The organism is Arthrobacter sp. UYCu723, assembly GCF_054059215.1.
Genome location: NZ_JBSSBW010000001.1, coordinates 2,772,974 through 2,885,505, shown reverse-complemented (window position 1 = coordinate 2,885,505; position 112,532 = coordinate 2,772,974). Strand labels below are relative to the sequence as shown.

General features: G+C 65.8%; 106 protein-coding genes, 1 tRNA gene and 2 pseudogenes (2 of these 109 running past the window's edge). 45 read left to right on the top strand and 64 right to left on the bottom strand.

The genetic code is table 11. From position 1 onward, the window contains the following. Positions 1-361 carry the beginning of a redox-regulated ATPase YchF gene (gene ychF / locus ACVWZ8_RS13630; protein WP_426978858.1) on the bottom strand. Its footprint begins 725 nt before the window's first position, so 361 of the gene's 1,086 nt are visible here — the first part of the coding sequence; the start codon lies at positions 359-361; its stop codon lies off the left edge, out of view. 107 nt (positions 362-468) lie between these two features. Between ychF and ACVWZ8_RS13625 the strand changes: the two genes are divergently transcribed. Then, positions 469-1,128, top strand: a complete 660-nt coding sequence (locus tag ACVWZ8_RS13625; protein ID WP_456504906.1) for a cyclodeaminase/cyclohydrolase family protein — start codon at positions 469-471, stop codon at positions 1,126-1,128. Between the two features lie 410 nt (positions 1,129-1,538). On the opposite strand, the gene ACVWZ8_RS13620 is transcribed toward ACVWZ8_RS13625, so the two are convergent. After that, on the bottom strand, positions 1,539-3,041 hold the full coding sequence (locus ACVWZ8_RS13620) for an FAD-dependent monooxygenase (RefSeq protein WP_456504905.1): 1,503 nt from the start codon (positions 3,039-3,041) through the stop codon (positions 1,539-1,541). 1,525 nt (positions 3,042-4,566) lie between these two features. Between ACVWZ8_RS13620 and ACVWZ8_RS13615 the strand changes: the two genes are divergently transcribed. Continuing rightward, on the top strand, positions 4,567-4,917 hold the full coding sequence (locus ACVWZ8_RS13615; RefSeq protein ID WP_426978861.1) for a hypothetical protein: 351 nt from the start codon (positions 4,567-4,569) through the stop codon (positions 4,915-4,917). A gap of 110 nt (positions 4,918-5,027) precedes the next feature. Beyond that, positions 5,028-6,101, top strand: a complete 1,074-nt coding sequence (locus ACVWZ8_RS13610) for a DNA polymerase IV (RefSeq protein ID WP_456504904.1) — start codon at positions 5,028-5,030, stop codon at positions 6,099-6,101. Between the two features lie 17 nt (positions 6,102-6,118). Here ACVWZ8_RS13610 and ACVWZ8_RS13605 read toward each other — a convergent pair. From ACVWZ8_RS13605 to ACVWZ8_RS13590, 4 genes and pseudogenes are all read right to left on the bottom strand, one after another. Further along, positions 6,119-6,453: pseudogene (locus ACVWZ8_RS13605) on the bottom strand (aldo/keto reductase); the annotation flags it as partial. 42 nt (positions 6,454-6,495) lie between these two features. Beyond that, a complete protein-coding gene (locus ACVWZ8_RS13600) occupies positions 6,496-7,248 on the bottom strand; it encodes a lytic transglycosylase domain-containing protein (RefSeq protein WP_426978862.1) in 753 nt (250 codons plus the stop codon). A 94-nt stretch (positions 7,249-7,342) separates the two neighbouring features. After that, positions 7,343-7,645, bottom strand: a complete 303-nt coding sequence (locus tag ACVWZ8_RS13595; protein ID WP_426978863.1) for a DUF4193 domain-containing protein — start codon at positions 7,643-7,645, stop codon at positions 7,343-7,345. A 130-nt stretch (positions 7,646-7,775) separates the two neighbouring features. Further along, positions 7,776-8,360, bottom strand: coding sequence for a histidine phosphatase family protein (locus ACVWZ8_RS13590; RefSeq protein WP_456504903.1), 585 nt, complete (start codon positions 8,358-8,360; stop codon positions 7,776-7,778). Between the two features lie 139 nt (positions 8,361-8,499). Here ACVWZ8_RS13590 and ACVWZ8_RS13585 point away from each other — a divergent pair, with 139 nt between their 5' ends. Continuing rightward, positions 8,500-9,723 carry a DNA recombination protein RmuC gene (locus ACVWZ8_RS13585; protein WP_426978864.1) on the top strand — a complete coding sequence of 408 codons (1,224 nt, stop codon included), beginning with the start codon at positions 8,500-8,502 and terminating at the stop codon, positions 9,721-9,723. Here the strand turns inward: ACVWZ8_RS13585 and ACVWZ8_RS13580 are convergent. Both ACVWZ8_RS13580 and ACVWZ8_RS13575 read right to left on the bottom strand, forming a co-directional pair. Then, on the bottom strand, positions 9,720-10,811 hold the full coding sequence (locus ACVWZ8_RS13580; RefSeq protein WP_456504902.1) for a 4-hydroxy-3-methylbut-2-enyl diphosphate reductase: 1,092 nt from the start codon (positions 10,809-10,811) through the stop codon (positions 9,720-9,722). The two genes, ACVWZ8_RS13585 and ACVWZ8_RS13580, sit on opposite strands and share 4 nt — an antisense overlap. 81 nt (positions 10,812-10,892) lie before the next feature. Further along, a complete protein-coding gene (locus tag ACVWZ8_RS13575; protein ID WP_456504901.1) occupies positions 10,893-11,735 on the bottom strand; it encodes a hypothetical protein in 843 nt (280 codons plus the stop codon). A 257-nt stretch (positions 11,736-11,992) separates the two neighbouring features. On the opposite strand from ACVWZ8_RS13575, the gene xseA reads away from it, so the two are divergent. Together xseA and ACVWZ8_RS13565 are read left to right on the top strand one after the other, a co-directional pair. Then, the gene (xseA, locus tag ACVWZ8_RS13570) at positions 11,993-13,279 is read left to right on the top strand and encodes an exodeoxyribonuclease VII large subunit (RefSeq protein WP_426978867.1); all 1,287 of its coding nucleotides are present in this window, start codon (positions 11,993-11,995) and stop codon (positions 13,277-13,279) included. Between the two features lie 88 nt (positions 13,280-13,367). Then, positions 13,368-13,613 carry an exodeoxyribonuclease VII small subunit gene (locus tag ACVWZ8_RS13565; protein ID WP_426978868.1) on the top strand — a complete coding sequence of 82 codons (246 nt, stop codon included), beginning with the start codon at positions 13,368-13,370 and terminating at the stop codon, positions 13,611-13,613. 15 nt (positions 13,614-13,628) lie between these two features. On the opposite strand, the gene ACVWZ8_RS13560 is transcribed toward ACVWZ8_RS13565, so the two are convergent. The 8 genes from ACVWZ8_RS13560 to ACVWZ8_RS13525 form a co-directional block, all read right to left on the bottom strand. Beyond that, positions 13,629-14,483, bottom strand: a complete 855-nt coding sequence (locus ACVWZ8_RS13560) for a polyphosphate kinase 2 family protein (protein WP_426978869.1) — start codon at positions 14,481-14,483, stop codon at positions 13,629-13,631. A gap of 70 nt (positions 14,484-14,553) precedes the next feature. Next, positions 14,554-15,774, bottom strand: coding sequence for a pyridoxal phosphate-dependent aminotransferase (locus tag ACVWZ8_RS13555; protein WP_426978870.1), 1,221 nt, complete (start codon positions 15,772-15,774; stop codon positions 14,554-14,556). A 164-nt stretch (positions 15,775-15,938) separates the two neighbouring features. Further along, positions 15,939-16,949 (bottom strand): ABC transporter substrate-binding protein, encoded by a 1,011-nt coding sequence (locus ACVWZ8_RS13550; RefSeq protein ID WP_456504900.1) that lies wholly within the window; start codon positions 16,947-16,949, stop codon positions 15,939-15,941. Continuing rightward, on the bottom strand, positions 16,946-17,692 hold the full coding sequence (locus tag ACVWZ8_RS13545; RefSeq protein ID WP_426978872.1) for an ABC transporter permease: 747 nt from the start codon (positions 17,690-17,692) through the stop codon (positions 16,946-16,948). The genes ACVWZ8_RS13550 and ACVWZ8_RS13545 overlap by 4 nt, the downstream gene beginning before the upstream one ends. Then, complete coding sequence (locus tag ACVWZ8_RS13540) at positions 17,689-18,453, bottom strand: ABC transporter permease (protein WP_456504899.1); 765 nt, start codon at positions 18,451-18,453, stop codon at positions 17,689-17,691. The genes ACVWZ8_RS13545 and ACVWZ8_RS13540 overlap by 4 nt, the downstream gene beginning before the upstream one ends. Continuing rightward, positions 18,453-19,547 carry an ABC transporter ATP-binding protein gene (locus tag ACVWZ8_RS13535; RefSeq protein ID WP_426978874.1) on the bottom strand — a complete coding sequence of 365 codons (1,095 nt, stop codon included), beginning with the start codon at positions 19,545-19,547 and terminating at the stop codon, positions 18,453-18,455. The genes ACVWZ8_RS13540 and ACVWZ8_RS13535 overlap by 1 nt, the downstream gene beginning before the upstream one ends. Positions 19,548-19,785: 238 nt before the next feature. Further along, the gene (gene rsgA, locus ACVWZ8_RS13530; RefSeq protein WP_456505950.1) at positions 19,786-20,937 is read right to left on the bottom strand and encodes a ribosome small subunit-dependent GTPase A; all 1,152 of its coding nucleotides are present in this window, start codon (positions 20,935-20,937) and stop codon (positions 19,786-19,788) included. 298 nt (positions 20,938-21,235) lie between these two features. Continuing rightward, entirely contained in the window at positions 21,236-21,688 is a 453-nt protein-coding gene (locus ACVWZ8_RS13525) for an NUDIX hydrolase (protein ID WP_456504898.1), read from the bottom strand. A 65-nt stretch (positions 21,689-21,753) separates the two neighbouring features. Between ACVWZ8_RS13525 and ACVWZ8_RS13520 the strand changes: the two genes are divergently transcribed. After that, complete coding sequence (locus ACVWZ8_RS13520) at positions 21,754-22,803, top strand: pirin family protein (RefSeq protein ID WP_426978877.1); 1,050 nt, start codon at positions 21,754-21,756, stop codon at positions 22,801-22,803. Between the two features lie 65 nt (positions 22,804-22,868). On the opposite strand, the gene ACVWZ8_RS13515 is transcribed toward ACVWZ8_RS13520, so the two are convergent. Next, complete coding sequence (locus ACVWZ8_RS13515) at positions 22,869-23,831, bottom strand: N-acetylglucosamine kinase (protein WP_456504897.1); 963 nt, start codon at positions 23,829-23,831, stop codon at positions 22,869-22,871. Positions 23,832-23,867: 36 nt separating this feature from the next. Here ACVWZ8_RS13515 and ACVWZ8_RS13510 point away from each other — a divergent pair, with 36 nt between their 5' ends. Next, the gene (locus tag ACVWZ8_RS13510) at positions 23,868-24,917 is read left to right on the top strand and encodes a nitronate monooxygenase (RefSeq protein WP_426978879.1); all 1,050 of its coding nucleotides are present in this window, start codon (positions 23,868-23,870) and stop codon (positions 24,915-24,917) included. 127 nt (positions 24,918-25,044) lie between these two features. On the opposite strand, the gene ACVWZ8_RS13505 is transcribed toward ACVWZ8_RS13510, so the two are convergent. Next, positions 25,045-26,028, bottom strand: a complete 984-nt coding sequence (locus ACVWZ8_RS13505; protein WP_456504896.1) for a LysR family transcriptional regulator — start codon at positions 26,026-26,028, stop codon at positions 25,045-25,047. Between the two features lie 91 nt (positions 26,029-26,119). Here ACVWZ8_RS13505 and ACVWZ8_RS13500 point away from each other — a divergent pair, with 91 nt between their 5' ends. Continuing rightward, on the top strand, positions 26,120-27,484 hold the full coding sequence (locus ACVWZ8_RS13500) for an MFS transporter (protein ID WP_456504895.1): 1,365 nt from the start codon (positions 26,120-26,122) through the stop codon (positions 27,482-27,484). Here ACVWZ8_RS13500 and ACVWZ8_RS13495 read toward each other — a convergent pair. After that, positions 27,474-28,637: a trans-sulfuration enzyme family protein gene (locus ACVWZ8_RS13495; RefSeq protein ID WP_456504894.1), complete on the bottom strand. Its 1,164-nt coding sequence runs from the start codon at positions 28,635-28,637 to the stop codon at positions 27,474-27,476. The two genes, ACVWZ8_RS13500 and ACVWZ8_RS13495, sit on opposite strands and share 11 nt — an antisense overlap. 132 nt (positions 28,638-28,769) lie before the next feature. Here ACVWZ8_RS13495 and ACVWZ8_RS13490 point away from each other — a divergent pair, with 132 nt between their 5' ends. Together ACVWZ8_RS13490 and ACVWZ8_RS13485 are read left to right on the top strand one after the other, a co-directional pair. Next, the gene (locus ACVWZ8_RS13490; RefSeq protein ID WP_456504893.1) at positions 28,770-29,009 is read left to right on the top strand and encodes an Lrp/AsnC family transcriptional regulator; all 240 of its coding nucleotides are present in this window, start codon (positions 28,770-28,772) and stop codon (positions 29,007-29,009) included. A 17-nt stretch (positions 29,010-29,026) separates the two neighbouring features. Beyond that, positions 29,027-29,510, top strand: a pseudogene (locus ACVWZ8_RS13485) (Lrp/AsnC family transcriptional regulator). 18 nt (positions 29,511-29,528) lie between these two features. Here ACVWZ8_RS13485 and ACVWZ8_RS13480 read toward each other — a convergent pair. Beyond that, positions 29,529-30,767: an MFS transporter gene (locus tag ACVWZ8_RS13480; RefSeq protein WP_426978884.1), complete on the bottom strand. Its 1,239-nt coding sequence runs from the start codon at positions 30,765-30,767 to the stop codon at positions 29,529-29,531. Between the two features lie 176 nt (positions 30,768-30,943). Between ACVWZ8_RS13480 and ACVWZ8_RS13475 the strand changes: the two genes are divergently transcribed. Further along, entirely contained in the window at positions 30,944-31,441 is a 498-nt protein-coding gene (locus ACVWZ8_RS13475; protein WP_426978885.1) for an Lrp/AsnC family transcriptional regulator, read from the top strand. Between the two features lie 73 nt (positions 31,442-31,514). Next, positions 31,515-32,510, top strand: coding sequence for a magnesium/cobalt transporter CorA (gene corA / locus ACVWZ8_RS13470; RefSeq protein WP_426978886.1), 996 nt, complete (start codon positions 31,515-31,517; stop codon positions 32,508-32,510). 32 nt (positions 32,511-32,542) lie between these two features. On the opposite strand, the gene ACVWZ8_RS13465 is transcribed toward corA, so the two are convergent. Both ACVWZ8_RS13465 and ACVWZ8_RS13460 read right to left on the bottom strand, forming a co-directional pair. Continuing rightward, positions 32,543-32,866 (bottom strand): hypothetical protein, encoded by a 324-nt coding sequence (locus tag ACVWZ8_RS13465; protein ID WP_456504892.1) that lies wholly within the window; start codon positions 32,864-32,866, stop codon positions 32,543-32,545. Between the two features lie 126 nt (positions 32,867-32,992). Next, a complete protein-coding gene (locus tag ACVWZ8_RS13460; RefSeq protein WP_456504891.1) occupies positions 32,993-34,585 on the bottom strand; it encodes an ABC-F family ATP-binding cassette domain-containing protein in 1,593 nt (530 codons plus the stop codon). A gap of 350 nt (positions 34,586-34,935) precedes the next feature. Here ACVWZ8_RS13460 and ACVWZ8_RS13455 point away from each other — a divergent pair, with 350 nt between their 5' ends. Next, entirely contained in the window at positions 34,936-35,832 is an 897-nt protein-coding gene (locus tag ACVWZ8_RS13455; RefSeq protein WP_456504890.1) for a neutral zinc metallopeptidase, read from the top strand. A gap of 12 nt (positions 35,833-35,844) precedes the next feature. On the opposite strand, the gene ACVWZ8_RS13450 is transcribed toward ACVWZ8_RS13455, so the two are convergent. Then, a complete protein-coding gene (locus ACVWZ8_RS13450) occupies positions 35,845-36,711 on the bottom strand; it encodes a hypothetical protein (protein ID WP_426978890.1) in 867 nt (288 codons plus the stop codon). A gap of 243 nt (positions 36,712-36,954) precedes the next feature. On the opposite strand from ACVWZ8_RS13450, the gene ACVWZ8_RS13445 reads away from it, so the two are divergent. The 3 genes from ACVWZ8_RS13445 (at position 36,955) to ACVWZ8_RS13435 (ending at position 39,550) form a co-directional block, all read left to right on the top strand. Beyond that, entirely contained in the window at positions 36,955-37,392 is a 438-nt protein-coding gene (locus tag ACVWZ8_RS13445) for a hypothetical protein (RefSeq protein WP_426978891.1), read from the top strand. Positions 37,393-37,614: 222 nt separating this feature from the next. Continuing rightward, the gene (locus tag ACVWZ8_RS13440) at positions 37,615-38,742 is read left to right on the top strand and encodes an EAL domain-containing protein (RefSeq protein WP_426978892.1); all 1,128 of its coding nucleotides are present in this window, start codon (positions 37,615-37,617) and stop codon (positions 38,740-38,742) included. Between the two features lie 355 nt (positions 38,743-39,097). Further along, a complete protein-coding gene (locus ACVWZ8_RS13435; RefSeq protein ID WP_456504889.1) occupies positions 39,098-39,550 on the top strand; it encodes a hypothetical protein in 453 nt (150 codons plus the stop codon). 34 nt (positions 39,551-39,584) lie between these two features. On the opposite strand, the gene ACVWZ8_RS13430 is transcribed toward ACVWZ8_RS13435, so the two are convergent. From ACVWZ8_RS13430 to ACVWZ8_RS13395, 8 genes are all read right to left on the bottom strand, one after another. After that, on the bottom strand, positions 39,585-41,165 hold the full coding sequence (locus ACVWZ8_RS13430; protein ID WP_456504888.1) for a hypothetical protein: 1,581 nt from the start codon (positions 41,163-41,165) through the stop codon (positions 39,585-39,587). 84 nt (positions 41,166-41,249) lie between these two features. After that, positions 41,250-43,856: an AAA family ATPase gene (locus tag ACVWZ8_RS13425; protein ID WP_456504887.1), complete on the bottom strand. Its 2,607-nt coding sequence runs from the start codon at positions 43,854-43,856 to the stop codon at positions 41,250-41,252. After that, positions 43,849-44,583, bottom strand: a complete 735-nt coding sequence (locus tag ACVWZ8_RS13420; RefSeq protein ID WP_456504886.1) for a M48 family metallopeptidase — start codon at positions 44,581-44,583, stop codon at positions 43,849-43,851. Before ACVWZ8_RS13420 ends, ACVWZ8_RS13425 begins: the two co-directional genes overlap by 8 nt. Then, a complete protein-coding gene (locus ACVWZ8_RS13415) occupies positions 44,570-47,668 on the bottom strand; it encodes a type I restriction endonuclease subunit R (protein WP_456504885.1) in 3,099 nt (1,032 codons plus the stop codon). Before ACVWZ8_RS13415 ends, ACVWZ8_RS13420 begins: the two co-directional genes overlap by 14 nt. Continuing rightward, complete coding sequence (locus tag ACVWZ8_RS13410; RefSeq protein WP_456504884.1) at positions 47,665-48,534, bottom strand: GIY-YIG nuclease family protein; 870 nt, start codon at positions 48,532-48,534, stop codon at positions 47,665-47,667. The genes ACVWZ8_RS13415 and ACVWZ8_RS13410 overlap by 4 nt, the downstream gene beginning before the upstream one ends. Positions 48,535-48,538: 4 nt before the next feature. Next, positions 48,539-49,249, bottom strand: a complete 711-nt coding sequence (locus ACVWZ8_RS13405) for a helix-turn-helix domain-containing protein (RefSeq protein WP_456504883.1) — start codon at positions 49,247-49,249, stop codon at positions 48,539-48,541. Beyond that, positions 49,225-49,755, bottom strand: a complete 531-nt coding sequence (locus tag ACVWZ8_RS13400; protein ID WP_456504882.1) for a DUF6879 family protein — start codon at positions 49,753-49,755, stop codon at positions 49,225-49,227. The genes ACVWZ8_RS13405 and ACVWZ8_RS13400 overlap by 25 nt, the downstream gene beginning before the upstream one ends. A 75-nt stretch (positions 49,756-49,830) precedes the next feature. Further along, positions 49,831-50,010, bottom strand: a complete 180-nt coding sequence (locus ACVWZ8_RS13395; RefSeq protein WP_456504881.1) for a hypothetical protein — start codon at positions 50,008-50,010, stop codon at positions 49,831-49,833. A 319-nt stretch (positions 50,011-50,329) separates the two neighbouring features. Here ACVWZ8_RS13395 and ACVWZ8_RS13390 point away from each other — a divergent pair, with 319 nt between their 5' ends. The 16 genes from ACVWZ8_RS13390 (at position 50,330) to ACVWZ8_RS13315 (ending at position 61,094) form a co-directional block, all read left to right on the top strand. Beyond that, positions 50,330-50,638 carry a hypothetical protein gene (locus ACVWZ8_RS13390; RefSeq protein WP_055796872.1) on the top strand — a complete coding sequence of 103 codons (309 nt, stop codon included), beginning with the start codon at positions 50,330-50,332 and terminating at the stop codon, positions 50,636-50,638. A gap of 12 nt (positions 50,639-50,650) precedes the next feature. Beyond that, positions 50,651-50,896: a hypothetical protein gene (locus ACVWZ8_RS13385; protein WP_456504880.1), complete on the top strand. Its 246-nt coding sequence runs from the start codon at positions 50,651-50,653 to the stop codon at positions 50,894-50,896. Positions 50,897-50,898: 2 nt separating this feature from the next. Beyond that, positions 50,899-51,105, top strand: coding sequence for a hypothetical protein (locus ACVWZ8_RS13380; protein ID WP_456504879.1), 207 nt, complete (start codon positions 50,899-50,901; stop codon positions 51,103-51,105). 65 nt (positions 51,106-51,170) lie between these two features. Further along, complete coding sequence (locus ACVWZ8_RS13375) at positions 51,171-51,698, top strand: hypothetical protein (protein WP_456504878.1); 528 nt, start codon at positions 51,171-51,173, stop codon at positions 51,696-51,698. Between the two features lie 26 nt (positions 51,699-51,724). Then, positions 51,725-51,901, top strand: coding sequence for a hypothetical protein (locus ACVWZ8_RS13370; protein WP_456504877.1), 177 nt, complete (start codon positions 51,725-51,727; stop codon positions 51,899-51,901). A gap of 180 nt (positions 51,902-52,081) precedes the next feature. Further along, on the top strand, positions 52,082-52,288 hold the full coding sequence (locus ACVWZ8_RS13365) for a hypothetical protein (RefSeq protein WP_456504876.1): 207 nt from the start codon (positions 52,082-52,084) through the stop codon (positions 52,286-52,288). Next, positions 52,281-54,455 (top strand): type IV secretory system conjugative DNA transfer family protein, encoded by a 2,175-nt coding sequence (locus ACVWZ8_RS13360; protein WP_456504875.1) that lies wholly within the window; start codon positions 52,281-52,283, stop codon positions 54,453-54,455. Before ACVWZ8_RS13365 ends, ACVWZ8_RS13360 begins: the two co-directional genes overlap by 8 nt. After that, entirely contained in the window at positions 54,452-55,069 is a 618-nt protein-coding gene (locus tag ACVWZ8_RS13355; RefSeq protein ID WP_456504874.1) for a replication-relaxation family protein, read from the top strand. Before ACVWZ8_RS13360 ends, ACVWZ8_RS13355 begins: the two co-directional genes overlap by 4 nt. Positions 55,070-55,130: 61 nt before the next feature. Continuing rightward, on the top strand, positions 55,131-56,393 hold the full coding sequence (locus tag ACVWZ8_RS13350; RefSeq protein WP_456504078.1) for an IS701 family transposase: 1,263 nt from the start codon (positions 55,131-55,133) through the stop codon (positions 56,391-56,393). A gap of 115 nt (positions 56,394-56,508) precedes the next feature. Beyond that, positions 56,509-56,856, top strand: coding sequence for a replication-relaxation family protein (locus tag ACVWZ8_RS13345; protein ID WP_456504873.1), 348 nt, complete (start codon positions 56,509-56,511; stop codon positions 56,854-56,856). 1 nt (position 56,857) lies between these two features. After that, positions 56,858-57,847, top strand: a complete 990-nt coding sequence (locus tag ACVWZ8_RS13340) for a DNA methyltransferase (protein ID WP_456504872.1) — start codon at positions 56,858-56,860, stop codon at positions 57,845-57,847. Positions 57,848-57,933: 86 nt separating this feature from the next. Then, on the top strand, positions 57,934-58,251 hold the full coding sequence (locus ACVWZ8_RS13335) for a hypothetical protein (protein WP_456504871.1): 318 nt from the start codon (positions 57,934-57,936) through the stop codon (positions 58,249-58,251). Between the two features lie 102 nt (positions 58,252-58,353). Then, complete coding sequence (locus ACVWZ8_RS13330; RefSeq protein ID WP_456504870.1) at positions 58,354-58,938, top strand: antirestriction protein ArdA; 585 nt, start codon at positions 58,354-58,356, stop codon at positions 58,936-58,938. Positions 58,939-59,062: 124 nt separating this feature from the next. Beyond that, the gene (locus tag ACVWZ8_RS13325; RefSeq protein ID WP_456504869.1) at positions 59,063-59,446 is read left to right on the top strand and encodes a helix-turn-helix domain-containing protein; all 384 of its coding nucleotides are present in this window, start codon (positions 59,063-59,065) and stop codon (positions 59,444-59,446) included. A 32-nt stretch (positions 59,447-59,478) separates the two neighbouring features. Then, complete coding sequence (locus tag ACVWZ8_RS13320; RefSeq protein WP_456504868.1) at positions 59,479-60,126, top strand: ImmA/IrrE family metallo-endopeptidase; 648 nt, start codon at positions 59,479-59,481, stop codon at positions 60,124-60,126. Positions 60,127-60,128: 2 nt separating this feature from the next. After that, positions 60,129-61,094, top strand: coding sequence for a recombinase family protein (locus ACVWZ8_RS13315; protein WP_456504867.1), 966 nt, complete (start codon positions 60,129-60,131; stop codon positions 61,092-61,094). 131 nt (positions 61,095-61,225) lie between these two features. On the opposite strand, the gene ACVWZ8_RS13310 is transcribed toward ACVWZ8_RS13315, so the two are convergent. The 6 genes from ACVWZ8_RS13310 to galU form a co-directional block, all read right to left on the bottom strand. Then, positions 61,226-61,435 (bottom strand): hypothetical protein, encoded by a 210-nt coding sequence (locus ACVWZ8_RS13310; RefSeq protein WP_456504866.1) that lies wholly within the window; start codon positions 61,433-61,435, stop codon positions 61,226-61,228. Between the two features lie 382 nt (positions 61,436-61,817). Continuing rightward, positions 61,818-61,893: transfer RNA gene (locus tag ACVWZ8_RS13305), tRNA-Ala, on the bottom strand. 46 nt (positions 61,894-61,939) lie between these two features. Next, positions 61,940-62,272 carry a hypothetical protein gene (locus ACVWZ8_RS13300; RefSeq protein WP_456504865.1) on the bottom strand — a complete coding sequence of 111 codons (333 nt, stop codon included), beginning with the start codon at positions 62,270-62,272 and terminating at the stop codon, positions 61,940-61,942. A gap of 179 nt (positions 62,273-62,451) precedes the next feature. Next, the gene (locus ACVWZ8_RS13295) at positions 62,452-63,417 is read right to left on the bottom strand and encodes a hypothetical protein (RefSeq protein ID WP_426978895.1); all 966 of its coding nucleotides are present in this window, start codon (positions 63,415-63,417) and stop codon (positions 62,452-62,454) included. Between the two features lie 143 nt (positions 63,418-63,560). After that, positions 63,561-64,181 (bottom strand): GNAT family N-acetyltransferase, encoded by a 621-nt coding sequence (locus tag ACVWZ8_RS13290; protein WP_426978896.1) that lies wholly within the window; start codon positions 64,179-64,181, stop codon positions 63,561-63,563. A 5-nt stretch (positions 64,182-64,186) separates the two neighbouring features. After that, positions 64,187-65,104, bottom strand: a complete 918-nt coding sequence (galU, locus tag ACVWZ8_RS13285; protein ID WP_354240878.1) for a UTP--glucose-1-phosphate uridylyltransferase GalU — start codon at positions 65,102-65,104, stop codon at positions 64,187-64,189. A gap of 51 nt (positions 65,105-65,155) precedes the next feature. Here galU and ACVWZ8_RS13280 point away from each other — a divergent pair, with 51 nt between their 5' ends. The 3 genes from ACVWZ8_RS13280 (at position 65,156) to ACVWZ8_RS13270 (ending at position 67,159) form a co-directional block, all read left to right on the top strand. Beyond that, a complete protein-coding gene (locus ACVWZ8_RS13280; protein ID WP_426978897.1) occupies positions 65,156-65,854 on the top strand; it encodes a 5-formyltetrahydrofolate cyclo-ligase in 699 nt (232 codons plus the stop codon). A gap of 139 nt (positions 65,855-65,993) precedes the next feature. Then, positions 65,994-66,251, top strand: coding sequence for an FmdB family zinc ribbon protein (locus ACVWZ8_RS13275; protein WP_456504864.1), 258 nt, complete (start codon positions 65,994-65,996; stop codon positions 66,249-66,251). A gap of 308 nt (positions 66,252-66,559) precedes the next feature. Then, a complete protein-coding gene (locus tag ACVWZ8_RS13270) occupies positions 66,560-67,159 on the top strand; it encodes an RcpC/CpaB family pilus assembly protein (RefSeq protein WP_456504863.1) in 600 nt (199 codons plus the stop codon). Positions 67,160-67,200: 41 nt separating this feature from the next. Here ACVWZ8_RS13270 and ACVWZ8_RS13265 read toward each other — a convergent pair whose 3' ends face one another. The 7 genes from ACVWZ8_RS13265 to ACVWZ8_RS13235 all read right to left on the bottom strand — a co-directional run bounded on the left by ACVWZ8_RS13265 (position 67,201) and on the right by ACVWZ8_RS13235 (position 78,599). Beyond that, positions 67,201-71,427 (bottom strand): AAA family ATPase, encoded by a 4,227-nt coding sequence (locus ACVWZ8_RS13265; RefSeq protein WP_456504862.1) that lies wholly within the window; start codon positions 71,425-71,427, stop codon positions 67,201-67,203. Positions 71,428-71,721: 294 nt separating this feature from the next. Continuing rightward, positions 71,722-73,311 carry a glutamine-hydrolyzing GMP synthase gene (guaA, locus tag ACVWZ8_RS13260; RefSeq protein WP_426978900.1) on the bottom strand — a complete coding sequence of 530 codons (1,590 nt, stop codon included), beginning with the start codon at positions 73,309-73,311 and terminating at the stop codon, positions 71,722-71,724. 249 nt (positions 73,312-73,560) lie between these two features. Continuing rightward, complete coding sequence (locus tag ACVWZ8_RS13255) at positions 73,561-74,073, bottom strand: DUF3817 domain-containing protein (RefSeq protein WP_456504861.1); 513 nt, start codon at positions 74,071-74,073, stop codon at positions 73,561-73,563. After that, positions 74,070-74,948 carry an SURF1 family protein gene (locus ACVWZ8_RS13250; RefSeq protein WP_456504860.1) on the bottom strand — a complete coding sequence of 293 codons (879 nt, stop codon included), beginning with the start codon at positions 74,946-74,948 and terminating at the stop codon, positions 74,070-74,072. Before ACVWZ8_RS13250 ends, ACVWZ8_RS13255 begins: the two co-directional genes overlap by 4 nt. Positions 74,949-75,070: 122 nt before the next feature. Then, the gene (locus ACVWZ8_RS13245; RefSeq protein ID WP_426978904.1) at positions 75,071-75,559 is read right to left on the bottom strand and encodes a PTS sugar transporter subunit IIA; all 489 of its coding nucleotides are present in this window, start codon (positions 75,557-75,559) and stop codon (positions 75,071-75,073) included. Between the two features lie 77 nt (positions 75,560-75,636). After that, a complete protein-coding gene (locus ACVWZ8_RS13240) occupies positions 75,637-77,388 on the bottom strand; it encodes a glycerol-3-phosphate dehydrogenase/oxidase (RefSeq protein WP_426978905.1) in 1,752 nt (583 codons plus the stop codon). A gap of 74 nt (positions 77,389-77,462) precedes the next feature. Further along, on the bottom strand, positions 77,463-78,599 hold the full coding sequence (locus ACVWZ8_RS13235; RefSeq protein WP_426978906.1) for a GuaB3 family IMP dehydrogenase-related protein: 1,137 nt from the start codon (positions 78,597-78,599) through the stop codon (positions 77,463-77,465). Positions 78,600-78,867: 268 nt separating this feature from the next. On the opposite strand from ACVWZ8_RS13235, the gene ACVWZ8_RS13230 reads away from it, so the two are divergent. Beyond that, positions 78,868-79,512 carry a DUF3105 domain-containing protein gene (locus ACVWZ8_RS13230; protein ID WP_426978907.1) on the top strand — a complete coding sequence of 215 codons (645 nt, stop codon included), beginning with the start codon at positions 78,868-78,870 and terminating at the stop codon, positions 79,510-79,512. 35 nt (positions 79,513-79,547) lie between these two features. Then, on the top strand, positions 79,548-80,201 hold the full coding sequence (locus tag ACVWZ8_RS13225; RefSeq protein WP_456504859.1) for a DUF305 domain-containing protein: 654 nt from the start codon (positions 79,548-79,550) through the stop codon (positions 80,199-80,201). A gap of 104 nt (positions 80,202-80,305) precedes the next feature. On the opposite strand, the gene ACVWZ8_RS13220 is transcribed toward ACVWZ8_RS13225, so the two are convergent. From ACVWZ8_RS13220 to ACVWZ8_RS13210, 3 genes are all read right to left on the bottom strand, one after another. Further along, positions 80,306-82,156, bottom strand: coding sequence for an ABC transporter ATP-binding protein (locus ACVWZ8_RS13220; RefSeq protein WP_426978910.1), 1,851 nt, complete (start codon positions 82,154-82,156; stop codon positions 80,306-80,308). A gap of 115 nt (positions 82,157-82,271) precedes the next feature. Beyond that, entirely contained in the window at positions 82,272-83,783 is a 1,512-nt protein-coding gene (guaB, locus tag ACVWZ8_RS13215) for an IMP dehydrogenase (RefSeq protein ID WP_426978911.1), read from the bottom strand. A gap of 201 nt (positions 83,784-83,984) precedes the next feature. Then, positions 83,985-86,078: an acyltransferase family protein gene (locus ACVWZ8_RS13210; protein WP_456504858.1), complete on the bottom strand. Its 2,094-nt coding sequence runs from the start codon at positions 86,076-86,078 to the stop codon at positions 83,985-83,987. 174 nt (positions 86,079-86,252) lie between these two features. Here ACVWZ8_RS13210 and ACVWZ8_RS13205 point away from each other — a divergent pair, with 174 nt between their 5' ends. Further along, positions 86,253-87,221 (top strand): DUF389 domain-containing protein, encoded by a 969-nt coding sequence (locus ACVWZ8_RS13205; protein WP_426978913.1) that lies wholly within the window; start codon positions 86,253-86,255, stop codon positions 87,219-87,221. A gap of 79 nt (positions 87,222-87,300) precedes the next feature. Here the strand turns inward: ACVWZ8_RS13205 and groL are convergent, their stop codons facing one another. The 3 genes from groL to ACVWZ8_RS13190 form a co-directional block, all read right to left on the bottom strand. Beyond that, a complete protein-coding gene (groL, locus tag ACVWZ8_RS13200; protein WP_426978914.1) occupies positions 87,301-88,911 on the bottom strand; it encodes a chaperonin GroEL in 1,611 nt (536 codons plus the stop codon). A gap of 77 nt (positions 88,912-88,988) precedes the next feature. Next, on the bottom strand, positions 88,989-89,285 hold the full coding sequence (gene groES / locus ACVWZ8_RS13195; RefSeq protein ID WP_123255329.1) for a co-chaperone GroES: 297 nt from the start codon (positions 89,283-89,285) through the stop codon (positions 88,989-88,991). Between the two features lie 262 nt (positions 89,286-89,547). Beyond that, positions 89,548-90,027, bottom strand: a complete 480-nt coding sequence (locus ACVWZ8_RS13190; protein ID WP_456504857.1) for a hypothetical protein — start codon at positions 90,025-90,027, stop codon at positions 89,548-89,550. Positions 90,028-90,083: 56 nt separating this feature from the next. Here ACVWZ8_RS13190 and ACVWZ8_RS13185 point away from each other — a divergent pair, with 56 nt between their 5' ends. After that, positions 90,084-91,322: a THUMP-like domain-containing protein gene (locus ACVWZ8_RS13185; RefSeq protein ID WP_426978916.1), complete on the top strand. Its 1,239-nt coding sequence runs from the start codon at positions 90,084-90,086 to the stop codon at positions 91,320-91,322. Positions 91,323-91,341: 19 nt separating this feature from the next. Here the strand turns inward: ACVWZ8_RS13185 and ACVWZ8_RS13180 are convergent, their stop codons facing one another. Beyond that, a complete protein-coding gene (locus ACVWZ8_RS13180) occupies positions 91,342-92,190 on the bottom strand; it encodes a shikimate 5-dehydrogenase (protein ID WP_456504856.1) in 849 nt (282 codons plus the stop codon). A 224-nt stretch (positions 92,191-92,414) separates the two neighbouring features. On the opposite strand from ACVWZ8_RS13180, the gene ACVWZ8_RS13175 reads away from it, so the two are divergent. Then, positions 92,415-93,566: a glutamate--cysteine ligase gene (locus ACVWZ8_RS13175; protein ID WP_426978918.1), complete on the top strand. Its 1,152-nt coding sequence runs from the start codon at positions 92,415-92,417 to the stop codon at positions 93,564-93,566. A 53-nt stretch (positions 93,567-93,619) separates the two neighbouring features. On the opposite strand, the gene tsaD is transcribed toward ACVWZ8_RS13175, so the two are convergent. The 6 genes from tsaD to ACVWZ8_RS13145 all read right to left on the bottom strand — a co-directional run bounded on the left by tsaD (position 93,620) and on the right by ACVWZ8_RS13145 (position 99,491). After that, positions 93,620-94,735 (bottom strand): tRNA (adenosine(37)-N6)-threonylcarbamoyltransferase complex transferase subunit TsaD, encoded by a 1,116-nt coding sequence (tsaD, locus tag ACVWZ8_RS13170; protein WP_426978919.1) that lies wholly within the window; start codon positions 94,733-94,735, stop codon positions 93,620-93,622. Continuing rightward, positions 94,732-95,226, bottom strand: a complete 495-nt coding sequence (gene rimI / locus ACVWZ8_RS13165) for a ribosomal protein S18-alanine N-acetyltransferase (RefSeq protein WP_456505949.1) — start codon at positions 95,224-95,226, stop codon at positions 94,732-94,734. Before rimI ends, tsaD begins: the two co-directional genes overlap by 4 nt. Positions 95,227-95,279: 53 nt before the next feature. After that, the gene (gene tsaB, locus ACVWZ8_RS13160) at positions 95,280-95,951 is read right to left on the bottom strand and encodes a tRNA (adenosine(37)-N6)-threonylcarbamoyltransferase complex dimerization subunit type 1 TsaB (protein ID WP_426978921.1); all 672 of its coding nucleotides are present in this window, start codon (positions 95,949-95,951) and stop codon (positions 95,280-95,282) included. Continuing rightward, positions 95,951-96,613: a tRNA (adenosine(37)-N6)-threonylcarbamoyltransferase complex ATPase subunit type 1 TsaE gene (gene tsaE, locus ACVWZ8_RS13155; protein ID WP_456504855.1), complete on the bottom strand. Its 663-nt coding sequence runs from the start codon at positions 96,611-96,613 to the stop codon at positions 95,951-95,953. The genes tsaB and tsaE overlap by 1 nt, the downstream gene beginning before the upstream one ends. After that, positions 96,610-97,863 (bottom strand): alanine racemase, encoded by a 1,254-nt coding sequence (alr, locus tag ACVWZ8_RS13150; RefSeq protein WP_456504854.1) that lies wholly within the window; start codon positions 97,861-97,863, stop codon positions 96,610-96,612. The genes tsaE and alr overlap by 4 nt, the downstream gene beginning before the upstream one ends. Positions 97,864-98,399: 536 nt before the next feature. Continuing rightward, positions 98,400-99,491, bottom strand: a complete 1,092-nt coding sequence (locus tag ACVWZ8_RS13145; protein WP_426978924.1) for a carbohydrate kinase family protein — start codon at positions 99,489-99,491, stop codon at positions 98,400-98,402. A 122-nt stretch (positions 99,492-99,613) separates the two neighbouring features. Between ACVWZ8_RS13145 and ACVWZ8_RS13140 the strand changes: the two genes are divergently transcribed. Then, positions 99,614-101,017 carry a family 4 glycosyl hydrolase gene (locus ACVWZ8_RS13140; RefSeq protein ID WP_456504853.1) on the top strand — a complete coding sequence of 468 codons (1,404 nt, stop codon included), beginning with the start codon at positions 99,614-99,616 and terminating at the stop codon, positions 101,015-101,017. Positions 101,018-101,077: 60 nt separating this feature from the next. Here the strand turns inward: ACVWZ8_RS13140 and ACVWZ8_RS13135 are convergent, their stop codons facing one another. Beyond that, positions 101,078-101,482, bottom strand: a complete 405-nt coding sequence (locus ACVWZ8_RS13135) for an N-acetyltransferase family protein (RefSeq protein WP_456505948.1) — start codon at positions 101,480-101,482, stop codon at positions 101,078-101,080. Further along, a complete protein-coding gene (locus ACVWZ8_RS13130) occupies positions 101,454-101,615 on the bottom strand; it encodes a hypothetical protein (protein ID WP_456504852.1) in 162 nt (53 codons plus the stop codon). The genes ACVWZ8_RS13135 and ACVWZ8_RS13130 overlap by 29 nt, the downstream gene beginning before the upstream one ends. 185 nt (positions 101,616-101,800) lie before the next feature. Here ACVWZ8_RS13130 and mshA point away from each other — a divergent pair, with 185 nt between their 5' ends. The 3 genes from mshA (at position 101,801) to ACVWZ8_RS13115 (ending at position 105,977) form a co-directional block, all read left to right on the top strand. After that, a complete protein-coding gene (gene mshA / locus ACVWZ8_RS13125; RefSeq protein WP_456504851.1) occupies positions 101,801-103,087 on the top strand; it encodes a D-inositol-3-phosphate glycosyltransferase in 1,287 nt (428 codons plus the stop codon). A gap of 59 nt (positions 103,088-103,146) precedes the next feature. After that, positions 103,147-104,880, top strand: coding sequence for a formate--tetrahydrofolate ligase (locus ACVWZ8_RS13120; protein ID WP_456504850.1), 1,734 nt, complete (start codon positions 103,147-103,149; stop codon positions 104,878-104,880). A gap of 179 nt (positions 104,881-105,059) precedes the next feature. Further along, the gene (locus ACVWZ8_RS13115; protein ID WP_456504849.1) at positions 105,060-105,977 is read left to right on the top strand and encodes a DUF559 domain-containing protein; all 918 of its coding nucleotides are present in this window, start codon (positions 105,060-105,062) and stop codon (positions 105,975-105,977) included. A gap of 83 nt (positions 105,978-106,060) precedes the next feature. Here the strand turns inward: ACVWZ8_RS13115 and ACVWZ8_RS13110 are convergent, their stop codons facing one another. The 5 genes from ACVWZ8_RS13110 to glgX all read right to left on the bottom strand — a co-directional run. Then, a complete protein-coding gene (locus ACVWZ8_RS13110) occupies positions 106,061-107,146 on the bottom strand; it encodes an inositol-3-phosphate synthase (protein ID WP_426978930.1) in 1,086 nt (361 codons plus the stop codon). A gap of 169 nt (positions 107,147-107,315) precedes the next feature. Next, positions 107,316-108,353 carry an L-glyceraldehyde 3-phosphate reductase gene (mgrA, locus tag ACVWZ8_RS13105; RefSeq protein ID WP_426978931.1) on the bottom strand — a complete coding sequence of 346 codons (1,038 nt, stop codon included), beginning with the start codon at positions 108,351-108,353 and terminating at the stop codon, positions 107,316-107,318. Positions 108,354-108,393: 40 nt separating this feature from the next. Further along, positions 108,394-110,166 (bottom strand): malto-oligosyltrehalose trehalohydrolase, encoded by a 1,773-nt coding sequence (treZ, locus tag ACVWZ8_RS13100; protein WP_426978932.1) that lies wholly within the window; start codon positions 110,164-110,166, stop codon positions 108,394-108,396. Between the two features lie 39 nt (positions 110,167-110,205). Next, on the bottom strand, positions 110,206-112,527 hold the full coding sequence (gene treY, locus ACVWZ8_RS13095; protein ID WP_456504848.1) for a malto-oligosyltrehalose synthase: 2,322 nt from the start codon (positions 112,525-112,527) through the stop codon (positions 110,206-110,208). After that, positions 112,524-112,532 carry the 3' end of a glycogen debranching protein GlgX gene (glgX, locus tag ACVWZ8_RS13090; RefSeq protein ID WP_456504847.1) on the bottom strand. 2,376 nt of this gene lie beyond the right edge of the window, so only the last 9 of its 2,385 coding nucleotides appear in the window; its start codon lies off the right edge, out of view; it ends in the stop codon at positions 112,524-112,526. Before glgX ends, treY begins: the two co-directional genes overlap by 4 nt.

Below are 112,532 nucleotides of genomic sequence, written 5' to 3'. Positions count from 1 at the left end.
GATCCACCTTGCCGTCAACGTGGATGACATCCGGGTCGTCGAAAACGCGGACAACCTGGACGATGGCCTCGGCCTCGCGGATGTTGGCAAGGAACTTGTTGCCGAGGCCTTCGCCCTCCGACGCACCTTTCACAATCCCGGCGATGTCCACGAAGGACACCGGAGCGGGCAGCAGTCGCTGGGATCCGAAGACGGCGGCCAGCTTCGCAAGCCGGGGGTCGGGCAGGTTCACTACACCGACGTTGGGCTCGATCGTGGCGAACGGGTAGTTCGCTGCGAGCACCTGGTTGCGGGTCAGAGCGTTGAAAAGAGTTGATTTGCCGACGTTGGGCAGTCCGACGATGCCAATAGTAAGAGCCACGAGCATATATTCTACCCGCTGCGGCCGGGGATCTCTCCGGGGCCGGATTTTCCGGGCCCGCCGGGCCCGATCGGGCGGCGGGCCAACTAAGGGGCACACTTGGTGTCATGGCTGATTCAGACGCGGTTACAACTCAAAGCTCGACGGTTGAGGATTGGACGCGAGCTTTGGCAGAGTCCATCGGTTCCCCAGGCGGCGGGGCTGGGACGGGAGTGGTGCTTGCCATCGCCGCGTCATTGACATCAATGGTTGCTGGATATACGGAAGCTGAGGACGGCCGGCGCGGGGAGCTCACTAATGTTCACGCGCGGGCGCGTTCTCTCCGAGAAGCCGCACTCCGACTGGCCGATGACGACGCGTCAGCATCTAAAGCTTTCGGGGCAGCGTTTCGGCTGGAACCGGGGCCGGAACGCGAGGACGCCATACACCGAGCATCCGTCGACGCAGCCAGGGCATCCGCCGTGCTCGGCGAGCGAGCAATCGATGCCATTGAGGATCTGGAGTGGCTTGCTTCCAACGGTAACCCGGCGCTTATTGCCGATATCGTCGTCGCGTTCGGTGCCCTAAGGGCAGCGGTCACAGGGGCGCGCACAAACGTAAGTTTCGATCTCGCTGCGCTCACCTCAGCGGGAACCACCCTCGAACATATCCGGGAACAGCATCCAGCCCTGTGGGCGACGGTCGAGCATCTCAACGCCGCACTTAACCGGATCGACGAACTAACAACCGAGATAGATCACCGTGCCGCCCCAACGGACGTCCTCTGACACGGCGCACCAAACAGCGACGGAACTTGTTCCCACCCATAGCCTGGGAAATCGAGATCGTCACCACGGAGCCGAGTGTGTGGTGGACGTTCTGGTCGCCGGCACGCCCCGAACCCGATCCTCCTTTCGATGGAAGAATGCGGCTACCCCGTGGATTGGACTCCGCACAATTGGGCAGGGATCCCTGTCGAGTGAGTGCCGGCTTCACCGGCACGACGGCAGTCGCCGTGACCAGCAAGCCACAGCTGATACGCGGTCCAGCTCGAACCAGCCCGGCCTGCTCCTGCTAAAAACGCCCGAACTTGATACGCAGAGGTGCCAGTCAGCGCTCAGAAGGGGCTGGCTGGCGGCGCTATCGGACGTCTGCCCAAGGACGTGTCTCCTAACAGAATGACCTTGAAAGCGGTGCGCTACGGCGCGGTAGGCGGTCCGAACCAGGTGGTGAGCGCGTCAGCGAGCCCCAGCTGGGCCCGGTCTCCCACCCAGGCCACATATCCGTCGGGTCGAATCAGCACGGCCGTGGGAGCCGCCACCTCCCCGATTGCCGGAAGCTCCCAGGTACCACCGTATTGGGCGTCGATCAGCTGGACCCGGTCCGGCCGCGGAGCGGTGTCGAAGCCGCCGGGCTCACCGAGGTTGAGCAGGACGGGCCGGGCCTCGTGCAGCAGGGTGAAGACCCGCAGCGGGCCGTCCGCGGTGACCAGGTCGAGGTCGGGCATGCGTCGGCCGAGCAATGGATGTCCCTCGCCGACGTCGTAGTGGATGTCCAGACCGGACATCATCCCGGCGAACCGCTTGCGCGGCTCGTCCATGCTCAGCAGCTCGGCCACGGTCTCGCGCAAGGCCTCGAGGCGCGCATCGGCGGGACGCATGAGCGCGGTTTGCGCCATCGTGTTACGCAGCACGCGCGCAGCGATGGGGTGGCGTTCAGCTTGGTAGGTATCCAGCAGGCTGGCCGGGGATACCTCGTTGACAACCTGGGCCAGCTTCCATCCCAGATTCACGGCATCCTGGACACCGATGTTGAGGCCCTGTCCACCCGCCGGGTAATGCACGTGTGCGGCGTCGCCGGCCAGCAGCACCCGTCCCTCCCGGTAGGACGCGGCCTGTCGGGTCATGTCTGTGAACCTCGTGATCCAAGTGGGACTGTGGATCCCGTAATCGGTTCCGTAGATGGTGATGAGCGCTTTGCTGAGATCGGCCAGGGTCGGTTCGCTGGTGGCTCCGGGGTCCCGTTCGGTCACCATGACCCCCACCGGCCCCTCATCTGCGTAAACGATCTCGCCGTCGCGGATCTCGTACTCCACCCTGCCGAAGGAATGGGTGCCGAGGTCGTCTTGGCGGATGCCCAACTCCGGCTCCTCTGTCACCTCGACCTCGGCGAGCAGCGCGCTGGTCGTCGGATCCCACCCGGGGAAATCGATGCCGGCTGCTTTGCGGACGACGCTGCGCCCTCCGTCGCACCCGACGAGATATCCCGCCCGCAGAGACTCGCCGTCGGACAGCGCGACGTCGACGCCGGTGTCGTCCTGCGCGAAGCCCGTCACCTCGCGTCCGCGATAGACCGTCACGGGCAGCTCGTCGACCCAGCCGGCGAGGATGCGCTCGATGTACTTCTGCCACAGCCCGAGCCCGTATGGGTGCCGGGTGGGAAAGTCGCTGATGTCCAAGCGGTTGAAGGCAAAACCGGCGACCTGAGCCACCTGTCCCTGCGAGAGGAACCGATCGGCGATCCCGCGCTGATCGAGGACCTCGATGGTGCGTGAGTGCAGACCGCCTGCGCGCGCGCCGGCGAGGTCCTGGCTGGCGCGCCGCTCGACAATGGCGACGTCGACGCCCGCCAACGCCAACTCGCCCGCCAACATCAGCCCTGTCGGGCCTCCTCCGGCGATCACCACCGCATGCCCAGTCATCGCCACACTCCGGTCGGCGTCACGCCGGTCGCAACCAGCGCATCACATTCCTCGGCCCCCGCGCCGAGTGCCCGCGGCTGCACCGCGGGTCCCACCATGGGTTCGACGTCCCCGTGCGACCCATACGTCGAGAACAACACACGCATTTCGCTACTCCCGTTCTCCAGTCTCTGGCCTTCGGCGATTATGCAGCACGACCCGGGGCTTGCCGCAAGCCCCCTTGCGGGCGATAAATTGGAAATGGAAAGGAGTGGGTTAGCCTCCTTTCCATTGTCGTTCGCTGTTGTCGGGCAACGTCCTCGCGAGGAGGTTGCCCGCCACTCCGTCCTCCACTCCGGCGACGACACGCTGTCGCTAGGACTTCCCCCGACCTACGCGCAACGGCCACGGAGGCGCTGAACAGGGGCCGCTGCGCCGCGTAGGGCTGAAGGGTCACCTGCGAGGCAGGGAATGCAAGGCAACCGGGCCCAGAATTCCGAGCGCAGATGTCATTTTCCGAAGGCGAGTGCACACGTCGCCGTTCTGTGTCCTGGAAAATCGTTGATTTCCTGCCGGCACGGGAGAAACATCCGCGATGGCCCGGCGTTCGGAGTCTTCCATGCCGCCGAATTAAGTCCGCCGATCGCCTTGTGTCCGATGGACAGGAATGGCAGTTAAACGCTGCCAGGGTTGGCAGTTTCTTAGTCCCGTTTGAGGAACCCTGACCGGGACGGTTCTGCTGGCCGTCGAACGCGGGACCCAAAAGTCCTTTCACGGCCCACCGAGGCACAGGTGTCGGCACAGCGCTCATATCAGCCTCATCGCCCTCGGACGCCTGCGCTCAATCCGGGCAATAAGCCTAAGCGTGGAAGACGGCAACAGGGCCAGAGTCCTGTACGAGCGGATCGGCTTCGCCAAAGTTGGGCGCAACGGCGGATCAGACACACTGCTACTGCAGTTCGAGACTTTCCTATAGGGCAGGGCCCAGAGACACCAGGGGATCAGAGCAGGACGTACCGATCCCGGTGGATGGCGTCCAAGGCCGGCTCCTGAACCACCCTTCTCGTAGTATCCGGAGGACAGATTCCGACTGACCATCACTGGACAGTTCAGCGGCAATACGGCTGTCTCCCCTCCTTGGGGCTGGGACGGCCTGCTGGATCAAGTTGCCGCTTCGTCGATCCCGTTTGAGGAACCTTTACCGGCCCGAAAACTGGCCGTCCCACACATCTCGCCCAAAGTGGCCAAGAACGAGCGGTCCACGGGAATGCAACCCTGACCGGGCGGAGAACTCGCCCGCTGGCGCCGGGGACTCGAGATCCGTCTGCCCATCGGTCCTGAAGGATTGCAACCTTTACCGGGCATGGATCGGCTTTCCTGCAAGTCAGAACCGAACCGATCAGAGCGAGGAGATGAGGCCCCAGAAGAGCCACGGAACCCGACCGCGTAGTCAAACCTGGGGCAGTTGCCCCGAAACGTCAGCATGTAAGAATCGACCAGCCACCACATCAAAACGGGGTGGAAAACCGCGGGGGGGACAAACAAGATGGACAATGACGAATACCGGACCGTCAGAGTGCCGGCAAACCCAAAGAAGCAAAGCCGCGAACTTAGCAAACTGGGCAAAGACGGGTGGGAGTTGGTCCAGGTGAAGCACGTTCTTGGTGCTGGGAGCGATCGAGCTACGCTCAGGCGCCCCGCATCCGCCATGGCCGCAAACCCGTTGGCAACGGGCACGCTCGGGCTGCTCGGCAAGCTGGGGAACAAACTAGAAGAAGGCAACCAGAAAATGCGCGCCGACAACATCCGAGCCAGCTACGAGCGTCGGAAAGCAAAGGAGCAGCGCCTGCAGGCCAAAGCAGAGGCTAAGGAAGCTCGCGTCCAAGCCAAACCCTAAAGAGCAGCCCAGCTCCAGTGAGGATCTGAAGGTCAGGAGGCCGCAGGCTCAGCGGCCAAGCTCGGTGGAGAGCCGATGCTTGCCAGGGATGTTTAGGGCAGACTGGTGGCGTGAGCGGAATCCGGTGGGTGCTGCACGTCGATCTCGACCAGTTCATTGCGGCGGTCGAAGTGCTCCGGCGGCCGGAGCTTGCGGGCAAGCCGATCATTGTCGGCGGTCGGGGCGACCCCACGGAACGAGCTGTGGTGTCGACCGCATCCTACGAAGCCAGGGCGTTCGGCGTGGGTTCCGGAATGCCCTTACGCATTGCGGCCCGGAAAGTGCCCGACGCTGTGATCCTGCCCGTCGATCAGGAGGCTTACCTCGCGGCGTCTGAAACGGTGATGGCTACCCTGCGCGCGCAGCCCGGCGCCACCGTGCAGGTGCTGGGTTGGGATGAAGCCTTTGTAGGCACTGAGACAGAGAATCCGGAAGCCTACGCCCGGCAGGTGCAGGCCGCTGTCCTGGAGCGAACGCAGCTGCATTGCAGCGTGGGCATCGGCGACACCTTGGTCCGAGCCAAGGTCGCCACCGGTTTCGGCAAGCCGGCCGGCGTCTTCCGTCTCACTGCCGGGAACTGGTTAGACGTCATGGGCAGTCGGCCCACCAAGGACCTGTGGGGCGTCGGAACCAAAGTGTCGGGCAGGCTGGCCAAACTCGGCATCAACACAGTCGCCGAGCTCGCCGCGTCCGACCCCCAAGACCTGGTCCCGGAGTTCGGTCCCAAGATGGGTCCTTGGTACGTGGAGCTCGGACGCGGGGACGGCGCCAGCGTTGTGGACGACACCCCGTGGGTTGCCCGCGGGCATAGCCGGGAGACCACCTTCCAGCGGGACCTGACCGAGCCCGCCCAGGTGGACGACGCCGTGAGGGAGCTGGCAGCGCGTGTCCTTGAGGATGTTGTGGCCGAAGGACGGCCCGTGGTTGGGCTGACCCTCAAGGTTCGGTACGCGCCGTTCTTCACCAAGACCCACGCGAGGAAGATTCCCGAGACATTCGACCGGAACGAAATCCTCGCGCGGGCCTTGGACCTCGCAGCCGGAATCGAAGCGGGCCGTCCGATCCGACTCCTAGGCCTGCGGGCCGAAATGGCAATGCCCGACGATGCCCGAAAGGGACATACGCCGACGCGCGGCGGTTGGTGACGGCGTCGCTCCCTTCCTTACCAGCGCGGATGAATCGCTTCGCGGAAGTAACGGTCGTAGATGTCCAGTGCGCCGGTGGCAAGCTCGGTGCCGACGTCGTACATCGCTCCCGCCGCAGCGTTTGCCCTAGCCTGCGCCGCGGAATGGGCACCGGGGATGGCCGTGGTGACGCCGTCCTGCGCGATCACCCACGCGAGGGCTGCCTGCGCAGTGGTGACGCCGTCGGGCACCGGGCCGCTGAACTCCTGGGCAGCGTTGACGCCGGTGGAAAAGTCGACACCGAGAAGGTTTCACCGACGTCGAACGCGGCCCCGTCGCGGTTGTAGTTCCGGTGATCGTCCTCGGGGAACTCGGCTATCCGGCGAGGACCCGGGAAGGCATGGCCAACACGGCGTTATCCGGTTGGGCCCGACTGTGCGGCGTAGGCACGGGCCCGGTCGTGTACCTGGGCCACGTAGAAATCCGACTGGTTGTAGGAGTAGATAGCGTCTGTCCAGCCCCTTGCGGTCGTGAGGTCACGGCCGTGGGCGCACAGGTACGAGGCGGCGCTTAGCGCGGCGTCGTCGATGCTAAACGGGTCGGCTGCTCCGTCTCCGTTCCCGTCCCGCCCTGCGAGCTGCCAGGTGGAGGGTATGAACTGCATCGGCCCGACGGCGTGGTCCCAAAGGGCGTCGCCGTCCAGGGCGCCGGCGTCAGTATCAGGGATTGCGGCGAAACCGTCCCCGTCGAGGCTCGGGCCAATAATTGGCCCGCTCGCCTGACCGGTGGCCGTCAGTCGTCCGCCACCGTACGATCCGTGGGCGGATTCGATGAAGCCGACGGCCGCCACCGTATTCCAGCCGATCCCGCACGCCGGAGCGGATTCGTTGGCCGCACCGGCCGCAGCCACGTAGGCCTGGAGCGCGCGGGCCGGGATGCCGGTCTGCGCGGCAGCCCGGATGAGCCACTCGGCGTCCGCGCTCCGGGTTATGTTCACGGCGGGGGTGATGCCGGTGGACAGCATTTCGAGTTTCGCCCCCGCTCGCGGCGGTGGCGGCAGGGTCCCGCGGGTCTCCGCGCCGGATTCTCGGAGTGCCCAAAATAGAAACCCGGTGATGACGCAAATCGCGAACAGGCCAAAAACCGCAAGTCGTTTCAGACGGAGCATGGACTACTCGGGCCTGCCGTGGACGTTAGCGATCCGCTGATCCCGACGCGTGCGGAACATCGCGCCGGTGCCGGGCACACGGGAGGCCATTGTCCTAGCCTTCACATTCGACGCAGTAGCCTTGGCCGTTCTTTTCACGTGCGACTTGGGACCGGTGCCGGACCAGGAAGCAGGAGTGGCAGGTGAATTCGTCCTGCGCCTGCGGGATGACCTGAACGACCAGTTCCTCGGCGACGAATTCCCCGCCGGGGGTCATGGCCCCATCCAGCGCGTCGGATTCGTCCAGCTCGCGGACGACGCTGCGGGCATCCGGGGCGTTGGCGGATTGCAGCGCCTGCAGGGAATTGTCCTGCGACTCCTTGACGTCGGGTCGGACTTCGTCGTAATCGGTTGCCACTGAGGTGACTCTCATTTCTAGGTTTTGTTCTAACGGGAAGCCAACGTACACCATTGCGCGCGCTTCCCTGCGTCAGGTGAGCTGAGGGTGCGTCGCCAGCCCGTCGTTCCGCTTTGCCGCGGAGCCGTGGCTAGTTGAGTGCCGGCACGGTTACCCGCTCGCCGTTGAAGTACTCGAGCTGCCAGCCGTCAACGGCATGGTGGTGGGCCAGGTTGAGCACTGCGTTGTCGATGCGTTGCAGGGTGCGGCCGATGGCGCGACTGAGGCTCTCGCGGATGAGCGTGCCGTGGGCGACGGCCAGGACGCGTCGGCCGCGGAATTCCTCGGTTAGGGCTTCCAGCGCGGCCAGCCCGCGACGCGCTGCCTCATCCTCACTTTCTGCGCCGCGGAAACCACCGGGGATGCGCAGTGCGTCCAGTTCAGGGCCGGCCTGCAGGCCTTCCGCGGCTCCGAAGCTACGCTCGGTCAGCTCCGGCACGCTCCGGGCCTCGCCGAGCCCCAGCCCGGCGCCAATCAGGTTGGCGGTTTCTTCGGCACGGCTCAGCGGCGAGGACACGATCGCGTCCCACTCGTAGCCGGACAGGACGGCGACGGCGTCGCCCGCCTGGCCACGGCCGGCGTCGTTCAGCGGAATGTCGGTGGATCCCTGCAGCCGGCCCTGCGCATTCCAGTCCGTCTGGCCATGGCGGACAAGCGCGATCGTCGTAAAAGTCATGCATTCCATTCTGCCTTGACAGGGGGGCAAGGTGTTGGGCGTGGACAAGCGGCGGATCACGGCCCTGGGATACTCGCGGGCCGAGTAGCCTCCGTGCGTCGGGACCTAAAGTGTCAGAGGGGCATGCCAAAGTGAAGCTATGGATGCTTTCGCACTGATTCTCGCCCTGCTCATGTTGCTCGTGGGCGCCGTTGCCGGCGCCGGCGCCGCCTATGTGTTCCTCCGCCGCCGCTACCGGGCCGTGGAACAGGACTTCGACGGCGTTTCGGCCCGGCTCTCCGACGTCAGCGCCCAGTTTGCCGCGGCCGACGCCGAGAGGCGCCTTCTCGCGGCACAGAACCGGGAGCTGGGCGAATCGAGGACCCAGGACGGCAGCGTGCTGCGCGCCCTGGCCCCCGTGGCCGAAAAGCTCACGGCGGTGCAGCAGCAGGTTTCGCTGCTGGAACGGGACCGGCTCGAGCAGTACGGACAGCTCGCCCAGCAGCTGCAGGAGGCGCGGCTCTCCGACGAGCAGTTGCTGCGCTCGACGCATGCCCTCGAGTCGGCGCTGCGCTCCAACAGCGCCCGCGGACAGTGGGGTGAGGTCCAGCTGCGCCGCGTCGTGGAAGCGGCCGGGATGCTGCGGCATGTCGATTTCCATGAACAGCTGCACAGCGCCGCCACCGAAAACAGCGTCCGCCCCGACCTCGTCGTACAGCTTCCGGGGGCGAAGCAGCTGGTGGTTGACGCCAAGGTGCCGCTGGCGTCCTACCTTGAGGCACAGGAGCTCGGTTCCGCCCCGGGACAGCGAAGCCAGCAGCACGCACTGAACGGGCAGCAGGCGCTGCTCGTGGCCCATGCGAAGGCCCTGAAGGCGCACGTCGATGCGCTCAGCAACAAGAAGTATTGGGACATCCCGGGCAACTCCCCGGAGCTTGTGGTGTGCTTCCTGCCGGCGGAATCCATACTGGCGGCTGCTCTCTCGGCGGACCCGGCCCTGCTGGACTACGCGCTGTCCAAGAACGTGGTGCTGGCCTCGCCCGGAACCCTGCTGGCTGTCCTGAAGTCTGTCGCCTTCACCTGGCGCCAGGACGTGCTGACGGACAGCGCCCGCGAGCTCTTCGAACTCGCCCACCAGCTCTACGAGCGGATGGGAACGCTGGGCGAGAACGTCACCAAGCTGGGCACTTCGCTGAAAACTTCCGTGGACCGCTACAACTCAATGGTCGGCACGCTGGAAGCGAGGGTCCTGCCCACCGCGAGGAAGCTCAATGCCCTCGATGTCGCCGGGCTGACCACTCCGGTGTCCGTGGAAGCCACGCCCCGCGCGGTGGCGGCCCCGGAGCTACAGTCGGAAAACGACTCGGCGGAGTCCGCCGCCTAGGAGTGCCCGGCCGGGCGCGAGCCGCGGCCACCAAGGGCCCGGGAAACGTCCCCGGCCTGCTTGAGGGTTGCCCGGAGCTCCTTCGGCAGGGAGAAGAGCAGGTCTTCCTCGGCCGTGACGACTTCCTCCACCGAGCCGTAGCCGTAGTCGGCCAGAAGCCGCAGCACGTCCTTGACGAGGACTTCCGGGACGGATGCCCCCGAGGTCACGCCGACAGTGGCGACGCCCTCGAACCAGGCCTCGTCCACCTCGTTGGCGAAGTCCACGCGGTAGGAGGCCTTCGCACCGTATTCCAGCGCGACCTCCACGAGGCGGACGGAATTCGAGGAGTTGGCGGATCCGACCACAATCACCAGATCGGCCTGGGGCGAGATCTTCTTGATCGCCACCTGGCGGTTCGTGGTGGCATAGCAGATGTCATCGCTGGGCGGGTCCTGCAGAGTGGGGAACCGCTCCTTCAGGAGCCTGACGGTCTCCATCGTCTCGTCCACGCTAAGGGTGGTCTGCGAGAGCCAGATGACCTTTTCCGGGTCCCGGACCGTCACCTTGTCCACCTCGTGCGGGCCGTTGATGATCTGGATGTGTTCGGGCGCCTCACCGGCCGTTCCTTCGACCTCCTCATGGCCGTCGTGGCCGATCAGCAGGATGTCGAAGTCGTCTTTGGCGAAACGGACCGCCTCTTTGTGCACCTTGGTCACGAGCGGGCAGGTCGCATCGATGGTCCGCAGGCCGCGGTCCTCGGCGGACTGGACCACGGCGGGTGAGACGCCGTGCGCGGAGAAGATGACCAGGGCGCCCTCGGGCACCTCATCGGTCTCGTCCACGAAGATTGCGCCCTTTTCTTCGAGCGAGCTGACCACGTGCACGTTGTGCACGATCTGCTTGCGCACGTAGACGGGCGGCCCGTAGTGCTCGAGGGCTTTTTCCACTGCGATGACTGCCCGGTCCACTCCGGCACAATAGCCGCGCGGTGCTGCGAGCAGCACCTTCTTCGGCCCGGAGACGGCGGCCGCCGCGAGCACGTCTTCCGGTGTGCGCCGCCGGCGCGGAACGGTTGGCATCGGAATGGAAACAGCGGTGGAGGTCATCCCTCAATGCTACCGGTGTTGGGTGCCCCCTGTTTTGGCCGGGATCGTGCCGCGCACACACCCGCCCGGGACCGGCCGGCCTCAGGCCCGGCGGCGTCCGCGGACGGTCCGGAGCACGAGCCCGAGTACCAGCAGAACAGCACCGGCCACCGCGGCGGACAGGATCCACTGGCCGAAGTTGGCGGCCGATGCCGCGACGAATTCCCGCTTGAAGATCTCGGCCACCGCGTTACCGCTCGAAGTATCCTCCGCTGCCCGCCCGACGGCGTCGGAAGCGAGCTTCCAGACGCCGGCCAGAACAAGGGCACCGGCTCCCGTCCCGGCCAGGACCGTCCACCGCCGCCGGGCGGCAACGAATGCCAGGGCGAGGGCGATGGCTGCTCCGACCGCTACGGCGTAGCCTATCGGCGCATAGGCGGACACTTGTTCAATGACCTGGCGCTGGTTGGACTGACCGATGTTGATCAGCACCTGCTCCGGTGCTTCCAGGGGCAGGCCGGTGGCATCGGCGACGTGCGTCGCCACCAGTCCGACGAGCGGCGCAACATCCAGGGTCAGGGAACTGACACCGTCCACCTCCGCCGGGAGGGTGTTGGGATCGGCGAAACTGAGCCGGTGGCTCTTGCGGAGGGTTTCAGTCCAGGCCTCGGAGTAGCCGGGCAGCGTCGTCAGCGACTGGGCGGCGTTGTCGAGGACCGGACGGGCCAGTTCGGTGAGGGCTTCCGGGATCTGGTCCGCGCTGAGGCTGTTCACCGCGGCGGCGGCCAACCGCTGCTGGAACGCGGGATCCTTCCCGAGCGGTCCGGTCAGGGCGACGAAGCCGTCTTCCTGGACGATGTTGCGGTCCACCCACATCGCCGGAACGGCAACAGCCGCCATCAATAGCCCGATGAGTACTGCCATGGCCGAGACAAAAGTGCGCAAGAGAGAGTCCTAGGAAGTTGTTGGGGGTAGTGCCATCCTACGGGGGCCGCCGTCGGGATGGACAAGCGGGCAATAACGTCAGGGCCCCGTGGTAGAGCTATGGATAGAGTTGAACCCGACCATGACAGGTTGCCGGGCGGTCACGCGCCCCGGCAAACGCCTGCCGACAGCACCGCGCCTGCAAAGGACCACCACGCACATGTACAAGGCCAGCCCCACGCACATGTACAAGGCCAGCCCCGCCACGGAGTCCAGGCATGTCTGAAGACCTCACGGCGGCCACGACGGTCCCGGCCACGGCCGCGGAAACCAGCCCGGACAACCCCTGGCCGCTGCAGCTGCTGTCCCAGAAACTGAAGCTGCACATCGACCGGGCCCCGTCCGCCTGGGTCGAGGGCCAGGTCATCGAGTTGAACCGGCGCGGCACCAACGCGTACCTGACCTTGCGGGACATCGATGCCGAGATATCGCTCCCGGCGTCGGTCTGGACCAATGTGCTCGACCGCCAGGACATCCCGCTGGAACGCGGTTCCCGAGTGGTGGCCCTGCTCAAGGCCGAGTTCTGGCTGAAGACAGGCCGGCTGAGCATGTCCGTCAAGGACATCCGGCCGGTGGGTCTCGGTGACCTGCTGGCCCGGATCGAGCGGCTGCGGCATGCCCTTGCCGTGGAGGGCCTGTTCTCCGATGCGCGCAAGAAGAGACTGCCCCTGCTCCCCCACCGGATCGGGCTGATCACCGGCCGGGACTCGGACGCCAAAAAAGACGTGCTGCGCAACGCGGCGCTGCGCTGGCCGGCGGTCGAATTCGAGATCCGCGAGGTGGCGGTCCAGGGCAATACCGCCGTCGCTCAGGTGATCGGCGCGCTGCGGGAACTGGACGCCCGCCCGGACGTGGACGTGATCGTCATCGCCCGTGGGGGCGGCGCCTTGGAGGACTTGCTGCCGTTCAGCAACGAGGAACTCATCCGCGCCGTAGCCGCTGCGGTCACCCCGGTGGTGAGCGCGATCGGCCACGAGGCGGACCGGCCGATCCTTGACGACGTTGCCGACCTCCGCGCCTCGACTCCCACCGACGCCGCCAAGCGGATCGTTCCGGACGTCGTCGAGGAACTCGCACGGGTCCGACAGGCACGGGACCATCTCCGGCGCGGAGTAACCCGGCTGGTGGAGCGGGAAACCGACCGGATGGCCTCGCTGCGCTCCCGCCCGGTGCTGGCGTCCCCCGAGGTCATGGTCGCCGCACGGCACGACGACGTCGAACGGCTCAAGGGCCGGGCACACGCCGCCATCACCACCGCCGTGGTCCGGGCGGCCGACCAGCTGGTCCACCTCAAGGCCCAGGTGCGCGCACTGTCGCCGCAGAAGACCCTGGACCGCGGCTACGCCGTCGTGCAGCTCGCCGGCGGCGGCTCCGCTCCCGGCACCCGGCGGGAGGTTGTACGTCACCCCTCCCAGGCACCTGCCGGCGCCGATCTGACGGTGCGCGTGGCCGGAGGCAGGTTCACCGCACAGTCCACCGGGCACGAGGAGCCCGCCGAGGGCTGATCCGGCGCCACCCCCGCCCGGCCACTTCCGCCCGGGTACCCGTTTATCAGAGCAACGCGTCCCCCGCGGACCAAGCAAGGAGCATCACATGGCAGCAGAGACCAACGGATCACAGACCACTCCGAACGCCGACATCGAGGGCCTGAGCTACGAGGACGCCCGCGAGCAGCTGCTCGGCATCGTGGGCAGGCTGGAGGCCGGCGGCGCGAGCCTTGAGGAATCCCTGGCGCTGTGGGAACGGGGCGAAGCCCTGGCCAAACGTTGCGAGGAATGGCTCGAAGGGGCCCGCAAACGCCTGGCCGCCGCCAAGGACCGGGCCGGCCAGGAAAGCTGACCCGGTGCTCCGGCGTCAGGACCGCTCGACGAGGTCCCGTTCCAGCGAGACATCGAGGTCCGGAACCGGCCACTCCAGTTTCAGCCCTTCCAACGCTTCCAGCAGCAGCCGCTGGACAGCAATCCGGGCGTACCATTTCTTGTTGGCCGGCACGACGTACCAGGGAGCGATGTCAGTGGCCGTCTTCTCAAACGCCTTTTGGTAGGCGTCCATGTAGTCGCTCCAGAAGGCGCGTTCCTTGAGGTCGGTGCTGCTGTACTTCCACAGCTTTGCCGGGTCATCCAGACGGGCGAGGAGCCGTTCCTTCTGCTCGTCCCGGCTGATGTTCAGCATGACCTTGACGATCTTGGTGCCGGCGGCCGTCTGCCGGGACTCGAATTCGTTGATGGCCTTGTAGCGTCGCTCCAGTTCTTCCGGGCTTGCCCAGCGGTGGACCCGGTGGATCAGGACGTCCTCATAGTGTGACCGGTCAAAGACACCCACCATGCCGGCTGCCGGGACCGCCTTCTCAATCCGCCAGAGGAAGTCATAGGACTTCTCCGCCGGTGTGGGGGCCTTGAAAGACTTCAGCTGTACTCCCTGCGGGTTCATCGTCCCCATGACGTGGTTGACGATTCCGCCCTTGCCGGCGGTGTCCATCGCCTGCAGGATCAGCAGGATGCGTTTGGTCCCGCCGAAGCGCGACTCGGCGAAGAGCTGCTCCTGGAGCTGGGTGAGCTTTCCGTCCAGTTCGGCGAGCAGCGTCTCGCCGTCGGCCTTGTCCCCCGGATAGCCGGGAGTGGAGTCCGGATCCGAGTCCCGGAGCTTGAATCCTTTGCCGACCAGCAGGGTCTCGGACGGGTGACGTTCGAAGTTCACAGCCTCTGTCATGGAAAGCCTCTTTCCCGTTCGTGCAGCCTGTGCGCGGGAAAGTCGCCCGGGCTGCGCTGCTGCCCTCAGGCTAGTTCCCCTTGTACCTGCTCAGGAAGTCCGCCATGCGTCCGATCGCCTCTTCGATGTCCTTGACGAGCGGGAGCGTGACCATGCGGAAGTGGTCCGGACGGACCCAGTTGAAGGCGCGGCCATGGGATACCAGGATCTTCTGCTCGCGCAGCAGGTCCAGGACGAACTTCTCGTCGTCCCGGATGTGGTAGACCTCGGGGTCCAGCCGCGGGAAGAGGTACAGCGCGCCGCGTGCCTGCTGGGTGCTGACACCGGGGATCGCGTTCAGCAGGTCGTAGGCCTTGTTCCGCTGCTCGAGAAGCCTGCCCCCGGGCAGGATCAGGTCGTTGATGCTCTGGTAGCCGCCGAGCGCGGTCTGGATGGCGTGCTGGGCCGGAACGTTGGCGCACAGGCGCATGTTGGCCAGCAGGCTGATGCCTTCGAGATAGTCGGCGGCGTCGTGCTTGGGTCCCGAAATGGCCATCCAGCCGGCCCGGTATCCGCAGACCCGGTAGGCCTTGGACAGGCCGCTGAAAGTCAGGCACAGGACGTCGTCACCGGTAAGGCTCGCCATATTCACGTGGACGGCGTCCTCGTAGAGGATCTTTTCGTAGATCTCGTCGGCGAAGAGGACCAGGCCGTGCTTCTCGGCCAGGGCAACAATCTTCCGGAGCGTGCTTTCCGGATAGACCGCCCCGGTGGGATTGTTGGGGTTGATCACCACGATGCCCTTGGTCCGCGGGGTGATCTTGGCTTCGAGGTCTTCGAGATCGGGCTGCCAGCCGGACTCCTCGTCGCAGAGGTAATGCACCGGCCGGCCGCCGGCCAGGGCCACTGAAGCGGTCCATAGCGGGTAGTCAGGGGTGGGGATGAGCACCTCGTCGCCGTCATCGAGCAGCGCCATGAGCGACATGGTGATCAGTTCGCTGACGCCGTTGCCAAGGTAGATGTCATCGACGTGGATGTTCTGGATCCCGCGCGTCTGGTAGTACTGCGAGACGGCGGTTCGGGCGGAAAAGATGCCCCGGGAGTCGCTGTACCCCTGGGCATGCGGAAGGTGGCGGATCATGTCCACCAGGATCGCGTCCGGCGCTTCAAACCCGAAAGGGGCCGGGTTTCCGATGTTCAGTTTGAGGATCCGGTGACCCTCCGCCTCCATCTGCTGGGCGGCCTGAAGAATCGGTCCACGGATGTCGTAAAGGACATTATGAAGCTTGGTGGACTGCTTGAATTCTGCCATCCATCAAATATGCCATACGGGGGATGTACTTCCCGTGAGACGTGCCTCACAGGCGATTCACGCCGCCACAGGCACGGGACCCGGCACCGAACCCGGCACGGCAAGCGCGACGGCGGCCGCCGGCCCCTGCGTGCCAAGGTGGGTCCGGCAGCCGCCGTCGTACGTCAGGAAGTCACGGCAGCGCGCCTTACTTGACCAGCCCTACCAAGCCCCTTGTCCTTGAGCCACGCGGCCGCAGCGTCCTTGGGGTTCTGCTTCTGGCTGCCGCTGACGGCACGGTTGAGGTTGATCAGGTCCTCGGTGGTGAGGATCTTGGACACCGCGTTGAGGGCTTCTTTCGCCTTGTCCGTCATCTTGGACTTGTTGTAGAGGGGAAGCACCTGCTGGGCGATGAAGTTGTCCTTGGGGTCCTCCAGCACCACGAGGTCGTTGTCCGCGATAGACGGGGTGGTCGTGTAGATGTCAGCGACCTGGACCTGGTCCGAGAGCAGGGCCTTGAGCGTGACAGCCCCGCCGCCGTCGCTGAACGGCTCAAGCTTCTTGGGCTCGCAGCTGTAGTTCTTCTTCAGGCCCGGCAGACCGTAGGCGCGCTCCGCGAAGGTCGCCGGGGCGCCCACCACGATCTCGCTGCAGACTTTCGCCAGGTCAGCGATGGACTTCAGCTGGTACTTCTCCGCCGTGGCCTTGGTGACCACCATCGCGTCCTTGTCCTCGGCCTTGGAGGGTTCCAGCACGGCCAGTCCGTCCGGCAGCTTGCCCGGCAATGCCTTGTAGATGTCCTCGGCGGACACCTCCGTGGCGTCCTTGCTGACATGCAGGAGCAGGTTGCCGCTGTAGTCCGGGATGACGTCCACCGACCCGTCTTGCACGGCCTTGAAGTAGACCTCGCGCGAACCGATGTTCGGCTTGGTGCTCGCCGTGACGCCGGCACCGTTCAGCGCTCCGGCGTACACCTCGGCAATGATCTGGCTCTCCGGGAAATCTGCGGAACCGATGACCAGGGCCGCGCCCGAGCCGGACGTGGCTCCGCCCGTGGCGGGGGACGATGACAGCGGATTGGATGAGCCTCCGCAGGCGGACAGTGCCATGGCCAGGCCTACACCGGCGGCCAGGCCGCCGAATGCGCGCCTACCGAGTGCGCGCCTGCCGAGTGCTCGTTGGCGGGTTTCCTTCATGACGTACCTCCTTGAACAACAGTCTCCGCGGTTACGGGGTCTGTGAGATCAACCGCAGCCTGCTGGCTCCGGTTTGGCTGGGCAGAGGCGCCCCGTGACAGGAAGAGCCTCTGGAAAAGAGCAAGGACAAGGTCGACGGCGATCGCCAGCCCCGCGATGAGGAGGGAGCCGCCGAGCATCTGGGGGAAGTCGGAGAGGACGAGCCCGTCGAACAGGTAGCGGCCGAGGCCGCCAAGGTTGATGTAGGCCACCACCGAGACGGTGGCGATCACCTGCAGCACACCGGTCCGGAACCCGCCGAACATCACCGGCAGTGCGTTGGGGAATTCGGCCCGGAAGAGCACCTGGAGTTCCGTCATGCCCATGGCCCGGGCGGCGTCCACGACGTTCCGGTCGACGCTGGAGATCCCGGCATAGGTGCCGGCCAGCAGTGGCGGCACCGTCAGGATCACGAGCGCCCAGATCGGCGGCATGAGCCCGATGCCTGCGAGCAGGACAAAGAGCGTCAGCAGGCCGAGGGTGGGGAGGGCGCGGAGGGCGCCGGCGAGGGCCACCACGGCGACCCGCCCGCGTCCGGTGTGCCCCACGTAGAGGCCGATCGGGACCGCAATGGCGGTGGCGATCAGCATGACGAGGCCGGTGTACTGGAGGTGCTCAACCAGCCGTGCCGGGATTCCGGCGCTGCCGGACCAGTGTTCAGGATCCGCAATCCAGGCGAAGGTATCCGTGACGACGTTGCTCATGCGGGACCGCTCCCCGTGGGTGCCGCGGCGCCTGCCGGTGCTGCAGCCCCGGCCGGCGCTGCAGTCCCGGACGCGCGGCGGGCCGTGGCAGCCCGGCCGGCTTTGTCCGGGCCTGCCCCCGTTCCGCTTGCGGCCCGCGTCCACGGGGTCAGCAGCCGCTCCAGCACTACGAGCACGGCATCCATCAGCAACGCCAGGACGAGGATGGCGATAATGCCCACGATGACCTCGGTGACGAAGTCGCGCTGCAGGCCGGAGGTGAAGAGCATCCCGAGGTTCCCGATGCCCAGCAGCGCAGCGACGCTCACGAGCGAGATGTTGCTGACCGAGACCACCCGCAGCCCGGCAAAAAGCACGGGCAGGGAGAGCGGCAGATCGATCTGGAGGAAACGGGCGGCGGGCCTGAAGCCCATGGCCACGGCCGCCTGGCGGAGGTCTTCGTCCACGGAATCGAAGGCATCCAGCGCGGCGCGGACCAGCAGCGCGACGGCGTAGATGGTCAGGGCCACCACGACGTTGACCGGGTCCAGGATCCTGGTCTGGAGGATGGAGGGCAGGATGATGAAGAGTGCCAGCGACGGGATCGTGTAGAGCAGCGATGAGGCTGTCACCACTACGGAGCGCCGGGCTCGGTTCTGCCGTGCAAACTGGGCCAGCGGAATCGAGATCAGCAGCCCGAAGATCATCGGCAGCACGGCGAGGACGAGGTGCTGGCCGGCGAGGCTGTACACCTGCTCACTGTTGGCCAGGAACCATTCCATCAGAGCGCGCCCTGCCGGACCCGGCGGTCCGATTCAATCACGGCGAGTACCTCGTCGGCCTTGATGACGCCGGCCACCCGGCCGTCCGTGTCCACGGCTACGCCGAGACCGGAGGGCGAGGACAGTGCGGCGTCCAGCGCCCGCCGGAGGGTGTCGCCCTTGTGGAACAGGGACCCGCCGGGGACCATTTCGGCGCCCTTGCCGGGTCCGGCCCAGCCCAAGGGGCGGAGGCCGTCGTCGACCACGAGCCGCCATTCGTCCGAGGAGCTTCCGTCGTGCCGGAGCTCGTCGGGCGTCAGCGTGCTGGCCGGGTGGACCGTGACGCCGTCGGACGGGCTGAACCCGAGGTGCCGGAAGCCGCGGTCCCGGCCAACAAACGACGCAACGAAGTCGTTCGCCGGGGCCCGCAGGATTTCCTCGGGCGTGGCGTACTGCGCCAGTCTGCCGCCGATGCCGAACACCGCGACCTTGTCGCCGAGGACGGTGGCCTCGTCGATGTCATGCGTGACGAAGACGATGGTCTTCGCCAGGTCGCGCTGGAGCCGGAGGAGCTCCTGCTGGAGTTCTTCGCGCACCACCGGGTCCACGGCGCTGAAGGGCTCGTCCATGAGGAGCACGGGAGGGTCGGCGGCCAGCGCCCGGGCCACCCCGACGCGCTGCTGCTGGCCGCCGGAAAGCTGGGAGGGATAGCGCTTGCCCAGCGCGGAGTCCAGCCCGACGACGTCGAGAAGTTCCTGGGCGCGTTTCCGCGCGTCGGCCTTGGACACCCCGTTGAGCCGGGGGACGGTGGCGATGTTGTCCAGGACGGAACGGTGCGGCATCAGCCCGGAGGACTGCATGACGTAGCCCATGGACCGCCGAAGCCTCGCCGCCGGCACGGACGTGACGTCCTCCCCGCCCACCGTGATGATCCCCGACGTCGGCTCGACCATGCGGTTGATCATCCGCAGCGAGGTGGTCTTCCCGCAGCCGGAGGGTCCGACAAGGACCGTGATGGCGCCCTTGTCAATGGACATGGTCAGCCTTTCCACGGCGGCCTGACCGCTCTGGTACTGCTTGGTGACGCTCTGGAACACGATCATGGCTTCGGCCATTTCCGGGCTTACCTAACTGTTGGCGGCAATATCGGACGGTCCAGCGAACTGATCATATGCACGCTGATTTTTGGCTGTAAAGCGGTAAGACCCAGCGTAGCCAGCGGTACTGACAATTCCATAGAAATAGTCGGCGGCACCGAGGCTACCGTAAGGCTTCGGATCCGCGGCGGTTTCGGATGGGTGCCGCGCCGGAACGCCCTTCCGGCGCGGCCCTGGCCCTTCTCCGCGCGCCCGGTCAGCGCCCCCGCGGGCGGCCTCCGCCACCCTTGTTCCCGCCCTTCGCGCCCTTGCCGCCCTTTCCGTCCTGTACTTCGGCTCTTTCATGGTGGTACCGCTCGGCGGCGCGCTGGCTCTGGCCGGCCGCCACAATCTTCTGGTGCCACTCGCGCGCGTAGGCGCGGCGCGCGGCCGCGTCGTGCCGCCGGGCCAGGGCCCAGAGTTCGCGCTGGAGTTTCAGGTAGCTGGCCCACCGCCGGTCATCGAGGGAGCCGTCCGCGAGCGCGGCCTGTACAGCGCATCCGGGTTCGCTGTTGTGGGCACAGTCGGAAAAGCGGCACTGGCCAAAGAGCTCCTCCAGGTCCCCGAAGATTTCCTCCATCCCGTCGTCGGCGTCGAACAGCCCGAAGCCGCGCACCCCCGGCGTGTCCATCAGCACCGCGCCGCCCGGCAGCGGCACGAGTTCCCGGGATGTGGTGGTGTGCTTGCCCTTGCCGTCGCCGGCCCGGACTTCCCCGGTTTCCTGCGCGTCGAAGCCGGCGAGGGCATTGATGAGCGTGGACTTCCCGGCCCCCGACGGCCCCAGCAGGACCAGTGTCCCGCCGGGCGGCAGGTGGGCCAGGAGTTCGTCGAGTCCGTCGCCGTGTTCGGCCGAGGTGGTCACGACGTCGACGCCGGCGGCCTGCAGCATCACCTGCCCGACGACGTCGTCCGCCACCTCCGAGAGGTCCGCTTTGGTGATGATCACAAGGGGTGTGGCGCCGGAGTCCCAGGCCGCGACGAGGGTGCGTTCCAGCCGGTTGTGCGTGAGCGGCCGGTCCACCGGAACGACGACGCCCACGATGTCCATGTTGGCGCCGAGCACCTGCGCCGCCGAGGACGCCTCGAAGGCACGCTTGCGGCTCAGTTCCGAGTGGCGCGGCAGGACCCCCACAATGGCGGGCTCCCCCGCACTGTTGGCGCCGAGCCAGACCCAGTCCCCGGTGGCGGGAAGGTCCCCGGCGCGGGGGTAGGGCAGGTGGGCCGCGCCTTGCCCGACGGCGATGAGGATCCGGTTGCGGTCCACGCGGATGACCCGGCCCGGGCCGGCTCCGCCCGGAACGGGGTTGGCCGCGAAGCGGTCCGCGACGGCAGGGGTGTAGCCGTAGCGGAATGGACCTGCCGAAAGGATGCCGGTTTGGCTGGCGCCCGCGGCGCCTGGACGTGCAGAAGAAGTAGTCAACGAAAACCCTTTGATGGGGCCCCGGTGCACGTGCCGCGCTGCGGGTTGTTGAGAAACCGGGCAGCTGTTGAGTGCTAGGAGGTGCGAAAAGCCGGGGCAGGAATAATGACGTGGCCGTTGGCGCGCGTTGCGCGCAGGTAAATTGCAGTCATCGTCTCCACCTCCCCGCTCTTGCTACCGGTTCGCCGGTGCGCCCGGCGGCGTTCCCAGAATAACCGTGCCCGCCCGTGCCTGGCTAGGGAAAACGTCAGGAAAGTCTGCCGTCCAGCGGCCGTTCCCGGTAGAGCCGGAGCGCAACGTCCACGAGCGAGACCGTGTTCAGGCCCTCCAGCTCCGCCAGCGGGATCCAGGCCGCATGGGTGGTGCTGCCGTCCACCTCGTGCCGAAGCTCCCCGCCGGTGATCGTCGCCTCGTAGACGAGCCGCAGCGACTGGAAGTCCCGTTCGCCGCCGTCGATCCGGATCTCGGCGGGCCAGTGCCCGACGTCGACCCCCAGCATGGTGCCGATCTCCGCGCGGTAGCCGGTTTCCTCATAGACCTCCCGGCGGCACCCGTCCACCGGATGCTCGGCCAGGTCCAGACCGCCGCCCGGCAGGGTCCAGCCTTCCTTGCCGCCCTGTTTCCAGTACGCCAGCAGGATCGCGTCGTCACGCACAATGACGGCGTAGGCGGCGGGGCGTGTATCGAAATTCAGGCTCATCCCTCCAGCGTAGTGTCCGGCGCCGTGCCCTGCCGGATCGCGGGTTTCCGTCCTAGAGTTTGACTGTGACCAATCTTGAAGTGCGCCCGATGGAAGAAATCTGCCCGCCAGCCCACGGAGGCTTCGCTGTCGGTCCGTGCCTCCAGTTGTGGCCGGCCCGCGAGGTCCCGCTGGGTGGCGTCCGGGCCATGAATGTGTCCCGGACGCTGCCTCAGCGGGGGCTGCCCACCGTGGGGGCGTGGTGTTTCCTGGACAGTTTTGGGCCGGACCGGGTGGCGATGTCCGTGCTCCCGCACCCGCACACCGGGCTGCAGACGGTCACGTGGCCGCTTCTGGGGACCATCAGGCACCGCGACAGCGTGGGCAGCGACGTGATCGTCCGGCCGGGCGAACTCAACATCATGACCGCCGGTCGGGGCGTCTCGCACTCCGAATTTGCGGTCCTTACCGCGCCGCAGCCCGAACCGGCAGGCGGTGTCCCCGGGCAAGCCGCCGGGCAGCTCCCGCTGCAGCGCGGACTCCAGCTCTGGGTGGCCCTGCCGGACAGCGAACGGCACCGGGCCCCGGCTTTTGAACAGCACCGCGAGTTGCCTCAGGTCAGCGGCGACGGCTACACGGCCACCGTGATGGTGGGCAGTTTCGCCGGCACCACGTCCCCGGCGACGATGTATTCCCCCATCGTCGGGGCGGATATCAGTTGCAGCGGCCGGCTCAGCCTGCCGCTGGACCCGGACTTTGAACACGCCGTGCTGGTGCTCGACGGCGGCCTTACCCTCGACGGCCAGGAGGTCCCTCCCGGCCCCCTGGGCTACCTGGGTTCCGGCCGGGACACGCTTGATCTTGAGTCCCTCCCCGGCACCCGCTTTGTCCTGCTCGGCGGGGAGCCGTTCGAGGAAGAACTGCTGATGTGGTGGAACTTCGTCGGCCGCACCCACGCCGAAGTCGAGCAGTCCCGGCTGGACTGGGAGGACCAGGCCGGCCTTCCCGACGGCGCCGCCGCCGCCGCACGGTTCGGGCTGGTGCGTGGCCATGGCCCGGACGCCGGCCCCGAGGCGGGCCGCATTCCGGCGCCGCCGCTGCCCGGCGTGCAGCTGCGGCCCCGCCGCCGGTACTGACGGGTACTGGGCGGCTGCCGGCCGGTTCCGGAAGCGTTGGTTCAGCGCCCGGCACCGGGACGGATTCAGCCGTTTTCGGCCACGAGCCGGAGCACACCGAAGACAGGTTCCTGGTCCAGGACGCGGACATCGCTGATCCGCGCCGCGGCGAGCGCCGAGCGGAACGATTCCTGCAGCCGCGGCACATTCATGCCCAGTCCGCTGCCCAGGATCACGGGCCCGTCAAGGCCGAGCTGCCGGAGGGCCTGCTCGGCAAGCCCTGCCAGATCACGTCCTGCCTGGTCCACGAGTTCCTGGCTTGTGGCGTGGCCGGCATTGGCGGCATCGACCACGAGCCGTGCCTGCTGCGCCCAATACCGGCGACCCGTTTCCGCGGAGTGGAAGAGTGCGATCAGCTTGTTCGGGTGATCCACCCCGCACGATGCCAGCAGGGCGGTGGTCAGTTCGTCGGGCTCCAGCCCCTGGTTCATCCGGCGCAGGCTGTGGCGGACAGCCTCGCGGCCCAGCCAGTAGCCGCTGCCCTCATCACCCAGCAGATAGCCCCAGCCGCCGGCGCGGGCCTCCTCGCCCGCGCCGTTCCGGCCCCAGGCCGCCGAGCCCGTCCCGGCGATGACGGCAACACCGGTGCTGGCGCCGCCGGCGGCCAATAAAAGGCGGGAATCGTGGACCACAGTGATTCTGGCGCCGGGCACGAGCGGCGCAATCAGGGCGGCGAGCGCCGCGGCGTCGTCGTCGGTGTCGATGCCTCCGGCCCCGGCGTACACCTGGGCCACGGCGCCTCCGCCGATCCTGGCGAAGAGTTCCGCCAGATGGCGTGCCGCTTCCTCGCGGCTGACGTTCTGGACGTTCGAACTGCCCACCGACTCGTCCGCCACGGCGCGGCCGGCTTCGAACCGGACCCCGCGGGTCTTCGTGCCGCCGATGTCGAGACCGATCACGGCGCCGCCCGCCCCGTCCCCGGCTGCGGCGATGGAGTTTGAGGACGAAGGAGCAGAATCCGCCGCCGGCGGGATGTCAGTATTAGTCACGAGAACAGCCTACTGAATCGTCTCCAGGAGTGAGCCATGCCGCATCCCCTCTTCGGTACCCGCGTCATTGCCGCCCCCATGGCCGGCGGCACCTCCACCCCGGCCTTCGTGCAGGCTGTCCACGAGGCCGGCGGGCTTGGCTTCCTTGCCGCCGGATACAAGAGCGTGGCGGCAATGCAGGCGGACATCCGCACCGCCCGGGCGTCCGGGGCCAGATTCGGGATGAACGTCTTCGTCCCCGACCCCGGCCAGTTGCGGCCGTCCCCGGCGCTGGTGGCGCAACTTGAGGAGTACCGCTCCCGGCTCGAGGCGGACGTCCGCCGGTACGGGGCCGAGCTCCCGCCACTGCGGCTCGATGACGACGACGCCTGGCAGGGAAAGATCGACGTGCTGCTGGCGGATCCGGTGGAGCTGGTCAGTTTCGCGTTCGGGCTCCCGGGTCCCGCTGTGGTGCGCGCGCTCCGGCGGGCCGGCTCCGCGGTCCTCGCCACCGTCACCACGCCGGCCGAGGCGCTGGCCGCCGCCGAGCAGTGCGTGGATGCACTGGTGGTCCAGCATGCGGGAGCCGGCGGCCACAGCGCCGCCTTCCAGGACGCCGGCGGAGGCAGCGGCGCCCGGAAGTCTAGTCAGCCGCGCACGACGGCGGAGCTGGTTGCCCTGGTGCGGTCCGCCGTCGGGCTCCCCCTGGTCGCCGCCGGGAGCGTGATGGACCGGGACGGGCTGGCGGCCGTGCTGGCCGCCGGCGCAGAGGCTGCCCAGCTGGGCACCGCGTTGCTCCGCTCGGACGAAAGCGGCGCCCGGCAACTGCACAAGGATGCCCTCGCCAGCCCACATTTCACGCAGACCCGGCTCACGTCCGCTTTCACCGGGAAGCAGGCCCGGGCGCTGGTGAATGAGTTTGTCCGCGACCACACCGATGCCCCCGAGGTCTATCCGGCCGTCCATCACCTCACAGCCCCGCTGCGTGCGGCCGCGGCTGCCGCCGGGGACCCGGAGCGCCTGAACCTCTGGGCCGGCACCGGGTGGCAGCAGGCGAGGCCGGGACCGGTCGCGGACATCCTGGCCGGTCTGCTCGACGGCGACTGACCGGACCGGGCCGCGCTGACGGCTGCGACGCCGACGTCGCCGGAAACTTGCCGGATCGCCGTAATTTTTTTTCGGCGATTTCGCGGGCTTCCGGCGAACTCGCGGCAGAAGGGCGGCACCCGGCGCCTCAGCTGCCCGAGCGTTCCCGCACGAAGCCCGCCAGGAGGGCCGGTCCGTCGCTGAGCACGAGCTCCCGGAACAGCCGCACCGGGTCCGGCTCCGCGTCCGTTCCGCCGCGGCGCTGCCGCCAGGCCAGTCCGATCTCGCGGAACGCAAGGCGGGAACCCAGGGCAATCTCCACCCAGCCGAGGTCGACGGATTCCGCAGCCGGGTGGCGGCCGGGGGCCCGGCCGCCGGGCGGGAGGATACTCACGCCCAGACCGGCCGAGACGAGTCCCCGGGCGGTGTGCGAGTCCTGGCTCTCGAAGGCGATCCGGGGCCGGAAGCCGGCTTCCCGGAACAGCGCGTCGGTCAGCGAGCGCATGCCGTAGCCCGGCCCCATGGCCACAAAGGGCTCCCGCCGGATCTCGTCGAGCCGGGCGCGCCGGCGCTTCGCCAGCCGGTGCCGGTGGTGCACCACGAGGCGCAGCGGCTCCCGGTACAGCGCGGCAGAGGCAATAGTCCGGCTTTGCGCCGCGAGAGGCGCGGTCAGGGCCACGTCGGCGTCACCCGCGGCGAGTTCGGCCAGGCAGCCGTGCCTCGAGCCCTGGCTCAGGTCGAACGCCGTCTGCGGATGCCGGGCCCGGAAAGCGCTGATGAGCAGCGGCAGCATTGCCTCGCCAAAGGTGTGCTGGAAAGTCACCGAGATCCGGCCGCGCACCACCTCGGACTCGTGGCGGACAAGGTCCAGCCCCGCCTGGAACTCGCCCAGCGCCGCCTCGATGTGCGGCATGAGCGCCTTGGCGGCTGGGGTGAGCCGCACCCCGCGGCCGTCGCGGATCAACAGTTCGGCGCCGACGATGGCGCTGGCCCGCGCGATCCCCCGGCTGACCGTCGACTGCGGCAGTCCCAGCACTTCAGCCGCCGCAGTGACGTGCTGGGTGCGCCCGAGCTCTGCCAGCAGCGGCAGCAGCGGCAGCAGCTGCACGAGTTGTTTGTGCTCGACGTCCATGGTCCCAACCTCCGGATTGTTCCACCGTTGACATTGATTATATGTAAATCATGCATTGGAAGCATGTCTTTATGAGGCCTATTCTGGGCAGATGCCACGATTTCGCCCGCGCCGCAGTTCCACCGCCGCCGCCCGGTCAGGGATGCCGGTCCCCGCCGCCATCGACGGGGCCGCCATCGACGGCGCCGGATCCGCCGGCGGCGGGACTGCGGCCGGCGCCGGGAACCCGCCCTGGCCGGGACACTCCAAGGGGTCCCGGGCCTACGGAAAAATCCTCGCCGGACTGGCCTTCGCCGGCGTCGCAACCTTCGCCCAGCTGTATTCCACCCAGGCGGTCCTGCCCATCCTCGCGGCGGACCTCCAGGTGACGGCGGCCGAGGCCGCGCTGACCATCTCGCTCGCCACCGTGGGGCTCGCGGTGACCGTGCTCCCGTGGTCCTTCCTCGCCGACCGCATCGGCCGGGTCCGCGCCATGACCTGGGGCATCCTGGCCGCCACAGTGCTGGGGCTCCTGGTGCCGCTGGCCTCAAGTTTCCCGATGCTCCTAGGCCTGAGGATGCTCGAGGGGATGGCGCTCGGCGGGATCCCGGCCATCGCGATCGCCTACCTCAACGAGGAGGTCAACAAGGCCCATGCCGCCCTCGCTGCCGGAAGCTATGTCGCCGGCACCACCCTGGGCGGACTGGCCGGGCGCCTCGTGGCCGGACCCGTGGGTGAACTGTGGGGCTGGCGGGCCGCCGCCCTGGCCGTGTCCGTGCTTGCCACGGCGGCCGCGGTCCTGTTCCTGGCCCTCGTGCCGAAGGCGCGGGGATTCACGGCCGCGGCGGCCAGCGGCTTCCGCGGTGCGGCCCGGACCCTGGCCGGCCACGGGCGGAACCCCCGGCTGCTGGCCCTCTACATCCAGGCGTTCCTGCTGATGGGCGGCTTCGTGGCCGTCTACAACTACCTCGGCTTCCGGCTTTCGGGCGAACCGTTCAGCCTGCCGGCCACGGCCATCAGCCTCATCTTCCTGGCCTACCTCTCCGGGACGGTCTCCGCCCGCTGGTCCGCGGGCCTGACCCTCCGCTTCGGCCGGCGCAACGTCCTGCTCGCGGGCACGGCCCTCATGGTGTGCGGGCTGGCACTGACCCTCACACAGCTGCTGCCGCTCATCCTGCTGGGACTTCTGGTCTTCACCGGCGGGTTCTTCGCGGCGCACAGCATCGGCGCAGGCTGGACCGGAGTGATCGCCACGACCGGCCGCGCCCAGGCCGCCTCGCTCTACAACCTCGCGTACTATCTCGGCTCCAGCATCATCGGCTGGGCCGGCGGACTGGTCTTCCAGTCCCTCGGCTGGGCCGCACTGGCCCTGACCGTGATCGGACTGGCAGGCACGACGGCGGTGATCACCGCCGTCGTGCACCCCGCACCGGTGAACCCGGCAGCCGGGGCGGCGCCGGCAACTGTCAGCGGGTAGCCTCGATGGCCTGCACGAGGTCGGCCACCACGTCCGAGGGATCTTCCAGCCCCACCGAGATGCGCAGCAGGCCCGCGTGCGGCTTGGCGTCGGCGGCCACCGGACGGTGCGTGAGCCCCGCCGGGTGCTGGATGAGCGTGTCGATGCCGCCCAGGGAGACGGCGTGCGTGATCATCCTGACGGCGGACGGAATCCGCTCGGCGTGCCCGGCCGTTGCCACCTCGAAGGCCAGGAGCGAACCGGGGCCGGCCATCTGCGTCCCCACCAGGCCCTGCGGATCGCATTCGGGCAGTCCTGGGTAGAAGACGCGCCCCACCAGCCCGTGCTCCATCAGCGCGACAGCGACCTTTTGGGCACTGGCCTGCTGGGCACGCACGCGCACCGGCAGCGTCGCCAGCCCGCGGTGGAGCAGGTAGGCCGGCCAGGGCGTCAGGATGCCGCCCGTCACGGCCCGGATCTGGCGCAGCCTCGTGGTCCACTCCGGAGCCGCGGCAACCACGCCGCCCATCGCGTCGCCGTGCCCGCCGAGGAACTTGGTGGCGCTGTGCAGCACCATGGCGGCGCCGTGCTTGAAGGGCCGCTGGAGGACCGGGCTGGCAAAGGTGTTGTCGACCAGGAGCGGCACACCGTCCGCCGCAGCGGCCACCCGGGCGATGTCCACGAGTTCCAGGCTGGGATTGGCCGGCGTCTCCAGGATCACCAGGCCGGTGTCCGGCCGGAGCGCGGCATGGACGCCCGCCGGGGTGGTAAACGTGACCTCGTTGCCCAGCACTCCCGAGGCCAGCAGGTAGTCGCTTCCGCCGTACAGCGGCCGAACTGCCACCACATGTTTCTTGCCGGTGGCCACCATGGCGAGCAGGACGGCGCTCAGCGCCGCCATGCCGGTGGCGAAGGCCACCGCCTCCGGGGTGTCCTCCAGCAGGGCGACACCTTCCTCGAACCGGGCCACGGTGGGATTCCAGAGGCGCTGGTAGACGGTGCTCTGGCCCTCCACATGGGTGCCGCCGGTGGCCATGTGCTCATAGGCCAGGCCGCCGTCGTGCACCGAGGGAAGGGGTGCCGTGGTGGACAGATCGATGGGCACTGCGTGGACGCCCAGTTCGGTGAGGCCGTTGCGGCCGGCGTGGACAGCCAGCGAGTCTTGAGAAAGCACCTTGCTCCTTATGAATATTCACCATTGAATGCGGCAAGTATCTGGCAATAATTCGGGCTTTTATAGGGCCTGCGAATGGAAGTGCCGGAATGTGCCGTTTATGATGAACTGACAACACTTCAAGGAGGATCCGTGAGTAGCAGCGCGAAGAATATTCGGCCGGGAGTGGGTGCCGGCGAGCCGCTGGACGCGATCGACGAGCGCCTGCTTGCGGCCCTGGTGGCGGATGCCCGCATTTCCAACAAGCAGCTGGCTGAACTCGTGGGCATCGCACCGTCGACGGCCTTGATGCGCACGCGGGCCCTCGGAGCGCGGGATAGTCCTCGGTTTCGAAGCCCAGTTGAGCCTGGCCTGCGCCTGTGCCGTTTATGATGAACTGCGGAGGATCCGTGAGTAGCAGCGCGAAGAATATTCGGCCGGGAGTGGGTGCCGGCGAGCCGCGGACGCGATCGACGCCCGGATGCCCGCATTTCCAACAAGCAGCTGGCTGAACTCGTGGGCATCGCACCGTCGACGGCCTTGATGCGCACGCGGGCCCTCTCGGAGCGCGGGATAGTCCTCGGTTTCGAAGCCCAGTTGAGCCTGTCCGCCATCGGGCGCTCGGTGCAGGCGCTCATTGCCGTCCGGCTCAGGGCCCACGACCGCGAGCAGATCGACCGGTTCACCGCCAGGGTGCCCAAGCTCCCGGCAGTGCTTTCAACCTTCCACACCTCGGGCTCGGTGGACTACCTGCTGCACATCGCCGTGGCCACCACCGAGGATCTGCGCGACTGGGTGCTGGACAACCTGGCCACCGATCCGGTGGTGGGCCACACCGAGACCACCCTGGTGTTTGACCACATCCAGGGCAATCACGGACCGCTGCCGGATTAGCTCCGGAAGCCGCGACCGTCAGGCGCGGCGGAGCGCCGCGCGGAGGGTGATCAGCGCGAGGGCACCTGCCGCGATCGAGCACAGCACCACGAAGCCGGCCACGGCCGCCTGCAGGCCGACCACTCCCGCCGCGAGCCCCAGCCCGATGACCGGGATGGCGCTGCCCAGATAGGTGATGACATAGAGGGTGCTGATGACCTGGGCGTGGCGTGGCGCCTCCACTTTTCCGGCGACGTCGTTGAAGACCGTCCGGAAGGACACGCCCTGGCCGACGCCGGCGGCAATGCTCGCCAGGATCAGCAGCCAGGGGCTGCTCCAGGCGGCGGCCGCGGCGATCAGCAGCACGGACACCGCCAGCATGCCGAGCCCCACCGGAACCACAAAGCGTCCGCGCACGGCCAGCAGCTGGCTCAGCGCCGACGAGCCCAGCGTCAGTCCCGCCAGCAGGCCGATCAGCGGCCGCGAGTCGGCGTGGACGATCTGGGCAAAGTAGCCGGGCGCAAGGGAGAGGCAGAAGCCGAAGACCGTGAAGCTCAGGAAACCCACCGAAGAGGCCAGCCAGAAGGCGCCGCGGGCCTCGCTGGACACGGACGGCCGGCGCGGCGCCAGGACGCTCAGCGGCTGCGGGCCGGTGGCCGAACTGATGGCCGGCCGGGCCTTGAGCAGGTACAGCGGCACCAGCAGCGCGACCAGGGCCAGGGAATGCAGGTAGTACGGGGTGGACGTGGGGCCGGGCAGGAGCGAGAGCACCCCGCCGATCACCGGGCCGGCAGCGACTCCTCCGGCGGATGCCAGGAGTGTGAACCGCGAGGCCCAATCGGGACGGCTGGGCAGCAGCTCGCGCAGGGCGGCGGAACTGGCGCCGGTGGCGAGCGCCACCGCGACGCCCTGCAGCGCCCGGCCGGCGGAGAGCATGAACAGGCTGTCCGCCGTGGCGAAAACGGCACCCCCGGCGAGACCGACGAGCACCGCCAGGACGAGGGCGGCCCGGCGCCCGATGTGGTCCGACCAGTGCCCGGCGAGTACAAGAGTGGCCACCAGCGCCAGGACGTAGGCGGAGAAGGCAACCGTGACGTCCAGGGCGGTGATGCCGAGCTTGGCCTGCAGCAACGGATACAGCGGCGTTGCGAGATTTGCGCCGACCAGCAGCGTGAAGATCACGACGCCGGCCATCACCAGCCGTGCCGTGACGGAAGCATCCCAACCCCAGCGATCAGCTGTGGCCGGGCGCATGCGAAGTTCGCTGAAGACAGTCATGTCCGTGCCCTTGCGTGAAACCGGACCGCACAGCGCCCGTGGTGTGGGGTGCTGCCCGTCCGGAAAAAGTTTGATACCTAAAGAATGAGGCATTCATGATCTAACCGGCCAATTTCTGTGCCAAAATTGATCAAAACCGTCAATCACAGGCCACCGAAGTGAACCGGAGTGATGATTTGAACAGTCTGGACCCTACCGACCTGAAAATCCTGCTGGAACTGATCCGGGATCCCCGGATCCAGATCGGCGAGCTCAGTGAAACCCTGGGCATCGCTCGGAACACCGCGCAGTCGCGGGTGCGGCGGATGCAGCGTTCCGGTTTGCTGCACGACGGCGGCCGGGAGATCGACCTCGAGGCGGTGGGCTACGACGTCGTCGCGTTCGTGACGATCGAGGTGAACCACCGGGAACTCGACGGCGTCGTGGGCGCCTTGCGCCTGATCGCGCAGGTCCTTGAAGTGCACGAGATCTCCGGGCGGGGCGATGTCTGGTGCCGGGTGGTGGCGACCGACACGCACAACCTCCAGGCCGCACTGCGGTCCATCCTCAGGATCAAGGGCGTCATCCGGACAGAAACCGTGCTGGCCCTCCACACCCACATCCAGTACCGGACAGAGCCGCTCATCAGCCGCCTTGCCCAGGGCAGCTCGCTGGCCCCCGGCCGCGCCACGTGACACGCCGCGCGGGGGCGGGGCAGCGCGGCAGCCCTTGCCGCCCATCCGCGCCGCGAGACAGGATAATTGGCCCGTGACTATTATCGATAACGCCGTCTATGTTGACGGCGTCCGCAGTGCCGAGCCGCAGAGCCTCGAGCAGACCTTCGAGACCCTGACCCGGCACGGCGGCATGGCCTGGATCGGCCTGTACCGGCCGACCGCAGCGGAGATGGCTGCCGTCGCCGCGGAATTCGGCCTGCACGGGCTGGCCGTGGAGGACGCGATCTCGGCCCACCAGCGCCCCAAGCTGGAGCGCTACGAGGACAACCTCTTCACCGTGCTCCGCCCGGCCCGGTACCTCGACGAGACCGAAACCGTGGAGTTCGGCGAGCTGCATGTGTTTACCGGCAAGAACTTCGTGGTGACCATCCGGCACGCGGAGACCGGAAGCGTGGCGCAGGTGCGCCGCCGCCTGGAGCATCGTCCGGAGCTCCTGGCCCACGGCCCCGAGGCGGTGCTGTACGCGCTTATGGATCAGGTGGTGGATGACTACGTCCCCGTGGTTGCCGGCCTGGAAAACGACATCGACGAAATCGAGGATCAGCTCTTCAGTGGTGACCCCAGGGTGTCCCGCCGGATCTACGAGCTGGCCCGGGAGGTCATCCAGTTCCAGCGCGCCATCCACCCGCTTCCCGCCATGATGCAGCTGCTGCGTCGCGGCTTCGAGAAGTACGAGGTCGACACCGAGCTGCAGCACAACCTCCGCGATGTGGAGGACCATGTGGAGCGGCTGATCTCCCGCGCCGATTCCTTCCGGGACCTGCTGCAGAACGCGCTCACGCTGGACGGGACGCTGACCGCCAACCGGCAGAACGAGGCCAGCGCGGAACAAAACGAGCAGGTCAAGAAGATCTCCTCGTGGGCCGCCATTTTCTTCGCCCCCTCTTTTGTGGCCGGCGTCTACGGGATGAACTTTGACCACATGCCGGAACTGCACTGGACGTTCGGCTACCCGATGGCGATCGGGCTCATGGCCGGCACCGCGGGACTGATGTACGGCATCTTCAAGCGCAAGGGCTGGCTCTAGGCGCGCTGCTGGGTCAGCCGGCGGAGCCTGGATCAGCCGGCGGCGCGCCGGTTCCGCGCCTGGGCCAGCAAGCGGGTAAACGCCAGGACAAACAGTGCCTCGATCAGGACCATGAGTCCGAGCCACCACCACTGTCCCTGCTCGACGAAGACGACGGCCCCGATCACCACCAGCACGGTCCCGAGGCACAGGGCATAGACGGCAAAGCCGATGGCCACCTTCGCGCTCCGCACGCCCGTCCGGAAGCCGAAGCCCTGGGGCTCGCCGCCGGGGTAGCCCGCGACGCGGTCGGGACCCGCGGGCTTGAGTCGGTCGAACTCTTCCCAGGGGTCGCGGTCCTGATCCTGCTCGGTCATGTTCCCATTATCCCGCGGATCCGTCCGTCCGGGGCTGGCACCGGCGGCCTGCCGTCACATCCGCCCTCCGGGGCACGCCATTCCGGTACCGGCCGGATCGGACCCGTTTGAGACCGGCCAGCGGCCCTACGCGGCGCGCACATCGATTTCACCGGGGACGGCGCCATCGCTGCCGAAGACGAGTTGCCGGTTGGCGATTTTCTCGCTGAAGAAGCGGTCGTGGCTGACCACCACCACTGCCCCTGGGAAGTGAACCAACGCCCGTTCCATGACCTGGGTGCTGGACATGTCCAGGTGGTTGGTCGGCTCGTCCAGCAGCAGCACCGAAGCGCCGGACAGCAGGCACTGCGCCATGGCCACGCGCGCTTTCTGGCCCCCGGAGAGGTTCCCGATCTTCTGCTTGAGGTCGGACTCGGAGAACTGGAACATCGCGAGGAACCTGTTGACGGACTTCTTCGTGGCGCTGAAGGCCAGGCTGTCCGGCAGCGCGTTGACCGCATGGGAGACGGTGTCGGCGTCGTCGAGGTCCTCAAGCATCTGGTTGTACGAGACAAAACCCGGCCCCTTGGCCCAGGCCACCTCGCCGGAGTCGGCCTGCTCCTCGCCCGTGAGCACCTTCAGCAGCGTGGACTTGCCGCTGCCGTTGGAGCCGAGGACCACGATCCGGTTGCCCCGGCGGATCTCAAAGCTCAGGTCCTCGAACAGCACCTTCCCGCCGTAGGACTTGCCCAGCCCCTCCACCCGGCAGAGCACATCCTTCACGTGCAGGCCGCCGTAGATCTCCGTGACGATCTGGTCCACGGGCCGCGGCGTGCGGGACTTCTTGATCTTGGCCAACTGGTTCCCCAGCCCGCGGCTGGCGGCCTTGGCAGCTTCGCGGCGGTCGGCTATGCCCTCGGCCTCAAAGGCCAGCAGCTCGGACTCGTGCACGAACTGCGACTCGAGCGTCTTGAGGCGGAACTGCTTCTGCACCACATACTCGGCAAAGTTGCCCGGGTACTCATGCAGATGGAAGTTCTCCACCTCGATGATTCGGGTGACCACCGCGTCGAGGAACTTCCGGTCGTGCGAGACGATGATCGCCGCGCCCTTGAAGTCCCGGAACCAGCTTTCTAGCCATTCGACGCCGGCCACGTCCAGAAAGTTGGTCGGCTCGTCGAGCAGCAGCACATCCGGGCCTTCGAGCAGGATCTTGGCCAGGGCGGCCCGGTTCCGCCAGCCGCCGGACAGCTCGTCGATCGCGCAGCCCCGGTGGGCCTCGTCGAAGCCGAGGGTGGTGAGCACGGTGTCGATGCGCCGCGGGTAGTCCCAGCCGTCGAGGCGGTCCATGTCCTCGAACAGCGCGGCCTGGCGCTGGATCAGCCGGTCCAGCTCCGCGCCGGCCGGGTCTGCGGCGATGGACGCGTCGATGGACGCCAGTTCCGCTTCGACGGCCTTGATCTCGACGAACAGTCCGTCGAGCACTTCCAGAATGGTGGCTTCGCCGTTGAGTTCGGAGAACTGGGAGAAGTAACCCACCTTGGTGCCCAGCTCCAGCGTGACTGTGCCGGTGTCCGGTGTCACCTGGTCGAGGACCAGCCTGAGGATGGTGGTCTTGCCCGAGCCGTTCTTGCCGATCAGGCCGACCCTGTCCCCGGCCTCGAGGCGGAAGAACGCCTCGCGCAGGATCTGGGTGTTGTCAAAGCGGACGCTGACGTCTTGCAGCCGGATCAGGCTCATTGGCTGTCCTCTCGAGGGGTGTTCCTGGGGCGCCAAAGGGAAAGCCCTCCAGGCCGGCGGGTACGCCGGTCAGAGAGCCGCGCTTGTGGAGCATGTGACGGATTCCTCCGATATTCACTCCATTTTAGTTCACGCTATGGCCCCGGCTGTCCGCGCCGCCGTCACCGGCGGAGACCCCCGCGAGGAGCCCCTCCCGAGGCCCGGGCGTCGATTGCGGGTTCATAACGCATCCCCGGAGTCATGGACACATTGAAGGCCCGCTCATATCCTTATGCCCTGGGGAACAGCTCTCACGAGTCACGTCGGACACGGCAATCACTTTGGTCTCATTGATAACCAAGGAGTGCCCCATGGCCCGCCAACTATCCGCCACCGTACCTCTGCTCCTGGCCGTGATGATGCTGTTGACATCGTGCGGCCCGCAGGGCGGCACCCCGCCGCCGGCGGCAGAAACCACCTCCAGCGCACCCGGGACCGCGTCCCCCAGCGACACAGCCAGCGCAACTTCAACCCCGACGGTGACGCCGGGCACCCTGGCCCCGGAGCCTCCCCCGACAACCTTGAAGGCGGCCGCCCCCGCGACCGCCGAGGAACTGGCGGCCTACCGGGATGCGCTCTACTGCCCGACAGGAACACCGGAAGGCTGCCACAGTTATGAGAGCATGGCGGGCTACTTCGGCCATTTGCTCGGGATAGTCGCCCCGATGTTCGACGAGCGGTACGGCACGGTCAGCCGCCCGGCCGCCTTTTACTATGTGGCAGCGGGCGTCACAGGCCCCACGGCCTGCCTCAAGGACGACGGCACCCCTGACCCGTACAGCAGCGCGGACTACTCGTATTGCCTGACGGACCGGGCGATCTACACCGGCCAGGACGCGCTGTGGGCCCTGTACAAGGGCGTCGGCTACGCGGCGCCCGCCGTGGCGTATGCCCACGAATGGGGACACCATATTCAGAACATCATGAAGGTGCCCGAGCCGGAGACGCCCGAGGAAAATGCCCTGCTCGAAAAGCAGGCTGATTGCATCGCCGGCGCCTGGGTGCAGCACGCTGCACAGTCCGGGAACCTGTTGTACCCCGCGGATCTGGGCGATCTGAATGCCCTGATGGCCGCCGTCGCTCCCCCGGATCCGGGCGAGGAGCCAACCCCGGTGCAGGAACGGATCGATGCGCTCCAGCTCGGGTACAACAGCGGCCTTCCGGGCTGCAACTCGTTCTTCCCGGAGACTCCGGTCTACGCGGGATAGCCGGCTACCTGGTTAGTACGACTCGAATGTCAGGTCCGGGCTGCCGGCCAGCACGTCAGTCTCGGCGCCGGTGAGCTTGTTATTGATCGAGTCGATGAGGAAGTCCGGGCCGCCGGCGGCCAGGTTCGGGTTCGGCACGTAGGTCATCTCGACCTTCAGCACACCCTTCATCACCCCTTCAGCGTTCCCCTTCTCGGTCAGGGACACTGGGACGACAACGTCGTAGTCAAAGGCGACCCGATTGGGAACCGACTGGTCCATGGTGGCTTCCTGGGCGCCCCCGGCCTGCTGCATGGCTCCGGTGTCGCCGTCGATCTCCTGGATGAACAGGCAGTGGGTCTCCGGGGCTGCGGCACAGGCGGGCGAGGCCTTGACGGCATCCTTGCTGTCCGGTCCGGGCAGGGCAAACACGGCCCAGTTGCCGAACGTGGAAACGTCGCCGTCCTTGCCAGCGGCAATCAGCTTGGCTTTGAGGTTGTCGCTGAAGCGGTTGTCCCAGAGCTTGGCTGTGATGGCGTGTGAGCCACCGTCCTCGACCCACTGACCGGAGAGGCTGTATTTGTTGGTCACCAGCTCGGTAATGAAGTTTTGCGCCAGGGCACTTTGGATGGCTGCGGGGTCGTCCACGTCGATGCCGCCCTGGGGCTGGGCGTAGGGAACCGGCTCGGGCCCGGCCGCCGTCGGCGGCGGTGTCGGCGCGGGAGCGGACGTTGCTGCTTCTGCTTCTGATGTTGCTGTTGCTTCTGTTGCTTCTGTTGAAGCTGCAGCGGTGGCTCCCGCTGGCTCCGGTGCAGCGGCCGGAGCCACGCAGGCCGAGAGCGAGAGCGCTCCGGCGATGGCTGCTGCCGCGATGAGGCGGCGCGTGGTGAATTCCACCATGAAGGGCATTCCTGACTGTAGATGAGACCTGTCGTGCGGGCCCACCACTTCGGACGCACGAAGCGGCGCAGAGGCTCCCCGTCCGCACTCTAACATCCTGCCGGTCCCGGTATTCACGTTCTTTGCGGACGATGTGCCTGCATCCGTCTGGCCGCGGCCAGACGCAACGACTAGGCTCCTGGCATGGGCTACGGGGGGAACAACCAGCAGGGGCGTGCCGTCCGGGTAGCGAGCGCAGGGCTCATGATCATTACGGCCTACGCTCTCACCGGCACACTCCAGATCCTGGTGTGGAATCCGCTGGCTGCCGTGCCTGGCGCAACACTGGACGAAATCCATGCCGGTCTCAACGAAGCTAACGAGTCCCTGGCCGCACCCGTAGTGATTGCATGGGCAATCAGCGGAGTGGTTCTGGCGGGTCTCGTGCTAATACGTGCGCTGACGCAATCTGGTTCCCGGGTGAAGGATGTTCTCGTTCTCGATCTCCTACTTCTTGTGCTTGCAGCGCCGTCACATTGGTACGCCGCGTTCCCGGCAGGAATGGGCATTGCCGATGCGTTCGCAACGAGCGGGGGCGATCACACGCCGTGGGGCATGGTGCTCTACGGCATTAGCGCGGTTGCACTTTCGGCGCTTGTGGCGATGGCGACGATAAAGTCAGGCAAAGCCCCCCGAGGGTAGATGGCCGTATCTATGCCCGCGAAACGGTCGACGATCAGCCCAGTGCCATTTCGCAGCGATATGTTTTACCGCGTTGGTTGTTCCACATCCAAGGGTCACACGTGGTCGGTACCGTGGTACAGTCCGTTCACGGCCTTCCGCCCTCCGGGATCCGGGACTCTGGATTCTGGAAGACGCGGGCCGGTTCCGGGCTCAGCCGGAACGGGAACAAAGGAGTAGCCCATGTCGATGGACCCGTCGTCCTTGCCAGCATCCTCCGAAAGCCAAGCTCCCGCAGACCCGGCACCCGGCGGCCTTTGCCGCAATGACACTTCGGGGATACGCCGCCAGGCCTCGGCCATTATCGACACAGTGCTCTCAGACCCCGCGCCGGAGCAAGGCCGTGTCAGGGATCAGCTTCGCGAACACTTTGCCGCCCATCCCGGGCACCCGGAAACGGCGCTGACCGAACACCTGATTTCCCTCAGGTCCCTGACCTGGCTCCCCGCCGGCACCTCGAAGGTGCGGCCCCCGGCCGCCTGGTCCGCCATTCAGCCGCAGACCGGAACCCCTGCTCCGTCAGCGGCGGAGCGCGCCTCGCGGATCGAGGCGGTCCTGAAAGGCGGGATGCTGCTGACCGCTTTTCAGCCGATCTACGAATTCTCCACCGGCTCCGTTGTCGGCGTCGAAGCGTTCACACGGTTCGTCTCCGACGGGAGCGACAACGCGGACTACTGGTTCGCGGAAGCCGCCGAGGCGCGGCTGGGAAGCGAGCTGGAATTCACGGCCTTGGAGTCTGCCCTCGCCGCCGCGCAGCACCTGCCGACCCACCTGTACGTGGCGCTGAAACTGTCCCCGGCCACCTGCTTGGACCCCCTGCTGCCGGGCTTGCTTGAGGAATCCATGCTGGCCCCTGACCGCATGGTCCTCCAGCTCACCGACGCCCTGACCGCGGAGCAGCCCGCCGCCCTGGGCGCCGCGCTGGCACCCCTGCGGCAACGCGGAGTCCGGCTCGCGATCGACCATGCCGGCTCGTACTTCGACTCGATCCGCCATATCAGGCATCTCCAACCCGACATCATCAAACTGGACCGCAACCTCATCGCCGGAATCGATACGGACACCCTCCGCCATGCCTTCGGCGAGGCCATGGTCGGCTTCGCCGAGCAGCTCGGAGCTGCGCTCATCGCCGAAGGGATCGAAACCAATGACGAACTGGCAGCTGTCGCCGGTCTCGGCGTGACAGCCGTGCAAGGCTACTTCCTCGGCCGGCCCACCACCCGCCCCCAGGACTGGGCCCACTGGAACCTCCCGGCTCCTTCAAAGACGGGATCGGACATTTCTCCCCCAATAGCTTCGATTTGGTTTTGACCACGGTCATACAGCGACGAACCGCCCTCGGACGACCTGGCAGGCCTTGTCCCGGGTTTTGGCTCGTAGGCGCCCTGGAAAGGGCTGACGCCCTCCAGGGTGGCCCGCGGCAGTCCTCGGCGCCGTCTCAATAGTGACGGTTGCCGGGTTTTTCGCCTTGGCATCGGCCATGGCCTCACTGCGATCGATTTCCAGCCGGCTGTAGTCGCCTCGGTACGGCATGGACGGCGGCCCGGCGCGTCTCCACGGTCCGCAGGCCTGGGTACGATGAGCCGATGACACACAGCTATGTCCCCTTCGGCTGCAATTTCCGGCCCAAAGTGTTTATTGCAAGCACTCAAGGGTTCAAAAACCCTTGAAATCTGTGGAGGTTCTGCAGGCGTATTCCAGTAGGGGTCGCCACTATGAAAGCCGTCTTGACAAGATCCTGGTCGCCAAGGAAAAAACGCACCCTTCCCGACAAATGGATCAACGCAAGGCAAAGTCCTCTGCCAAGCTAATCCACCGACTCACCTCCAAGCAAATTGCTGAGATGACCGCTCGCTACCGACAAGGCTGGTCGTCTCGCCGGCTGGCCAAAGTCTACGGCGTCTCCAAGACCAGCGTCGTCATTCTGCTTCGAGAAGCCAGCATCCCCATTCGCCGCCAAGGTCTGGGTGACTGCCAGGCAGATGACGTCATCCAACGCTACGCGGCGGGTGCATCACTCGCTGTCATCGGCAAGGCGCATGGCGTTTCAGCCGACACGATTCGCAAGCTCCTCGTCCGCCAGGGCACCACACTTCGGCGTCCGTGGGATCGCCCGTGAAACACGGCCCGGCGCGAATCATCGCAGTCGAACCTTATGAGGACCCGGAGGGATCAGGGAGCGACTCAATGATCGTCGATAGCCAATCGAGCAAGTCCTGCATCAGGACCTCTACAGCTTCTCGTCCTCGCCGATTGCCAAAATTCTTGTCAAGAACTTTTTCGTAGTCGGAGCCCTTACGGTGCGCGGTAACCCTTGATCTCACTTCCTGCAGAGTGCGAAGTACCTTGACGTCATTCGCACTGAGGCTTTGTTCTTGGGCGAAGTAACGCTCTAACTTGCTGATGCCCTTCTCATTGGACTGCTTTGTACTTAGCAGGGACTCGATCTGTTTCTCATTTAGTGCATCAACGAGGAGTTGCGTGAGTACACGGATGGAGGATTCGAACTCCGCCTGACTGTCATTCAAGGGCAGGCGCAGTCTGCTAAAGAGCTGCTTATCGGGACCCTCGGGGGTGCGGAAGAGCGGCCAGCCATACAAGCTGCTCCATGCCTCGTTGACCTCGTCATACCTGCGTTTGAAGATCAGGTCTACAGATTTCGGGTCTGTGAACTGTCCTAGAAAGGAGCGGCGGAAGTTGGTTTCGCTAATTTTGGCATCAGGGGCAATCATGAAGCCTCGCCAGTAGTCTCGTTCACTTGCTGGCAGATCTCTTCCCAGGTCGCCGAGGAATACGATGACTCGGTCCGCGTGGTCGTTGTCGATCCGGCAGCTCCACAGGGCGGCACACCTCACCCCTCCGTCGGAAACTGAGTAGAGTTCCGGCCGATCGTAGTACTTCTGCAGCACCTCCTTGCGGAAGTGAACGGGAGTTAGGTAGTGCGGGGCATGGCTATTCTTACCAAAGTAGTTGGCGAGTTGATCAGGATCGCAGGTGTATCGCACCGGCCTGCCGTGTTCGTCTTCGCCAATGACGAACTCCGGATACTCTTCTGGGGCCTCGAATGGCCAAACGCCACAGGTCTCCATGGGGCCTGCAGGGAGGATCTTTTTACCTAGTAGTCGGCTAAATGGCTTATCGAAGGGGAATCCGTTCTTTGGTGTGTGAAGCTCGAGGCGGGTGTTGTCAGTTTCGATAATCCATTCTTCCGGCATCGTCTCACCCTTAGAGCCATAGACCACCGAATCGATGTAGATGTGCAGATCCATCTGGCGAGCCGCCATGTACTGCTTGACGAGTCTGGTTCGAACCAGAACCTGCTTGCCATCAAACTTGACCGCGACTTCCTCAGTGCCGTCATCATGAGGCTTGATGAAATTCCCGGTCTGCTTGTCGACTGCCAAATTGTGGAAGAGTCGGAACTCCTGTTGGATCTCGACATAGTCTTCTCGTGCGCCGTAAAACTCTCGTTGGAGTACGAATGGTTCAACGCCATCCTCTGCCCATTCGCGGTGATAGGTCGTCTCCCCACCGCCTTGCGAGAAGCCAGGGGCGCCGGAGGTTACAGTGAGGTCCCAGCCCGGGTCGGCTAAGAACTCCGATCGGCGGGCAGGATCCCCGAGCGCGCAATAGATACCGAAACTGATACCGTCCCGATACTCGGAGTCCTTGAGGATCGTCCAGGCTCCATCACCAAGGCTGCGGAATAGCTTTAGCTGGGTGTCCTGCTCCATTTCGGATGGGGTGTCTCGTGTGCTTGTCGAAGTTTCTTTAGTCATGCGTCTCCCGCGCTTACAGGAGGATTGTCACTTGCTGACCTAGGCATCCGCATCTGTATAGGCCTTCCGGCAGTCCTGAAGCTCTTTCCAGTGATCCTCAAGACCCGGGAGAGTAGGGCTTACTCCCAGTGTCACCAGCGGCTGAGAGTGGGCGGTGATGTATCTGCATGCGTCCTCAAACACCCGGGTGACGGTTGTAATCGCATCTGGGAGTGCCTCGGCTTTGATGCTGGCGAGTGAGGTCATGCGAATGTTCGGCTGATAGCGCTGAGACACGCCTTGAAGCAGCTCGGTTTCCGTAAAGACTTCGCACCATGAACGAACCCAGTCGTAGCCCTCTCTCACGAGGGCAGCTCGGGCTTCGCCTTCGACCAATTTGGCTGCCTGGATGGTCTTGTTAATGTTCGTCTTGAGATTGCCCAAGCTATCCCAGCGTGGTCCGGTCGCCCTGGTGACTTTACCTTTACCTTCGTCATCTGTGATTTGAAAGTAGGAGCATCGCTTTGACTTCTCGAACAGTGAGAGGAGGGTCGTTGCAAAGAAGATGTCGTGCGTGAAGACGATGACTTGGTTGTCCTCAGCTAAGAGGGCAACTCTTCTAGCTACTTCATTGATCCGTCGGTGGTCGAGGCTGGAAACGGGATCATCGAAGATTACGGGCGCCGTGATGCCAGCTAGGCGCGCTTCAGCGAGGAAGTCTGCCATGGCAAGCACCTTTTGCTCACCTTCGGAAAGTACCTTGGAGGGCTTGTGCTTGCCGTGTAGAACCTTGCGTCGATGAGCTTTTCCTTGACGCCCCAGAAACTCAAGCTTCAAGGTTGGGGTCCTCAGTGCTTCGCATTCCTCTGCAAAGAGCGCGTCGAAGTTCTGGTTTATGAGCTGGTCGCTTGCAGCCTTCGACAAGTCGGTAATGCTTCTGCTCAGCCCAGGTAGCGCTCGGTTAAGAATCCTGAGCCTGTCGGACTCCTTCGCGTGGCTTACTTGCGTTTCTATCTGTGACCATGACTTGGAGAGCTCAACCGAGGCGATAAGCTCTTGCAGCTCCGATTTGCTGGTCTGCAGTGCTGTCTGGCGGTTTGCCGCCTGCTCACGAAGCTGTTTAAGTTCTTCTGTCGTTGATGAAAGCGACCGGCTTACTGCAGTTTGTAGTTTAGGGACCGCGGCGAGGGCTTTAGTAGACAGTTGCGACTCATCTTCCACCCCTTGTCGAACTGCACCGAGGATTTTGCTAAGAACTGCGACGTCCGCATGGAAGCTGGGCTTATCTTCGTTGTCCTCATGTTGCACAAGAAAGGACTTAACTTCGCTGTCAGCGACGGCACGTATTGATGCCGTCAGGCGGTTGATGGTCCCCTCCACGTCGGCGAGGTCCTTGCTGATTTTGTCAGCTAAGTACTCTCCGTACTTTGCAACAAGGCGCTTTGCCTGTTCATCCAGTGGCTGCCGGCAGTACAAGCACCTCCCGGAATCGTGGACCTCAAGGCTTTGAAGGTGCTGTTGGTGCTTCTCGCCGCTTAGAACGAAGGATTCCCAGGTCGATTCAGGATCGGACGGCAAATCGGCGGCTTTGAAAAGTTCAGCGCGGAAGGCTTTGTAGTCATCCCGCAAGTCTGTCCGCTTGGTTAACGCTTCGTTGAAACCTGCTAGGTCAAAACTGGAAAGGCTGTCCGCGATACTACTGGCCTGCGTAAGGACGGCTTCACTTCGCTGACGAACCTGGATTTGAGATGCCGTGGTGTTGGCCTCAAGTGCGGCGACGGCGCGACGTTGCCCGTCGATGCGGTCATCTTGATTCGGCTTGTTGTCTGCGCGTCTTTTTAGGTCAGCGAGGTCCGTCGCTGCCCCGAGGGTCTCGATCAGAGGATAGATGCTCGATGCTTTGGGGAATCGGCTAAGTAGGGACGGGTTTTTCCCAGACAGGTCAGCAACCGCCGCCTCGATTTTTCCTTGCACTGATTTGATGCCCGAAATTACGTGCTTGAAAAGTGCGAGTACTGCCGGGGTATAGACGTACTCAAGGTCGTCGTCCACATGAAAGTTCACAGCCGGACTGTCGAAGATGGACATCCGTGTGAAGGGCGGTTGGCCTAGCTCGCCGCTCCACTTGAAGTCCTGGGCTTCGTCGCCGAGGGAGAATGTGATCATTGCGGACTGCTGCTGCTTCTCGTCGGCACGAATGTCACCGAGAATATCGTCGGCCGTCCGACTGCCAGCGAGCGCTTTGAAGATGCGTGAGTAACCAGTCTTGCCGGTGCCGTTCTCTCCGAACAGGATAGTGAGACCTGCATGGGGCTCTATAACAGAACCGGTTACGAGGGCGTTGACTCCTGAGACGTCGGAAATTTGGGTAATGGCGAGTGGTAGTTCTGCATCGTCAGTACTTGACTCGATCTCGATCGCGGCTTCTTCTGGAAGCTCTCGTGGATCTAGTGACTTTTCTTGGCGAAAGAGTGCATAGGCATGCACTACTTCGCTCTCCGTCAGTGCTGTTCCCGTACTCAGGACGTGGTGCACGACGTATCGCACCCACTCATCCTGCTCATTTGCCCATGCCGCGAGTGTGACACGGGGGTCAGTAGGCGGAGTGGCTTCAAGCTCCTCCGCAACTTCGGATGTAGATGCAACTTCCAATGTTTGATCAGGCATTACTTTTCCCCCAGTTTTCTTCTGCCAATGGTGCTGCGTTGAGCTCGTCCCGGCGCGCTCTCCAGTCGGGTAAGAATCCGTCCATGAGCTCGGTAAAGCGTTCATTGTGGTTGCGTTCAAGCAGGTGTGTCATCTCATGTACGACGATGTATTCAAGACAGTGAGGGTGTTTTTTGGCCAGCTCTACGTTGAACCAGATGTGGGCTGACTCGCGGTTGCAGCTGCCCCATTTGGTCTTCATGCGGCGCACAGTCCACTTCGCCACATTGCGCCCGATAATCGGCTGCCACTTGGCTATGAGCCCAGGGATCTCGTGTTTCAGCGCTGTGCGGTACCAGCCGTCCATAGCGTCACGACGATTGTCCGGAGCACTGTCCTCTGGGGCATGTACCGTCAACCGTTTGCCGGTGATATCAAACCGGATCCGACCAGGCTCGGTTACGACCTTGAGGCGGTATCGCTGACCCCATACATAGTGGGATTCTCCAGTGACCATTTCGCGTTCCGTCTGTCGCACGGCACTTTGAAGCTGTTCACGTTGCTTCTTGATCCACGGCAGTCGCTGCACAACAGCAAGCCTGATCGCGTCGTCATCAAGCCTTTCGGGCGCCGCAACGCGTACTCGGCCAAGGGGAGGGTATACCGCGATGTGTAGATTCTTGATGTTCTTGTAGATGACATCAACGTCAATCCCGGAGATGGTGAGATAGGCGCTAGCGGTACTCATTCCGGGCCTTTACCAAATCAAAGAGTTCGTTGAAACGCTCAAAGTCAGCCGGTAGGACGCGCCGAATTGCTCGTGCGACTTCCTTCTCCTTGAACGTGTTGCCGACCCAGCCATGCGGCTTGCTGGTCATGATGGCGGTGTCGACTTGGATCGGCGTGGCGGGATCTGGCCAGCCGAAATCGACGATGGCACGCTGCGCACCATTTGTTGCCCAGGCAGGGTAGACGGTGTCGGATTCTTTCGCGCCGACCTTCTTGGCATGAGCGATCAGCTGTTCAAGGTATTCCTTGTAATCGATGGCGCCCTGACGGCGTTGCTCGATGATTGCGTCAAGCAAGATGGACATGCTCTCGTAGTACTTCGGGTTCATCGCGTTTTCGTCGACGATGACTTTGCGGATGTTGTTTGCGATGGTTTCGGCGACAGCTTCAGGATCCTTCTTGATCCCGGCGGGGAGCTTGTCGATCGCAGCAGCCCCTTGTTCAACGATAAGGTCAACGAGCCCGACGTTTTGGAAGTCGGCGACGACATCTGAAGCATCGGCTCGGATATACGTATCAAGCAGGAACCGCATGCCGGCTTCATATTGTTTGAAGTCGACGTTCTCGCCGGCACCGAGCTTCACTTCGTCACGTACAGCAACGTAATGGGTGACTTCCGCGGCGATAGCTGCAGATTCAGTTGAGCTGTATCCGGCCTCCGCCATGTCGTTGGCGATGGCTCCGTACGTTCGAACCAAGGCCGCAACGGACTTGTAGAGCTCGACGCGCTTGGCTTCGTTGTTCTTAATCTGCTGGGCGTTGCCCTGTTCCATGGCGCAGAAGTAGTGCTGGTACTGCAGTGTTCCCTTAGGTGGATCGACGGCTTCGCAGAGCGCGCGTATCCGTTCGAGGGCTTCGTCGAGGTCTTCGCGCGCTAGTTGGACGCGGTCTTTGAGCAGTCCGTCGATGTCGGACTTCTCGTAGCCGTCGAGAGCTCCTGAGGTGTAATCAGTGATGGCGTCTTCCAGCGAATTGAAGAGGTCCTGATAGTCAACGATGTAGCCGTAGTCCTTGTCGTCACCGTCGAGGCGATTGACGCGGCAGATGGCTTGGAATAGGCCGTGGTCGCGCATCTTCTTGTCGATGTACAGGTACGTCGCCGATGGCGCGTCGAAGCCGGTCAGCAGCTTGTCGACGACGATCAGGAGGCGCATCTGACCGGGCTCGTTGATGAAGCGGTCTTTGACTTCCTTTTCGAACTGCTCGATCTTCGTCACCGCTTGGTCAGCGGGTTCATCGAAGTGATCGGCCAGCATTTGCCGATAGATGTCGTATTGGCGCAGCTTTTCCGTCGCACCGTGACCCGAGTCTTCCTTAGAGATGTCGCTCGCCTGCGGGACGTAGCTGGTGACGATGGCGCACTTGCCCTTGAATCCAGCCTGACAGAACATCTCGTAGAACTTGCATGCCTGATAAATGCTGGAACCGACGAGCATGGCGTTGCCCTGATTGTCCATGAGACGCGGCTTCGTTTCCATGTCGAGCAGAATGTCGTTGACGATCTGCTTCGACCGCGGTTCCGAGCTGACCACCTTTTGCATGGTGCCCCAGCGCTTCTTGAGCTCCGCTTTGGAGAGGTCCGTCATGCCCTTGGTCTTGGCGTCGAACCACTGGTCGATCTTGGCGGGCGAGATAAGGTCCTGGTCAATGTTGCGCGCCTCGTAGCGCAGGTCGAGCACGACGCCGTCTGCGACCGCTTCGTTGAACTTGTAGGTGTGGATAAAGCTGCCGAACGTTTCGATGCTGGTGGCTTTGTCTGCTTTCAGCAGCGGAGTGCCAGTGAATCCGATGAACATGGCACTAGGTAGCAGTTGTTTCATGGCCTTGTGCATCTTGCCAGACTGGGTGCGATGGGCTTCATCGACAAAGACAAAGATGTTTCCCTTAGCCGAAAAGCCGGCAGGAATCTTGGAGTTGAGCTCGGCAATGAAGTCGCCACTGGCCTCGTTCTGGGCTTGATCATCATCGCCACCGCGGAACTTGTGCACCAAGGAACACATCAGCCAAGGATCATTGCTGTTGAGCGAGCCGATAAGATCGGCGCCGCTCTTCGTGCGGTAGATGTCTTCGTTGACGCCGTTGAACACGCGCTTGATCTGGTCATCCAGCTCGGTGCGGTCGGTGATAATGAGGACACGAGCCTGGCTATCGCCGTGTGTCTGGTGTTCGCGGATCCACTTGGCCAGCCAGACCATGGTGAGCGACTTTCCGGAGCCTTGAGTGTGCCAGATTATGCCGCCTTCGCGTTTCGCAATGCGGTCTTGAGCTGCCTTCACACCGAAGAATTGGTTGTGGCGGCAGGTTTTCTTCGTGCCGCCGTCAAACACCATGAAGTCGTGAATGATTTCCAGGAACCGACTCTTTGAGCACATCTGAACCAATGCGCGGTCGAGTGGCTCATCGATGTCAGACGGCTCTTTCCATTCGAGCCAGTACTTCTCAGCCGTATCGATGACGCCGTAGCGCAGACCCTCAACGTCGTTGCCAGCCATGACTAGCTGCACGGTGGTGAAGAACGGACGGATGAAGTCCTTCTTTTGGTTGCCGATGTTCTGTCGGATGCCTTCGGAGACGGCAACTTTCGAGCGCTTGAGTTCAATGACGCAGAGCGCCAAGCCATTGACGTAGAGAACGACATCTGGTCGCTTGTTGTGTTCACCCTTGATCGACACCTCTTCCGCGACCACGAAGTGGTTGGCTTGAGGGTTGTGCCAATCCACCAGCCAGACAGTCTCGGTCTGCTCGCCGATGCCAGGCTTCACCTTCACGCCGTAGCGGAGAAGGTTGTAGACCTCGTGGTTAGCTTCATAGAGATTGCGGCCGCCACCTAGGGAAGCGGTCTTCTTGAACTGCTCGACGGCTTTGTTGATCAGATTGGCGTCGTAGCCACGGGCCTGCAGATTTTGCTCCAACAAGCTGACCTCGATGTGCGAGTTGTTGTCGCGGTACTCCCAATTGCCTAGGTACTCGTATCCAAGCTCATGCCGGAACAGATCGACAACGCGGTCCTGTGTCTTACGTTCAATCTGTCCAACTGTGCTCATGATTCATTTCCCCCAAAATTACTTTCAATATCCTGATTCTGCCAGCTTCCGAAGCTTACGCCCGTTCCCGGAATGCGCCATTCAACTCGGCCGTTTGCTGCTCTGCCCGCCACGATTGCCGCCGCAGCTGATGGGCTGCGGAAGACGATGTCTTGGGTAAAGATCGCGGCGTCTTCGCCATCTTGGACAAGCTGCCCGCTCTTGAGAAGCTCATCATGGAGAAGCTCATAATTACTTGAGTTCTCGGCGAAAGAGAGCCGGGCCATTGACCCTTTCTTCACGGTGAACTCTCCATCGACTTCTTGAGCCATTGCTCGAATGCCGTACTTCTTTACAAACATCTCGAAGATCGGCGATACGGAAGGGTTGGCAGGAACCGCTCCATCTGTCGGGCCTGAAGGCTGCCGGAGTGCAGTCGTCGTTCGAAAGATGTTGACGCCTAGTACAGGCAAAATGATTTTGGCCTGGGAAACGAAGTACTCCATGTCCGATATATCTGACTCTGGAAGCGGTAGGAGAGGAGGTGTTGTGCCATTTGTTAGTCGTGAACGGTTAGCCTCTTGCGCAAGGGATATGAAGCGAGACTCAAGATAGCGGGCATGCGCTTTAGTTAGGTTTGAATCCTTGCTAGTCAGAACGATTGCACGATCCCAGAAATCTTTTCCGCCCTGATCTTCATTGCGTGAGTGATGGTAAAGGCGCTTGCTGACATCGTCACCTTCGCCGATATAGGCGAGCGATCCACCCATGCTTTCCGGATCGTCGCCCAGCAGAATATAGATGCCGGTTCGTGAGGCCTCTGACCTCTGCAACAGTGCTGCAAGGTCTGATCGAGGGGCGGCAGCAACATGACCTGTCCAGTTCATGATTTCAGCTGTCAGAAGGCCACCGGGTGTGCCGTCGGCCAGGAAGAGACGAACGGTTTTCCCTGGGTACGCCTCGCCTCGCTGTCAATATTCGTATCTCAATGTTCGGCTGCCATGAGAGTCGTGTTGCATGAGAAATCTGGTCGACGAGAACCTGCTTGTCTGCCGTGCCATGTAGTGAGTACAGGGCAGCCTCCGACATGACGAAGGTGAACCTTTTTGGGTGCGACAGGATGTATTGGCGCTCCATCCGGGCCTGTGCAAGTCGAGTGGCGGCATCCGGAGCGTGCCCGATGTCGATGAAGAGTGCTTCAGCGTAGCGCCGGGTTTGAAGCAAGCCAGGGAAGACGGCGCATTCGTAAGTGAAGATCTCATGGGCGGTTCCTTCCAGGCTGGCGAGGCGTCTTTGTACGGCATCCGCTCCGTGGTTGACCATGAACGAAAAGCTAGTCGGATCCAGCTGGGCCAGACTCCACTGCTGTCTGAGCTGATGCGCTGCTACGTCATCACACCCCAACGCCACTATCAGCCGCTTGAGCTCGGTCGGTTCGAGAATTCTGTACTTTCCTGTTTCAATCTTTGAAATCGTGGCCTGCGAAAGGTGTACAGCCTTGGCCAAGTCCCCACCGCGCATCCGTGACTGGAGGCGGACTGAACGCACCATAGCGCCAAAATGAATCAGTGCTGGGTTCAATCCCTCTTCTTCGGATTCCATTCAAGCTCCCGAGACCGGCAAAACTGCTCCACGGTGGGGCATTCATCGAACAACTTCCGCGCAGCCACCAAGCTTGATCTTTCGGCTTTGGAGACGAGGCTTGACCGCGAGCCCCGATAATCACCCGTTGCCGAGTAGTCCATCCGCTCGACGGTTTCTTCATCGTATTGCCAATAGTCGAAGGTTGGAATCCGCTCATCGGTGCCGCGAACTACTACCCGAACATCTTCGCCAGCATCGATGCCTGGCCCGTACCCGGCCAAGACTTCGAATAATTCGTACTGCGTCAGTGGATCCGACACGACCCGCAAGCGGCACACGGCGCCTCCTCGACGTCTAGCGTCGGCCACTATCAAGGCCCAGTCGCTATTGAACTCGCTCGGTACTGCTCCCGAGCTGGCGAACATGTCTAATGCCGCCATTTCCTCCGGCACGTCATAGGCGGGGAGTTGTTCGACGCGGAATGCTTCGCGCTGAAATGAGTCGAATGGATCGCTGTCAGGCACGGGATTCCTTCGCCAAAGCCATACACGGGCGGGCCCCACAGGGCATAAGTGGGCACCGTTTGCTCGCCATAGTTCTCATAGTTTGAGGCCCGCAAGCAGACTTACTGGGATGGCGACTGCTTGTTCGCCATCCGGCAACGGTTCTCCGAAAAGATCTTCCGCGATGTAGCCCTGCACAATGATCGTTTCTGCGTCTTTTCGATAAATTGTGGGGCAGTTCTTCCCGCCGCAATTTGAACTCGCAATTACTTCCATCGATCTCTCCTCCTTGCTGATCGCCTGCATCTCTAGGTATACATCCGGTCGGCGAAGCCGTCAACGATATTCGAGGCATCTGAATATCCGAACCGGACCGCAGCCTCACTGGAAATATCCTCTCCTAAATTCCGACGTCAGCAATTTTATTGTTCCAGGAAGATCTACAAGCTCCAATGGTAATTGGAATTCTAATCATTCCACGTTTTGAGAGAGCTACTTATTTCTCACAAGGCTTGTCGAAGTGGCCACGGGCTTCACTCCCGTTTGCATCTGGCAAGCCACCAGATCACAAGTCCATCCGAAATGGAGCAAACCCATGTCCGATCTCATCCGCCGCCCCGGTGGCAACATCTCCCCATACTCGGCCCCCGAGGGCTTCTCCCGTTCCGAAGGTAAAGGCTTGCAGCGCCGGCAGAACACCGAGATCGCCAACGGTCTCGTCACCGCTACCCGAGTCCAGGCGGCTGGATACGTGGCAGCGACTGGTATGCAGCTGACCGCAATGCTCAGCCGCGAAGCACAGTTTCAGTCCGATGGCGACCCGCGCACGGCGGAACGCCTCAATTTCATTGCCGATTCCTACGCCGAGTATGCGGCGCTGGAAGTCCGCCGGTTTCAGCGGTAGAGAGGGAATCCCATGAAGCACGAATTTGCCAACCCATTCACGTCCGAACGGCATGCCGAGCCGGCGGTTCTGCAGCACGAAGCTGCGGTGCGATTTTTTGTCGGGCGTGTCACTTCGCTGGTGGACGAGCTTGATGCCGTCGCAAAGGCCGTCAATGCTGACTCACCGGCCACGTCCCGGCACCTGCGCTTGGTTTCACAGCAAATGTCAGCGATGGCGCTCACGGCCCTTGAGACATGGCCCAAGGTTCTGCGATAGCGATGGAGGCTTTCGTTTGCATCATCATCGCCATTTGCGTGATTGCACTATTCGCCGTATGTCTTATCGCCGCCGATTTCTGGAACAACCGAACGACGTCTCGTCCGGGCCAGATAGCACACATCAAGCAGGAAGCTGACGAAACAGTCGCCCGGCTGGACGCGTCTTATCACCAGGCGCTGCGGGACATGCGTCGCCACCGCCGTTAGCGGATCACTTCCGAGAGCAACCGCTCTCAATCTTCATCTCACGCCTCAGAGAGGGGTTATTTGTCATGCCGAAAAACATCTCCAGCGCCGAGCTCACCGTGGCGCAGAAGAACCTCAGCACGCACGTGCTGCTGGAAGCTTCCAATATCGCGTCCCGGGTCGGCTTCGATTGGCGGCCGACAGATGACGCTCCAAACACCTACAAGACGCTGAAGACGGCCTTTGAAGTGTCAGTGAGGACCAAAGCGCCGCTCCCGGTGAGTAGCGAGAACTCCAGTCGTGTGGTGTTCGCTAATGAGGAAGGGAACTACGCCTACCGGTTCCTGCACGACATGGGTCATGTTGAGATGGGCCTGGGTTTCAACTCGCCGGACGAGTTTGAATTGGCGCGGCGACTGATGTGCCGCCTCGAGCGGGCGGGCTACCGTCCCGAAACTCTGGAATGGAAGCTCTACCAGGCCGATGCAATCGGCCAGGTGATGCACTATGCGATCACTAAGAGCTATGTGGGCGATCAACTCCAATTCGCCTTGGATTGTGCCTATCACGGCCTGGACTGTGGCATTTTCCTGGAGATCGAGCGCCAACGATGACGGGGAACCCTAAGGAGAAGACCGCCATGTTTGACCGTCTGGTTGGTGCATGCATGGCCGTGCTCCTGGCGTCCATCGCCATTTACTGCGCCGCTCAAATCATCCAATCGATCTGGCCAATCCTCGTCGTCATCACCGGCGTCATGGCCTTGGCATGGATCGCCATCATCGTGATCCGATTCTGGCTCTCACGCCGTTTCTAGTCCCAAATCGATCGCCGCTACGCATGTAGTTCGGCCCGTTCCAATCGGTGTTGTGGTTTGCGCTAAATTGGTTGATCGTTCAACCAATTGAACGCATACTAACTCACAGACCACGTTCAATACGTTGAACGATCGTCTGCATCACCGACCACAACACTGACTGAAAGGAGGGAAATCACCATGCCTACACAAAATCAACCACGTCGCCGTCGCGACGCCCGTCCGCGCCAGGAACGCCACATACTCGTCTACGGCGTGCAACGCGACAAACCAGATCTGCGCAAGCTCAGCCGGGCCGTCATCGCCATGGCCCAGGCCGAAGCCGAACGCGAAGCCCAGCGCCAGCACGAGACGAATCAGCGCCCGCGGGGAGACCATCATGGCTAGCCAGGAATACCAACTACGTCAGCTCGTCTGGCAGGAGATCTACTGGCCACATCCTCTGGACACGACGCGTACCCTGAACCTGCTCCGCCAATGGGCCTCACAGGTCCACGCGCCCCAGATCATCTTGGAAGCCCGCGCTACCAAAAACGGCATCCGCTTCCTGGTTGGCTCCCAGCGCCGTCACGCAATATCCCTCCGCCACGACATCAAACAGACGGTGCCTGGCACTATCGTTGCTGCCGACGCCACCAGAGGAGGTTATGCAACTTTCGCCCACCGCCTCACCATCAACCAGCCGATCCGCCCGCTGGAGTCACAGGACAACGAGGGTAGCACCCGGTCAATTTTGGCCAGTCTGGCAGGGTTGCACGGCAAGGAACTGTTGGTCGTGCAAATCGTTCTCGGCCCACGACTGGCACCCCAGTTGGTACCTGATCGGCTGCCACGGGTGGACCAGGGAATTGCATCCCAGGCATTTACCGGCATTCAGCGAGAGCGTCGCCCGCAAGTCGCCAAGCAGATTCAGCTCAAGCAATCCGACCACGGTTTCGCTGCCGTGATCCGCATCGGCGTTTACGCCGCCGACAAAGCCCGCCACGCGACGCTGATCAAACGTGTCGTCAGCTCGTTCGGGACACTGCGGACTGCTGGGCTGCGGCTGCGCGAACACCGGGAAAAGGTGCAGAAGCTGAACACTCCCGCTTCCGAGTGGGCATTCTTCACCCCCGCGCAGCGGCTGTCTGTCGCAGAAGTTGGCTTGCTCAGTGGCTGGCCGGTCGGCGCTGTCGATATCCCGTACCCCGGGCTGCCTCCGATCCATCCCCGCCCGATACGCCCGTCATTCATAACCGGGGACAAGCACCGAGTAGTAGCCCAAGCTACGGCGCCGGGTGCCACCGACACGATGCTCGGGATTACCGCTGACGACAGCCGGCGCCACCTCTGGCTGATGGGGCCAACCGGCGTCGGCAAAAGCTCGCTGCTGCTGAATATGATCCACGACGACATGCTGGCCGGACGGGGCTTGGTCGTGGTCGAGCCCAAGGACTTGATCCGAGATGTCCTGGCCGTCGTACCGGCATCGCGCCGGGATGCCATCGTGCTCCTCGACCCGCTCGACATCGAACCGGTCGGCATCAATCCACTCGATCTCCACGGGAGATCACCGGCACTGGTCGCCGACCAGATCTTCGGCACCTTCAAAGCGCTCTACGGGGCGGAGGCGTTGGGTCCACGGTCATCGGACATCCTCCGGCACTGCCTGTTGGCGCTGGCCAGCCGCCGTGACGCCAGTCTGGCCATGCTGCCGGTGCTACTGACTAACCCCGGTTTCCGACGCTCCGTCACGCAGCACATTGCCCGCAGCGACCCATTTTCGGCAGGACCGTTCTGGCGCTGGTTCGACCAGCTCACGCCGGAGGCCAGTGCCCAGGTCACGGCGCCACTGATGAACAAGCTTCGTCCGTTATTGGATCCCCACCTGCGGCACGTCCTGGCACAGCGCAGCCCACGGTTCAACATCCGGCAAGTCCTGACCGAACGGAAGATTCTGCTCGTGCCGCTTCAAAAGGGTGTGCTCGGCCCACAATCTGCCGAACTGCTCGGCGCCCTGGTGGTGGCTGAACTCTGGCAGGCCATCCAGGAACGCGCCGCTGCCGACCCTAAAGATCGTGACACGGTCATGGTTTACCTCGATGAGGTGCAGGACTACCTACGTCTACCCACAGATATCGGCGATGCCCTGGCTACCTCTCGAAGCCTAGGTGCGGCATTCCACGTCGCGCACCAGTACTTGGATCAGCTACCGATGGCCATGCGCTCAGCCTTCGAAGCGAACTGCCGCTCCCGCATCTTCTTCCAACTGGCGGCAAAGGACGCCCGCGCTGCCGCCGCGATGGCCCCAGGACTCGACCCCGAGGATTTCACAGCATTGCCAGCTCGCCATATCTACGCGCAGCTCGTCAACCAGGGAACCGTCACCGACTGGGCATCGGGCAAAACGATCACCACGCCGAAGACGACGGCCAACGTGCCTGACATTCAAGCCCGCAGCCGCCGCCAGTACGGCCAGGCCACTGACGCCATTGAACAAGGACTCCTGGACATCTTGGAGCTCCCGCAGGATCAACCGGACTCGGGCGGACGCCGTCGCAGGAGCACATCATGAACGACAAAAAGACCCTTCCGACCGGCTACCCGACCGCGTCGATCCAACTACCGGCATCTATGCAGGTCAGCGGCGAGGAGGGAGCAACAGGGGCGACGAATACCGGTGCTACTCCGGGCACCGGAGCACACACCGGACCACGCATCAGCAGCCGACGACTGCGGGAGATTCAGGCGCACCTTAGCGAACGCGACCAGGCCATCCTCGCATCCGTCGACCGCTACCGATTCCTGACCGCCAGGCACCTCCAGGCGTTGCACTTCACGGATCATGCATCGGCGATGTCTGCCGCTCGAACCTGCCGCCGGGTATTGGCCCGACTGCGCACACTTCGCATCCTTGGCATCTTGGACCGCCGCATCGGCGGCATCCGGGCAGGCTCCGAAGGCCTCGTCTACTACGTGGACACGGCGGGCGATCGCCTTCAACGCGGCGTGGCATCGTCCCGGACCCGCAAGCGGTTCGATGAGCCATCGGCCCGTTTCCTCGACCACACGTTGGCGATCGCGGACATGGCCATATGCATCTTCGAGACCGCCGTGGCTCAGGGAGCTGAGGTGGTCAAACTCGACCCTGAACACACTGCCACTCGCACCTACGCAGACAACTATTAGTACTTAGTTAGGTCGGCGTGGCGGCTTTTAATCCCTGACCGATCCTGTTAATTTTCGAGGCATGAAACCGGATGAGCTTGCCGAGACCAAAGCGGAACTGGAAGCGTTCGTTCAGGATGTGTTCGCGTCGCTTCCGCGTAAGGATCAGCGGAACAAGGGGAACCTGTATCTGCACGGTCTGATGCTGGACGGGCGGCGGAAATCGATGCAGCCGATGGGCGGCCGGCTCGGGGTCGATTACCAGCAGCTGCAGCAGTTCGTCTCGTCCTCGCCGTGGAAGCTCGAGCCGGTCCGCCGGGTCCTGGTGCGCAAGGCCGTCGAGGTGATCGGCCCCGACGCGTGGGTGGTTGACGATACCGGTTTCAAGAAGGACGGCGGCTCCTCGCCGTGCGTTGCCCGGCAGTATTCGGGCACCCTGGGCAAGATCGGCAACTGCCAGATCGCCGTCAGCATCCACGCGGCCACCGACCAGGCGTCCTGCCCGCTGGACTGGCGGCTCTATGTGCCGGAAGCCTGGGATGACACGTCCGCAGACACGAACGCCCACGCCGAAATGATCGCCGCCCGCCGGGCCAAGGCGCAGATCCCCGAGATGCAACGCCATCGTACGAAGTGGGCGATGGCGCTGGAAATGATCGACGAACTCGGCGCCTGGGGGTACCGGCCCCCGATCATGGTCGGGGACGCCGGCTATGGCGAGATCACCGCGTTCCGGTCCGGGCTCAGCGAACGAACGATCCCCTACATGGTCGCCGTCAAGCACTCGACGACCGCGCACCTCCAAGACGCAGCCATCGGCGTGGCCGAGTACGCCGGCAAAGGCCCCCGCTCAAACCAGCGCCGATACCTGGACGCCCCAAAGTCACTCAAAGACCTCGTCATGGACGCCGGCCGCCGGAAGCTACATCAGGTCACCTGGCGGCACGGCACCAAGTCCACCACCAGCAACAAACCCGCGTCGATGACCTCCAGGTTCATCGCACTGCGGGTCCGGGCAGCCAACCGCGATATCCCCCGCGCCGAGGACGGTTCCCTCCCCGCCGAGTGGCTGCTCGCCGAATGGCCCAAAGGCGCACCCGCGCCCACCGACTACTGGCTCTCCACCTTGCCGGAGACGACACCGCTGAAGGAACTCGTCCGGATCGCCAAAATCCGGTGGCGCATCGAGCACGACTACCGCGAACTGAAGACCGGTCTCGGCCTCGACCACTTCGAAGGCCGCACCTGGCTGGGCTGGCACCACCACGCCACCCTCGTCACCGCCGCCCACCTCTTCATCACCACGCTGCGCCTGACACGCCCAAAAGCGCCTGGGGCAGCCTGAGTCTCTACGGCATCCTCCGCGAGCTCCAACACCTCGTCGCCGTCCGGACCGGCTACTGCCCCTACTGCCAACCGCGAGCTCCAACCTAACTAAGTACTACTATGGGATTGCCCAAGTGCTGCGACCCGACCTCTATGTCGAGCTGGCAGCCGCCGCCGGTGACGAAGATGTCAGCGCCTTCTTCATCGAAGTCGACCTAGGGCACGAAAGCCTGCCGACGCTGCTCGGGAAAGCCCTGACGTATGAGGAGTACCGCAGCACGGGAATCGAACAACACCAATACGGCGGTTTCCCGCAGGTCATTTGGGCCATGGACGCCTACCGCGCAACCACCGCGCAAAGACGCCGAAAGTCGCTTCAAGACTCCCTCGAACGGAACAGCCGTCTCAACGCTGGCATGTACCGGATTCAGTCGCTTCAGGACGCCGCCGCGGCCGTGGTGCAGGGGTTGCACCATGACTAGTTTGACCAACGGACTCCACATCGGCGACGCCTTGCAAACACTCCGAAGAATGCCGACTGAATTCGTCGACATGTGTCTGACCAGTCCACCGTATTTCCGGCTGCGCGACTACGACGATCCGGGCCAGCTCGGGCTGGAAGAGTCGGTCGATACTTGGGCGGCCATCCTCCGTGAGGTGTGCCGCGAAGTCCACCGCGTCCTCGTCCCAACGGGTACGTTATGGCTCAATCTGGGCGACACCTATACCACCCACGCACGCCAGGGCGCCCCTCCCAAAAGCCTGGCACTGGCCCCGGAGCGCCTCGCCCGGCTATTGCAGGAGGACGGCTGGATTCTGCGTAACAAGATCGTCTGGGCCAAGCCAAACCCAATGCCAACCAGCGTCCGCGACCGGCTCACAACCGCACACGAGGTGATCTACGTTTTTGCCAAGCACTCACGCTACTTCTTCGATCTGGACAGCATTCGCGTTCCCCACGTCTCCAAACCAGGATCACCGCCGGGGAACCGGTCTCGCCGACCTGCCACAGAGCCCTGGCGTGGCCCCAACGCTGACTCCACAACAGGACTGGCGAAGATGAAAGCTCGGGGCATTGTCGGTCACCCGCTCGGCAAAAACCCGGGCGACGTCTGGACGATCTCCACGGCGGCCGGGAGGGGCAGCCACCACGCCACCTTCCCCGAATCCTTGGCCAGACGCTGCATCCAGGCCGGGACGCCCGAAGCACGCTGCAGGACATGCCGCAAGCCGCACACCCGCGCCATTCGACGGATGGGGGAAACGGCAACCCGACTCGCCCTTGCACCAACCTGCAGACACCAGGGCGGCACGGAACCAGGCATTGTCCTAGACCCATTCATGGGCTCGGGCACGACAGCCGTTGTTGCCGAACGCCTGCACCGGCGGTGGGTTGGCGTCGAGCTCAATAGGGACTTCGCTCATGAAGCTTTCAACCGGATCAGCTCAGCCAGGGCCTCTCCGGCAGCCTGAATCTGTGACGCTCGTCGGTGTCATGCGGATCGGTGAGTCAGGTTTCATCCCGAAGCCTCGCCGACCGCAAGCACCGAGGAGTTGTCATGACGACACCACCGGTTGACGGCATCGACCGTCACAACCAGGGCAGCGTGAAGACGCTAGCCGTCCGGCTCGAACCGGACATCCACATCCAGCTGACGCTCATTGCTCAGCTGCGGGGCAGCACTATCACCGAGGAGATCCGGAAGGCATTGGCAGCGCATATTGCCCTCGTCAAGGAAAACACCGATCTGGTCTCTCAGGCCGAGTCTGCCATGGCAGATATCGAGCGTGAGGCAGCTGCCCGTCGCGAGGCTATCGCCAGCCTGTTCGGCAACGAGCAGGCAACGGCGAAGCCCCGAACGACGCGTGGGCGCTAGTTCGAGCCACTCCCGGCAGGAGCCAGTGTGAGCGGAGTTCCATTGAGCTCCCTCCGCTGCTCCTGCTGGGATACACACCACGTAAGCGAAAGGAGGCAACTCATGAACCACGAACAATTACCCGGGGCAGACCCGGAACGCGAGAATCAACGCACCATACCGGCGATCTACGTCGCGTCGCTGGCCGACTACAACAACGGCCGGCTAGTCGGCGACTGGATTGACGCCACCATAGGAGCCGCGGCCATCAACGAGAAGATATCCGCCATCCTCGCCCAGTCCACAGAGCCGGCACCGGAAATATGGGCCATCCACGACTATGAGGGCTTCGGCAACAAACGACTCAGTGAGTATGAACGCATCGAAGACGTCGCCGCCTTGGCCGAAGGCATCGAGCAGCACGGCGAGGCCTTCGCCGCGTGGGTCGACTACACCGGCCTTGATCCCGAAGACTGGCACCACTTCGAAGACGCCTATTTGGGCGAATACGCGAGTCTCACTGCTTACGTCGAGCAGATCATTGACGATCTCGGATGGCGTGACGAGGTCGAAAAATACTTACCGGAATCGCTCCAGCCATACGTCAAGATCGACGCCGAGGCCATGGCCGAAGACATGCGCCTCAATGGCGAGATTTACAGTGTCGAATCAGGCTCCGGCATCTATGTATTCAACAGCCGCATCTGACAATATCCGAAGAATAAGGCAGCACTTCCTTTCTTGACGAAATTTCTGTTGTGGAATTCGCTTAAATCGTTGAACGAAATGAACGATCGGCTCATACTACGAACAGAAATTGGAGACCAACGAAATGCAAGACCACGACATACAACAACTGGCGGATGCCATCCGGGAACGACGGCAAGAACTCGGCCTGTCTGCCAGCGAAGTCGCCCGGCGGGCAGACGTTGCCAAGGGAACCATCACCAGGTTGGAACTCGGGCAAATCACGAGCCCCCGCATGGACAACCTCCGCTCAATCGCCGACGTGCTTCAGATCCCGTTGACCAATCTCCTCGCCGAATCCCGCGTCCTGCGCGGATCAGACCTTCCCACGTTGCAGCCATACCTGCGCACCAAATTCAAAGACATGCCAGAAGGCGCCGTCCGTGAAATCGAAGCTCACTTCCGCGACGTCGCCGCCCGGCACGGCATCAACATCAACACCGGCCCCGCTCCAGGCGAGGACGAGTAACCCACCAACTTCTCAGCGAAAGGAGAAAAGCCATGACTAACGAAATCAACCCAACCCCATTTGATCGAAGCGTCCTGTCCACTCTCCGATCTCTCATTCCAAACCGCGACGTGCACTCGCTCGCCGAGGCAAAACAAGTCGCCGAACACCAGGCCATCCGCTTGCTCCAGTTGCACAATATTGATGATGGCCCTATCCCTGTCGAATTCATCGCTGAACTGCCCAAGATAGAGATTGAACTCGTCGAAGCACCCGTCTCCGGAGCCAGCTTCTGGAACGGCAACGCCTGGATCATTCAGCTCAACAAGCACGAAAACTACAGCCGTCAACGATTCACGCTGGCTCACGAATACAAACACATCATCGACCACAACCGGGCCGACGGGCTCTATCTGGGGTCCAAAGATCTCACGGCCGCCGCGCAAGCTGAGCACGCGGCCGACTACTTCGCCGGATGCCTGCTCGTCCCAAAGATCCTGCTCAAACGCGCCTACTACGGCGGTATGCAGAAGCCATCCGATCTGGCCAACCATTTCCAGGTATCCGAAGTCGCCATTCTTGTCCGGCTCCGGCAGACGGGCATCGCTGAACCAGCGCCCCGCTGCCAGCCAGCCAGCGCCCCGTTCTCGCGTTCATGGCAGTACCGCATGAACAGCCACACCCAGCTACAAGGAGTTTGATCATGACCATCGACGACATCGAGGCCATGCGCCCACGAAAAGCCGTTCTCTACCTGCGTGTCTCCAGCAAGAAACAGACCGAGACTGCCATCGACATCGATAAGGACGGCAACTCGATCGCCACCCAGCGCGATATCTGTGAGCAGAAAGCGGGGGCGCTTGGTGCGGAGATTGTCCAGGAGTTTGTTGAGCCGGGTGTCTCAGCTCAGACTATTGAGAAGCGTCCCGTCTTTCAGTCCATGCTGAGTTACCTGCAGGACAACCGCGATGTCGACTACGTGATCGTCTATGCCAGATCTCGTGCGTTCCGTAACTTCGTTGACGCTGCCATTACCAAACGACACCTCGATAAGCTTGGCGTCCGGCTTCTGTCCGCTCGGGAAGACTTCGGCGAAGGCACCTATGCCGAAGCCATGGAAGCCGTCACCGACATCATGAACCAAGTGCAGAACCAGCTCAGCGGCGAAGACATCAGGATCAAGATGCGCAATAAGGCCGTCAACGGCGGCACGATCGGCCGAGCCAAACTGGGCTACCTCAACGTTCGAAAAGATATAGATGGGCGGCAAGTCAACACCGTCGAACTTGACTCGAAGCGAGCACCGCTAATTCTCAAGGCCTGGGAGCTCTACGCCACGGGTGACTACACCCTCGAACGGCTCGAAGCAGTGATGGGCGACATGGGTCTCACTTCTCGGGCGTCGGCACGTGCACCGGAAAAGCCAATCGCCCCCAGCAAGCTCCACCAGATGCTCAAAGACCCGTACTACTGCGGCTATGTCACCTACAAGGCGACATCTTCCCGGGTCGGCACGAACCGATCATCGGCCAGGAACTCTTTGAGCAAGTGCAGGAAGTCATGGACCTCCGAAGCCGTCGCGGCCAACGCGACCGAGTTCATCACCATTTCGCCAAAGGCATGCTGTTTTGCCGACGGTGTCGCGACCGGGGCCAGACGAGCCGCATGATCTACACGGAAGCCATCGGGCAAGGTGGAACCTATCAGTACTACGTCTGTCGCCAGCGAAAAGAGGGCACTTGCGATCTCCCATACCTACCCGTGTATCGCATTGAAGAGGCCCTCGAAATTCATTACACGTCACTCAATCTGCCCAACACATTCCTGGCAGATATCCACGATCGGATCGATCAGGCACTCGCCGACGAACAGGGCGGTGTCCGTGACATTCACGCAAAGGTCACCAGACAGCTCAAGGAGCTTGAGGTAAAAGAAGAACGCCTGATCGATCTCGCGGCCGACGGTCTGCTTCCGCAACACAAAATTCGCATGAAACTTCACGAGATCCACACCCAGAAGAGAAAAGCCCAAGACTCACTCGCGAATATTTCGGCCGAACTAACTGTCGGTGGGGCAGTGCTGAAAAAAGCGCTCCGGCTCATCGAAGATCCAGCCGGGCTCTACTGTTCAGCGACGGACGCTGTCCGACGCCTGATGAATCAGTCCTTCTTCGAGAAAATCTACGTCGATGAAATCGGTGACGTAACCACGGATCTGGCTGAACCGTTCGCCGGAATCTACACCGCAGAAACCGCCTGGGCGGCCACACGCGCCGATCTGGGCGCCGAAGCGACACGGGCGCCAATCAAAAGACGCCCCCGGATTTCGGAGGCGTCAGATGGTATTCAAATGGTTCGTCTTTTTTCGGTCGATGGTTCGACTAAGACATCTATGGTGGAGCTAAGGAGATTCGAACTCCTGACCTCTTCGATGCGAACGAAGCGCTCTACCAACTGAGCTATAGCCCCGAAGCAACGCCGGTCCAGGAGGAACGGCGTTGCCGGTGTCCCTAGGCTACAAAGTATCTGCGTTCTTTGCCAGCCAGCGCGCGAATGTCTCGCTGCCGTGTCGCTCCTCGGGGACCAGGTTCAGGCCCTCCCGCAGGTATTTTCCCATCGGACCGGGCAGCGGCAGCCGCACCAGGTGTCCCCGGGATCCACTCGCCTGCTGCCATTCCCGCGCCAGTTCTGCCATCGCCGCGATCTCCGGGCCCCCGATGGTCCGGACGCGGTGCCGCACTCCCGCCAGCGGCTCCAGCGCGGCGTCGAGCAGGGCCGTGGCTACTTCGGAGGGCGAGATCGGACGCGCCGGACGACGGCGGATTGCGGCTGAGGACGGCCACCGCAAGTCCGCGGGCAACAGCCTGGCGCACTACCTGGCGGCCCACCTGGCCGGTTCCGCCGGCCACACAGATTCGAGTCATGCCCCGAGGCTACCGCCAGGTACGCTCCCTGGGGCAGTCCCCGGCCACGAGAAAGCCCCGGGCGGCCGTGACGGGCTGCCCCGGGGCTCGGAAGAAGAAGGATTCAGGCGCGGCGGCGCTGGAGGACGTCGTCCAGGTTGCTCAAGGCGCGCTGGCCCTTCCCGACGGGCTTCGAGTCGGTGTCGGCGCTGAGAGCCGCGGACGATGCTGCCTGCTCGAGGCCCTGCTTGAGCGACGGTTTGCCGACAGCTTTGGGGGCTTCCGGCAGGTCGAGCGGCTCGGGAGCTGCACGCTCCGCTTTGGCCGCTTCCACGTAGGTGGGCTTGGGAACTTCTACCGGCTCCCAGCTGACGGGTGCAGATGCCGGCAACGCGGGACCCTGGCCTGCGCGGACCGATTCGTCACCGGACGCTGCCGCCTCGGCCAGGGCGGCCTGCCGGAGTTCCAGGGCGGTCAGCGGTTTCGGGGCCGGCTCGGCCGACGCAGCGACGGCCTGGGCATCGAAGAGAGGACTCTCCGCCCGCTCCGCTGACTCGCGGTAAACTGCCCGCTGCTGGGCGGACGGCGCCGGGGCCGTTCTCGCAGGCTCGCTCATGGCGGACCGGAAGGCCGCTTTCACTTTACGTCGGCGGTCACGCACGGCGAGCCGCCGGAGCAATACGACGGCGCCGATGGCGCCCAGCAGAGTCACGGCGGGCAGCCAGGCGGAACCCAGGCCGAAGAGTCGCAGCGCTGCCGAGATGACACCTGTGAGCAGGGAGAGCAACCCTGCCAGCGCGAGGGCCAGGCGCCCGTAGCGGATCCTGAAGACCGGTCCCGGCGCCGCCGGCTGCCGGGCGCCGTGGAACTCCGTGGGGCCCGTGGCAGGGCCGGTGCGCTGTGTACTGGTCATGGGTTTCTCCTGCTGGGGCGTCATCATCATGACCTTCCCGGCTTGGGGGTCTGCTGCTGCTATGTCGACGACATCCGCCAGGAGCTCGCCCGCAGGCTGCAACTGGTGGCGTCCGTTCCGGAGCACGTAGGGGGCCACCCACACGATCCAGAGCGCAACAGCAATGACAAGGATCACAGAGCTGCTAAGAGGGAAGTCCACAATCAAAACGGTATGAGCAACACGGCTGGCGGGCCCGCATTGTCCCCGGTGTGTCGCGAGGCAACCGGCAAATGACTTGATTTATGACGTTCCGGCTGGTCAGCACGGGGGCCGTCCGTTCACGACGGGCGGCTCTTGAGCCATCTGGCAACAAGGCCCTCGGGCACTTCCTCGGAGGTCAGCGCGAAGGTGCGGTGATCAGCCCATTCGCCGTTGATGTGCAGGAAACGCGGCCTGTAGCCCTCGTCCCGGAACCCGAGTTTCTCGACTACTCGCAGGCTGGGCGCGTTCTCGGGCCTGATGTTGATTTCCATCCGGTGCAGCCCGAGGGTGCGGAAGCAGTAGTCCGTGGCCAGCGCCACTGCGGTGGGGGCAATGCCCTGGCCGGCCCGCTCCTGGTCCACCCAGTAGCCTAGGGTGGCCATCATCGCCGACCCCCAGACTATGGAGGACACCGTCAGCTGGCCCACCATCAGCGGCTCCCGGAAACCGGGCGTCCAGGCCGTGATGACGAACGGCAGTGCGGAGGCCTGGGCGGCCTGGGCCTTGAGGGAGCGCACCATCTGCCGGTAGTCGGGCAGACCGCCGCCCGGAATCGGATTCGACGCCTCCCAGGGGGCGAGCCACTCGCTGTTGCGGGAGCGGACTTCCGTCCACTCCTTGCGGTCCCGGTACCGGATCGGGCGCAGCACGATGTCGCCGCACTCCAGCGTCACCGGCCAGTTGAAGCTGCCCCCCACGGGAGTTACTTGGTCAGGCTGGAAGTGAGGCTGGAGGCGAACTCGGGCAGCCATTCACGCAGGCCGGGGCCCAGGTCCTCGCTGTCACAGGCGAGCTGAACGCAGGCCTTGAGGTAGCTCAGCTTGTCGCCGGTGTCGTAGCGGCGGCCGCGGAAGACGACGCCGTACACGCCATAGCCTTCGCCGTCACCGGCAGCGAGCTCCTGAAGTGCGTCGGTAAGCTGGATTTCCCCGCCACGGCCGGGCGCAGTGCGTTCCAGGACCTCAAACACCGCCGGGTGGAGGACGTAGCGGCCGATCACGGCGAGGTTGGACGGAGCGTCCTGAACGTCGGGCTTCTCCACGAGGTGGTTGATCCGGACGTACTCTTCACCCTGGATCGCATGGACGTCGGCACAGCCGTAGGCGCTGATCTGGGAGGGGTCCACCTCGATCAGCGCCACCACCGATCCGCCGGTCTTGGCCTGGACCTCGATCATGGTGCTGAGCAGCTCGTCTCGGGCGTCGATCAGGTCATCGCCCAGCAGGACAGCAAACGGTTCGTAGCCCACGTGCTGCTTCGCACGCAGGACGGCGTGGCCCAGGCCCAGCGGATCGCCCTGGCGCACGTAGTGGATGTCGCCGAGGTTGCTGGCGGCCTGGATGGACTCCAGCTTCGCGGTGTCCCCCTTGGCTTCGAGGGTGGCTTCCAGCGTGGGGACGCGGTCGAAGTGGTCTTCGAGCGCACGCTTGTTTCGGCCCGTGATCATCAGGATGTCGCTCAAACCGACGTTGACGGCTTCCTCGACGACGTACTGGATGGCCGGCTTGTCAACCACGGGAAGCATTTCCTTCGGCATGGCCTTGGTGGCCGGAAGGAACCTGGTGCCGAGGCCCGCAGCGGGGATGACGGCCTTGCGGACGGAAGCGATTGGTGTAGTCACTCGACTAATCTAACGGAGGTACTAAACATTCGGTAATTAGCTACAGCCGCAATGAGCCCGGACGACGCGCCGCGGCTCGGCACGGGACTGCAACAGGTGGAGGGCCGGGCATTGAAGGCATCAAAGGAAGAGATCCGCGCCAGCCACCGGACGCGGCGCGCCGGGCTTTCACCGACAGTGCTCGACGCCGCAGGCGCAGCCATTGCCAGGCACGGCCTGACGTGGGCAAACAAACTCGCCGGCGGCGGGACGGGAACTTTCGCGGCCTACCTGGGGGTGGGCAGCGAACCGCCAACCCTGCCGCTGCTGTCGGCCATGCACGACGCCGGACACGATATATTGCTGCCGGTCTGCGAGCCGGGCCTCGAACTGAGCTGGGTGTACTGGACTCCGGCGTCCGGTTTTGTCCGCAGCCGCTACGCACCGATCCCGGAACCCGTCGGGGAACGCCACGGGCCGGAGATCATGCAATCCGCCCTTGGCATCGTCCTGCCGGCCACCGCCGTGGACTTCTCCGGCAACCGCATCGGCCAGGGCGGCGGCTACTACGACAAGTTCCTCGCGCGGCTGGCGTCGATCCGGCCCGGCCACAAACAGCCGGACGACGGCGGAGGGCCTCCCCTTGCGCTGCCCACCGCTGCGGTCGTCTACGACGCCGAGGTGCTGCCCGCAGGGAGCATTCCGGCGGAGTCGTTCGACCGAAAGGTGTCCGCCGCGCTGACCCCGGGCGGGCTGATCCGCCTGCTCTGAAGCCACATTCCCGGGATGATAGAATTGGCACTCAGGCCCTGCGACTGCTAAGGGAAGGAACCCGTCGATAGACATATCGGCTGTGTTCCGGACCTCGGCGGCACGGGACCTGCTCGTTTGTCCCTGAGGAGGATTTCCAGTGCCCACGTATGCATACGCCTGCAAGGACTGCAGCCACGCCTTCGAGATCGTGCAGTCGTTCACCGACAACTCCCTGACGTCCTGTCCCGAGTGCCAGGGGAGCCTGCGCAAGAAGTTCAACAGCGTCGGCGTCGTCTTCAAGGGCTCCGGCTTCTACCGGAACGACTCCCGCGACACCAAGGGCAGCTCCGTGCCCCCGGCAGCGGCCCCCGCTGCGACCCCGGCGGCAGCTCCTGCCCCCGCTGCCGCGGGCTAGGCAACCGCCGCCCGCTCCGGACGCCGCTTGTCCACATAGGACTGCACGCCCGGGACCTGCGTTACGCCTACGGCTAGCGTGGCGGTATGGTCACCGCCGGAATTGTCGTTTCCCCGCACAGGATTTTGCTCCCTGCGCCATTCCTTAGTGCAGTCTTCCGTGCTCGCTCCGTGCTCGCGGGCGGCCGTTCCCCCCGTCCGCGCGTCTATCGGCCGCACTCCGGAAGCACGCGGGGATCCAGGCCCCGGGGCGGACAGCTGAGGCGCCGCCGACTGACCGGCTGGCTGAACCGCAACCGGCGGCTTGCAGTGGCGCTCCTGCTCTGCGTCGCCGCCGGCATCGCCGTCCAACAACTCACGCCGCCGCCGGCCGACACCGTCGTCGCCCTCGCCGCTGCCCGGGATCTGCCGGCCGGCAAAGCCCTCGAGGCTGACGATCTGCGGGTTCTCAACATCCCTCACAACCTGCTGCCCAGCGGCAGTTTCAGCAACACCGCGGCGCTCCAAGGGAAGCAGTTGGCCGTAGCGCTGCGGCAGGGCCAGCTGATTTCCGATGCACAGCTCCTGGGTCCTGGCCTGCTCGCCGGCAGCCCGCCGGGCTCGGCTGCCGTGCCGCTCCGGATGGCGGACCCGGCCTCCATCCAACTGGTCTCCCCAGGACAACTGATCAACGTGGTGATGTCCACCGGCAGCGGCTTTGACCAGCCGGCAACATCCGAGGTCCTGGCGGCCGCCGTGCCCGTACTGTGGACCTCCGCACAGGGCGGCAAGGCAGGCCCGTGGCTCGCGGCCGGAGAGACGGATGGCCTCATGGTCGTCGCGGCAGATGCCGGTCAGGCGCGGCGGCTGGCCGGCGCCTCGACCCAAGGAAAGCTGTTCTTCGTCCTCGTAGCCGCTGCCCCTGGCTAGGCAACTTCAGGCTAGAGGCGGCGCAGCCGGCCCACCTGTTGCTAGCCCCAGTGCGGGGGCTTCTGTTCCTGCAGCCAGGAGTCGTGATCGTAGCCGTCGGGCTGGTCGCCCCAGCGGCGAGGGTCGTCCTCAGCCGCCTTGTTCGGCAAGACACCGTCCGGCAAGACACTGTCGGCATTCGCGGAGTCGGGCACACCGTTCTGCAAACCGCCGACGGGCAAACCGCTGTCGGGCAAGAAACTGTTGGCGGTCGCGGCGGAATCGCCCGCGGCGCGCGGCGCGCCAGTCCCGGCTGCGTCCGGCTCAGCGGCAGGGTTGCCGCGGTGCTCGGCCGGGGAACTGCCGCCCTTGCCGGTGTCCGGGATGCTGTTGTTCTGGATTTCGCCGTCTGCACTCATGCCGTCGGCCTCCTTACTGCCCATTGTTGCTGCTGCTTGCTGTTGCGCGTTGTCCGACCAGCCGGACGTGGCCCGCTCTTCGGCGGCCTGTGCGTCGTTGACGGCCAGGTTCTCCACGTCATCGTCGAAGAAGCCTGGCGAGGTCCTGTTTCGGCTGGACACCGCCGGCTTCTCCAGCCCAAGGTATCCGCCGATCCGGTCGGCACAGGCGGAAGGGTCGGTGAAAACCTCTATGGTCCACAGCGGCATGTAGCGCCAGCCGAGCCGCTCCAGCTGCTGCGGCCGGAGCCTGCTGCGTTCGCGCACGGTCATCCGCCGGTACTGCTCGGTTCCGTCGGATTCGATGGCCACGGGGCGTGGGATCTCGGCGTCGTCCTGGCCGATGGTGTTCAGCGGGTCCGCTGCGGCCACCATGTTCAGGACTCCGTCGTACTGGTGCCAGACCCGTGCGCCGCGGGCCCGGAGCCGGTCGCCCAGGTCGGCCACCAACGGGTCGGCGCCAAGGGCCTGCTCGCTGGCGGCGGCCCGCGATGCGGGGCTGCCCAGATCGGAGTTGCCTGCAATCTCACGGTCCAGCAGCTCGTAGAAGTCCACCGCTCCGTGGCTGAGCCGCGTCACGTCCAGATCTTCGGGACGAAAGCAGCTGAGCACGTGCAGGGAGCGGCGGGCGCGTGTCATGGCGAGGGCAAACTTGGCCCGGCCGCCCTCCGCCGAGAGCGGGCCGAGGTTGTGCAGGGCACGCCCGTGCGGGGTCCGCCCATAGCCCGGGGAGAAGATCACGTGGTCGCGGACCAGGCCCTGGGCGCGGTCCAGGTCCACCACCCGGAAGGATTCGTCCCCTGCGGTGAAGAAGCTTGCCAGCAGCGGATAGTTGGGTAGCTGCAGCCGGATGGACTCACCGATTCGGGCGGCGTGGCGGAGGCTGCCGGTGACAACTGCCAAGGAGGTCCGGGGCCGGAGGCGGGCGTGCTCGAAGACGAGCTCGACGGCGCGGTTCACTTCGGCGACAACAGATTCGACGCCGTCCTGGTCCGCACTGGGCAGCCCGGTACCGTCCGGCAGGTATTCCAGGGTCAGGGCACGGTCCAGCCCGGTCGCGGACTGGCCCTCCGGAAGCCGGCGGAGCCCGCCGTCGTAGAAGCCCTTGCTCAACTGCCGGACGAGGTCTTCATCGACCGCGCGGTACACAGTCCGCAGCTTCCAGACCGGCAGCACAGCGGCGAGGGCCCGGTAGGCGCTTTCAACGCCCTGGTGGGAGCTTTCACCGGCGGCGAGCCGCTCCACGCTGACGGTAAACGTCCTGGGGCTGGCGATCCGGTCGTCGCCAAAGGCAATGACCTGCTGGGCCCGGGCGATGGCAGGGAGGACGGCCTGCAGTGAGGTCGTCTCGGCGTCGAGGATGACCACGGCGTCGAACTTCTGCTCGATCGGCAGCAGGCCGGACATCAGGTACGGGCTGACCGACCACACCGGCACCAGCATGGGCAGCAGTTCCGGGGCCTGTCCGGTCAGGGCGGCGAGGGTTACGCGGCCGTCCTTGAGCAGGCTGCGCAAGAGGTCCGCCTGCCGCGGGTTCTCCGCGATGGCCGCCCGCCAACGTTCGGCAAGCTTCCAGCGCAGGCGGGCAGCGCCGCTGGCGATGTGGGCGTTGTCTGCGAGGCGGTACTCCGCCTCGAGCTGGCGCAGCGCGTCGCCGTCGGACATGGCGAGGTAGTCGTCGCCGCTGATCATGGCCTCCAGCGCGGACTGCCACCACGCCAGCTCGAGTTCCGCCGCCACCGATTCCGCCGGCACCTCGCGTTCGGCCAGGTCGGCAAGCAGTTCGCCCAGGCCGTGTTCGCGCATGTTTTCCACCAGCAGCGTGCGCTCCGGCAGCGTTTCCAGGGTGCCCGTGTCGGCGACCAGCCGTTCCAGGCGTGCCACGAGCTCGTCATAGGGCGTGGACAGCAGCTCGCCGCCGGCGTCTGTGTGCTTGACGGCCAGGCCCAGTTCGAACAGCTCCGCCCCGAGCTCACGGTAGAGCGCCGTGATCTCGGCGAGGCCCGAGGGGACCGCGGGGTGGCGCTGCGTCGTGGCGTAGCCGGACCAGGCGGCCCGCTGATCCTGGACGAGGACGAGCGAACTGTGGAGATCGGCGATGTGGACGCCCGGGCGGACGTATTCCTTGGCGACGCGGCGCAGCCGGGAGCGCTGCATGGACGGCATCTCGATGTTCCGTTCACGCCGCCAGGAGGAGGAGGCGGTCGCGGAAATGAGGTCGTGGACCGGCCGGTCGAAAATGTCCGGGGTGAACTTGTCGAGGCTTTCGCGCACAGCGACGAGGAGTTCGATCTGCTCGCCCCATTCGGCAAACGTGCTGCCGAGGCGGATCTCGGCGTGTTCGGCGACGCCGTTCATGCGCTCGCGCAGCAGCGGCAGCTTCTCTGCCACGGACCCGGCCACCTGCTGGGCTTCCTGGGTTTCCTTGCGGGTCAGGAGCCGGGCCCCGTGCCAGGGACTGGTGGTGGAGGCGCGGTTGAAACTGCCCAGTTCGGCAGCCCGGCGGAGCCGCCCGGCCAGCTCCTCGCGGTCCCGGATGCTGTCCAGCACGCTGCGCTTGAGCCGCACCGTGGTGGCCGGCGCCGGCTGGATCGACGTCAGCTCGGCCAGCGACTGCATCGCCTCGTACGGCGAGCACCCCCAGCGCTGGCGGACGTTGTGGAGCGACGCGACGTGGTCCATGAGGGCGTGGCGGTGCTCGGTCAGGGTGGTGTGAAGGTTGCTCAGCTGCGGCTCGAGGGACTTCTCGTTGCGCACAATCGCCCGGACCAGCTGGCCTTTGAGATGCAGCGGCGTCGCGTTGCCGGAAACCTGGAAGAGCACCGAATCGAGTCCGAGCGTCTCCAGCTGGGAGGAGAGCTCGCCCAGGCTGGCGCGCCGGTCCCCCACCACCAGGACGGTCTTGCCTTCATCAACGAGGGCGCCGACGGTGTTGATGGCGGTCTGGGTCTGGCCGGTCCCCGGCGGACTGCTCACGACGAGCGAGTCCCCCGCCCGGACCGCGTCCACGACGTACTGCTGCTCCGCGTCGGCGTCGAGCAGCAGCAGTTCCTCGGCGGGATTGCGTGCATCGGTGCTCGGGAAGCGGCCGGTCTTGAGTTCGGGCATCTTCAGTGGCACCCCCGCGGCGGCACGCGCCAGGGCCGAGACGAGCGCATTGTTCTCGTTGATCCAGGGATCCTCCAGGTTGCCGGACAGGTCCGAGAACGTGGAGACGAGGAGGTTGTGTTCAATGTCGGCACCATGGATGGGCTGGACGAGCGTGCCGAGGCGGTCCAGGACCGGCTGTGGATCGAAACGGGCGGTGCTGTAGGCCATCCGGGTCACGGCATTGACGTCGAAGACGATCCCGTGAATGGTCTTCAGATGGCGGATCAGGGCCGGGTTGATCCGGGCCTGTTCGGTCAGCTGCAGTTCGTAATCGTCCTCACCCGGCCGGACGGTGAGGGAAATGGCGATGAGCATGACGGGGGCTGAGACGCGCTGCGGCTTGCCCCCGACGGCGGAAGTCCAGACGACCGTACCGGCGGAGAAATAGCCCGCATCGATGCCGCGGTCGTTGGCCAGTTCGAAGATCTTCGAGCGCAGGTTCCGTGAGGCGCGGGCGGCGATGACATACTGCTGGCGGTCGCGGATCAGGGTGGAAAGCCGGGTACGCCGTCCCGCCATGAGCTGGGCCAGACCGGACGGGTGCGCGTTGGTCAGGTCGATGGAGCCTTCGGGCGTCTTGGTGAAGCGCAGCATCGTATCTGCTCCGGTGACGGGCTTGAGCCCCGACAGCCATTTCCTGAGCTCCTCGGAGCCGCCGGGGTGGCCTTGACCAACTGACACTGCTGCCTTCTTTTCTGTGCTCGCTTTTTCTGGGCTCGCGTTTACCGCGCTCGAGTTTTCGGTACTCGCGTTTTCGGTGCTCGCGTTTACCGTGCTCGCGCGCGGCGCCTTGGACCATACCGGCATGCCTTCGAGCGTAGCCCGAATCGGCCGCGAGGAAGAGCCCGCAACACTGGCGCCGGTCAAATTGGACCGGAAATGGCCCTATGAGACTACCCGGCTAAAAATACCCCACACACAAAATGACCGGCCCCGTCAGGAGGCCGGCCATTTCATACGCCTGTGTTCAGCAGGCTATTCCCACTCGATGGTTCCCGGCGGCTTGCTGGTCACGTCCAGCACTACACGGTTGACCCCGTCCACTTCGTTGGTGATCCGGTTGGAGATCCGGGCCAGCAGATCGTAGGGAAGCCGTGACCAGTCGGCCGTCATGGCGTCTTCGGAGGACACGGGGCGCAGCACGATCGGGTGGCCGTAGGTGCGGCCGTCGCCCATGACGCCGACGCTGCGGACATCTGCCAGCAGCACCACCGGCATCTGCCATACCTCGTTGTCCAGGCCGGCGGCGGTCAGTTCGGCGCGGGCAATGGCGTCCGCCTTGCGCAGGAGGTCCAGGCGATCCTTGGTGACCTCGCCGACAATCCGGATGCCAAGGCCCGGGCCCGGGAACGGCTGGCGCCCGACGATCTCCTGCGGCAGGCCGAGCTGCGCGCCGACGGCACGGACTTCATCCTTGAACAGGGCCCGCAGCGGCTCCACGAGTTCGAACTGCAGATCCTCCGGCAGGCCGCCCACGTTGTGGTGGCTCTTGATGTTCGCCGAGCCTTCGCCGCCGCCGGATTCGACGACGTCGGGGTACAGGGTGCCCTGGACGAGGAACCTGATCTTCTCTCCGTGCGCGGCCGCCTCGGAGATGATCGCCAGCTCGGCTTCCTCGAAGGCGCGGATGAATTCGCGGCCGATGATCTTACGTTTGGCTTCCGGGTCGCTGACGCCGGCCAGGGCGGCCAGGAAGCGCTCCTGCTCGTTGGCAACGTAGAGCTTGACGCCCGTGGCGGCCACGAAGTCGCGTTCGACCTGTTCGGCTTCGCCCTCGCGCAGCAGTCCATGGTCCACGAAGACACAGGTCAGCTGGTCGCCTACGGCACGCTGGACCAAGGCTGCCGCGACAGCGGAATCGACGCCGCCGGACAGGCCGCAGATGACGCGGGCGTCGCCGATCTGTTTGCGGATCCGCTCGATCTGCTCCTCGAGGATGTTGCCCGTGGTCCAGTTCGGCTCCAGCTTTGCGCCCTTGAACAGGAAGTTCTCCAGGACCTCCTGGCCGTAGGCGGAGTGCTTCACCTCGGGGTGCCACTGAACGCCGTAGAGGCCCTTTTCTTCGTTGGCGAAGGCGGCAACGTCGGCGCCGGCCGTCGTCGCGAGGACCTCGAAGCCCTCCGGGGCCTCGTGGACGGAGTCGCCGTGGCTCATCCAGGTGCTCTGGTGCTGGGGCATGCCCTCCAGGATGGAGCGGGCCTCGCCGACGGTGGTGGTCTCGGTGGCGCCGTACTCGCGGAGCCCGGTCTGGGCCACCTTGCCGCCGAGCGCATTGGCCATGGCCTGGAAGCCGTAGCAGATGCCGAAGACCGGGATTCCGGCCTCAAAAAGGTCCGCGCCGACGCTGGGGGCGCCTTCGGCGTAGACGCTTGCGGGGCCGCCGGAGAGGATGATGGCGGCCGGATTCTTGGCCAGCAGCTGCTCGGTGCTGTAGGTATGCGGAACCACTTCCGAATACACATTCGCTTCCCGGACGCGGCGGGCGATCAGCTGCGCGTACTGGGCACCGTAGTCAACAACCAGCACGGGCTTGTGGGACGTCTGGGATGCAGGGGGAGTAGTCACCGTACTAGCGTACTTTGCACCGCCGCCCGGCCGCACCTTGAGAAGACGGTCCGCGCCCCGCAATGAGCCGCCGGGTGAGCGAACTCACACGGGGCCACGCTCCGGAAAGACCGGACCCGCCTCGGGGGCAGATCAGGGCGGATCGGGCACTCGAAGCGCCCTGGTCTGCACCTCAGCGTCCGACGGCGTCCCACGGCGTCCGGCGGGCTGCCGCTTCCGGCCCTGGCAGCTCCCGTTCAGTAGCGCTGCTCAGTAGCGCTGCGGTGCCTGCGGGTTCGCGGCGAGTTCCGCGTCAACGTCGGCGTGGAATTTCTTCTCGACGAAGAAGGACAGGAACGGGACGACGCCGCCGAGCGCCAGGATGATGAGCTTGGCGAACGGCCAGCGCATCAGGGACCACAGGCGGAAGTTGGAGATGAGGTAGACGACGTACATCCAGCCGTGCACGATCAGGACCGCGACGGAGAGGTTCAGGCCGCCGATGACTCCCGCCGGCTCGGCATCGGCAAACCCGAAGCCGTGGGTCTGGCCGGTGACGGCGTTGGTGCCGCCGGCGAACAGGTACTGGCCGAACGCGTACCGGGCGATCAGTTCGGCGCAGAGCAGCAGCAGCATGGATCCGGTGAGGTACGCGAGCACCTTGTAGAACTTCAGGGCGGAGCGGATCTGTGCCTCGGTTCCGCCGAAGCGGCGCTTCTTGCCGTTGGCGCTTCCCGTTAAGTTGGACTGCTGCGGCTGGATGGCCGGCTGGGGCTCGATCATGATTGCACTTTCGGTTCTGTGGGACGGGCTTCGGTGGGGTGTGGTCCGGCGGGGTGCTCCTCGTCGGCGGCGGACGCCTGCGCGGCCTGCTCCTCGTCGAGTGCGTCTTCCAGCCCGCGGCGGTAGTCGTCCTTGACCAGGCGCCACCAGATGAAGAGCGCGAAGCCGGCGAAGACTACCCACTCGGCGGCGTAGAAGAGGTTCAGCCAGTTGACTTTCTGGGCAGGGGGCTGCGGCCCGATGTTCAGCGGCTTCAGATCGCCGCCCACGGCGGCCGCACCGACATCCGTGGTGCCGGCCAGCTCGGTGTCTGCGGCGATGAACCCGGGGTAGCTGCTAACCTCCCAGATGTTGATGAGCTCGGCGACGGAGACGGCGGTGGCCCGTCCGGGACCGGCATCGGTGTTGGGAAGCGGGGCCTCGGACGGGATGAGCCGGCCGGTGAGTTTAATGGTGCCCGACGGCGGCGCCACGACATCCGCAGGATCTGCCACCCAGCCACGGGCAACCGGGATCCAGGTCTGCGGCGAGGCGCCCGCGCCGGCCAGGACTGGAGCATCCGTGACGGCGAACGCAGACACGATCCAGTAGCCCTTCGCGCCGTCGTGCAGGCGGCCCGGAACCAGGACCTGCTTCTGCCGGTCATAGCTGCCCGTGGCCGTCGTTTTCTGGTCCGCGACGGATCCCGGGAAGAAATTGCCCGGCTGCAGCGCCGAGGTCAGCGGCTTGGGTTCCTCGGTCGTCGTCGCGACCGGGACCTCCGCCTGCGTGGAGCGGCCGAACTGCCACTGGCTCAGCAGCACAAAAACCCCGGAAATGACGATCGCAAACAAGAGGCCTGCAATCCATCGGGGTCTAAGGGCAGTTTTCAGCACCCCTTAACCGTACTTCGTCCTCGTGTAGAACAACGAAACGGGCCGGTGGGACAGATCCTAGAGTGGGGCAGCCGGGTCCCTGCGTGGCGACGGAGTCGACACGAAAGGGCCTGCCCCAATCTCTAGTGGTCGAAGAAGACCAGGCTGGAGTTGATGAGCTCCGCGATCACTTCGGGATCGTAGGCTCGGCGGAGCGACTCGCGGAACGATTCCTTGGACAGCGAGCGCGCCAGCGTGGCAAGTACTTCCAGGTGGTCTGAGAAGGAGCTGGCCGGCGTCGCGATCAGCAGGACCACCGTTGCCGGGCCGTCAGCGGCGCCGAAGTCGAGGGACCTGCCGTACTTCGTGATGCCGACGGCAATCGAGGTCCGGGAGACGAACTCGCTGCGGGCATGGGGCAGGCCGATGCCGCCCGGAAGCCCGGTGGCGAGCTGATGCTCGCGCGCGTTGACGTGCTTGAGGAAACCCTCCAGATCGGAGATCCGTCCGGCGGCATGCATCCTTTCGGCGAGCTGCGACGTGGCGTCGAGCTTGTCCGTGGCATCCATCTCGAGGACCACCATTTCGGGGGTGGTGAGTCCGGCGTCATACCTGTCCAGTGGTTCCGCCAAGAGGTGTCCCTTCGAAGTGGCGTGAGTGCGCGCCGTCCGGCAGCCTGGGGATCCGGGCTCCCGTCCGGCGTTGCCGGTCAGCGCAGCGGAACGATGTCCTCGACGCCCATTCGTGCGGCGTCGGCGGACTCATCATCCGGTTGCTCCTGGCTCAGCCGTTCGGCGTCAACCCGGGCCAGGTAATGCTTGATTTCACTCTCGCGCTGCGCATCGCTCCAGCCGAGAACATCCCCCATCAGTTTAGCGACTACCGGAGCGGCGGACACACCGCGGTCCCAGGCCTCGATGGAAATGCGGGTACGCCGGGTCAGCACGTCCTGAACGTGGCGGGCACCTTCGTGGGTGGCGGCATAGACGGCCTCGGCGGCGAGGTAGTCGTCCGCGCCCGGCAGCGGTTCGGCCAGTTCGGCGTGAGCGGCTATGAGGGCCAGCACTTCGGGGGCCATGGCACCGTAGCGGTTGAGCAGGTGCTCGATCCGTGCCACGTGCACGCCGGTCTCTTCCGCCATCCGGTTCCGTTTGTTCCAGGCGGCCTTGAAGCCGCTGGCGCCCAGCAGCGGTATGGATTCCGTGCAGCTTGGCGGGACGCGTTCGTCCATGCTGCGGGTCGCCTCGTCGACGGCGTCCTTGGCCATCACCCGGTAGGTGGTCCATTTGCCGCCGGCCACCACCACAAGTCCGGGCACGGGGTGCGCCACGACGTGCTCGCGGGAGAGCTTGGCGGTGGAATCGTTCTCCCCCGCCAGCAGCGGGCGCAGCCCGGCATAGACACCCTCGACGTCTTCGCGGGTGAGTGGCCGCTTCAGGACCTTGTTCACGTGCTCCAGGAGGTAGTCAATGTCCTTGCTGGAGGCCGCAGGGTGGGCCTTGTCCAGATGCCAGTCGGTATCGGTGGTCCCGATGATCCAGTGCCGGCCCCACGGGATGACGAAGAGCACGGACTTCTCGGTCCGCAGGATCAGCCCCACGGTGGACTGGACGCGGTCCCGGGGCACCACCAGGTGGATCCCCTTGGAGGCGCGGACCTTGAGCTGGCCGCGGTCGGTCACCATGGCCTGGGTCTCATCCGTCCAGACACCGGTGGCGTTGATGACCTGTTTGGCGTGGATGTTGAAGGTGGAGCCGTCCTCGTGGTTGATCACCTTGGCCCCGACCACGCGTTCGCCCTCGCGCAGGAAGTCCACGACCGACATCTGGGTCACCGCGTGGGCGCCGTAGTAGGCGGCGGTGCGGATGAGGTTGGCGACGTACTTGGCGTCGTCGACCTGGCCGTCGTAGTAGCGGATGGACCCGACGAAGGCGTCATCCTTGAGGCTCGGGGCGGCACGCAGGGTCCCGCGGCGGCTCAGGTGTTTGTGGAAGGGGACACCGCGGCTATGCCCGCCGGTGATGGACATCACGTCATACAGGGCGATCCCGGCGCCGACATAGGGCCGCTCAAGGAACGGCTTGGTGAGCGGGTACAGGAAGGGGACCGGCCGGGCAAGGTGCGGCGCCAGCACGGAGAGAATGAGTCCGCGTTCGTGCAATGCCTCTTTGACCAGTGCAAAGTCGAGCATTTCGAGGTAGCGGAGGCCGCCGTGTATGAGCTTCGAGGACCGCGAGGAGGTCCCCGCGGCCCAGTCGTTGGCCTCCACGATCCCGACGCTCAGTCCGCGCGTGACGGCGTCCAGGGCGGCGCCGGTGCCGACGATGCCTCCGCCGACGATCAGGATGTCGAGTTCCTTGCCGGGGTCCGTGGTTCCCCTGAGCACTGCGAGTGAAGCTTCGCGTTCCGCGGGCCCAAGGGCGCCGCCGGCCACGGGAGAACCGCCGGGAAAACTGTTCATGTCACGCCTCCATCGGGATCAAACCTCGTAGGGCACCAGACTACGTCCAAGTTCTCCGGATGGGCAGGGGCACCTCAGTTGCCGGCGTACGGCGAGACGACGACGTCGACGCGCTGGAATTCTTTAAGGTCCGAATAGCCTGTGGTTGCCATCGAACGGCGCAGCGCACCGATCAGGTTGGACGTTCCGTTGGTGTGGTGGCCCGGTCCGAACAGGACCTCTTCGAGGGGTCCGACCGTGCCGACGTTGACCCTGTCGCCACGGGGAAGCTCAAGGTGGTGGGCCTCCTGGCCCCAGTGCCAGCCCTTGCCGGGGGCTTCGTCGGCGCGGGCCAGGGCGCTGCCCAGCATCACGGCGTCGGCGCCCATGGCGATGGCCTTGACGATGTCGCCGGACGCGCCGACGCCTCCGTCGGCGATGACGTGGACGTAGCGGCCGCCGGACTCGTCCATGTAGTCCCGGCGCGCCGCGGCGACGTCGGAGATGGCGGAGGCCATCGGCGAGTGGATCCCCAGGGCGCGGCGGGTGGTGGAGGTCGCTCCCCCGCCGAAGCCGACCAGGACTCCGGCGGCGCCGGTGCGCATGAGGTGCAGCGCCGGGGTGTAGCCGGCGGCGCCGCCGACGATCACGGGGACGTCCAGTTCGTAGATGAACTGCTTGAGGTTCAGCGGCTTGTGGTCCTTGGAGACATGCTCGGCCGAGACGGTGGTTCCGCGGATCACGAAGATGTCGACGCCGGCGGCCACCACGGTCTTGTAGTGTTCCTGGGTCCTCTGCGGGGTCAGCGATCCTGCCACCGTCACGCCCGCGGCCCGGATCTCGGCGAGCCGGGACGTGATCAGCTCAGGTTGGATGGGCGCCCGGTAGAGCTCCTGCATGCGGCGTGTGACGGCCGGGCTGTTGGTCTCGTCCTGGAGCGCCGCGATCTGGTCCAGCACGGACTGCGGGTCCTCGTACCGGGTCCAGAGGCCTTCGAGGTCGAGGACGCCGAGTCCGCCGAGGCGGCCAAGGGCGATCACGGTTTCCGGGGACATGGCCGAATCCATCGGCGCCGCGATGACCGGCATGTCGAACTTGTAGGCATCGATCTGCCAGGAGACGGAGACGTCCTTGGGGTCACGCGTACGTCGGTTGGGGACAATCGCAATGTCGTCCAGGGAGTAGGCACGACGCCCACGCTTGCCACGGCCAATCTCAATCTCGTAAGTCACTGCTCTAGGTTATCCCAGCGGGCGGGCCTGGTACCGATGGCCCGCCCGGCTGCGCCGCAATGCCCTTGTCCCGGGGCCGGCTGCATCCTCTGCCGCGCCCCATTGCCACATCTGGCCGGAATGGGACGCGGCATAGCGGCCATCTCTGGCGAATCGCCGCTCACTCCCCTGGCCTGCGGGGCTGGGGACTTTCTCCGCACCCGCCCGGACGATAGGATGCACAGTTGAACGTTCAAATAATACGCAGCACGTAAGGGAGACCATCTTCATGAGCGGCAGCAAGGCGAAACAGGCGCGGGAGGACACGGCAGCCCGGCTTCAGGCCGTCAAAGCGGCCCAGGCCCGGCAATCACGGAAGCGTAAGCTGCTCTGGGCCGGCGGCGGTACCGTCGCCGTGGCGCTGGTGGGATCCCTGGTCACGGTCGCGCTGATCAAAGATCCGCCCCCGCCCTCGGCAGCGAGCATCCAGATCGCCGGCCTTCAGACGTTCGAGAACCTGACCTCCAAGCATGTGGCCACCCCGGTGTCGTACCCGCAGGCCCCGGCCGTCGGCGGGGACCATGCCAGCGCCTGGCTTAACTGCGGCGTCTACTCCCAGCCGGTTCCGGCCGAGAACGCGGTCCACGCGCTGGAGCACGGCGCCGTCTGGGCGAGCTATGACCCGGCCGCTGTCTCCGAGGCCGACGTTGAGACCCTGCGGAAGGCGTTGCCCGGCACCTACACCGTCCTCTCACCGCTGACAGGGACCGCCTCACCGATCATGCTGTCCGCCTGGGGCGCCCAGGTCGGCGTGGACTCCCCCGCCGACGAGCGGATCAAGGACTTCGTCGCCAAGTTCTGGCAGTCGTCGAATGCCCCCGAACCCGGTGCCGCCTGCACCGGAGGCATTAACGCGCCCGGCCGCATCGCGTGAACGCAGAGGCTGCCGGCAGTAGGGCCGGGAGCCGGGTGCGGCGGCCGCTGGCCGTCCTCGCCGCCGTCGTGCTCACCGTCCTCGCCGGCTGGGCCCTGGGCCGCCTAACCGCACCAGCCCCTGCTTTCCCCCCTGCTTTTCCCTCTGGGGGCACCGCCGAGGCCGGCTTCGCCCGGGACATGCAGGTCCATCACCTGCAGGCAGTGGAGATGAGCACGCTCGTCCGGGACCGCACGGACGACCCGGACATCCGCCGGCTCGCGTATGACATCGCCCGGTCGCAGCAGCAGGCCGGACAAATGTTCGGCTGGCTCTCCGTCTGGGGGCTGCCGCAGGCGTCCACCGCGCCCGCCATGGCGTGGATGACCGACGGCGGCGGCCTCTCCGCGGACGACGGCGGCCACGCTGCGCACGGCAGCGGCGCGGACGCCTCCACCCCCAAAACGGAAACCCTGATGCCCGGCATGGCCACCCCTGCGGAGCTGGCGGCACTCGAAGCCTCCACCGGCGCGGCGGCCGAACGCCTCTATCTGGAGCTCATGATCCGGCACCACCAGGCCGGAGTGGCCATGGCCCGGGCGGTCGTGGACCGCAGCGACAACGTGGCCGTGACCTCTCTGGCGCGGTCAGTCGTGACCGCCCAGCAGTCCGAGGCCGACTCCATGTTCCAGCTCCTCACGGCCCGGTAGTCGGGAAAGCGGGAAGATCCCTTCGCATAGACGGCGGTGGCTGCCGATTTGAGGGCTGCTGGAGGTGTTCCCCCATCCCCGCGTTACAAGCCGCCGCGCTCGCGTCACTCCCCGCTGACGTTTTCGGTATCCGGAACGGTCAGCTGGGACTCGAACATCCGGAAGTACCGGCCCCGCAGCGCCACGAGTTCCTTGTGGGTGCCCTGTTCCACCACGCGGCCGTCCTCGAGCATGTACACGATGTCCGCCTTCTCGATGGTCGCGAGCCGGTGGCTGATGGCAATGATCGTGCTGCTGCGGTCGGCGAAAAGCCGCGTGAAGATCCGGTGTTCGGCCAGCGCGTCGATGGCGGAGGTGGGCTCGTCCATCACCATGAAGGAGGCGTTCCGGTAGAAGTTCCGGGCCATCGCGAGACGCTGCCACTGGCCGCCGGACAGGCCGCTGCCCTTGCGCCCGCGGGGGTCCTCCATCCAGTTGCTGACGTGGTTGTCCAGTCCGTTGGGCAGCTTGTTGAGAAAGTCCAGCGCCTCGGCATCCGCGGCGGCCCGGCGGATCCGCCCGCCGTCCCGGGGCGAGTCGACGTCGCCGAAGAAGATGTTCTCCGCGGCGGTGGCGAACTCGTACTTGAGGAATTCCTGGCTCAGCACCGCCAGATGGCGGTGCCAGGACGTGACGTCGACGGCGGCGAGGTCGACGCCGTCGAGCAGCACCTGCCCGGAATCGGGGCGGTAGAGCCCGGCGAGGATCCGGATCAGGGTGGACTTGCCGGCACCGTTCTCCCCCACGATGGCGATGTGCTGGCCTTCCCTGATGGTCAGAGAGATGCCCTTGATGACCTCCAGTTCGCTGCCGGTATAGGTGAAGCGGATGTCCCGCAGTTCCACGGTCTTCGGTGCCTGCAGCAGGGGCGGGGCATGGCTGGAGTGCACCGGCATCGCCATGAACAGCTCGTAGTCCTTGAGGTTGGCGAGGTCCTCGTCGATGGAGCTGAGCGAGGACACGAGGTTGTTGGCCGTGGACAGGGCGCGGCTGACAATCTGCTGCACATAGAGGAACTGCCCCACCGGCTGCGCCCGGGCGATGATCTGCCCCACCACCCAGATCAGGGACACCACCTCGGCGCCGTATTGCAGGGCGTCGGCGGCGAGCTGCCTCGGTATGTAGCGTTTCTGGAAATCCAGCCGCCGCTTCTCGTCCGCGTCCCGCAGCCGGGAGCGCAGGTCCATCAGGTAGCCGACGATCCCGTAGAGGCGCATCTCGGCAATGTGCTGCGGGCGAAGCAGGTTGGTCTCGATCATCCGGCGCCGCCGGCGCGAGTCGACCTGGGTGTTCCAGTGCGCGATCTGTTCGCGGGAGAGCTTGAACTGCAGGTAGACGCTGGGGACGATCGCGACCAGGACGATCACCGCTATCCACCAGCTGACCAGCAGCAGCGCGCCGATCGCCAGGACCACAGAGACGAGCTGGGTGAAGATCGCGGCGATCCGGTCCAGCACCCGGCCGTAGGAATCGGAAAAGCGCTTGGCGCGGTCGTAGAGGTCGATCGTTTCCTTGTCGTCGTAGCGCCAGAACTCAAGCGCCAGGAACCGCTCATACATGAGGTCGCCCACGATCGCTCCGACCCGGAAGCTCATGAGCTGCTGGATGTACCGGTCCACGCTGCTGAAGGAACCCCAGAACAGCCCCAGCGCGGCGGTGATAATGACGTAGACGATGGCCTGCTGGCCAGCCGCGGCGTTGCCCGAGTAGGCGGCCGCGAGCGCTGTGGTGGTCAGCGCGGCGAAGTAGGTGGTGACCAGCGGCAGCAGGGCCGAGATCAGCGAGCCCACGACCTTCATCAACACTGCGGCCGGCGAGGCCCGGAAACTGACCCGGAGCACCTGCGCGACGGCCCGCGCATAGGGCCTCAGCGCAAGCTTGCGCTTCGGCTCACGCGCGGGAAGGAGTTCGGACATGCCTTCAGCCTAGTTGCGGGCTCCGCCACAGGCACGGACCGCAGACACTGGCCGCTGACGAGGACAGGTCATGGGGAGCGTTCCCATGGCCCGTGTCCGGTGATCTCCGGCCGGCTTAGCGCGAACCGTAGTTCGGTGCCTCCACCGTCATCTGGATGTCGTGCGGGTGGGATTCCTTCAGCCCTGCCGGCGTGATCCGGACGAACTTCCCGCGGGCCTTGAGCTCGGGGATGGTCGGGGCGCCGGTGTAGAACATCGTCTGGCGGAGGCCGCCCACCAGCTGGTAGGCCACGGAGGCGAGCGGGCCACGGTAGGCCACGCGGCCTTCGATGCCTTCCGGGATGAGCTTGTCATCGCCGGAGACGTCGGCCTGGAAGTACCGGTCCTTGGAGTAGGAGGTGTTCTTGCCGCGGGTCTGCATCGCGCCGAGCGAACCCATGCCGCGGTAGAGCTTGAACTGCTTGCCGTTGACGAAGATCAGGTCACCCGGGGACTCGTCGCAGCCCGCCAGCAGCGAGCCGAGCATGACGGTGTCCGCGCCGGCGACCAGCGCCTTGCCGATGTCGCCCGAGTACTGCAGGCCGCCGTCGGCGATCAGCGGCACGCCGGCGGGGATGGCTGCCTTGGCGGACTCGTAGATGGCGGTGATCTGCGGGACACCGACGCCGGCAACCACCCGGGTGGTGCAGATCGAGCCGGGGCCCACGCCGACCTTAATGCCGTCGGCACCGGCGTCGATCAGAGCCTGGGCTCCTTCGCGGGTGGCCGCCTGGCCGCCGATGATGTCCACGTGGGCGGCGACGGGATCCGATTTCAACCGGCGGATCATGTCCAGCACGCCCTGCGAGTGGCCGTTGGCGGTGTCGACAAAGAGGGCGTCGACGCCGGCGTCGATCAGGGTCATGGCGCGCTCCCAGCCGTCGCCGAAGAAGCCGATGGCGGCGCCGACGCGCAGCCTGCCCTCCTCGTCCTTGGTGGCCAGCGGGTACTGCTCGGCCTTGGTGAAGTCCTTGGTGGTGATGAGGCCCTTGAGCCGGCCCTGCTCGTCAACGAGCGGGAGCTTCTCGATCTTGTTGGTCGCGAGCTTGTGCGACGCCTCCTCGCGGCTGATGCCGACGTGCCCGGTGACGAGGGGCATCTTGGTCATGACGTCGCTGACGAGGCGGAGCGGGAAATCCGCTTCCGGCACGAACCTGGTGTCGCGGTTGGTGACGATGCCGAGCAGCCTCATGCCCTCGTCCACGACCGGCAGGCCGGAGACCCGGTAATGCGAGCAGATCTCGTCCAGTTCGGCCAGCGTGGCCTCGGGGCCGATGGTGAGCGGGTTGGTGATCATGCCGGACTCGCTGCGCTTGACCCGGTCAATCTGGTCGGCCTGGTCCGCGATCGAGAGGTTGCGGTGCACGACGCCGAGACCGCCCTGGCGGGCCATGGCGATGGCCATCCGGGACTCGGTGACGGTGTCCATGGCGGCGGACAGCAGCGGCGTCTGGACCGAGATGCGCTTGGAGATCCGCGAGGAGGTGTCCGCCTCGGAGGGGATGACGTCCGTGTGGCCGGGCAGGAGCAGGACGTCATCGTAGGTCAGGCCGATGAAGCCGAAGGGGTTGTGTTCGGGCTGGGTCATGAGTGCGCCTCTTACCTTGGTTACCGGGTTTCACGGGTAGGGGTTGCAGCAGATGACCAGCCAGTCATTACGGGCGTGGCCTGTGCAGAAGTGTTGAATAAATAATAGAACCTTGGCGGCGTCCGCCATATTCCGGAGCGGAAATGTGAGCAACGGCATCCGCTCCCGCCACGCCTTTTACCGTGTGGGACAGCCGGGCCGTCACGTCCAGCCGGTGGATGCCAGCAGCCGCTGTTCGAACATGGGGATCATACTCTGGACATAGGTCTTGGTCAGGTGGTTGTCGTCCTTGTAGACGTAGACATTGCCGACGACGGCGGGGCAGATGCCGCCGGCGCAGATGAAGTCGCTCAGGTCCATGAGGTGCAGCCCGGGGACTTTGCCCCGGTACGCGTCCAGCGGCGAGGACTCGGCCAGGGATTCCTGCAAGGGAACGTTGCACTCCGGTGCGCCCGGGCCGTTCTTCTGCACGCATTCGGGCATGTTCATGCTGAAGCGCGGGTTGTCGCGGACGCCCACCACTTCCATGCCCGCATCGGTGAAGGGCTTGATGCCCTCCAGATACTGGGGCACTTCGGTTTCGAACGGGGCGTCCTTGTACGTCTGCGAGGCGACGGTGAAGACGGCGTCCGGGCGGTGTTCCAGGACGTACTCGGCACTGGCCTTGTTGAAGGCGTTGCACTCTGCGTCACGGTCCGCGGATTCCCCGCCGAAGCGGCAGTTGCCTTTCAGGAGGGTGACGACTTCCCAGCCGTGGCTCCGGGCGATCGGTCCGAGGGCCGCCATGTACTGCTGGGCATGTGAGTCGCCCAGCACCACGATCCGCTTGGTGACGGTGTCCGGACGGCTGTTCTGCAGGCAACCGGCGAGCAGGGGGTCGCTCGGGACGTTCTCGTCCGTGCACAGCCCGTCGATGTCCGCCCACTCGTTTTTCATCGCGACGGGGGCAGGGATGATCTTGGCATCCGGCGTCGATTTGCCCGCATACCCGGGCGACAAGGCGGCGGCTCCCGGCGTCAGTTCCCTTGGCTGCGACGCCGCGGCGGCCTCCTCGGCCATCAGCTTGCTCTGCCACACGGACACGGGTCCCGCGAGCAGGGCGCCGCACGCCACGATCACGACGGCGTTCCGCCAGGTGCGGCGCTGCGGCCAGTGCCATTCACGCAAGGGCTTCTCCACGAACCGGGTGGTGAGCACGGCCAGCACCACGGACGTGGCCACGATGGCCAGGCCCTGCACGAGGTTCGGCGAGCTGATCCCCATCCCGGCGAGGGCCAGCACCAGGAGCGGCCAGTGCCACAGGTAGAGGGCGTAGGAGTTGTCGCCGAGGGCAACGAGCGGCTTCCAGGTGAGGAAGCGGTCCACACCGAAACGGCTGCCGCTCTGCCCTGCCACAATGATGGCGGCCGCGGCGAGGGTGGGCCACAGGGCAATGAAGCCGGGGAAGGAACGGTCCACGGTCAGCAGCAGCCCGCAGGACAGCATGGCGGCAAGGCCGGTCCAGCCCAGCGCCACCCGCAGGATCCTGCCGGGCTTGAGGTAGGGCACGGCGAGCGCCAGCAGGGAGCCGAGGGCGAATTCCCAGAGCCGGGCGCGGGTGTCGAAGTAGGCGTAGGCCTGGTTCGTGGCGGTCTGCTGAATCGAGTACAGCAGCGAGGCAACGAAGATTGCGCCGAAGGCCACGGCCAGCAAAACCCGATAGTTCAGCCGGTCCTTCAAAGGAGTCCAGCGGCCGAGGCCGCGGCAGAGCAGCTTGCGGAGCAGCGCGGCACCGGCAAACACGAGCGGCCACAGCAGGAAGACCTGGCCCTGGATGGACAATGACCAGAAGTGCTGCAAGGGGCTGGCACCGGAATGGTCCTGCGCGTAGTAGTCGACGGCGGTGTCCGCCAGGAGCCAGTTCTGCCGGTACAGCAGGGAGGCCCAGGCCTGGTCCAGCACATCCGGCCACCGGCTTTCCGGGAGGATGGCCCAGGTGCCGGCCAGGACGCCGAGGATGACCACGACGACGGCGGGCAGCAGCCGCTTGAGCAGGTGGAGCCAGTGGCTCAGGAGCCGCAGCGGCTTCCCGCTTTCCACCTTCCCGGCGAAGCTGAGCGTCATCAGGAAGGCAGAGATCAGCAGGAAGATGTCCACCCCGCCGGAGACCCGGCCGAGCCACACGTGGTACGTGACCACCATGAGGACGGCGAGGGCCCGCAAGCCCTGGACTTCGGGGCGGTAGCTGGATTTTCGGCGCGCCGGAGAACCCGCGTCCGCGGTGTGCGGGCCGGCAATGGTTCGCTCGTTCGACACAAAGACCCTTCAAACCGGTTTCCCAAAGCATCAATGTTACCGAACCGTAATTTATCTGGCCAATCGTGGCGGGGGACGCGGGGGTCGGGGGGATTAACGGGGGCAGTGCGGGGTTTTCCGCGGCCCGAGGCCGCGCCGGCGGCTAGTCTGTTACGAGTCAGAGGAGGCGGCATTGTGATCGCGGAACTGCGAATTTGTGTGCCGGAAAAGCTGTCCGGCGTCGTGGTGGAGTGTTGCTCCGGCGAGCTCGGCGTGGCGGAAGTCGCCCGCCACCCCGGGGCGTCCGTGCTCCCTCCGGGGGACGTCATCCACGTCCTGCTGGCGAGGGAGTCGGTCGAGCGGCTGGTGGAGAAACTTCATGCGCTGAACGTCCGGGAACTCGGCTCCATTTCGGTCACGATGCCGGACCTCGTGCTCTCCGACCGTGCTGACCAGGCGGTGGCGGCAGCCCCGGGTGAGGGGGCCGACGCCGTGATCTGGGACGAGGTCTCCAGGCAGACGGGCGAAGACTCGCGGCTCACATGGAGCTATCTGGCCTTCCTGGTCCTGGCGACCCAACTGGCGGCCATCGGCATCGTGACCGACTCGACCATCGCCATCGTCGGCGCCATGGCGGTCGGGCCGGAGTTCGGCCCGCTGGCTGCCCTGGCAGTGGCTCTTGTGCGCCGGCAAGGGCCGCTGGGACGCGGCGCGGCGCTGGCTCTCGGCGTCGGCTTCCCGGTAGCGATGCTGGCGGCTGCCCTGACCGCGTGGCTGTCGGTGCCCCTCGGACTCTTCCCCGCCGATGCACTGGACCATGGCTCCGCCGTCGAATTCATCTACCACCCGGGCCCCTACTCGCTGATCGTCGCCGTCCTGGCCGGGACCGCAGGCATGCTCTCCGTGATCAGCCAGAGATCCTCGGCGCTGATCGGGGTGTTCATTTCGGTGACGACCGTTCCGGCCGCCGGCTTCGTCGCCGTCGCCCTGGTGCTGGGCGAATACGAGAAAGCCGCCGGCTCGGCGCTGCAGCTGTTCCTGAATCTGGTGGGCATTGTGGTTTCGGCGGCGGCCGTGCTGGTCTTCTACCGGCTCATCACCAAGCGGCTCCCCCGGGACGCCGCACTGCGCCTGCGGCGCAAGGCCCTGCGGTCCCAGCGCTAAGCCTCGTTTCCGGGCCGGACGGCATAGAAAAGGCCGGCCCGGGCGATGCCGGACCGGCCTTGACTACAGCGACTTGGAGCTAGTGCTGGTGGCCCGCGTGCTGGTCTTCATCGGCAGGCTTCTCGACCACGAGGGTTTCCGTGGTGAGAACCAGTGCCGCGATGGAGGCCGCGTTGCGGAGGGCCGCCCGCGTCACCTTCACGGGGTCGATCACGCCGGCCGCGATCAGGTCTTCGTATTCGCCGGTCTTGGCGTTGAAGCCCTGGTTGTCGGCGGATTCGGCCACCTTGGCGACGACGACGTAGCCGTCGAAGCCGGCGTTCTGGGCGATCCAGCGCAGCGGCTGGGTCAGTGCCCGGCGGACGATGCCGACAGCTGCTGCCGCGTCACCTTCGAGAGCCTGGACGGCCGGGTCCTCGTCGAGCGCCTTGAGGGCGTGGATGAGGGCGGCGCCGCCGCCGGCCACGATGCCTTCTTCGAGGGCAGCGCGGGTCGAGGACACGGCGTCTTCGATGCGGTGCTTCTTTTCCTTCAGCTCGACCTCGGTGGCAGCGCCGACCTTGATCACGCCGATGCCGCCGGCCAGCTTGGCCAGGCGTTCCTGGAGCTTTTCCTTGTCCCAGTCCGAATCCGTGCGGGTCAGCTCGGCGCGCAGCTGGGAAACACGGGCTGCGACATCCTCGGCCGAACCGGCGCCGTCGACGATGGTGGTGTTGTCCTTCGTGACGGTGATGCGCCGGGCGGTACCCAGCACCTCGAGGCCTACAGTGTCCAGGCTGAGGCCCAGTTCCGGCGAGACAACCTGTGCACCCGTGAGGGTGGCGATGTCCTGCAGCATGGCCTTGCGGCGGTCACCGAAGCCCGGAGCCTTGACGGCAACGACGTTCAGGGTGCCGCGGATGCGGTTGACGATCAGCGTGGAGAGGGCCTCGCCGTCGACGTCTTCGGCAATGATGAAGAGCGGCTTGGAGCTCTGCAGCGCCTTTTCCAGCAGCGGCAGGAAATCCTGCACGGAGGAGATCTTGCCCTGGTTGATCAGGATCAGGGCGTCTTCGAGGACGGCTTCCTGGCGTTCCGCGTCGGTGACGAAGTACGGGGACAGGTAGCCCTTGTCGAACTGCATGCCCTCGGTGAGGACCAGTTCGGTCTGCGTGGTGGAGGATTCCTCGATGGTGATCACACCATCCTTGCCGACCTTGCCGAATGCCTCGGCCAGGAGCTCGCCGACCTCGTCGCTCTGGGCGGAGATGGAGGCGACGTTGGCGACCTGGGTGCCTTCGACCGGGCGGGCGTTCTCGAGCAGGCGGGCGGCGACAGCCTCAACAGAGACCTCGATGCCGCGCTTGATCTGGCCCGGTGCGGCGCCTGCCGCAACGTTGCGGAGGCCTTCCTTGACGAGGGCCTGTGCCAGCACCGTGGCGGTGGTGGTGCCGTCACCGGCAACGTCGTTGGTCTTGGTGGCGACCTCCTTGGCGAGCTGCGCGCCAAGGTTCTCGAACGGGTCGTCCAGCTCGACTTCACGGGCGATGGTGACGCCATCGTTGGTGATCGTGGGGGCGCCCCACTTCTTGTCCAGCACGACGTTGCGGCCGCGCGGGCCAAGCGTCACCTTGACCGTGTTGGCGAGCTTATCGATGCCGGCTTCAAGCGACCGGCGGGCAGCGTCGTTAAACGCAAGCTGCTTTGCCATGGTTTTGTCCTTTCAAGACAGAACCCCGCGCAACTGACCCGTCTGAGAAGGATCGGCGGCGCGGGGGTCCAAGAGAGTTACTTTACGACGATCGCCAGAACGTCGCGGGCGGACAGCACGAGGTACTCGGTGCCGCCGGTCTTGACTTCAGTTCCGCCGTACTTGGAGTAGATGACAACATCGCCGGTGGCGACGTCGATCGGAACGCGGTTGCCGTTGTCGTCGAAGCGGCCGGGGCCTACTGCGACAACTTCGCCTTCCTGCGGCTTTTCCTGCGCGGAGTCCGGGATAACCAGGCCGGAGGCCGTGGTCTGCTCGGCTTCGAGCGGGCGGACAACAATACGATCCTCAAGAGGCTTAATAGAGACCGACAAGGACCTCTCCTATTCGTCAGCAAATTCATGGACTTTAAAGCTGTGGTGCCAAGGCGTGCAAACCGTCGTCGCGGTGCCGGCAGCAGCCTGGCTGTGAAGCTTCAGTTGTTAGCACCCTCCTAGGGAGAGTGCTAACAACGACTCTATGTAAATGGTTAGCACTCGGTCAAGGCGAGTGCCAGAAGTTCATCCGGGGTGAACGCCCGGGGCGGCCGGGATGCAGGCTGTCGGCTGCCGGTGCGAACGCCGGCGGGCGGCAGGATTACTGTCCCCCGAGGTCCTCGAAGTCCACTTCCTCGCCGTCGTCCGCCTCGTCGTTCCGGCCCGGTTCATTCCGCTGGCGGTACAGCAGGAATCCGCCCGCGGCGGCGAGTGCGAGGCCGATAACCAGGAAGATGGTGCCGCCGACCTTGGCGGCAGCGTAGCTCTCACGGATGGACCGGGCTTCGTCGGTGGCGTCCGTGACGTCCTTGCCGCCGACTGAATAGACGGTCGCGTTGAAGGAGTCGAGGAAAAAGATGATGACCAGCAACGCCGCGCAGACGACGGCGATGACACAGCCCGCGACCAGCGCCGGCCTGGCGTACCGGGCAAGGCCGTGTCCGGCACGGCCGTGTCCGGCAACGCCGTGTCCGGCACGACGCAGCAGGCCCGGGCGGCCCTCTTCGGCGTCCCGCCGGGCGGCGTCCGGGTCCGTGTAGGCGTCTTGGGTCCCGTTGTCTTCCGTACCGCTGTCGTCCATGCCGTCCAGCCTAGCGGGCGCATCGGGGCACCGGCGCCTGAACTAGGCTTGATTCCATGGCTGACGCACCGCAGGACCAGATCGCCCCGCTCCTCAACCCCGAGGGCTGGGAGCTGCTGGCATCGCTGGGGCCGTACGAGGAGGATGAGGCTTTCCGGCTCAACGCCTCGCTCCGGAAGTCCGGCCACTCCCCCGAACTCGTTTCGGCGGTGCTCACCCAGTCCCGGCTCCGGACCAGGGCCGAGGCCAAGTTCGGCGAATTTGCCCGGCAGATGATCTTCACGCAGGCGGGGCTGGAGCAGGCAACCCGACTCACCGTGGCGGCCCGGCACGCGCAGCGCTTCGCGGAGGCCGGCATCCGGCACGTAGCGGACCTGGGCTGCGGCCTGGGCGCCGACTCGATGGCACTGGCGTCCCTGGACATCCAGGTCACCGCGGTGGAGATGGATGAGACCACGGCCGCATGCGCCACCATGAACCTGATCCCCTTCCGGAACGCCACCGTGGTCCACTCCGATGCCATGGCGGTGCCGCTCGAGGGAATCGACGGCGTCTGGCTGGATCCCGCCCGCCGCACCACCTCCACCTCGGGGACCAAGCGGCTCTGGGACCCGGAGGACTTCTCCCCGCCGCTGTCCTTCGCCGAGTCCCTGGCCGACTCCGGGCGCGCCGTCGGTGTGAAGATGGGCCCCGGCATGCCGCACGACTCGGTCCCAGCAGCTTGTGAGGCGCAATGGGTCTCGGCCGGCGGCGACGTCACCGAGGTGGCGCTGTGGTTCAACGCCGTGCGGCGTCCCGGGGTACGGCGTGCCGCCCTCCTGCTCGGCCCGCAGGGTGCCGCGGAACTCACCAGCTCCGAGGAGTTCGACGGCGGCCCGGTTGCCCCGGTGGGACCCGTCGAGGGATATCTGTACGAGCCCGACGGCGCAGTCATCCGTGCCGGTCTGGTGGCCGACGTCGCGTTCCAGCTGGGCGGGCATCTGGTGGACGAGCATATCGCCTACATCTGCGCCCCGGAGCTGAAGGACACGCCGTTCGCACGGGCGTACCGGGTCCTGGAGGTGATGCCCTACAACGTCAAGGCGCTCAAGGCCTGGGTCAAGGACCGGGGCATCGGAGTGCTGGACATCAAGAAGCGCGGCACCTCGGTGACGCCGGAGGAGCTGCGGAAGCAGCTGCTCCCTGCTGGGAAGAACACTGCCGGGAAAAATAGGGGCAAGAAAACGGCCACCCTGGTCCTCACCAGGATTGGCGAGGAGCGGGTGGCCATTTCGGTGGAGCCGGTCCAGCACTAGCTCTACCGGCACCGCAGGGCTACTGTGCCCGCATGAACTCCTCGGCGGCCCGGACCTGCTCGTCGCTCGGCCGGACGCCGGTGTACAGCACGAACTGCTCCAGGGCCTGGATGGTGGCCACCTCGGCCCCGGTGATCACGGTCTTGCCGGCGGCGCGGCCGGCCCTGATGAGCGGCGTCTCGGCCGGCAGGGCGACGACGTCGAAGACCACCGTCGCGGCCTCCACCGCCTCCTGCGGGAAGGACAGCGAATCGGCGTCCGGGCCGCCGGCCATACTCCCTGCCATACCGATAGGCGTGACATTGATGAGCATCTGCGCAGCTCCGGCCCCGTCAGCCAAGGGAACGGGGACCTCGGACAGCCACGCGAAGCCATAGAGTTTGGCGAGCGCCCGTCCCGGGGCCTCGTTGCGGGCTATCACGGTCACGTCCCGGAAACCGGCGTCGCGCAGCGCCGCCGCGGTGGCCTTGGCCATGCCGCCGGAGCCGCGGAGCCACACCGAGGAGCCAGTGGGGACGGCATTGCGTTGCAGCAGCTGCTCGATCGCCGTGTAGTCGGTGTTGTACGCGGTGAGCCGTCCGGCGTCGTTGACGATGGTGTTGACCGAATCGATCGCCTTGGCGGACGGGTCCATCACGTCCACGAGGGCAATGACATCCTCTTTGTACGGCATGGAGACGGCGCAGCCGCGGATTCCCAGGCCCCGGACCCCGGCGATCGCCTGGGCCAGGTCGGTGGGTGCGAAGGCCTTGTAGATCCAGTTCAGGCCAAGCTGTTCATACAGATGGTTGTGGAAGCGCGTCCCGTTGTTGCTCGGACGGGCCGAGAGGGAGATACACAGCGTCATGTCTTTGTTCAGTATGGGCACCCCTCCATTAAACGCCAGCGGCGCCGGCATCCCCGGAACTGCCGTCACTTCCGCTGCGGTCAGAGTCCTTTTGTGAACACTTTCACGTTCCCGCTGCAACTTGGCCACCGACCCGGCGCCACCCCTGCACTAGACTTGGACCACCGTTGCCCCCGCCAACTTCCCTGCCAGTACCGCTGCCAGATGGGTCACGGCAACGGACAGCAGAACAGTGAAGGGACCACATGAAGATTGATTTCGCTTCATCCAGGCAATCATCTCTTGGTGTGGAATGGGAGCTCGCCCTCGTCGATGCAGAAACCGGCGAACTGGCCTCCGTCGCCAACGAGGTGCTCCGCGGAGTTGCCGCCGCGCATCCCGAGCTGAACGAGGACGACGAACACCCACACATCAAGCAGGAGTTGCTGCTGAACACGGTGGAACTGGTCACCGGAATCTGCACCACGGTGGCGCAAGCGAAAGCCGACCTGGACAGTTCGCTCGCCGCGGTCCGCGACGTGACCGACCCCATGGGCGTCGAGATCTTCTGCGCCGGCAGCCACCCCTTCAGCCCGCCCCAGCTCCAACCCGTGACGGACAAGGCCCGCTACGCCAAGCTCATTGACCGCACCCAGTGGTGGGGCCGCCAGATGGTCATCTACGGCGTCCATGTGCACGTCGGACTCGACAGCCGGGACAAGGTCCTTCCCGTGCTGGACGGCCTGGTGAACTACTTCCCGCATTTTCAGGCCCTCTCCGCCTCCAGCCCGTTCTGGGGCGGCGAAGATACCGGCTACGCCTCGCACCGCGCCCTGATGTTCCAGCAGCTGCCCACCGCTGGCCTGCCCTTCCAGTTCTCCAGCTGGGAGGACTACGAGACCTACGTCCAGGACATGTTCACCACCGGCGTGATCGACACGCTGTCCGAGATCCGCTGGGACATCCGTCCCGTCCCCAACCTCGGCACCATCGAGATGCGGATCTGCGACGGCCTGGCCACCCTCGAGGAGGTCGGCGCCATCGCCGCCCTGACGCAGTGCCTCGTCGACGAGTTCTCCACCACCCTGGACAACGGCGGCACCATCCCGACCATGCCGCCGTGGCATGTGCAGGAAAACAAGTGGCGCGCCGCCCGCTACGGCCTGGACGCGATCATCATCCTCGACGCCGAAGGCAAAGAACAGCTCGTCACCGAACACCTCCGCGAGACGGTCAAGCGGCTCGAACCCGTCGCCGCGAAACTCGGCTGCACCGCCGAGCTGGCTGATGTCTTGAAGGTCATCGAGCGCGGCGCCGGCTACCAGCGGCAGCGCCGTGTCGCCGCCGAGCACGGCGGCGACCTGCGCGCCGTCGTCCTGGACCTCGTCAAGCAGATGCGCAAGGGCCCCGAAGCCTGACTCCGCTTCCCTGCCAGGGCGGCCGGGAAGGGCGGCCGGAGCGGCCGTCCTGTTCAGGCGGAAACGCTGGTGACCGGCATGGACGAATCCGGTGCGAAGCCGATGCCGCTCGGTGCAATCCCTGCCATTACCAGCTGGGCGCCGAGTGCTGCGACCATGGCGCCGTTGTCCGTGCACAGCGATAGCGGCGGGACCGTCAGCCGGATCCCGGCCGCGCTGCAGCGCTGCTCGGTGAGCTGGCGCAACCGGGAATTTGCGGCCACGCCGCCGCCCAGCAGGAGCTCGGTGATGCCGTTCTCCCGGCAGGCCAGCACTGCCTTGGCCGTGATCACGTCCACCACGGCCTCCTGGAAGGCTGCGGCGATATCCGCCACCGGCACCGTCTCGCCGCGAGCTTCGAACTGCTCGACGCAGCGGGCGACCGCGGTCTTGAGTCCGCTGAAGGACCAGTCGTAGCGGTGCGGGCCGGGTTCCTCCGCAGTTCCCATGTACTTGGGCTGGCTGAGCCCGCGCGGGAAACGGATGGCCTTGGCGTTGCCGGTGCGCGCCAGCGCGTCGATGGCCGGTCCGCCTGGGTAGCCCAGGCCGAGCAGCCGCGCCACCTTGTCGTACGCTTCTCCGGCGGCGTCATCGATCGTGGAACCGAGCAGTTCGACGTCGTCGGTGATGCTCCGGATCCGCAGGATTTCGGTGTGGCCGCCGGAAACCAGCAGCGCGCCCAGGTTTTCCGGCGGGGTCCCCGGCAGCGATCCCGGAGACGGCTCCGCTCCGCCGTCGGGCTGGAGCAGTCCGACGCCGACGTGCGCCACGAGATGGTTGATCGCGTACAGCGGCTTGCCGGTGGCGACGGCAAGCGCCTTCGCGGCACAGACTCCGACCATGAGGGCCCCCGCGAGTCCGGGCCCCGAGGTGACGGCGATGGCGTCGATCTCCTCCAGCGTCACACCCGCTTCCGCGAGCGACTCACGGAGAGTCGGCACGAAGGCGTCCAGATGGGCCCTGGAAGCGATCTCCGGGATGACGCCGCCGAACCGGACATGTTCCTCCATCGAGGACGCAACGGTGTTGGTCAGCAGCCGGGTTCCGCGGACAATCCCGACGCCGGTCTCGTCGCAGGAGGACTCGATGCCAAGGACCAGCGGCTGGTCGATGTGCTGGGTGCGGTTCATGGGCGGCCTGCTTCCCGGGGCTCAGGGGTGTCGGGGGTGTTGGCTGCGCCTGGCGCGTTCGCTGCGGCGTCCAGCCGGAGGCGCATGATCAGGGCGTCGACGCCGTCGCGGTAGTACCGGGGGCGGACGTGGATCTGTTCAAAACCGAAGCGGCGGTACAGCTGCTGGGCCCGGGGGTTGTCCGCGCGGACTTCCAGCAGCACGTCTTCGGCGTGCCGCAGCCGGCTTTCCCGGATGAGTTCGGTGAGGAGGGCAGAGCCGATGCCCTTGCCTTCCTGCTCCGGGACCACGGCGATGGTCTGGACATCCGCGATCGGCTCGATGCACATCAGTCCGGCGTAGCCCACAATGCGCCCGGCATGTTCGGCGACCAGGTAACGTCGCGTTTCCGCCTGCGCCAGCTCATCAAGGAACATCGGCAACGGCCAGGCGTCCATCGGAAACAGCCGCCGCTCGAGTTTGTGCACTGCCGGGATGTCAGCGGCGGTCATGTCCCGCAGCGCTATTCCGCCGGGCAACGACGCCGGCACAGCGTCCGACCCGCTCACAGCGCCCGCTTCCGGGGGCCGGGAACCTGGGCGTCGGACTCGCGCAGGTAGAGCGGGGTCGAGTCGAGCAGCTGCTCCCCGGCGGCGAGCCGGGCGAGCGCAAACTGGCCCAGCGAGAGCGCCTCCGGCTGGCGCGAGCTGAATTCGGGGACTGCCTTGACGGCGTCGGCGTAAATCCCGGCACCGGCACCGTAGACGGGGAGATCCGGAAGATCGGCGGCGAACCCCACATGCGGCCCGTCGAGCAGTGCGGGGAGCTGCCCTCCGGCCAAGGCGTAGCGGGCCCAGTAGACCTCCTTGCGCCGCGCGTCCGTGGCCACGATGAACTCCGGCGCGGCGTCGACGGACTCGGCGACCTCGAGGGCGACGGCGTCCAGGCTCATCAGCCCGTACAGGGGCTTGCCCCAGACGAAGGCGAGCGTACGGGCCGTGACAATGCCGGAGCGCAGTCCGGTGAAGGGGCCGGGGCCCACCCCCGTGACAATTGCGTCGACGTCGTCCCCGCTCAGTCCTGCCTCGGCGAGGAGCCTTTCGATTCCCGGGGCAAGGACCTCAGCGTGGCTCCGGGTGTCCTCGGTGGCAAAGCTGCCCACCACTGACTCCGGGGCATCATCGGAGACGAGTGCGGCACTCGCCACGGCCGAGGTGTCGATTGCGAGGATCAGCATCAGGAGTTCCGTTCCGTTGGCTCAGGCAGGGGTCCGGCCGCGGTCCCGGGCAGGGCCCCGGGCTCGGTCCCGGGCAGGTCCGGCGGGTTGACCCAGCGCGGACCGTAGCCGCGGATAACCACGGTGCGGGGCTCGTCGTCGTCCTCGGTGTCGAAATCAAGAGTCTCCGCGTGCGAGGCATCAGCGTGTCGGGTGGGGGCAGCCGGAGTGGGGCCGCCGAGGGCATCCCTGCTGGCGCAGCCGAGGGTGCGGACCAGGTCCACCTCGAGCCGGCTGTCGCTCAGGTGCTCCACCCGTCCGCGGCCCCACTCCACCACGGTCACGGCGCTGTCCATGGTGTTTTCCAGGTCGATGTCGTCGATCTCGGCGGCGGACCCGAGCCGGTAGGCGTCCACATGCACCAGGTCCGGGCCGCCCGGCCGAGGCCCGTCGGGCAGGTTCGGGTGGATGCGGACCAGCACGAAGGTGGGTGAAATGATCCCGGCGCGGACGCCCAGACCTTCCCCGAGCCCCTGCGCGAACGTGGTTTTCCCCGCTCCCAGTTCGCCGGTGAGAATCAGCAGATCCCCGGCCTCCAGCGTGGTGCCGAGGCCCGCGGCGAGGGCGTGCGTCTGGTCCGCGGTCCGGACTTCCAGCGTCCGCTCCCACTCCGGGGCGCTCACTGCCGCTGCTCCCCGCTGCGGCGGGGCGCCTCGTTCCGGGGCTCCTCGTTCACGGGCTCCTCGTTGATGTAGCGGCGCGGTACCCGTGGACTGATCCGGGTGACGATTTCGTAGTTGTTGGTGCCGGCGGCCCTGGCCCAGTCCTCTGCCGTCGGCCCGCCGTCGGCGCCGTTGCCGAACAGCACAGCCTCGGCGCCGAGCACGCTGCGGCCGCCGGCGGAGACTTTCAGGGGTCCCAGGTCGATCACCATCTGGTCCATCGCGATCCGGCCCACCACCGGGTAGGTCACGCCCTCCACCCGGACGGGCCCGCCGGTGGCGATGCGTGGAACGCCGTCGGCATAGCCCAGCGGAATGAGCGCGAGAGTGCTGGGGCCACCGGTGCGGTAGTTCAGTCCGTAGGAGACGCCCTGGCCGGCGGGCACGTCCTTGCAGTGCGAGACGACCGTGCGGAGCGTCATGGCGGGGCGCAGGCCCAGCTCTGCGGCGCTCTGCTCCTCGAAGGGTGACAGGCCGTACAGGCCCAGGCCCACCCGGACCAGGTCGAAATGCGTGTCGGGACGGGAAAGGGTGGCCGGAGTGTTTGCCAGGTGCCGCACCTCGGGGTCGACGCCCGCGTCCCGGGCGATCGCGAGAACCTCCCGGAAGGCCGCAAGCTGCTCATCGGTTTCGGGCCGCTCGGGTTCGTCTGCGACGGCGAGGTGGGAGAAGATGCCCACCACCCGCAGCAGGCCCTGGTCCTGGTACTCCATGGCTTCGCCGACGAGGCTGTCCCAGGCATCCAGGGTCGCGCCATTGCGGCCGAGTCCGGTGTCCACCTTCAAGTGGATCCGGGCCGGCCGCTCCTGCTCGCGGGCCGCCGTCACAATCCGCTGGAGCTCCCAGCCGGAGCAGCCGATGTCGATCCCGGCGGCCACGGCGGCGGCGAAGTTGCTCTCGGGGGTGTGCAGCCACGCCAGCAGCGGGGCCTCGATACCGGCCGCCCGCAGGGCCAGGGCCTCGGAGATGTGGGCCACGCCCAGCCAGCTGGCGCCGGCGCTGAGGGCTGCGCGGGCAACGGGGACGGCGCCATGGCCGTAGGCATCAGCCTTGACCACCGCCATGACCTGCGCGGGCGAGGCCACGGCGGCGAGGTGCCGTACATTGTGCCGGATGGCTTCGAGGTCTATTACTGCCGAGCGTTCCTCGGCGAAGGCCGGCGCGGCGTGTGAAACGGACCGGAAATCGCCTGTAGCTGCTGGGTAAGTCACTTAACGATTCTAGGGGCGGCAACGCATCCGGCTTAATTCGGGCGGTTGCACCTCGCCCGCGTCCCCCGCCGACAAGAGTGGACATGCCCTCCCCGCACTAAGGACATGCCCATTGTTCCCGCCAGGGACTGGGCACAATGGAATCATGTCCACGCCACGGCCCGGGCGGAGGGCATGTCCAGCGCTCGCGCGCCGAGTCCAGGTTCACGCACCGCGTCCCCCGCCGACAGTGGACATGCCCTCCCCGCGCTAAGGACATGCCAATTGTTCCCGCCAGGGACTGGGCACAACGGAATCATGTCCACGCCACGGCCCCTGGCGGAGAGCATGTCCAGCGCTCGCGCACCGAGTCCAGGTTCACGCACCGCGTCCCCCGCCGACAGTGGACATGCCCTCCCCTCGCTAAGGACATGCCCATTGTTCCCGCCAAGGACTGGGCACAACGGAACCATGTCCACGCCACGGCCCGGGCGGAGCGCATGTCCACCGGCACGGTGCGCGGCTGTGCGCGGCCGCAGCCGGCCGGTGGATTCAGGCTAAGCGTCGGAGAGGTGCGCGATGGTCGCCGTCGCCCGCCGCTGCGCCTCCGCCGGCACGTCGCGGACGATTTCGTCCAGGAAGCAGTAGCGGCGCAGCCATTGGCTGCTCTGGCGTTCCTTCCTGGCGTTGGCGCGTTGCCACCAGTCGGCGATGTCGCCCCAGCCGGGCGCGGCGAGCGAACCGCCGACTTCCTGCACGGCCAGCGCGGCGCACAGGTTGGCGAAGCGCAGCCTGTCGCCGAGGGGCCAGCCCGCGAGGCAGCCGACGATGAAGGCGGCGCCGAAGCAGTCCCCGGCACCAGTCGGATCGTAAGCGGAGACCGGCAGGGACGGCACCCATTCCTCTTCGCCCGTTTCGGAGTCGACGGCCATGGCACCCTGAGGGCCCAGTGTCACCACGGCCACCGGCACCTTGTCCGCCAGCGAGTACAACGCCGACCACGGATTGTCCCGCCCGGTGAACGCCATCGCCTCGTGCTGGTTGGGCATGAAAGCGTGGAAGTACTGCAGGTTGTCCAGCCGCGTCGATGACCAGGCCCCGGTGGGATCCCAGCCGACGTCTCCGAACATGCGTACTCCGGCCTTGTGGGCGTCGAGGGCCCAGGGCTCCATCTCCTCGTCGAGCTCCGCGACGGCGGCGAGCGCGGGCGGCGGGCAGCCGATCAGCTGGGTGGAGGTCACCGGGGCCGGATGGCCGTGCGTGACCATGGACCGGTCCTGCTCCACGCTCAGCGACACCGTCACGGGAGAGTGCCAGCCCGGTACCCGCCGGGAAAGGGACAGGTCCACGTGCTCCTGCGCGGCCAGAATCTTCCAGTTGTAGTCACCGTAGCCGTCGTCACCGAAGGCGGCCGCAAGGCCGGTCCGCAACCCCAGCCGGGCCGCGGCGATGGCCTGATTGGCGACCCCGCCGGGGCAGCTGCCCATCCCGTCACTCCAGATTTCGGTGCCGGCAACCGGTGCGTGCGGCAGCCCGGTGAAGATGATGTCCTGGAACACGGTACCGGTCAGGAGCAGGTCGAAACCCTCCGCCGCCGGGGTACGGACGGAGGAAAGCGGGTCGAAGCGCCGCGTCGGAGTCGCGTCCATGTATGGCACACTACGCCGTCCCGGTACGGGTGGAAAGGCGCCCCGACGCCTGCGGAGCAGACATGAATAAGCAGGCACTAAAAAGGCAGGCATGAACAGGCAGGTGTGAATAGACTGTCCGCATGCGGCTCATGATTGCCGGCGGCGGCGGATTCCGGGTACCGCTGGTCTACCGGGCGCTTTGCTCCGGGCCTTTCGCCGGGCTGGTCCGGGAACTCGTGCTGTACGACGTCGACCCCGGCCGGCTGGCCGCGATCGACGCGGTGCTGGCCTCGCTGGCGGCGCGGCAGGCATCCGCCGGCTTCTTCCCCGGTAGCTTCCCGGCCGTCCGCGCCACTACCTCGCTGCCGGAGGCCCTCGACGGCACGGACATGGTGTTTGCCGCCATCCGCCCCGGCGGCACTGCCGGCCGGACCGCCGACGAGCGGATCGCCCTGGACCTGGGGCTGCTCGGCCAGGAGACAACGGGCGCCGGCGGCATCTCCTACGCACTGCGGTCCATTCCCAAAATGCTGGGGCTCGCCACGGAAATGCGGGACCGCTGCCCGGAGGCCTGGCTGCTGAACTTCACGAACCCGGCCGGCATGGTCACCGAGGCCCTGGTCCCGGTGCTTGGCCGCAAAGTGGTCGGCATCTGCGATTCCGCCAGCGGGCTCGCGCACCGCGCGGCTCGGGCGGCCGGCGTCGCGCTGCCCGAAGGCCGGCTCGACGGCGTCGGCTACTACGGACTCAACCACCTCGGCTGGCTCTACCGGCTGGAATCCGGCGGCCGGGACGCCCTGCCCGGGCTGCTGGCGGACGCCGCCGCCCTCTCCGGCTTCGAGGAAGGCAGGCTGTTCCGGCAGCTGTTTCTCGCCGAGCTGGGATGCCTGCCGAACGAGTACCTGCACTATTACTACGAGACCGGGCGCGCCCTGGCCGGAATCCGCTCAGCCGCCCAGACCCGGGGTGAGTCCATCGACCGGCAGCAGTCCGAGCTCTACCCGCGGCTTGCCGCCGCCGGAGCCGAGGCGTATCCGCTCTGGGAGGCCGCGCGCCGGTCCCGCGAGGAGGGGTACCTGGCCGAGGCCCGCCCGGCCGGCGAGCGCCGGGACGAGTCGGACCTCGCCGGCGGTGGCTACGAACGGGTGGCCCTGGCAGCGATGCGAGCCCTGTCCGGCGGCGGCGCGACGGACTTGATCCTGAACGCGCCCAACGCCGGGCCCGGCCCGGGCGATCTGGTCACTGCGATTCCGGGGCTGCCCGTGGACGCCGTCGTCGAGGTTCCCTGCAGGGTGACGCCCGACGGCGTGGTGCCGCTCCCGCAGCAGCCTCCGGCGCCCGCGCAGCTCGCTCTCATGCAACGGGTCAAGGACGTTGAACGGCACGTCGTGGAGGCCGTTTCGGACGGGCGACGGGAGGCCGCACTGGCAGCCTTCGCCCGGCATCCCCTCGTTGATTCGGACGCCCTCGGCGGCAAACTGCTCGCCGGCTATGAGGCCGCGTTCCCGGAGCTGCAGCAGCTCTGGCGCGGCGGCGGCAGTTGAAGCACCTGGCCGTTGCAGCGCCCGGCTGCCAAATCACCCGGCAGCTGATTCACCCGGCCGTCAGAGCCTGCGGTACATCACGTGCAGGCCAACGTAGCCAAGCCGCGGATGGTGGAAAGCTTCCGGAATCGTCGCGAGAACCTCGAAGCCCATGGACGTCCAGGCGGCGACGGCGCGGACGTTGCTTTCCACCACGGCGTTGAACTGCATGGCCCGGAAACCGGCGGCGCGGGCGGCGTCCAGCGAGTAGGCGCACAGGGCCCGGGCCACGCCTTTGCCCCCGTGGGCCGGGTGGACCATGTAGCCGGCGTTGGCGACGTGGCTTCCGCCGCCGCCCTGGTTGGCGTGCAGTTCGCCGGTGCCGAGGACCACGCCGTCGAGCCGGCCGCGGCCGACCGCCACAAAAGTCTGCCCCGGGGCCTGCTTGAACCACCGTTCATGGGCCTGGTCCTGAGTGGTGTCCAGGTCCCAGGTAAACGTCTCCCCCGCCCCTGACGACGGGCTCCAGGATCTCCCAGATCGCCGGCCAGTCCTGGTCGGAGGCCTCCCGGATGTCCCACGCGGCCACGGTTGGTTCAGCTTCTGCGTTCGTACTCACAGCCGCCACGTTAGCAGCAGGCGGGGACCGGTGACCGGCGCCGCGAAAACGCCGGTGAATCCGCGGGAACTTCAGGAGTAGTGTTTTATCGAAACGCAGTTCCGGCAGCGCCGTTCAGGCTCTGGCCAAAGGCCCTGGTCAAAGACCCTGGCCAAAGGCCCTGGGCGACAGAGGAGGGAAGAGGGATGTCACTGGTCCGCCGTGTCGCCTTCCTGTCCCTCCATACTTCACCCATGGAGCAGCCCGGTTCCGGCGACGCCGGGGGCATGAATGTGTACATCCGGGCGCTGGCCGCAGCCCTCGCGGAGACCGGCGTCGAGGTGGAGATCTTCACAAGGTCCACCGCCGCCGGGCAGGCCGCCGTCGAGCACCCGACCCCGGGAGTCTGCGTCCACAACGTCCTGGCCGGCCCGCCGCGGAAGCTGCCCAAGGAAGAGCTGCCCGAACTGCTGCACAGCATGGTGGCCGAGATTGACAGGATCCGCCAGCTCCAGCCGCACGGCCGCTACGACGTGATCCATTCGCACTACTGGGTCTCCGGCGTGGCCGGTCTCGAGCTCGCCCGGTTGTGGGGGGTGCCGCTGGTGCACACCATGCACACCATGGCCAAGGTGAAGAACCTGCTGCTGGAATCCGGTGAGCAGCCGGAACCGCGCCGGCGCGAGGACGGCGAGCACCGGATCGTCGACGGCGCCACCCGGCTCATCGCCAACACCGGCACCGAGGCCGCGGAGCTCGTCTCCCACTACAACGCGGACAACGACCACATCGATGTGGCCCCGCCGGGCGTGGACCTGGGCGTGTTCACCCCCGCCTTCCGGAGCCGGGCCCGGGCGGACCACGGTGTGCCGCCGGGCCGCTTCCATCTGTTGTTCGCCGGACGGATCCAGCGGCTCAAGGGGCCCCAGATCCTGATCAAGGCAGCCGCCGTGCTCCGGGCCCGCCGCCCGGACATCGAGCTGCAGCTGACCATCGTGGGCGCGGTGAGCGGGGCCAAGGATTTTGACCTGAAATCCTTGATCAGCTCCGCCGGGATGGACGACGCCGTCACCCACCATCCGCCGGTCAGCGCACCGGAGCTCGCCGGCTGGTACCGTTCGGCCGACGTCGTGGTGATGCCCTCCTACAGCGAATCCTTCGGCCTCGTGGCCCTCGAGGCCCAGGCCTGCGGGACGCCGGTGGTCGCCACCAAGGTGGGCGGACTCTCCCGGGCGATCTTCGACGGACGCACGGGCCTACTGGTGGAGGGCCACAAACCCGGTGACTGGGCGGACGCGCTCGAGTCGCTGTACGACGACCCTGCCACGCGCGAGGATATGGGCCGGGCCGCGGCCCTGCACGCCCAGGGCTTCGGCTGGCAGCGCACCGCCGCCATCACGCTGGAGAGCTATCACACCGCGTTGAGCCAGTATTTTGGAAACCTGACCATCCCGGTGGGCCACCCGCCCGCAGCCGGGGCAACCGGCCGGTAACTCCCGGCCCGCCACCACTGGCCGGAACACCCACCGATGCCACGAGCCGAAGGACAACGATGTCTGAAAACACCCTGCCGGAAGACCTCGCCGCCGCAGCCCCTGCCGTCCTGAGCGATCTGGAGATCGCCCGGCGGGCCACGATGCGGCCGATCGAGGAGATCGCAGCCGCGGCCGGCATCAACGCCGACGCACTGGAGTTCTACGGCCGCTACAAGGCCAAGATCGATCCGGCAAAGCTCCATGCGTCCCAGGGCGGCGGCCCGGCCCATGCTGCCGGCAAGGTGGTGCTGGTCTCCGCCATGTCCCCCACTCCTGCCGGCGAGGGCAAGTCCACCACCACCGTGGGGCTGGCGGACTCCCTGGCCAGGGCCGGCCACAAGGTCATGATCGCCCTGCGCGAGCCCTCTCTGGGGCCCATCCTGGGCATGAAGGGCGGCGCCGCGGGCGGCGGCTACTCCCAGGTGCTGCCGATGGATGAGATCAACCTGCACTTCACCGGCGACTTCCACGCGATCACCTCCGCGAACAACGCCCTGATGGCGCTCGTGGACAACCACATCTTCCAGGGCAACGAGCTGAACATCGACCCACGCCGGATGACCTTCAAGCGGGTGCTGGACATGAACGACCGGTCCCTCCGCGAGGTCGTGATCGGCCTCGGCGGCCCGGCGCAGGGCATACCGCGGCAGGATGGCTTCGACATCACCGTGGCGTCCGAAATCATGGCCGTGTTCTGCCTCGCCACGGACCTCGCCGACCTCCGGGAGCGGCTGGGCCGGATCACCTTCGGCTACACCTACGACCGGCAGCCGGTCACCGTGGCGGACCTCGGCGTCCAGGGCGCCCTGACCATGCTGCTCAAGGACGCGATCAAGCCCAACCTCGTGCAGACCATCGCCGGCACGCCCGCGCTGGTGCACGGCGGCCCGTTCGCCAACATCGCGCACGGGTGCAACTCCCTGATCGCCACGCAGACAGCGCGCAGCCTGGCGGACATCGTCGTCACCGAGGCCGGCTTCGGCGCGGACCTGGGTGCCGAGAAGTATATGGACATAAAGGCGAGGGTGGCCGACGTCGCGCCGTCCGCCGTCGTGGTGGTGGCGACCATCCGGGCGCTCAAGCTGCACGGGGGCATCGCCAGGGACCAGCTCAAGGAACCGAACGTCGAGGCGCTGGCCGCCGGCGTCGCCAACCTCCAGCGGCATGTCCGCAACGTGGAGAAGTTCGGTATCACGCCGGTGGTGGCGATCAACAAGTTTGCCACCGACACCCAGCAGGAGCTCGACTGGCTGCTCGACTGGTGCGCCGCGGAGGGCGTGCAGGCGGCCGTGGCCGATGTCTGGGGCCACGGCGGGGGCGGCGACGGCGGCGACGAACTCGCAGCCAAGGTGGCCGCAGCCATCGACGCGCCGCACACGTTCCGGCACCTGTACCCGCTGGGAATGTCGGTGGAGGACAAGATCCGGACCATCGTGCAGGAAGTCTACGGGGCCGACGGCGTGGACTTCTCCGTGCCGGCGCTCAAGCGGCTCGCCGAGATCGAGAAAAACGGCTGGTCCGGATTCCCCGTCTGCATGGCGAAGACCCAGTATTCCTTCAGCGACGATGCGAGCAAGCTCGGCGCCCCGAAGGGCTTCACCGTGCACGTCCGCGACCTCATCCCCAAGACTGGGGCCGGCTTCATCGTCGCGCTCACCGGCGCCGTCATGACCATGCCCGGGCTGCCCAAGGTCCCCGCGGCGATGCGGATGGACGTCGACGCCGACGGCAACCCCGTCGGCCTCTTCTAGCCCCGCCCGTCCCGCCCTGCCCCCGCCCCCTTTGCCCTATCACTTTGGGTTGCCATTCGGGGCGTTTGGCGACCACAACTGATAGCGCAACGGGTGAGGGAGCGGCCGGGGAGGACAGGTCGAGGGGCCGCTGTGGATAACGTCAGCGGTGCTGACGCAGTCGGACAAGAATGGGCCGCATGCACCCATCATCGACCCTGCCGCCCCACCTTTCCACAGCCCCGTTCACTGTCTATGAGGCGAGGGCTTCGAGTCTAAGCAGTGCCCGGCTCCGTTCCTCCGACCTCACCTCGGCCGGCCGGTTGCTGTATCTGCCCACCGGTTGGGACTATGAGCTGCGGAGTCTGGCGAGAGCACTCTCGGCTGCGACGCCCGGCGCGTGGATTTCGCACCTGACCGCTGCGGCACTGCTTGGGCTATGGCTGCCCTCCCGGTACCGCGGCTGCCGGGAACTGCATCTCAGCAAGCCCAAAGCGTTGCCGCCGGTCCGGCGTCAAGGCGTCGTGGGTCATACCGTCCTTGCCTTCGACGACGAGCTTATGGTCCTGGACGGCATCCGGATTTCAACTCCGGCCCGGACCTGGCTGGACCTTGCCCGCATCCTCCCTCTTGAGGATCTCGTGGCGGCGGGAGACCAACTGGTGCGTAGACCCCGCCCCGAGTTGGAGGGCCGCATGGAGCCGTGGGCAACGGTTCCCCGGCTGAAGGCGATGCTGACGCGGCACCCGAAGCTCAAGGGAATCGTGAAGGCACGCGAGGCGACGGCGCGGATCCGTGCCGGTGCCGACTCGGCGCCGGAGACGTTTCTGCGCCTGGCGTTGGCCACCGCCGGGCTGCCTGAGCCGGAGTTGCAGGTCCGGGTTGTGCCGGGTGATCCCTATTCCCCTGCCGCGGACCTCGGCTACCGCCAGCAGCGGGTTGCCGTCCAGTACGACGGCGGCCACCACCTGACGCGCGAACAGCAGTCCCGGGACAACCGCCGCGACGAATCGTTCAACTCTGCCGGCTGGCGCTACTTCAAGTTCAACGCCGACGATCTGGCAGATGACTTCCGCGGCGCGGCCCGAAGAGTCCGCCACGCCCTCCGTCCCCGTTAAACACCGGTTGCCCTATCACTTGCAGCGGCCAAGCCGAGGCTTTGGGGACCGCAAGTGATAGGGCAACCGGGGGGAGGTGAGGTTTAGCGCTCCACGTCGCCGCGGATGAAGGCCTCGACCTTTTCGCGGGCGAGGTCGTCGTTGAACTGCTCCGGCGGGGATTTCATGAAGTAGCTCGAGGCCGAGAGCAGCGGGCCGCCGACGCCTCGGTCCAGGCCGATCTTGGCGGCGCGGATGGCGTCGATGATCACGCCGGCGGAGTTGGGTGAGTCCCAGACTTCCAGCTTGTACTCCAGCGAGACGGGGGCATCGCCGAAGTTGCGGCCCTCGAGGCGGACGAAGGCCCACTTGCGGTCGTCGAGCCACTGCACATAGTCCGACGGGCCGATGTGCACGTCGCGCGGCGCAATGTCGGCTTCCACGTTGGAGGTCACGGCCTGCGTCTTGGAGATCTTCTTGGACTCGAGGCGGTCGCGCTCCAGCATGTTCTTGAAGTCCATGTTGCCGCCGACGTTCAGCTGGTAGGTGCGGTCCAGCGTGACGCCGCGGTCTTCGAAGAGCTTGGCCATGACGCGGTGCGTAATGGTGGCACCGATCTGGCTCTTGATGTCGTCGCCCACGATCGGGACGCCGGCGGCGGTGAACTTGTCCGCCCATTCCTTGGTGCCGGCGATGAAGACCGGCAGGGCGTTGACGAAGCCCACACCGGCGTCGATCGCGGCCTGGGCGTAGAACTCGGCGGCTTCCTGGGATCCGACGGGCAGGTAGCAAACCATGACGTCGACCTTGGCGTCCTTGAGGACCTGGACGACGTCGACCGGTTCCTCGGCGGACTGCTCGATGGTTTCGAGGTAGTACTTGCCGAGCCCGTCGAGGGTCGGGCCGCGCTGGACGGTGACGCCGGTCGCGGGGACATCGGCGATCTTGATGGTGTTGTTTTCGCTGGCCCCGATGGCGTCGGCGAGGTCGAGGCCCACCTTCTTGCCGTCGACGTCGAAAGCGGCCACAAACTGCACATCGTTGACGTGGTACTTGCCGAACTCCACGTGCATCAGACCCGGGATCGTGGCCTGGGGGTCAGCGTCCTGGTAGTACTGGACGCCCTGGACCAGCGAAGCGGCACAGTTACCTACGCCGACGATTGCAACACGAATCGGATTAGAAGACACGGAACTCCTTTGAGAACAAACTTCATGTGCCCGGCGCGGACGCACGCTGATGTGCGACGGCGGCAGGCGGGCACGGCGCCATACGGCGCCCTTAGCATTCTAAGTCAACGGCGCCGGGGCCGAAGTTGTTCCCGGCGGCCCCGGCGCCTCTGTTACGAGGGTCAGCCCGCTACTTCTGGGCCCAGAGGTTGATGTCTGACTCTACGGCGAACTCGTCGATCGACGTGAGTTCCTCGGCCGTGAAGCCGAGCGTGTTGATGGCGGACAGCGTGTCCTCGAGCTGCCGGACACTGGAGGCTCCGACGAGCGCGGACGTGACGGACGTGCCCTTGCTTTGTTCCCGCAGGATCCACGCGATGGCCATCTGCGCCAGTGACTGCCCCCGGCTCTCCGCGATCCGCTGCAGCCCGCGCACGCGGTTCAGTTTGTCCTCGGTGATCATCGCTTCGTCCAGGGACTTGTCCTGGGCGGCGCGGGAATCGGCCGGGATGCCGTTGAGGTACCGGTCGGTGAGCATGCCCTGCGCCAGCGGGGAGAACGCGATGGAGCCGGCGCCCACCTGCTCCAGTACCTCGTACAGGTTGGGGCTGCCGTTTTCGGTCCAGCGGTTCAGCATGGAGTAGCTGGGCTGGTGGATCAGCAGCGGGGTGCCGAGTTCCTTCAGGATCCGGGCCGCCTCCAGGGTCTGCTCCGGGGTGTAGGAGGAGATGCCGGCGTAGAGGGCCTTGCCGGAGCGGACGGCCTGGTCCAGGGCACCCATGGTCTCTTCCATCGGCGTCTCCGGGTCCGGGCGGTGGCTGTAGAAGATGTCCACGTAGTCCAGGCCCATCCGGTTCAGCGACTGGTCCAGGCTGGCGAGCAGGTATTTGCGGGAACCCCACTCTCCGAACGGGCCCGGCCACATGTTGTAGCCGGCCTTGGTCGAGATGATGAGCTCGTCCCGGTACGGGGCGAAGTCGTCCCGCAGGTGGCGGCCGAAATTGGTCTCGGCCGAGCCGGCCGCAGGGCCGTAGTTGTTGGCCAGGTCGAAGTGGTTGACGCCGAGGTCGAACGCGCGGCGCAGGATGGCCCGCTGCGTCCCGAAGGGCTTGTCATCGCCGAAGTTGTGCCACAGGCCCAGCGAGATGGCCGGGAGCTTCAGGCCGCTGCGTCCCACGCGGCGGTAGGGCATGGAGTCATATCGGCTATCAGCCGCAACATAAGTCATACGTACTATCCTGTCTTATTCGAACACTTATTCGGAACACTTAGTCGGAGACAACAGCGGCACTGTGGCCTGGAAGAACGAGCTGGCCGGCGGAGACGGCGTCGAGCACGGCGCCGTCGTCCGTGGCCAGCAGCAGGGAGGTCCCGCGGACGGCGACCCGGCGCGGCTCGGCGGAGAAGTTCATCGCCACCTGGACCCGGCCGCGCCGCAACAGGAGCCAGCCTTCTGTTTCACTGAAGTCCACCGCGGTGTCCCCGAAGCCGGGACCGGCGAGCTCCGGTGTCGAGCGGCGCAGCGCGATCAGGGCCCGGTAGAGCTCCAGCAGCCGGGCGTGGTCCCCGTCCGCGGCCTCGGACCAGTCGAGCTTGGAACGCTTGAACGTCTCAGGATCCTGGGGATCAGGCACGACGGCGGGGTCCCAGCCCATGCGCTCGAATTCCTTGATGCGGCCTTCGGCGGTGGCCTTGCCGAGTTCCGGCTCCGGGTGCGAGGTGAAGAACTGCCACGGTGTGCTGGCCCCGTATTCCTCGCCCATGAACAGCATCGGGGTGAAGGGCGAGGTCAGGGTGGCGACGGCGGCGAGCGCCAGCTGCCCGTAGCCCAGCGACTGGGACAGCCTGTCACCGGTGGCCCGGTTGCCGATCTGGTCGTGGTTCTGGCTGCACACCACGAGGGCCGCGGGATGGACCAGGGCCGTATCGATGGGCCGGCCGTGATGCCGCTCCCGGAAGCTGGAGTAGCTGCCGTCGTGGAAGAACCCCGAGCGCAGGACCTTGGCCAGCGCCCCGAGCGATTCGAAGTCTGCGTAGTAGCCCGTGGCCTCACCGCTGACGTTGACGTGGACGGCATGGTGGAAGTCATCGCTCCACTGCCCGGCCAGTCCGTAGCCGTTGACGTCCCTCGGGTAGAGCAGCCGCGGATTGTTCAGGTCGGATTCGGCGATCATGGTGGCCGGGCGCCCGGTCTCCGCGGACACTTTGTCCGCGAGGGTGCCGAACTCCTCCAGCAGGTGGACCGCCCGCTCGTCCTTGAAGGCGTGCACGGCATCGAGGCGCAGCCCGTCCACGTGGTAGTCCCGGAGCCACATGGCCGCGTTGTCCAGAATGTACTCACGCACGACGTCGGAGCCGGGGCCGTCCAGGTTGACGGAGTCGCCCCAGGTGTTGCCCTCCCCCGATTTGAGGTACGGCCCGAACCTCGGGAGGTAGTTCCCGCTGGGGCCGAGGTGGTTGTAGACCACGTCCTGGATGACGCCGAGGCCGGCAGCATGGGCCGCGTCGACGAAGCGCTGATACGCGGCGGGTCCGCCGTAGCCCTCGTGCACGGCATACCAGAGCACACCGTCGTAGCCCCAGTTGTGGGTGCCGTTGAAGCCGTTGACCGGCAGCAGTTCCACGAAGTCGACGCCGAGCCCGGCCAGGTAGCCCAGCTTCCCGGCGGCCGCGTCCAGGGTGCCCTCGGGGGTGAAGGTGCCCAGGTGCAGCTCGTAGATCACGGCGCCTTGCAGCCCGCGTCCCTGCCACTGACCGTCTGCCCACTGGTGGCCGGCGGCGTCGAAGGTCCGCGAGAGGGAGTGGACGCCTTCGGGCTGGCGCCGCGACCGCGGGTCCGGCAGCGGCGTGGTGTCCCCGTCGAGGAGGTAGCCGTAGTCCACCTCGCCGGCGGCGGGAGCGCCGGCGGCTGTCCACCAGCCGCCGCGCGCCCCGCCGCTGCGGTCCATGGGGTACTTCCGGCCGTCAGCGAGCAGCGTGACCGCCTGCGCTTCCGGCGCCCAGAGATCGAAGCGTACGCTTCCGTGTGCAGGCAAGGTCATGGCATTCTTCCGTTCCCCATGTCGGTGTTCAAGGAGTGCTTAGGCGCCGGGCACCAGCAGGGCGACCGGGTAGCTCGCCAGGATCTGTCCCACGTTCACCTGACCCGGACCGAAGGAACGGCCCGTCAGCTCGTCGGTCATGGCGGCGGCCAGGCTGATGGCGGTGTCCTGCCAGCCGCCCTTGTGCCCCAGCCCGCGGGGCAGCCGGGTCGCGAGCGTGAGCGCCCCTACAGTGCCGGCGCCCCGGTTGAAGGCCAGCAGGTGCTCTGCCGCCGCCCCGGTGGCCGTGACCGGCGCGTAGCCGGCGAACAGTTCCGGCCGGTCCCGGCGCAGGCGCAGCGCCCGCGAGGTCACCAGCAGCTTCGCCGTTTCGTCGAGGAACGACGCCGGCCGCTCGCCGGCGTCGAGCGCGGCAAGGGCGCGCTTCGGGGCGTCGAAGCTGAACGGCCTGCGGTTGTCCGGATCGGTCAGCGATCGGTCCCAGAATTCCGTGCCCTGGTAGACGTCCGGGACCCCGGGCATGGTCAGCTGCACCACCTTGGCGCCCAGGGAATTGGCGGCGCCGTACGGTTCCAGCAAAGCCACCAGCGCCTCCAGTTCAGCGCGGACGGCTGCGTTGTCGAAGGCCGCGTCGACGGCGGCGGAGAGCTTTTCCTCAAAGCCCGTGTCCGGGTCCGTCCAGTTGGTCGAGTTGCCGGCCTCGCGGGCGGCCTTCCGCGCGTAGGACTGCAGCCGGTCCCGGTCCGCGGGCCATGCTCCGGCGATGGCCTGCCACAGCAGATTCGCCAGCGGGCCGTCGGGCAGCGGAGCGAGTTCCTGCAGCCGGGCCAGGGACGCTTTCCATTCCGGGGCCAGTTCCGCGAGCACCGAAATCCGGGCGCGGGTGTCCTCGCTGCGTTTCGTGTCGTGCGTGCTGAGGGTGGTCATGGACAGCGGCAGCTCCGCCTGGCGGCGGGCCATCCGGTTGTGGAACTCCTCCGGCGTCACGGCGAACTCCGTGGGATCCGCCCCGACTTCGGTCAGGGTGCCCAGCCGGGTGTAGCGGAAGAACGCGGTGTCTTCGACCCCCTTGGCCATCACCATCCCGGAGGTCTGCTGGAAGCGGCACCCCAGCTCCGCGCCGGCTTCAGGACCAGCATCCAGCAGCAGCGGCAGGAGCACGCCGACGGCGCCTTCCAGGTCGGGGCGGCGGCGGACCGCGAGTTCGCAGGATTCCTTGAGGACGTCTGCACCCTCCGGCAGGTAGCTGCGGTACACCGGGAACGCCGCGATGATTTCGGACAGCGCGTCGGCGGCCGCCTCGACCGTGAGGCCCGCATCGGCCGGCACCAGACGGGCCAGCCGGAGCATCTCGGAATGCAGGATCCCGTCCGTGATCCTCCGCTTGGTGCCGTGGATCATGTCCGCGTAGTCCGCGAGGCCACCGCGCAGCTCGGTGTCCAGCGCATCGAGGGCGCCCTGGCCGGCGGGGTCGATGAAGACCCGGTCCACGTCCGCCAGGGCGTCGTAGCCGGTGGTGCCCTCGCACTCGAAGCCGGCCGGGAGCACCTCCCCGGGCTCGAGGATCTTCTCGACCAGCAGGTAGCTGCCGCCGGTGACGTCCCGGAGCCGGCGCAGGTACCCCGCCGGATCGGCCAGGCCGTCCGGGTGGTCGATCCGCAGCCCGTCCACCAGCCCCTCGCGGAACCAGCGCACAATCTCCCCGTGGGCCTCGTCGAAGACCTCCGGAACCTCGACCCGGATGCCGGCCAGGCTGTTGACCGCAAAGAACCGGCGGTAGTTCAGCTCGTTGTCCGCCCGGCGCCAGCCGATCAGCTCATAGTGCTGCCGGTCGTGGACCTCGCGGGGGTTGTCGCCCTCGGCGTGGCTGCCCTCGGCGAGCGGGAAACGGTGGTCGTAATACCGCAGCTCCCCGTCCCGTACCTCCAACGCGTCAAGGTCGGAGTCCTCGCCCAGCACGGGGATCCGGATGCGGCCGCCGCCAAAGTCCCAGTCGACGTCGAACGCCGGGGCGTAGCGGGACTGCTGTCCCTCCTTGAGGAGGGACCACCACCACGGGTTCTGGGCGGGCGTGGCCACCCCAACGTGGTTGGGCACGATGTCCACGAGCACGCCCATACCGGCCTCCCGGGCGGCCCGGGAGGCTGCGATGAGCCCCCCGGCGCCGCCGCGGTCGGGGTCGACGGCGGAAGGGGCGGTGACGTCGTAGCCGTGGTCCGAGCCCTTCTCCGCCGTCAGGATCGGTGAGAGGTAGATCCAGTCCACGCCCAGCGATTTCAGGTAGGGCACTGTCTCGGCGGCATCCTGAAGCGTGAAGCCGGACCGTATCTGCAGCCTGTACGTCGAGACGGGCGTCCTCATGAAGC

Excerpts from the sequence above, each read along its gene's own strand:
- ACVWZ8_RS13625 (WP_456504906.1), top strand. The coding sequence starts at position 469 with ATGGCTGATTCAGACGCGGTTACAACTCAAAGCTCGACGGTTGAGGAT.
- ACVWZ8_RS13620 (WP_456504905.1), bottom strand. The coding sequence starts at position 3,041 with ATGACTGGGCATGCGGTGGTGATCGCCGGAGGAGGCCCGACAGGGCTG.
- ACVWZ8_RS13615 (WP_426978861.1), top strand. The coding sequence starts at position 4,567 with ATGGACAATGACGAATACCGGACCGTCAGAGTGCCGGCAAACCCAAAG.
- ACVWZ8_RS13600 (WP_426978862.1), bottom strand. The coding sequence starts at position 7,248 with ATGCTCCGTCTGAAACGACTTGCGGTTTTTGGCCTGTTCGCGATTTGC.
- ACVWZ8_RS13590 (WP_456504903.1), bottom strand. The coding sequence starts at position 8,360 with ATGACTTTTACGACGATCGCGCTTGTCCGCCATGGCCAGACGGACTGG.
- ACVWZ8_RS13585 (WP_426978864.1), top strand. The coding sequence starts at position 8,500 with ATGGATGCTTTCGCACTGATTCTCGCCCTGCTCATGTTGCTCGTGGGC.
- ACVWZ8_RS13580 (WP_456504902.1), bottom strand. The coding sequence starts at position 10,811 with ATGACCTCCACCGCTGTTTCCATTCCGATGCCAACCGTTCCGCGCCGG.
- xseA (WP_426978867.1), top strand. The coding sequence starts at position 11,993 with ATGTCTGAAGACCTCACGGCGGCCACGACGGTCCCGGCCACGGCCGCG.
- ACVWZ8_RS13565 (WP_426978868.1), top strand. The coding sequence starts at position 13,368 with ATGGCAGCAGAGACCAACGGATCACAGACCACTCCGAACGCCGACATC.
- ACVWZ8_RS13560 (WP_426978869.1), bottom strand. The coding sequence starts at position 14,483 with ATGACAGAGGCTGTGAACTTCGAACGTCACCCGTCCGAGACCCTGCTG.
- ACVWZ8_RS13555 (WP_426978870.1), bottom strand. The coding sequence starts at position 15,774 with ATGGCAGAATTCAAGCAGTCCACCAAGCTTCATAATGTCCTTTACGAC.
- ACVWZ8_RS13550 (WP_456504900.1), bottom strand. The coding sequence starts at position 16,949 with ATGAAGGAAACCCGCCAACGAGCACTCGGCAGGCGCGCACTCGGTAGG.
- ACVWZ8_RS13545 (WP_426978872.1), bottom strand. The coding sequence starts at position 17,692 with ATGAGCAACGTCGTCACGGATACCTTCGCCTGGATTGCGGATCCTGAA.
- ACVWZ8_RS13540 (WP_456504899.1), bottom strand. The coding sequence starts at position 18,453 with ATGGAATGGTTCCTGGCCAACAGTGAGCAGGTGTACAGCCTCGCCGGC.
- ACVWZ8_RS13535 (WP_426978874.1), bottom strand. The coding sequence starts at position 19,547 with ATGGCCGAAGCCATGATCGTGTTCCAGAGCGTCACCAAGCAGTACCAG.
- ACVWZ8_RS13525 (WP_456504898.1), bottom strand. The coding sequence starts at position 21,688 with ATGAGCCTGAATTTCGATACACGCCCCGCCGCCTACGCCGTCATTGTG.
- ACVWZ8_RS13510 (WP_426978879.1), top strand. The coding sequence starts at position 23,868 with ATGCCGCATCCCCTCTTCGGTACCCGCGTCATTGCCGCCCCCATGGCC.
- ACVWZ8_RS13505 (WP_456504896.1), bottom strand. The coding sequence starts at position 26,028 with ATGGACGTCGAGCACAAACAACTCGTGCAGCTGCTGCCGCTGCTGCCG.
- ACVWZ8_RS13500 (WP_456504895.1), top strand. The coding sequence starts at position 26,120 with ATGCCACGATTTCGCCCGCGCCGCAGTTCCACCGCCGCCGCCCGGTCA.
- ACVWZ8_RS13480 (WP_426978884.1), bottom strand. The coding sequence starts at position 30,767 with ATGACTGTCTTCAGCGAACTTCGCATGCGCCCGGCCACAGCTGATCGC.
- ACVWZ8_RS13465 (WP_456504892.1), bottom strand. The coding sequence starts at position 32,866 with ATGACCGAGCAGGATCAGGACCGCGACCCCTGGGAAGAGTTCGACCGA.
- ACVWZ8_RS13460 (WP_456504891.1), bottom strand. The coding sequence starts at position 34,585 with ATGAGCCTGATCCGGCTGCAAGACGTCAGCGTCCGCTTTGACAACACC.
- ACVWZ8_RS13455 (WP_456504890.1), top strand. The coding sequence starts at position 34,936 with ATGGCCCGCCAACTATCCGCCACCGTACCTCTGCTCCTGGCCGTGATG.
- ACVWZ8_RS13450 (WP_426978890.1), bottom strand. The coding sequence starts at position 36,711 with ATGGTGGAATTCACCACGCGCCGCCTCATCGCGGCAGCAGCCATCGCC.
- ACVWZ8_RS13445 (WP_426978891.1), top strand. The coding sequence starts at position 36,955 with ATGATCATTACGGCCTACGCTCTCACCGGCACACTCCAGATCCTGGTG.
- ACVWZ8_RS13440 (WP_426978892.1), top strand. The coding sequence starts at position 37,615 with ATGTCGATGGACCCGTCGTCCTTGCCAGCATCCTCCGAAAGCCAAGCT.
- ACVWZ8_RS13430 (WP_456504888.1), bottom strand. The coding sequence starts at position 41,165 with ATGGAGCAGGACACCCAGCTAAAGCTATTCCGCAGCCTTGGTGATGGA.
- ACVWZ8_RS13425 (WP_456504887.1), bottom strand. The coding sequence starts at position 43,856 with ATGCCTGATCAAACATTGGAAGTTGCATCTACATCCGAAGTTGCGGAG.
- ACVWZ8_RS13420 (WP_456504886.1), bottom strand. The coding sequence starts at position 44,583 with ATGAGTACCGCTAGCGCCTATCTCACCATCTCCGGGATTGACGTTGAT.
- ACVWZ8_RS13415 (WP_456504885.1), bottom strand. The coding sequence starts at position 47,668 with ATGAGCACAGTTGGACAGATTGAACGTAAGACACAGGACCGCGTTGTC.
- ACVWZ8_RS13410 (WP_456504884.1), bottom strand. The coding sequence starts at position 48,534 with ATGAACTGGACAGGTCATGTTGCTGCCGCCCCTCGATCAGACCTTGCA.
- ACVWZ8_RS13405 (WP_456504883.1), bottom strand. The coding sequence starts at position 49,249 with ATGGAATCCGAAGAAGAGGGATTGAACCCAGCACTGATTCATTTTGGC.
- ACVWZ8_RS13395 (WP_456504881.1), bottom strand. The coding sequence starts at position 50,010 with ATGGAAGTAATTGCGAGTTCAAATTGCGGCGGGAAGAACTGCCCCACA.
- ACVWZ8_RS13390 (WP_055796872.1), top strand. The coding sequence starts at position 50,330 with ATGTCCGATCTCATCCGCCGCCCCGGTGGCAACATCTCCCCATACTCG.
- ACVWZ8_RS13385 (WP_456504880.1), top strand. The coding sequence starts at position 50,651 with ATGAAGCACGAATTTGCCAACCCATTCACGTCCGAACGGCATGCCGAG.
- ACVWZ8_RS13380 (WP_456504879.1), top strand. The coding sequence starts at position 50,899 with ATGGAGGCTTTCGTTTGCATCATCATCGCCATTTGCGTGATTGCACTA.
- ACVWZ8_RS13375 (WP_456504878.1), top strand. The coding sequence starts at position 51,171 with ATGCCGAAAAACATCTCCAGCGCCGAGCTCACCGTGGCGCAGAAGAAC.
- ACVWZ8_RS13370 (WP_456504877.1), top strand. The coding sequence starts at position 51,725 with ATGTTTGACCGTCTGGTTGGTGCATGCATGGCCGTGCTCCTGGCGTCC.
- ACVWZ8_RS13365 (WP_456504876.1), top strand. The coding sequence starts at position 52,082 with ATGCCTACACAAAATCAACCACGTCGCCGTCGCGACGCCCGTCCGCGC.
- ACVWZ8_RS13360 (WP_456504875.1), top strand. The coding sequence starts at position 52,281 with ATGGCTAGCCAGGAATACCAACTACGTCAGCTCGTCTGGCAGGAGATC.
- ACVWZ8_RS13355 (WP_456504874.1), top strand. The coding sequence starts at position 54,452 with ATGAACGACAAAAAGACCCTTCCGACCGGCTACCCGACCGCGTCGATC.
- ACVWZ8_RS13350 (WP_456504078.1), top strand. The coding sequence starts at position 55,131 with ATGAAACCGGATGAGCTTGCCGAGACCAAAGCGGAACTGGAAGCGTTC.
- ACVWZ8_RS13335 (WP_456504871.1), top strand. The coding sequence starts at position 57,934 with ATGACGACACCACCGGTTGACGGCATCGACCGTCACAACCAGGGCAGC.
- ACVWZ8_RS13330 (WP_456504870.1), top strand. The coding sequence starts at position 58,354 with ATGAACCACGAACAATTACCCGGGGCAGACCCGGAACGCGAGAATCAA.
- ACVWZ8_RS13325 (WP_456504869.1), top strand. The coding sequence starts at position 59,063 with ATGCAAGACCACGACATACAACAACTGGCGGATGCCATCCGGGAACGA.
- ACVWZ8_RS13320 (WP_456504868.1), top strand. The coding sequence starts at position 59,479 with ATGACTAACGAAATCAACCCAACCCCATTTGATCGAAGCGTCCTGTCC.
- ACVWZ8_RS13315 (WP_456504867.1), top strand. The coding sequence starts at position 60,129 with ATGACCATCGACGACATCGAGGCCATGCGCCCACGAAAAGCCGTTCTC.
- ACVWZ8_RS13280 (WP_426978897.1), top strand. The coding sequence starts at position 65,156 with ATGAGCCCGGACGACGCGCCGCGGCTCGGCACGGGACTGCAACAGGTG.
- ACVWZ8_RS13255 (WP_456504861.1), bottom strand. The coding sequence starts at position 74,073 with ATGATCGAGCCCCAGCCGGCCATCCAGCCGCAGCAGTCCAACTTAACG.
- ACVWZ8_RS13240 (WP_426978905.1), bottom strand. The coding sequence starts at position 77,388 with ATGAACAGTTTTCCCGGCGGTTCTCCCGTGGCCGGCGGCGCCCTTGGG.
- ACVWZ8_RS13230 (WP_426978907.1), top strand. The coding sequence starts at position 78,868 with ATGAGCGGCAGCAAGGCGAAACAGGCGCGGGAGGACACGGCAGCCCGG.
- ACVWZ8_RS13220 (WP_426978910.1), bottom strand. The coding sequence starts at position 82,156 with ATGTCCGAACTCCTTCCCGCGCGTGAGCCGAAGCGCAAGCTTGCGCTG.
- guaB (WP_426978911.1), bottom strand. The coding sequence starts at position 83,783 with ATGACCCAGCCCGAACACAACCCCTTCGGCTTCATCGGCCTGACCTAC.
- groL (WP_426978914.1), bottom strand. The coding sequence starts at position 88,911 with ATGGCAAAGCAGCTTGCGTTTAACGACGCTGCCCGCCGGTCGCTTGAA.
- ACVWZ8_RS13190 (WP_456504857.1), bottom strand. The coding sequence starts at position 90,027 with ATGGACGACAGCGGTACGGAAGACAACGGGACCCAAGACGCCTACACG.
- ACVWZ8_RS13185 (WP_426978916.1), top strand. The coding sequence starts at position 90,084 with ATGGCTGACGCACCGCAGGACCAGATCGCCCCGCTCCTCAACCCCGAG.
- ACVWZ8_RS13175 (WP_426978918.1), top strand. The coding sequence starts at position 92,415 with ATGAAGATTGATTTCGCTTCATCCAGGCAATCATCTCTTGGTGTGGAA.
- tsaD (WP_426978919.1), bottom strand. The coding sequence starts at position 94,735 with ATGAACCGCACCCAGCACATCGACCAGCCGCTGGTCCTTGGCATCGAG.
- rimI (WP_456505949.1), bottom strand. The coding sequence starts at position 95,226 with ATGACCGCCGCTGACATCCCGGCAGTGCACAAACTCGAGCGGCGGCTG.
- tsaB (WP_426978921.1), bottom strand. The coding sequence starts at position 95,951 with ATGCTGATCCTCGCAATCGACACCTCGGCCGTGGCGAGTGCCGCACTC.
- ACVWZ8_RS13145 (WP_426978924.1), bottom strand. The coding sequence starts at position 99,491 with ATGGACGCGACTCCGACGCGGCGCTTCGACCCGCTTTCCTCCGTCCGT.
- ACVWZ8_RS13140 (WP_456504853.1), top strand. The coding sequence starts at position 99,614 with ATGCGGCTCATGATTGCCGGCGGCGGCGGATTCCGGGTACCGCTGGTC.
- mshA (WP_456504851.1), top strand. The coding sequence starts at position 101,801 with ATGTCACTGGTCCGCCGTGTCGCCTTCCTGTCCCTCCATACTTCACCC.
- ACVWZ8_RS13120 (WP_456504850.1), top strand. The coding sequence starts at position 103,147 with ATGTCTGAAAACACCCTGCCGGAAGACCTCGCCGCCGCAGCCCCTGCC.
- ACVWZ8_RS13115 (WP_456504849.1), top strand. The coding sequence starts at position 105,060 with ATGCACCCATCATCGACCCTGCCGCCCCACCTTTCCACAGCCCCGTTC.
- mgrA (WP_426978931.1), bottom strand. The coding sequence starts at position 108,353 with ATGACTTATGTTGCGGCTGATAGCCGATATGACTCCATGCCCTACCGC.
- treZ (WP_426978932.1), bottom strand. The coding sequence starts at position 110,166 with ATGACCTTGCCTGCACACGGAAGCGTACGCTTCGATCTCTGGGCGCCG.
- treY (WP_456504848.1), bottom strand. The coding sequence starts at position 112,527 with ATGAGGACGCCCGTCTCGACGTACAGGCTGCAGATACGGTCCGGCTTC.